This is a genomic window from Robertmurraya sp. GLU-23, assembly GCF_052983275.1.
Genome location: NZ_JBRKCV010000005.1, coordinates 115,344 through 230,686, shown reverse-complemented (window position 1 = coordinate 230,686; position 115,343 = coordinate 115,344). Strand labels below are relative to the sequence as shown.

At 38.2% G+C, this 115,343-nt stretch carries 113 protein-coding genes (1 of these 113 only partly in view); 79 read left to right on the top strand and 34 right to left on the bottom strand.

Going from position 1 to position 115,343, the window contains the following annotated elements:
- Positions 1 to 307: 307 nt before the first annotated feature.
- The 4 genes from ACVBAX_RS11480 (at position 308) to ACVBAX_RS11465 (ending at position 3,230) form a co-directional block, all read left to right on the top strand.
- On the top strand, positions 308 to 1,048 hold the full coding sequence (locus tag ACVBAX_RS11480; protein WP_447117138.1) for an ABC transporter ATP-binding protein: 741 nt from the start codon (positions 308 to 310) through the stop codon (positions 1,046 to 1,048).
- Positions 1,041 to 2,249, top strand: coding sequence for an ABC transporter permease (locus ACVBAX_RS11475; protein WP_447117137.1), 1,209 nt, complete (start codon positions 1,041 to 1,043; stop codon positions 2,247 to 2,249). The genes ACVBAX_RS11480 and ACVBAX_RS11475 overlap by 8 nt, the downstream gene beginning before the upstream one ends.
- A gap of 50 nt (positions 2,250 to 2,299) precedes the next feature.
- A complete protein-coding gene (locus ACVBAX_RS11470; protein ID WP_447117136.1) occupies positions 2,300 to 2,422 on the top strand; it encodes a DUF4023 family protein in 123 nt (40 codons plus the stop codon).
- Between the two features lie 82 nt (positions 2,423 to 2,504).
- Entirely contained in the window at positions 2,505 to 3,230 is a 726-nt protein-coding gene (locus ACVBAX_RS11465; protein WP_447117135.1) for an EcsC family protein, read from the top strand.
- Positions 3,231 to 3,424: 194 nt separating this feature from the next.
- On the opposite strand, the gene ACVBAX_RS11460 is transcribed toward ACVBAX_RS11465, so the two are convergent.
- Positions 3,425 to 4,594: a M20 family metallopeptidase gene (locus ACVBAX_RS11460; RefSeq protein ID WP_447117134.1), complete on the bottom strand. Its 1,170-nt coding sequence runs from the start codon at positions 4,592 to 4,594 to the stop codon at positions 3,425 to 3,427.
- A gap of 109 nt (positions 4,595 to 4,703) precedes the next feature.
- On the opposite strand from ACVBAX_RS11460, the gene ACVBAX_RS11455 reads away from it, so the two are divergent.
- Together ACVBAX_RS11455 and ACVBAX_RS11450 are read left to right on the top strand one after the other, a co-directional pair.
- Positions 4,704 to 5,360 (top strand): phosphatase PAP2 family protein, encoded by a 657-nt coding sequence (locus ACVBAX_RS11455; protein WP_447117133.1) that lies wholly within the window; start codon positions 4,704 to 4,706, stop codon positions 5,358 to 5,360.
- A 259-nt stretch (positions 5,361 to 5,619) separates the two neighbouring features.
- Positions 5,620 to 6,969, top strand: coding sequence for an IS1182 family transposase (locus ACVBAX_RS11450; RefSeq protein WP_447117132.1), 1,350 nt, complete (start codon positions 5,620 to 5,622; stop codon positions 6,967 to 6,969).
- 301 nt (positions 6,970 to 7,270) lie between these two features.
- Here ACVBAX_RS11450 and ACVBAX_RS11445 read toward each other — a convergent pair whose 3' ends face one another.
- Positions 7,271 to 8,326, bottom strand: a complete 1,056-nt coding sequence (locus ACVBAX_RS11445; protein ID WP_447117131.1) for a lactonase family protein — start codon at positions 8,324 to 8,326, stop codon at positions 7,271 to 7,273.
- Between the two features lie 190 nt (positions 8,327 to 8,516).
- On the opposite strand from ACVBAX_RS11445, the gene ACVBAX_RS11440 reads away from it, so the two are divergent.
- The 8 genes from ACVBAX_RS11440 to ACVBAX_RS11405 all read left to right on the top strand — a co-directional run bounded on the left by ACVBAX_RS11440 (position 8,517) and on the right by ACVBAX_RS11405 (position 15,814).
- Positions 8,517 to 10,442, top strand: coding sequence for a BglG family transcription antiterminator (locus ACVBAX_RS11440; protein ID WP_447117130.1), 1,926 nt, complete (start codon positions 8,517 to 8,519; stop codon positions 10,440 to 10,442).
- Positions 10,443 to 10,519: 77 nt separating this feature from the next.
- A complete protein-coding gene (locus ACVBAX_RS11435) occupies positions 10,520 to 10,825 on the top strand; it encodes a PTS sugar transporter subunit IIB (RefSeq protein ID WP_447117129.1) in 306 nt (101 codons plus the stop codon).
- Between the two features lie 239 nt (positions 10,826 to 11,064).
- On the top strand, positions 11,065 to 11,367 hold the full coding sequence (locus ACVBAX_RS11430; protein ID WP_160548206.1) for a PTS sugar transporter subunit IIB: 303 nt from the start codon (positions 11,065 to 11,067) through the stop codon (positions 11,365 to 11,367).
- Between the two features lie 31 nt (positions 11,368 to 11,398).
- Positions 11,399 to 12,730, top strand: coding sequence for a PTS cellobiose transporter subunit IIC (gene celB, locus ACVBAX_RS11425; protein ID WP_447117164.1), 1,332 nt, complete (start codon positions 11,399 to 11,401; stop codon positions 12,728 to 12,730).
- A 76-nt stretch (positions 12,731 to 12,806) separates the two neighbouring features.
- Positions 12,807 to 13,133, top strand: a complete 327-nt coding sequence (locus ACVBAX_RS11420) for a PTS lactose/cellobiose transporter subunit IIA (protein WP_066054491.1) — start codon at positions 12,807 to 12,809, stop codon at positions 13,131 to 13,133.
- Between the two features lie 120 nt (positions 13,134 to 13,253).
- Positions 13,254 to 14,690: a glycoside hydrolase family 1 protein gene (locus ACVBAX_RS11415; RefSeq protein WP_447117128.1), complete on the top strand. Its 1,437-nt coding sequence runs from the start codon at positions 13,254 to 13,256 to the stop codon at positions 14,688 to 14,690.
- Positions 14,691 to 14,711: 21 nt separating this feature from the next.
- Positions 14,712 to 14,978 carry a phosphocarrier protein HPr gene (locus tag ACVBAX_RS11410; RefSeq protein ID WP_119707141.1) on the top strand — a complete coding sequence of 89 codons (267 nt, stop codon included), beginning with the start codon at positions 14,712 to 14,714 and terminating at the stop codon, positions 14,976 to 14,978.
- Between the two features lie 56 nt (positions 14,979 to 15,034).
- Positions 15,035 to 15,814, top strand: a complete 780-nt coding sequence (locus ACVBAX_RS11405; RefSeq protein ID WP_447117127.1) for a Cof-type HAD-IIB family hydrolase — start codon at positions 15,035 to 15,037, stop codon at positions 15,812 to 15,814.
- A gap of 37 nt (positions 15,815 to 15,851) precedes the next feature.
- Here ACVBAX_RS11405 and ACVBAX_RS11400 read toward each other — a convergent pair whose 3' ends face one another.
- Positions 15,852 to 17,246: a hypothetical protein gene (locus ACVBAX_RS11400; protein WP_447117126.1), complete on the bottom strand. Its 1,395-nt coding sequence runs from the start codon at positions 17,244 to 17,246 to the stop codon at positions 15,852 to 15,854.
- Positions 17,247 to 17,496: 250 nt separating this feature from the next.
- Here ACVBAX_RS11400 and liaF point away from each other — a divergent pair, with 250 nt between their 5' ends.
- Genes liaF through ACVBAX_RS11385 form a run of 3 tightly spaced genes read left to right on the top strand, consistent with a single transcriptional unit; the run spans position 17,497 to position 19,979 of the window.
- Positions 17,497 to 18,279, top strand: coding sequence for a cell wall-active antibiotics response protein LiaF (liaF, locus tag ACVBAX_RS11395; RefSeq protein WP_447117125.1), 783 nt, complete (start codon positions 17,497 to 17,499; stop codon positions 18,277 to 18,279).
- Positions 18,280 to 18,288: 9 nt separating this feature from the next.
- Positions 18,289 to 19,332: a histidine kinase gene (locus tag ACVBAX_RS11390; protein WP_447117124.1), complete on the top strand. Its 1,044-nt coding sequence runs from the start codon at positions 18,289 to 18,291 to the stop codon at positions 19,330 to 19,332.
- The gene (locus ACVBAX_RS11385; RefSeq protein ID WP_447117123.1) at positions 19,329 to 19,979 is read left to right on the top strand and encodes a response regulator; all 651 of its coding nucleotides are present in this window, start codon (positions 19,329 to 19,331) and stop codon (positions 19,977 to 19,979) included. The genes ACVBAX_RS11390 and ACVBAX_RS11385 overlap by 4 nt, the downstream gene beginning before the upstream one ends.
- A 17-nt stretch (positions 19,980 to 19,996) precedes the next feature.
- On the opposite strand, the gene ACVBAX_RS11380 is transcribed toward ACVBAX_RS11385, so the two are convergent.
- Positions 19,997 to 20,512 carry an antibiotic biosynthesis monooxygenase family protein gene (locus ACVBAX_RS11380; protein ID WP_447117122.1) on the bottom strand — a complete coding sequence of 172 codons (516 nt, stop codon included), beginning with the start codon at positions 20,510 to 20,512 and terminating at the stop codon, positions 19,997 to 19,999.
- Positions 20,513 to 20,762: 250 nt separating this feature from the next.
- On the opposite strand from ACVBAX_RS11380, the gene hemE reads away from it, so the two are divergent.
- From hemE to ACVBAX_RS11355, 5 genes are all read left to right on the top strand, one after another.
- Positions 20,763 to 21,815 (top strand): uroporphyrinogen decarboxylase, encoded by a 1,053-nt coding sequence (hemE, locus tag ACVBAX_RS11375; RefSeq protein WP_447117121.1) that lies wholly within the window; start codon positions 20,763 to 20,765, stop codon positions 21,813 to 21,815.
- Between the two features lie 122 nt (positions 21,816 to 21,937).
- On the top strand, positions 21,938 to 22,876 hold the full coding sequence (hemH, locus tag ACVBAX_RS11370; RefSeq protein WP_447117120.1) for a ferrochelatase: 939 nt from the start codon (positions 21,938 to 21,940) through the stop codon (positions 22,874 to 22,876).
- Between the two features lie 29 nt (positions 22,877 to 22,905).
- Complete coding sequence (hemY, locus tag ACVBAX_RS11365) at positions 22,906 to 24,312, top strand: protoporphyrinogen oxidase (protein WP_447117119.1); 1,407 nt, start codon at positions 22,906 to 22,908, stop codon at positions 24,310 to 24,312.
- Between the two features lie 130 nt (positions 24,313 to 24,442).
- Positions 24,443 to 25,015 carry a TetR/AcrR family transcriptional regulator gene (locus ACVBAX_RS11360; RefSeq protein WP_447117118.1) on the top strand — a complete coding sequence of 191 codons (573 nt, stop codon included), beginning with the start codon at positions 24,443 to 24,445 and terminating at the stop codon, positions 25,013 to 25,015.
- A gap of 71 nt (positions 25,016 to 25,086) precedes the next feature.
- Positions 25,087 to 27,243, top strand: coding sequence for a YhgE/Pip family protein (locus ACVBAX_RS11355; protein ID WP_447117117.1), 2,157 nt, complete (start codon positions 25,087 to 25,089; stop codon positions 27,241 to 27,243).
- Positions 27,244 to 27,291: 48 nt separating this feature from the next.
- Here the strand turns inward: ACVBAX_RS11355 and yhfH are convergent, their stop codons facing one another.
- Entirely contained in the window at positions 27,292 to 27,426 is a 135-nt protein-coding gene (yhfH, locus tag ACVBAX_RS11350; RefSeq protein WP_084362072.1) for a protein YhfH, read from the bottom strand.
- 160 nt (positions 27,427 to 27,586) lie between these two features.
- On the opposite strand from yhfH, the gene ACVBAX_RS11345 reads away from it, so the two are divergent.
- The 3 genes from ACVBAX_RS11345 to galE are packed head-to-tail and all read left to right on the top strand — an operon-like array spanning position 27,587 to position 30,328.
- Positions 27,587 to 28,321 (top strand): MBL fold metallo-hydrolase, encoded by a 735-nt coding sequence (locus tag ACVBAX_RS11345; protein ID WP_447117116.1) that lies wholly within the window; start codon positions 27,587 to 27,589, stop codon positions 28,319 to 28,321.
- Positions 28,322 to 28,333: 12 nt separating this feature from the next.
- On the top strand, positions 28,334 to 29,323 hold the full coding sequence (locus ACVBAX_RS11340; protein WP_447117115.1) for a lipoate--protein ligase: 990 nt from the start codon (positions 28,334 to 28,336) through the stop codon (positions 29,321 to 29,323).
- A gap of 18 nt (positions 29,324 to 29,341) precedes the next feature.
- Positions 29,342 to 30,328: a UDP-glucose 4-epimerase GalE gene (gene galE, locus ACVBAX_RS11335; RefSeq protein WP_447117114.1), complete on the top strand. Its 987-nt coding sequence runs from the start codon at positions 29,342 to 29,344 to the stop codon at positions 30,326 to 30,328.
- A 42-nt stretch (positions 30,329 to 30,370) separates the two neighbouring features.
- On the opposite strand, the gene ACVBAX_RS11330 is transcribed toward galE, so the two are convergent.
- Both ACVBAX_RS11330 and ACVBAX_RS11325 read right to left on the bottom strand, forming a co-directional pair.
- Positions 30,371 to 31,084, bottom strand: coding sequence for a spore coat protein (locus ACVBAX_RS11330; RefSeq protein WP_447117113.1), 714 nt, complete (start codon positions 31,082 to 31,084; stop codon positions 30,371 to 30,373).
- A 500-nt stretch (positions 31,085 to 31,584) separates the two neighbouring features.
- Entirely contained in the window at positions 31,585 to 32,496 is a 912-nt protein-coding gene (locus ACVBAX_RS11325; protein ID WP_447117112.1) for a nuclease-related domain-containing protein, read from the bottom strand.
- A gap of 239 nt (positions 32,497 to 32,735) precedes the next feature.
- Between ACVBAX_RS11325 and ACVBAX_RS11320 the strand changes: the two genes are divergently transcribed.
- From ACVBAX_RS11320 to ACVBAX_RS11285, 8 genes are all read left to right on the top strand, one after another.
- Positions 32,736 to 34,289, top strand: coding sequence for a fatty acid--CoA ligase family protein (locus tag ACVBAX_RS11320; protein ID WP_447117111.1), 1,554 nt, complete (start codon positions 32,736 to 32,738; stop codon positions 34,287 to 34,289).
- Between the two features lie 169 nt (positions 34,290 to 34,458).
- On the top strand, positions 34,459 to 35,235 hold the full coding sequence (locus tag ACVBAX_RS11315) for an enoyl-CoA hydratase-related protein (RefSeq protein WP_447117110.1): 777 nt from the start codon (positions 34,459 to 34,461) through the stop codon (positions 35,233 to 35,235).
- 177 nt (positions 35,236 to 35,412) lie between these two features.
- Positions 35,413 to 36,405, top strand: a complete 993-nt coding sequence (locus ACVBAX_RS11310; RefSeq protein WP_430776591.1) for an ABC transporter substrate-binding protein — start codon at positions 35,413 to 35,415, stop codon at positions 36,403 to 36,405.
- Between the two features lie 69 nt (positions 36,406 to 36,474).
- Positions 36,475 to 37,506 carry an ABC transporter permease gene (locus ACVBAX_RS11305; RefSeq protein WP_447117109.1) on the top strand — a complete coding sequence of 344 codons (1,032 nt, stop codon included), beginning with the start codon at positions 36,475 to 36,477 and terminating at the stop codon, positions 37,504 to 37,506.
- Positions 37,481 to 38,275 carry an ABC transporter ATP-binding protein gene (locus ACVBAX_RS11300; protein WP_447117108.1) on the top strand — a complete coding sequence of 265 codons (795 nt, stop codon included), beginning with the start codon at positions 37,481 to 37,483 and terminating at the stop codon, positions 38,273 to 38,275. Before ACVBAX_RS11305 ends, ACVBAX_RS11300 begins: the two co-directional genes overlap by 26 nt.
- A 146-nt stretch (positions 38,276 to 38,421) precedes the next feature.
- Complete coding sequence (locus ACVBAX_RS11295) at positions 38,422 to 39,153, top strand: AzlC family ABC transporter permease (RefSeq protein ID WP_447117107.1); 732 nt, start codon at positions 38,422 to 38,424, stop codon at positions 39,151 to 39,153.
- On the top strand, positions 39,143 to 39,448 hold the full coding sequence (locus ACVBAX_RS11290; RefSeq protein ID WP_430776595.1) for an AzlD domain-containing protein: 306 nt from the start codon (positions 39,143 to 39,145) through the stop codon (positions 39,446 to 39,448). The genes ACVBAX_RS11295 and ACVBAX_RS11290 overlap by 11 nt, the downstream gene beginning before the upstream one ends.
- A 128-nt stretch (positions 39,449 to 39,576) precedes the next feature.
- Positions 39,577 to 40,851 (top strand): M48 family metallopeptidase, encoded by a 1,275-nt coding sequence (locus tag ACVBAX_RS11285; RefSeq protein WP_447117105.1) that lies wholly within the window; start codon positions 39,577 to 39,579, stop codon positions 40,849 to 40,851.
- A gap of 39 nt (positions 40,852 to 40,890) precedes the next feature.
- On the opposite strand, the gene ACVBAX_RS11280 is transcribed toward ACVBAX_RS11285, so the two are convergent.
- Positions 40,891 to 41,127, bottom strand: a complete 237-nt coding sequence (locus ACVBAX_RS11280) for an IDEAL domain-containing protein (RefSeq protein ID WP_447117104.1) — start codon at positions 41,125 to 41,127, stop codon at positions 40,891 to 40,893.
- Between the two features lie 192 nt (positions 41,128 to 41,319).
- Here ACVBAX_RS11280 and ACVBAX_RS11275 point away from each other — a divergent pair, with 192 nt between their 5' ends.
- The gene (locus tag ACVBAX_RS11275) at positions 41,320 to 41,883 is read left to right on the top strand and encodes a competence protein ComK (RefSeq protein ID WP_251521200.1); all 564 of its coding nucleotides are present in this window, start codon (positions 41,320 to 41,322) and stop codon (positions 41,881 to 41,883) included.
- A 22-nt stretch (positions 41,884 to 41,905) separates the two neighbouring features.
- On the opposite strand, the gene ACVBAX_RS11270 is transcribed toward ACVBAX_RS11275, so the two are convergent.
- A complete protein-coding gene (locus tag ACVBAX_RS11270; protein WP_430776598.1) occupies positions 41,906 to 42,280 on the bottom strand; it encodes a hypothetical protein in 375 nt (124 codons plus the stop codon).
- A 202-nt stretch (positions 42,281 to 42,482) separates the two neighbouring features.
- Between ACVBAX_RS11270 and ACVBAX_RS11265 the strand changes: the two genes are divergently transcribed.
- The 3 genes from ACVBAX_RS11265 to fabG all read left to right on the top strand — a co-directional run bounded on the left by ACVBAX_RS11265 (position 42,483) and on the right by fabG (position 46,174).
- Positions 42,483 to 44,480, top strand: coding sequence for a S9 family peptidase (locus tag ACVBAX_RS11265; protein ID WP_447117163.1), 1,998 nt, complete (start codon positions 42,483 to 42,485; stop codon positions 44,478 to 44,480).
- Positions 44,481 to 44,631: 151 nt separating this feature from the next.
- A complete protein-coding gene (locus ACVBAX_RS11260; protein WP_430776599.1) occupies positions 44,632 to 45,270 on the top strand; it encodes a TVP38/TMEM64 family protein in 639 nt (212 codons plus the stop codon).
- Positions 45,271 to 45,433: 163 nt separating this feature from the next.
- Positions 45,434 to 46,174, top strand: a complete 741-nt coding sequence (gene fabG, locus ACVBAX_RS11255) for a 3-oxoacyl-ACP reductase FabG (protein ID WP_430776609.1) — start codon at positions 45,434 to 45,436, stop codon at positions 46,172 to 46,174.
- Positions 46,175 to 46,345: 171 nt separating this feature from the next.
- Here fabG and ACVBAX_RS11250 read toward each other — a convergent pair whose 3' ends face one another.
- Positions 46,346 to 47,113, bottom strand: coding sequence for an alpha/beta fold hydrolase (locus tag ACVBAX_RS11250; RefSeq protein WP_447117103.1), 768 nt, complete (start codon positions 47,111 to 47,113; stop codon positions 46,346 to 46,348).
- Positions 47,114 to 47,306: 193 nt separating this feature from the next.
- Between ACVBAX_RS11250 and ACVBAX_RS11245 the strand changes: the two genes are divergently transcribed.
- The 5 genes from ACVBAX_RS11245 to ACVBAX_RS11225 all read left to right on the top strand — a co-directional run bounded on the left by ACVBAX_RS11245 (position 47,307) and on the right by ACVBAX_RS11225 (position 56,771).
- Positions 47,307 to 48,086, top strand: a complete 780-nt coding sequence (locus ACVBAX_RS11245) for a DeoR/GlpR family DNA-binding transcription regulator (RefSeq protein WP_447117102.1) — start codon at positions 47,307 to 47,309, stop codon at positions 48,084 to 48,086.
- Positions 48,079 to 48,945 (top strand): Cof-type HAD-IIB family hydrolase, encoded by an 867-nt coding sequence (locus ACVBAX_RS11240; RefSeq protein ID WP_447117101.1) that lies wholly within the window; start codon positions 48,079 to 48,081, stop codon positions 48,943 to 48,945. Before ACVBAX_RS11245 ends, ACVBAX_RS11240 begins: the two co-directional genes overlap by 8 nt.
- Before the next feature lie 211 nt (positions 48,946 to 49,156).
- Entirely contained in the window at positions 49,157 to 52,663 is a 3,507-nt protein-coding gene (addB, locus tag ACVBAX_RS11235) for a helicase-exonuclease AddAB subunit AddB (protein WP_447117100.1), read from the top strand.
- Positions 52,629 to 56,402: a helicase-exonuclease AddAB subunit AddA gene (gene addA / locus ACVBAX_RS11230; RefSeq protein WP_447117099.1), complete on the top strand. Its 3,774-nt coding sequence runs from the start codon at positions 52,629 to 52,631 to the stop codon at positions 56,400 to 56,402. Before addB ends, addA begins: the two co-directional genes overlap by 35 nt.
- A gap of 57 nt (positions 56,403 to 56,459) precedes the next feature.
- On the top strand, positions 56,460 to 56,771 hold the full coding sequence (locus tag ACVBAX_RS11225; protein WP_447117098.1) for an HNH endonuclease: 312 nt from the start codon (positions 56,460 to 56,462) through the stop codon (positions 56,769 to 56,771).
- 13 nt (positions 56,772 to 56,784) lie between these two features.
- On the opposite strand, the gene ACVBAX_RS11220 is transcribed toward ACVBAX_RS11225, so the two are convergent.
- The 6 genes from ACVBAX_RS11220 to ACVBAX_RS11195 are packed head-to-tail and all read right to left on the bottom strand — an operon-like array spanning position 56,785 to position 58,737.
- Positions 56,785 to 57,003, bottom strand: a complete 219-nt coding sequence (locus ACVBAX_RS11220) for a spore germination protein (RefSeq protein WP_119707175.1) — start codon at positions 57,001 to 57,003, stop codon at positions 56,785 to 56,787.
- 38 nt (positions 57,004 to 57,041) lie between these two features.
- The gene (locus ACVBAX_RS11215) at positions 57,042 to 57,416 is read right to left on the bottom strand and encodes a spore germination protein GerPE (RefSeq protein WP_447117097.1); all 375 of its coding nucleotides are present in this window, start codon (positions 57,414 to 57,416) and stop codon (positions 57,042 to 57,044) included.
- 1 nt (position 57,417) lies between these two features.
- Positions 57,418 to 57,600 (bottom strand): spore gernimation protein GerPD, encoded by a 183-nt coding sequence (locus tag ACVBAX_RS11210; RefSeq protein WP_430774042.1) that lies wholly within the window; start codon positions 57,598 to 57,600, stop codon positions 57,418 to 57,420.
- Complete coding sequence (gene gerPC, locus ACVBAX_RS11205) at positions 57,600 to 58,217, bottom strand: spore germination protein GerPC (RefSeq protein ID WP_447117096.1); 618 nt, start codon at positions 58,215 to 58,217, stop codon at positions 57,600 to 57,602. The genes ACVBAX_RS11210 and gerPC overlap by 1 nt, the downstream gene beginning before the upstream one ends.
- 19 nt (positions 58,218 to 58,236) lie before the next feature.
- Positions 58,237 to 58,500, bottom strand: a complete 264-nt coding sequence (locus ACVBAX_RS11200) for a spore germination protein GerPB (protein WP_447117095.1) — start codon at positions 58,498 to 58,500, stop codon at positions 58,237 to 58,239.
- A gap of 15 nt (positions 58,501 to 58,515) precedes the next feature.
- The gene (locus ACVBAX_RS11195) at positions 58,516 to 58,737 is read right to left on the bottom strand and encodes a spore germination protein (protein ID WP_119707179.1); all 222 of its coding nucleotides are present in this window, start codon (positions 58,735 to 58,737) and stop codon (positions 58,516 to 58,518) included.
- A gap of 229 nt (positions 58,738 to 58,966) precedes the next feature.
- Here ACVBAX_RS11195 and ACVBAX_RS11190 point away from each other — a divergent pair, with 229 nt between their 5' ends.
- From ACVBAX_RS11190 to ACVBAX_RS11180, 3 genes are all read left to right on the top strand, one after another.
- Positions 58,967 to 60,142, top strand: a complete 1,176-nt coding sequence (locus ACVBAX_RS11190) for a DUF418 domain-containing protein (RefSeq protein WP_447117094.1) — start codon at positions 58,967 to 58,969, stop codon at positions 60,140 to 60,142.
- Positions 60,139 to 61,005: a fumarylacetoacetate hydrolase family protein gene (locus ACVBAX_RS11185; protein ID WP_447117093.1), complete on the top strand. Its 867-nt coding sequence runs from the start codon at positions 60,139 to 60,141 to the stop codon at positions 61,003 to 61,005. The genes ACVBAX_RS11190 and ACVBAX_RS11185 overlap by 4 nt, the downstream gene beginning before the upstream one ends.
- Before the next feature lie 110 nt (positions 61,006 to 61,115).
- Positions 61,116 to 61,484 carry a YisL family protein gene (locus ACVBAX_RS11180; protein WP_430773568.1) on the top strand — a complete coding sequence of 123 codons (369 nt, stop codon included), beginning with the start codon at positions 61,116 to 61,118 and terminating at the stop codon, positions 61,482 to 61,484.
- A gap of 29 nt (positions 61,485 to 61,513) precedes the next feature.
- Here the strand turns inward: ACVBAX_RS11180 and ACVBAX_RS11175 are convergent, their stop codons facing one another.
- Entirely contained in the window at positions 61,514 to 62,074 is a 561-nt protein-coding gene (locus ACVBAX_RS11175; protein WP_430773569.1) for a DUF2777 domain-containing protein, read from the bottom strand.
- A gap of 194 nt (positions 62,075 to 62,268) precedes the next feature.
- Here ACVBAX_RS11175 and asnB point away from each other — a divergent pair, with 194 nt between their 5' ends.
- Positions 62,269 to 64,122: an asparagine synthase (glutamine-hydrolyzing) gene (asnB, locus tag ACVBAX_RS11170; RefSeq protein ID WP_447117092.1), complete on the top strand. Its 1,854-nt coding sequence runs from the start codon at positions 62,269 to 62,271 to the stop codon at positions 64,120 to 64,122.
- 485 nt (positions 64,123 to 64,607) lie between these two features.
- On the opposite strand, the gene ACVBAX_RS11165 is transcribed toward asnB, so the two are convergent.
- Positions 64,608 to 65,963, bottom strand: coding sequence for an MATE family efflux transporter (locus ACVBAX_RS11165; protein WP_430773571.1), 1,356 nt, complete (start codon positions 65,961 to 65,963; stop codon positions 64,608 to 64,610).
- Positions 65,964 to 66,061: 98 nt separating this feature from the next.
- Positions 66,062 to 67,819, bottom strand: coding sequence for an alpha-glycosidase (locus tag ACVBAX_RS11160; RefSeq protein WP_447117162.1), 1,758 nt, complete (start codon positions 67,817 to 67,819; stop codon positions 66,062 to 66,064).
- A gap of 351 nt (positions 67,820 to 68,170) precedes the next feature.
- Between ACVBAX_RS11160 and ACVBAX_RS11155 the strand changes: the two genes are divergently transcribed.
- The 5 genes from ACVBAX_RS11155 (at position 68,171) to ACVBAX_RS11135 (ending at position 74,462) form a co-directional block, all read left to right on the top strand.
- On the top strand, positions 68,171 to 69,454 hold the full coding sequence (locus tag ACVBAX_RS11155; RefSeq protein WP_447117091.1) for an extracellular solute-binding protein: 1,284 nt from the start codon (positions 68,171 to 68,173) through the stop codon (positions 69,452 to 69,454).
- A 118-nt stretch (positions 69,455 to 69,572) separates the two neighbouring features.
- Entirely contained in the window at positions 69,573 to 70,859 is a 1,287-nt protein-coding gene (locus ACVBAX_RS11150; RefSeq protein ID WP_430773573.1) for an ABC transporter permease subunit, read from the top strand.
- A 1-nt stretch (position 70,860) separates the two neighbouring features.
- The gene (locus tag ACVBAX_RS11145) at positions 70,861 to 71,703 is read left to right on the top strand and encodes a sugar ABC transporter permease (RefSeq protein WP_430773574.1); all 843 of its coding nucleotides are present in this window, start codon (positions 70,861 to 70,863) and stop codon (positions 71,701 to 71,703) included.
- Positions 71,704 to 71,745: 42 nt separating this feature from the next.
- A complete protein-coding gene (locus tag ACVBAX_RS11140; protein WP_447117089.1) occupies positions 71,746 to 73,287 on the top strand; it encodes an alpha-amylase family glycosyl hydrolase in 1,542 nt (513 codons plus the stop codon).
- A gap of 113 nt (positions 73,288 to 73,400) precedes the next feature.
- The gene (locus ACVBAX_RS11135; protein WP_447117088.1) at positions 73,401 to 74,462 is read left to right on the top strand and encodes a LacI family DNA-binding transcriptional regulator; all 1,062 of its coding nucleotides are present in this window, start codon (positions 73,401 to 73,403) and stop codon (positions 74,460 to 74,462) included.
- Positions 74,463 to 74,481: 19 nt separating this feature from the next.
- On the opposite strand, the gene ACVBAX_RS11130 is transcribed toward ACVBAX_RS11135, so the two are convergent.
- Positions 74,482 to 75,345 (bottom strand): SDR family oxidoreductase, encoded by an 864-nt coding sequence (locus ACVBAX_RS11130; protein ID WP_447117087.1) that lies wholly within the window; start codon positions 75,343 to 75,345, stop codon positions 74,482 to 74,484.
- Positions 75,346 to 75,529: 184 nt separating this feature from the next.
- On the opposite strand from ACVBAX_RS11130, the gene ACVBAX_RS11125 reads away from it, so the two are divergent.
- The 5 genes from ACVBAX_RS11125 (at position 75,530) to fdhD (ending at position 81,890) form a co-directional block, all read left to right on the top strand.
- On the top strand, positions 75,530 to 76,489 hold the full coding sequence (locus ACVBAX_RS11125; RefSeq protein WP_447117086.1) for an aldolase catalytic domain-containing protein: 960 nt from the start codon (positions 75,530 to 75,532) through the stop codon (positions 76,487 to 76,489).
- Positions 76,490 to 76,881: 392 nt separating this feature from the next.
- The gene (locus ACVBAX_RS11120) at positions 76,882 to 78,153 is read left to right on the top strand and encodes an L-lactate MFS transporter (RefSeq protein WP_447117085.1); all 1,272 of its coding nucleotides are present in this window, start codon (positions 76,882 to 76,884) and stop codon (positions 78,151 to 78,153) included.
- Positions 78,154 to 78,207: 54 nt separating this feature from the next.
- On the top strand, positions 78,208 to 78,567 hold the full coding sequence (locus ACVBAX_RS11115) for a DUF2294 domain-containing protein (RefSeq protein WP_447117084.1): 360 nt from the start codon (positions 78,208 to 78,210) through the stop codon (positions 78,565 to 78,567).
- Positions 78,568 to 78,712: 145 nt separating this feature from the next.
- Entirely contained in the window at positions 78,713 to 81,070 is a 2,358-nt protein-coding gene (locus tag ACVBAX_RS11110; protein ID WP_447117083.1) for an FdhF/YdeP family oxidoreductase, read from the top strand.
- A gap of 19 nt (positions 81,071 to 81,089) precedes the next feature.
- Complete coding sequence (gene fdhD, locus ACVBAX_RS11105; RefSeq protein WP_447117082.1) at positions 81,090 to 81,890, top strand: formate dehydrogenase accessory sulfurtransferase FdhD; 801 nt, start codon at positions 81,090 to 81,092, stop codon at positions 81,888 to 81,890.
- 71 nt (positions 81,891 to 81,961) lie between these two features.
- Here fdhD and ACVBAX_RS11100 read toward each other — a convergent pair whose 3' ends face one another.
- A complete protein-coding gene (locus ACVBAX_RS11100; protein WP_447117081.1) occupies positions 81,962 to 82,858 on the bottom strand; it encodes a LysR family transcriptional regulator in 897 nt (298 codons plus the stop codon).
- Positions 82,859 to 83,030: 172 nt separating this feature from the next.
- On the opposite strand from ACVBAX_RS11100, the gene ACVBAX_RS11095 reads away from it, so the two are divergent.
- The 4 genes from ACVBAX_RS11095 to ACVBAX_RS11080 all read left to right on the top strand — a co-directional run bounded on the left by ACVBAX_RS11095 (position 83,031) and on the right by ACVBAX_RS11080 (position 86,658).
- Positions 83,031 to 83,768, top strand: a complete 738-nt coding sequence (locus tag ACVBAX_RS11095; RefSeq protein WP_447117080.1) for an SDR family oxidoreductase — start codon at positions 83,031 to 83,033, stop codon at positions 83,766 to 83,768.
- Between the two features lie 58 nt (positions 83,769 to 83,826).
- Positions 83,827 to 84,672 (top strand): SDR family NAD(P)-dependent oxidoreductase, encoded by an 846-nt coding sequence (locus ACVBAX_RS11090; RefSeq protein ID WP_447117079.1) that lies wholly within the window; start codon positions 83,827 to 83,829, stop codon positions 84,670 to 84,672.
- A gap of 81 nt (positions 84,673 to 84,753) precedes the next feature.
- Positions 84,754 to 85,923 carry an MFS transporter gene (locus ACVBAX_RS11085; protein ID WP_447117078.1) on the top strand — a complete coding sequence of 390 codons (1,170 nt, stop codon included), beginning with the start codon at positions 84,754 to 84,756 and terminating at the stop codon, positions 85,921 to 85,923.
- 27 nt (positions 85,924 to 85,950) lie between these two features.
- Positions 85,951 to 86,658: an SDR family NAD(P)-dependent oxidoreductase gene (locus tag ACVBAX_RS11080; protein ID WP_447117077.1), complete on the top strand. Its 708-nt coding sequence runs from the start codon at positions 85,951 to 85,953 to the stop codon at positions 86,656 to 86,658.
- An 86-nt stretch (positions 86,659 to 86,744) separates the two neighbouring features.
- On the opposite strand, the gene ACVBAX_RS11075 is transcribed toward ACVBAX_RS11080, so the two are convergent.
- From ACVBAX_RS11075 to ACVBAX_RS11055, 5 genes are all read right to left on the bottom strand, one after another.
- Positions 86,745 to 87,467, bottom strand: coding sequence for a LutC/YkgG family protein (locus ACVBAX_RS11075; protein ID WP_447117161.1), 723 nt, complete (start codon positions 87,465 to 87,467; stop codon positions 86,745 to 86,747).
- Complete coding sequence (locus ACVBAX_RS11070; protein WP_447117076.1) at positions 87,467 to 88,891, bottom strand: LutB/LldF family L-lactate oxidation iron-sulfur protein; 1,425 nt, start codon at positions 88,889 to 88,891, stop codon at positions 87,467 to 87,469. Before ACVBAX_RS11070 ends, ACVBAX_RS11075 begins: the two co-directional genes overlap by 1 nt.
- A gap of 34 nt (positions 88,892 to 88,925) precedes the next feature.
- The gene (locus tag ACVBAX_RS11065; protein WP_447117075.1) at positions 88,926 to 89,642 is read right to left on the bottom strand and encodes a (Fe-S)-binding protein; all 717 of its coding nucleotides are present in this window, start codon (positions 89,640 to 89,642) and stop codon (positions 88,926 to 88,928) included.
- 165 nt (positions 89,643 to 89,807) lie between these two features.
- Positions 89,808 to 90,518, bottom strand: coding sequence for a FadR/GntR family transcriptional regulator (locus ACVBAX_RS11060; protein ID WP_447117074.1), 711 nt, complete (start codon positions 90,516 to 90,518; stop codon positions 89,808 to 89,810).
- Positions 90,519 to 90,636: 118 nt separating this feature from the next.
- A complete protein-coding gene (locus ACVBAX_RS11055) occupies positions 90,637 to 91,128 on the bottom strand; it encodes a YajQ family cyclic di-GMP-binding protein (RefSeq protein WP_119707212.1) in 492 nt (163 codons plus the stop codon).
- A 161-nt stretch (positions 91,129 to 91,289) separates the two neighbouring features.
- Between ACVBAX_RS11055 and ACVBAX_RS11050 the strand changes: the two genes are divergently transcribed.
- Entirely contained in the window at positions 91,290 to 92,174 is an 885-nt protein-coding gene (locus ACVBAX_RS11050) for a CvfB family protein (protein WP_430773594.1), read from the top strand.
- Positions 92,175 to 92,190: 16 nt separating this feature from the next.
- Here ACVBAX_RS11050 and ACVBAX_RS11045 read toward each other — a convergent pair whose 3' ends face one another.
- Positions 92,191 to 92,322, bottom strand: coding sequence for a DUF3941 domain-containing protein (locus tag ACVBAX_RS11045; protein ID WP_447117073.1), 132 nt, complete (start codon positions 92,320 to 92,322; stop codon positions 92,191 to 92,193).
- Between the two features lie 88 nt (positions 92,323 to 92,410).
- Positions 92,411 to 93,271 (bottom strand): DegV family protein, encoded by an 861-nt coding sequence (locus tag ACVBAX_RS11040; RefSeq protein ID WP_447117072.1) that lies wholly within the window; start codon positions 93,269 to 93,271, stop codon positions 92,411 to 92,413.
- A 127-nt stretch (positions 93,272 to 93,398) separates the two neighbouring features.
- Here ACVBAX_RS11040 and ACVBAX_RS11035 point away from each other — a divergent pair, with 127 nt between their 5' ends.
- Together ACVBAX_RS11035 and ACVBAX_RS11030 are read left to right on the top strand one after the other, a co-directional pair.
- Positions 93,399 to 94,229: a YitT family protein gene (locus ACVBAX_RS11035; protein WP_447117071.1), complete on the top strand. Its 831-nt coding sequence runs from the start codon at positions 93,399 to 93,401 to the stop codon at positions 94,227 to 94,229.
- 20 nt (positions 94,230 to 94,249) lie between these two features.
- Complete coding sequence (locus tag ACVBAX_RS11030) at positions 94,250 to 94,621, top strand: Gmad2 immunoglobulin-like domain-containing protein (RefSeq protein WP_447117070.1); 372 nt, start codon at positions 94,250 to 94,252, stop codon at positions 94,619 to 94,621.
- Between the two features lie 35 nt (positions 94,622 to 94,656).
- Here ACVBAX_RS11030 and ACVBAX_RS11025 read toward each other — a convergent pair whose 3' ends face one another.
- The 3 genes from ACVBAX_RS11025 to ACVBAX_RS11015 form a co-directional block, all read right to left on the bottom strand.
- A complete protein-coding gene (locus ACVBAX_RS11025; protein WP_119707218.1) occupies positions 94,657 to 94,836 on the bottom strand; it encodes a DUF3813 domain-containing protein in 180 nt (59 codons plus the stop codon).
- Complete coding sequence (locus ACVBAX_RS11020) at positions 94,836 to 94,988, bottom strand: hypothetical protein (protein ID WP_162927704.1); 153 nt, start codon at positions 94,986 to 94,988, stop codon at positions 94,836 to 94,838. The genes ACVBAX_RS11025 and ACVBAX_RS11020 overlap by 1 nt, the downstream gene beginning before the upstream one ends.
- A 118-nt stretch (positions 94,989 to 95,106) precedes the next feature.
- Entirely contained in the window at positions 95,107 to 95,925 is an 819-nt protein-coding gene (locus ACVBAX_RS11015; RefSeq protein WP_447117069.1) for a Cof-type HAD-IIB family hydrolase, read from the bottom strand.
- 177 nt (positions 95,926 to 96,102) lie between these two features.
- Between ACVBAX_RS11015 and ACVBAX_RS11010 the strand changes: the two genes are divergently transcribed.
- From ACVBAX_RS11010 to ACVBAX_RS11000, 3 genes are all read left to right on the top strand, one after another.
- Positions 96,103 to 96,909: an alpha/beta fold hydrolase gene (locus ACVBAX_RS11010; RefSeq protein ID WP_447117068.1), complete on the top strand. Its 807-nt coding sequence runs from the start codon at positions 96,103 to 96,105 to the stop codon at positions 96,907 to 96,909.
- 72 nt (positions 96,910 to 96,981) lie between these two features.
- Positions 96,982 to 97,290 (top strand): metal-sulfur cluster assembly factor, encoded by a 309-nt coding sequence (locus tag ACVBAX_RS11005; RefSeq protein WP_447117067.1) that lies wholly within the window; start codon positions 96,982 to 96,984, stop codon positions 97,288 to 97,290.
- A 155-nt stretch (positions 97,291 to 97,445) separates the two neighbouring features.
- The gene (locus ACVBAX_RS11000) at positions 97,446 to 98,564 is read left to right on the top strand and encodes a TIGR04053 family radical SAM/SPASM domain-containing protein (RefSeq protein ID WP_447117066.1); all 1,119 of its coding nucleotides are present in this window, start codon (positions 97,446 to 97,448) and stop codon (positions 98,562 to 98,564) included.
- Between the two features lie 32 nt (positions 98,565 to 98,596).
- Here ACVBAX_RS11000 and ACVBAX_RS10995 read toward each other — a convergent pair whose 3' ends face one another.
- The gene (locus ACVBAX_RS10995; protein ID WP_447117065.1) at positions 98,597 to 99,295 is read right to left on the bottom strand and encodes a Crp/Fnr family transcriptional regulator; all 699 of its coding nucleotides are present in this window, start codon (positions 99,293 to 99,295) and stop codon (positions 98,597 to 98,599) included.
- A gap of 181 nt (positions 99,296 to 99,476) precedes the next feature.
- Between ACVBAX_RS10995 and moaA the strand changes: the two genes are divergently transcribed.
- Positions 99,477 to 100,502 carry a GTP 3',8-cyclase MoaA gene (gene moaA / locus ACVBAX_RS10990; protein WP_447117064.1) on the top strand — a complete coding sequence of 342 codons (1,026 nt, stop codon included), beginning with the start codon at positions 99,477 to 99,479 and terminating at the stop codon, positions 100,500 to 100,502.
- Between the two features lie 37 nt (positions 100,503 to 100,539).
- Here the strand turns inward: moaA and ric are convergent, their stop codons facing one another.
- Complete coding sequence (gene ric, locus ACVBAX_RS10985; protein ID WP_447117063.1) at positions 100,540 to 101,238, bottom strand: iron-sulfur cluster repair di-iron protein; 699 nt, start codon at positions 101,236 to 101,238, stop codon at positions 100,540 to 100,542.
- Between the two features lie 238 nt (positions 101,239 to 101,476).
- Between ric and ACVBAX_RS10980 the strand changes: the two genes are divergently transcribed.
- The 3 genes from ACVBAX_RS10980 (at position 101,477) to ACVBAX_RS10970 (ending at position 104,072) form a co-directional block, all read left to right on the top strand.
- Complete coding sequence (locus ACVBAX_RS10980) at positions 101,477 to 102,739, top strand: molybdopterin molybdotransferase MoeA (RefSeq protein ID WP_447117160.1); 1,263 nt, start codon at positions 101,477 to 101,479, stop codon at positions 102,737 to 102,739.
- On the top strand, positions 102,727 to 103,254 hold the full coding sequence (gene mobB, locus ACVBAX_RS10975; protein WP_447117062.1) for a molybdopterin-guanine dinucleotide biosynthesis protein B: 528 nt from the start codon (positions 102,727 to 102,729) through the stop codon (positions 103,252 to 103,254). The genes ACVBAX_RS10980 and mobB overlap by 13 nt, the downstream gene beginning before the upstream one ends.
- A 95-nt stretch (positions 103,255 to 103,349) precedes the next feature.
- On the top strand, positions 103,350 to 104,072 hold the full coding sequence (locus tag ACVBAX_RS10970) for a YwiC-like family protein (protein ID WP_447117061.1): 723 nt from the start codon (positions 103,350 to 103,352) through the stop codon (positions 104,070 to 104,072).
- 36 nt (positions 104,073 to 104,108) lie between these two features.
- Here the strand turns inward: ACVBAX_RS10970 and ACVBAX_RS10965 are convergent, their stop codons facing one another.
- Positions 104,109 to 104,789: a Crp/Fnr family transcriptional regulator gene (locus ACVBAX_RS10965; protein WP_447117060.1), complete on the bottom strand. Its 681-nt coding sequence runs from the start codon at positions 104,787 to 104,789 to the stop codon at positions 104,109 to 104,111.
- A 285-nt stretch (positions 104,790 to 105,074) separates the two neighbouring features.
- Here ACVBAX_RS10965 and argC point away from each other — a divergent pair, with 285 nt between their 5' ends.
- The 9 genes from argC to clpB all read left to right on the top strand — a co-directional run.
- Entirely contained in the window at positions 105,075 to 106,109 is a 1,035-nt protein-coding gene (gene argC, locus ACVBAX_RS10960; protein ID WP_447117059.1) for an N-acetyl-gamma-glutamyl-phosphate reductase, read from the top strand.
- 14 nt (positions 106,110 to 106,123) lie between these two features.
- Entirely contained in the window at positions 106,124 to 107,356 is a 1,233-nt protein-coding gene (gene argJ / locus ACVBAX_RS10955; RefSeq protein ID WP_447117058.1) for a bifunctional ornithine acetyltransferase/N-acetylglutamate synthase, read from the top strand.
- Between the two features lie 13 nt (positions 107,357 to 107,369).
- Complete coding sequence (gene argB, locus ACVBAX_RS10950; RefSeq protein ID WP_430773616.1) at positions 107,370 to 108,143, top strand: acetylglutamate kinase; 774 nt, start codon at positions 107,370 to 107,372, stop codon at positions 108,141 to 108,143.
- Positions 108,140 to 109,294: an acetylornithine transaminase gene (locus tag ACVBAX_RS10945; protein WP_447117057.1), complete on the top strand. Its 1,155-nt coding sequence runs from the start codon at positions 108,140 to 108,142 to the stop codon at positions 109,292 to 109,294. The genes argB and ACVBAX_RS10945 overlap by 4 nt, the downstream gene beginning before the upstream one ends.
- A gap of 78 nt (positions 109,295 to 109,372) precedes the next feature.
- Complete coding sequence (locus tag ACVBAX_RS10940) at positions 109,373 to 110,455, top strand: carbamoyl phosphate synthase small subunit (protein ID WP_447117056.1); 1,083 nt, start codon at positions 109,373 to 109,375, stop codon at positions 110,453 to 110,455.
- Positions 110,448 to 113,558: a carbamoyl phosphate synthase large subunit gene (locus ACVBAX_RS10935; protein ID WP_447117055.1), complete on the top strand. Its 3,111-nt coding sequence runs from the start codon at positions 110,448 to 110,450 to the stop codon at positions 113,556 to 113,558. The genes ACVBAX_RS10940 and ACVBAX_RS10935 overlap by 8 nt, the downstream gene beginning before the upstream one ends.
- On the top strand, positions 113,555 to 114,508 hold the full coding sequence (gene argF, locus ACVBAX_RS10930) for an ornithine carbamoyltransferase (RefSeq protein ID WP_447117054.1): 954 nt from the start codon (positions 113,555 to 113,557) through the stop codon (positions 114,506 to 114,508). Before ACVBAX_RS10935 ends, argF begins: the two co-directional genes overlap by 4 nt.
- Before the next feature lie 77 nt (positions 114,509 to 114,585).
- Positions 114,586 to 114,774: a YjzC family protein gene (locus ACVBAX_RS10925; RefSeq protein WP_430773621.1), complete on the top strand. Its 189-nt coding sequence runs from the start codon at positions 114,586 to 114,588 to the stop codon at positions 114,772 to 114,774.
- Between the two features lie 93 nt (positions 114,775 to 114,867).
- Positions 114,868 to 115,343 carry the beginning of an ATP-dependent chaperone ClpB gene (clpB, locus tag ACVBAX_RS10920; RefSeq protein WP_447117053.1) on the top strand. The gene runs 2,110 nt beyond the window's last position, so only the first 476 of its 2,586 coding nucleotides appear in the window; the start codon lies at positions 114,868 to 114,870; its stop codon lies beyond the right edge, outside the window.

Genomic DNA, 115,343 nt, shown 5'->3' with positions numbered 1-115,343 from the left:
CTTATCTTTATATGTTTTACAACTTATAAAGCATAGCAGATTGGTCTTTTGCGAACACCTCATTTATAAAAATGTGGTTAGATCAAAGCATATAGGAACGTTTAACGTATCGTGATTGATTATTATCGCCCACTGACACCTCATTTCGATGATTGAACATCTACTTGTTGTTCCCCTTCGAATATTATCATGCCCGCATTAAGAGGTTCTATACAAAAAGAAATGAAATTTTTTTATAAATGCCTATTTCTATTTTTTACAATGACATTTTGTTAAAATGATGCTAACAACTAATGGAGGAAGATAAATGACACTTTTGCAGCTTTCAAATATAACCGGTGGATATACTAGAAACCCTGTCCTAAAAGATATTTCTTTTGATGTGAAAGCGAATGAAATTGTAGGTCTTATTGGACTGAACGGGGCAGGCAAAAGCACAACCATTAAACATATTATTGGCTTGATGGAGCCACAATCGGGTGATATTACGATTAATGGAAAAGCCATACATACAAGCAAAGAGGAATATAGACGAGAATTTACGTTTGTACCTGAAACACCCATTCTTTATGATGAGTTAACATTAGATGAGCATTTACGGTTAACAGCTATGGCATACGGATTAGATGAAAAGACCTTTCAGGAGAGAAAAGAAACTTTGTTAAAGGAATTTCGAATGAGTAAGAGGCTAAAGTGGTTTCCTGCTCATTTCTCAAAAGGGATGAAACAAAAGGTAATGATCATGTGTGCTTTTTTAGTTCAGCCCTCTCTTTACATTGTGGATGAACCCTTTGTAGGACTTGATCCACTTGGCATTCAATCTTTGTTAGATCTTATGAAGAAGATGAAGGAAAGCGGAGCAGGGATATTAATGTCTACCCACATACTTGCAACGGCGGAAAGGTATTGTAATCGGTTTGTTATACTGCATGAAGGAAAGGTACGGGCGAAGGGCACGTTAGCAGAATTAAGAGAGCAATTTTCTATGCCGGATGCTACACTTGATGATCTTTATATTCAACTCACAAAGGAAGAAGACTATGTTTGATGCACAGAAGCTGTGGAGGGAGCGACTCGGAACAGCAAGTAAAGAAATTGGTCGTTATTCCCGATATATCTTTAACGGTCATATCGTCATTGTTCTTGTTTTTTTATTAGGAACTGCTGCTTTTTACTATCAAGAATGGGTAAAGACATTATCAGGCGATTTTCCCGTTGCCCTGTTAATGGCAATCATTTTATCCCTAGTGGTTACAATTAGCCCGATTTTTACTTTTGTGGTTGATCCTGATAAAGTGTTTCTTCTTGCCCTTGAAGAAAGACTACAATCATATTTTAATCGCAGCATTCTTTTGAGCTTTTTTATTGGCTTGTATATGTTAGTACTTTTCCTCGGTGTCTTAATGCCGATTTACGCTCAAGTAACAGGAAGTGGGTTTCATCATTTCCTCCCATTCCTTGTCGTTTTAGCTGGGCTAAAACTGTTAAATCTGTATATTAGATGGACAGTGCAATATTATGTGGAGGAGTCTACTCAAAGGCTGGATACGCTTATTCGGTTTGTGGTGAATGGAGTATTTTTATACCTTTTGTTTAATCAAGCAGCTATTTGGTTCATTGGAGTTGTCGCTTTTTTATTACTTCTTCTTTTCTTTACATACTATAATCAAACAAAGAAAAAAGGCTTAAAATGGGAGCGTCTTATTCAGCTAGAAGAAAGAAGAATGATGTCATTTTATCGCTTAGCTAATCTTTTTACAGATGTTCCTAAATTAAAGGATGAGGTAAAGAGACGCAGATGGCTGGATTGGATTCCCTCTAGTTTGCCGTATCAACAAGATGCTACATTTTTACATTTATTTGTACAAACTTTTATCCGAGGTGGAGACTATCTTGGATTATGGACACGCTTAACCGTTATTGGAGGACTTGTCCTTTATTTTGTCACTTTTGGATATGGACAAATTCTTTTTGTTGTCTTGTTTATTTACTTAACAGGTTTTCAATTGCTTCCATTGTGGAATCACCATCAAAATAAGCTATGGATACAATTATATCCAGTAAGAGAAATAACGAAAAAAGGATCTTTTCAGAAGCTGCTATTTTACGTATTAAGCATTCAATCCTTATTACTCTCCGTTCCCATTGTATTAAAGGGAGAATGGCTTGTCAGTGGGATTGCATTGATTGCTGGAATTGCATTTAGTTATTTGTTTGTTTATCAGTACAGTCATAAAAAGCTGACGTAAATTTTAAAAAGCTGGTTACACTATGACTACCCAGAGTAGAAAGGGGAGTCATGATGGAAAACACAAGTCAATTTGTTGAAAAACTGGCAGAAGATAAAAAGAAGGACCTGAAAAATAAGAAGCGTGGGGGAAATGGTCACCCAGAGAAAAGGCTTCCGAATAAGCAGCATTAGGTTGAAGAAGGCGATTGCCTTCTTCTTTTTTTGAAACAAAAATCTTGTTTTAAACGTATAAAAGAATGGAGGGGAAATTTTAATGAACGAATACGAATTAAAGGCATATCATGAAATTGTTTTATGGAAACGGAAATTATTAAAAAAATCACCATTCCTTCAGCGAGTTTCTAAAAAAGCACAAGGAAAAATAAATGAATTAATCCCTGCAAAGGCGCATCAAATCATTACTGATAGTATTAAACAAATGGTTAAAGCTCTACTAGTAGGATCGTATGTCACTACAAAGAAAGAGAATAGGATAGGTTCATCTTTAATGGAAAAAGATAAAATAGCTGCTGAAAAACTTTCCTTTTACCGTAAAACAGCAACACTAGAGGGAGCGGGAACAGGGGCGGGAGGTATATTTTTAGGCTTAGCTGATTTTCCGCTACTACTGTCCATTAAAATGAAGTACTTAAGTGAAACAGCTACTATATACGGTTTTAATCCCGAAAAGCTTGAGGAACGAATATTTATTTTACATGTGTTCTCACTCGCCTTCTCAAGTGATGAAAAAAGGCTGGAAACATTAGAGGTGATTGAAAATTGGGAGGAGAGAAAGCAAAATTATGAAGATATGGATTGGCAATCCTTCCAACAAGAGTACCGGGACCATATTGATTTTATTAAGATGCTTCAGCTAGTCCCAGGGATTGGAGCCGTCGTAGGAGCATATGCGAACTATAATCTTCTAGACTCTTTAGGGGAAGTGGCGATGAACTGTTATCGACTGCGTTTACTTAAAATGGCCCCACTGCCTGAGTAGTAGGGCATTTTTTTTTTGCTTGAGACAATAAGGCTTGATCAAAAGTGAGGGGGATTTGGACAGGAAAGGCCAGGAAAAAGGTGAGTCAGTCCGAAACAGGGGTTTATTTAGACAGAATTAGGTTCAAAATGCTTTTCGTTGTCTTAAACACAGGCTACTTTAAAAGGAAAAAGCTTGGAGGTTATCTCCAAGCTTTATTTATAGTTAATGGCAGCTGACCCAAGCGTTTTAGCAGCTACGAGTAGTGCTTGTTCATCAATGTCAAATTTCGGATGATGATGTGGGTAAGCAATCTCCACACCAACAGGCTTAGCCCCCGTAAAGAAGAAGGTGCCTTTCACATGCTGGAGATAATAAGCGAAATCTTCTCCACCCATTTGGAGCTCTGCCTCTTCTACCACTTTGATGTCTTCCATATCCTTTGCTAGTTGAACTAGATACTCCGTTTCTTCATTATGGTTAACAACTGCCGGATAACCTTTTATATACTCATACGAATAGGAGCAGTCGGAGGCAATGCAAGTCCCTTTTACAATGCGTTCGATTTCGTCAGCGATAAAGTCACGAAGGTCTTCGTTAAATGTGCGGACGGTTCCGATTAATCTTGCTTTATCCGCAATTACGTTAAATGCATTGTCTGCGACAAAGGATCCAACGGTAACGACCGCCGACTCTACTGGACTAACACGTCTACTTACGATCTGTTGTAAATTGGATACAAGTTGAGCGCCAACAACAATGGAATCCTTTGTTTTATGTGGCTGTGCTCCGTGTCCCCCTTTGCCTTGGACGGTAATCACAAATCGATCTGCTGCTGCCATAATAGGACCTGTTCGGTATTGGATTTTTCCTGTAGGCTCGCTTGCCCATAAATGCGTACCAAATATAACGTCTACACCTTCAAGACAACCCGCTTCAATCATGGAAGCCGCGCCTCCTGGAGCGTACTCTTCTGCATGTTGATGAATCATAATATATGTACCGTGAAGATCGTCTTTTAATTCATGGAGTACTTTAGCTAGGACAAGTAGGGAGGCTGTATGACCATCGTGCCCACAAGCATGCATAACACCTGGAACAGTTGATTTGTAAGGGACATCCTTTTCATCCTGAATAGGAAGTGCATCAAAGTCTGCACGTAAGGCGATTGTTTTTCCAGGATAGTTTCCTTGTATCTTTGCTACTACTCCATTGCCACCGACACCTCTTTGAACTTCCACGCCGAGTTTTTCGTAATAAGATGCGATAAAGTTAGCCGTGTTCACTTCCTGAAAAGAAAGCTCTGGATGTTGATGTAAGTATCTTCGAATTTCAACCATTTCAGGATAATAATCTTCTAGCTTCGTAAACAGTGTCGTAAGCAAATTAATCCCCACTCCTTTTACTAATTTCAGATAATTATAACATTTTTTTTGCTGGAAAAATGGTGAAAGTTTGCTAGAATGTTGAATGAATTGTAAAAAAGGGGATTTGATGACAGGTATGAATTTTATTTATTCTAAAAGGGCTCATGCAATTTCAGTATTATCATTGGTATTATCTATTTATTTCTTTGCTGTTGCTAGTGGTGAGGGAGGATCTTCTTTTGATACGTGGAGTCAACAGGTCATTAGTAATTTGTTTGGAACATCTTCACATACTTTTTTCGAAATAATATCTGAATTTGCCTCAAAGCAAGGGATTGGTATCGTTGCAATACTATTTATCAGCTGGTTATGGTGGAAGAAAAAAGATTATACAGCTATGGCTGTATTCGTTTTAGCCATTGCATCAGGAAATATGGTTAATAAGTATATAAAGGATTTTGTTGGAAGAGAAAGGCCATCCACTGCACCAGCTGAGGATTTGTTAAGTCTAAGCTTCCCAAGTGGTCATGCCATGGTAGGGATTATTCTATATCTGCTGATCGTGTATTTTCTTGTTAATCATTTGAATAAGAAGTCTACTCAAATCATGTTTGGAACAATTATTGGTGTATTGGTGCTTTTAGTAGGGATAAGTAGAAATGTTCTTCTAGCTCATTATCCTTCAGATGTATTTGGGGGATTTGCGTTAGGATATCTTTGGACATATGTATGGATTATTATTTATGAAATGATAGGGAAAAAACGAAAGACTACCTACAGGTAGTCTTTCGTTCCAGACTGTAGACAAACTCGAGGGATTTCGAGTTTGCCTATGGTCTTTTTTATTTTAAAATATAGATAGGATTCAGTGTGGTTAGATTTCCACTCCGGGTGGCGCTTTCCGCGGGCGGGGCCGAGCCGCTTCCCTCGCTACGCTCAGTCCAGGGTCTCGACTGTCCCGCTTTTCCCGCAGGAGTCGCCACCCTCCGTTCCAATCAATTTATTACACTTAATCAACCATTTTTATCTAGAGGTGACCAACCATGATGACTAAAAATCAGTTTAATGAACGAGAACAATTAGAAATGCTAGCGATTGATCAATTAGTTCCACAAGATCATTTAGTTCGCAAGCTAGAGTCAGCTATTGATTTCTCATTCATCTATCCGTTGGTGAAAGACCTTTATTTGGAAGTAGGACGTCCAAGTATTGATCCAGTCGTTTTATTTAAAATGGTGTTTATACAATACATATTTGGGATTCGTTCCATGCGCCAAACCATAAAAGAGATTGAAACTAATGTAGCTTATCGGTGGTTTTTAGGATTCGGCTTCTATACAGAAGTACCTCACTTCTCTACCTTCGGTAAAAATTATAAGCGTCGTTATCATAAATCCAGTGTGTTCGAAGACATCTTCTACCATATTTTGAAGGAGATTATGGATAAAGGTCTATTGTCTGCTGACCATGTATTTGTAGACTCTACACATGTAAAAGCGAGTGCCAATAAACGCAAATATGATAAGAAAGTTGTACGTAAAGAAACTCGAGCTTATGAAGAGAAGCTCCAATTGGAACTCAATCTAGATCGAGAGGAACATGGTAAAAAACCCTTCCCTCCTGATAAGTTTGAGAAAGAAGAATGGAAAGAAATTAAGGAAAGTACGACTGACCCAGAAAGTGGCTACTATGTAAAGGATGAACGGACCAAGCAGTTTGCGTATTCGTTCCATACAGCCACAGAGGAAAAAGGATTTGTGTTAGGTACAATTGTAACTCCAGGAAATGTTCATGACAGTCATTTGTTACAGCCACTAATTGAAAAAATTATCGAAAAAGTAAAGAAGCCACTGGCTGTCGCAGCGGATGCGGCTTACAAAACACCGGCCATTACTAACTTTTTATTTGAAAATCAAATGTTACCTGTCCTTCCTTACACACGCCCAAAAACAAAAGATGGTTTTTTCAAAAAGCATGATTATGTGTACGACGAGTATTATGATTGCTATCTATGCCCGCAAGGGCAACAACTAAAGTACACGACTACCACGAAGGAAGGGTATCAACAATATAAATCGAATCCGGCTATATGTGTAGAATGTCCGTTTTTATCTCAGTGTACAGAAAGTAAGAACCATCAAAAGCTCATTCAGCGTCATATTTGGGAGGCTTACATAGAAGAGGCAGAACATCTACGTCACACTTATACAATGAAACAAATATATGCAAGACGTAAAGAGACGATTGAACGTGTCTTTGCTGATGCGAAGGAAAAGCATGGTATGCGTTGGACAACCCTACGAGGGATTAAAAAATTGTCCATGCAGGCGATGCTTACTTTTGCTGCCATGAATTTGAAGAAACTGGCTACTTGGACTTGGCAAGGTGCTTGACGATGACTCTAAAATTTTATTTCATAGGTTTTGAGTCAAAGTTTTAAGAGTAAACCTGCTGATTGGAGCGGAGGGTGCTTGACTCCTGGGGGATCAGCGGGACAGGTGAGACCCCACAGGAGCGTCAGCGACGAGGAGGCTCACCGCCCGCCCCCCCGGAAAGCAAGCACCCGGAGCGGAAATCAGCCTTTTTCCCACAATTCCCAATCAAATAAATGACAAAAGATAGCGAGAAGAACTTCTCACTACCTTTTGTCGACAATCTGAAACGAAAGACTACCTACAGGTAGTCTTTCGTTCGTTAAATAGATAAAAACTTCACACAAACAGCATAAGGAACGGTAATGTCAGATTGAAGCAGACTTAGTTTACCAGTTTCTTTGTCTCTAGCAAAAAGGACAAGGTTGCCTGACTCTTGATTAGATGCAACAATATACGATTCTGTAGGGTCTAGTGCAAAGTCACGTGGCCAATCACCTTCTGTTGGTGTATGTTCTAAAAATGAAAGGGAGCCATTTTCGTCTGCAACAAAGCTCGCAATACTATTATGTCCTCGATTTCCAGCGTACACAAATCGCCCATCAGAGCTGATGTGAATCGCGCTTCCTTGATTGTTTTCGGTAAAACTTGAAGGAAGTGTAGAGATGGCTTGTATTTGTTTTAAGCTACCGTTAGATGAATCGTATTGAAGGACAAGTACTTCTCCACTAAATTCTGTCATCACATAAGCGAGTGGTTTTGTTGGATGAAACACAATATGTCTTGGACCACTTCCAGGTTTCACAGAAAGTTCATAAACTAGAGATAATTGATCTTCTTTCAGTTCATATGTAAAGATCTTATCAATTCCAAGTTCAACTGCCACCACGTATTTTCCATCAGGAGTTAGGCCAGAGTAGTGTGTATGGGCCTTTTCCTGTCTAGGATCTGGACCGCTTCCAGTGTGGGCAACACTTGAAGAAGCAGGTTGAATTTCACCCGTTTCTGGGTTTACCGTATGCACTTCAACTGTTCCTTTATGGTAATTCGCGGTAAACAGTGCCGTATTATCCGGGTTAATTTCTAAGTGACAAGGAGGAGAACCAGCCGACCCTTGATCATTAATTTTTTGAAGCTTTCCTGTACCTTCTTCAATTGAAAAAGAAGTTACTCCACCAAGATCACCGTTTTTTGAAACCGAATAAAGAAATTTGTTATCTCCGGTAATAGAAACATAGGTAGGGTTTTCTACTTTACCAGCAAGTTCAACCTCTTCTATTTTTCCTGCTTTTGTGTCTAAAACAAAGCGATAAATCCCTTCGCTATCACCTTTTGTGTACGTTCCTACATATCCAATTACTTTATCAGCGCTACTCAAGGCATTCCCTCCAATAAATTAATATACAATGTTATCCTATTCTTACAGTCATTGAAAATCAAGAAGGAAGTCTTATTTTAATTATCACCTTGACAAGAAATAGCGAGTAATGTTAACTTTTCAGAAAAGTCCGTAGAACGAAACTAAACATATTTTAGAAAGAAAAAGATTCTAGGGGAGTAGGTTCGACATGATTATTTCTCGTCTCACGATGATACTCGGAGAACTGATAGGAGCGAAGGTGCCTATTACGAGCGAGTATTTAGCTAGTGTTATTAAAGTAACATCAAGAACCATCCGAAATGATATGAAAGACCTTCAGGCAATCCTTGAAAAGAACGGTGCAGATATAAAATCAGTTCGAGGAACAGGATATGAACTAGTTGTAAATAATAATCAACTGTTCATCACCTTTATAAATGAAGTGTTTCAAGATACGGCTGAAACGAGCGTTGGCAGACCGGACTCACCTGAAGAACGGATAAGGTATATTATTACGAGGCTACTTCTAACAAATAAATTTGTAAAGCTTGATCACTTGGCTGATGAAATATTTGTTAGTCGCTCAACAATTTTAAATGATGTAAAGGATATTAAGAAAATCCTCTCACGGTATGGATTAAGTTTAGAAAAAAAACCTAATTATGGTTTAAGGATTAAAGGTGATGAAGTAAAGGTCCGCTTTTGTATGTCGGATTATATTTTTAATAAAAAAAGGGACGAACTTGATATTGTTAATGAACAACTGAATATCCTTACCAAGGAAGAAATTTTAGTGATTCGAAACGTCATTTTAGCACTTATTAGAGAGCATCATATCACCCTATCTGATGTCGGTTTAAATAATTTAATTATCCATGTAGCAATAGCTTGTAAGCGTATCCGTGAAGGGAATCATGTGTTATTGTATTCAGATGAGCTAAATGAAATTATTGGACAAAAAGAATTTTCTGTTGCTGAGAAAATTGTAAAAAACCTAAGTGAAAGCCTCATGGTTGATTTTCCAGAAAATGAGGTCGCTTATATAGCGATTCATCTTTTAGGTACAAAAATGATTGAAAAATCACCTGGTGAGCAAGTGGAGAAAGTGATTGATAAAAAAATTACTCAGTTAGTATCAGACATTCTTGCCAAAATTGATGAAAAGCTGTCATTAGGAATTAGCCAAGATAAAGAACTCTTAGAGCAAATGTGTCTACATATTAAGCCAGCAATCAATCGTTACCGTTATGGAATGAACTTGAGGAATCCAATGATTAATGAAATCAAAGCCAATTATCCAGTAGCATTTCAAGCAGGGCTCATTGCTGGTAAAGAGTTGAAAAAACAACTTAGTATTGATATAGACGAGAATGAAATTGGATACCTAGCCCTCCATATTGGAGTAGCCATGGAGCGGAAGCAAATCCACCACGGTCCGAAAAGATGCTTAATTGTATGTGCATCAGGGGTAGGTAGTGCGAGATTGCTTTACTATAAGCTTCAGTCAACTTTTGGACCGAAGCTTGATATTGTTGACACAACCGAATTTTATAAGCTTCAGCAGATGGATCTACATGATATTGATTTCATTATCAGTACAGTACCTATTCAGCAAAAAATGTCCATTCCAGTCATTCACGTGAACACATTTTTAGGTGATCAAGATTTAAATAAAATTAAGACGGTTGTGTCAGAGCAAACGACAACCCTCGAGTATACAAGGGAAGAACTAGTATTCTTACAACAAGCACTTTTATCGAAAGAAGAAGTGTTATCTTACATGTTTTCGAATTTGAAAGAAATGGGTTTGATAGATGATGATTTCATTGAATCAGTGAAGGAGAGAGAATCTCTTTCTTCGACCTCCTTTGGAAATTTTGTTGCAATCCCACATCCATTAAATCCATTAACAGACGAGACATTTTGGTCAATTTGTACCTTACAAAAGCCAATAGAGTGGGACGATAAACTTGTCCAATTTGTTTGTTTGCTTAGTGTTGAAAGAGATAGTAGCGGAGATTTACAAAGAATGTACGATATGCTCGGTAAAGTGATCGATGATCGTGAGCTGGTACAACAATTAATAAAGGCAAAGTCCTATCATGAATTTAAAGACACCTTCTTAAAGCTGTAGAGGCTGGTGTCTTTTCTTTTAAAAAAGGGAATTGATTGTAAGCGATTACTTTGTGTGTCAGTAAAGGAGGACTTTTGATGAATATTTTATTATGCTGTGCAGCTGGTATGTCAACAAGCTTACTAGTAAGAAAAATGAATCAAATTTCAGTCGATCAGGGGGAAAATAATAAAATCTGGGCAGTACCCGGGGATGTTGTTTATAAACATATAAAAGATGCAGACGTTATCCTACTAGGACCACAAGTTCGTCATTTACTGCCTGAACTCAAGAGGCTTGGAGATGAAAAAGGAATTCCAGTGGAAGTGATCAATACTGTTCATTATGGAACTTGTAATGGTGTAGAAGTTTTAAAATATGCAAAACTATTAAAAAATATATAAAGCGAAAACAGGTTGATAGGCTACCTGTTTTTTTTATGTAAAAAAGAATTCAATAGCCATTTCCTTTGAGAAACGGAAAAATGATAGATGTAGGTGAAAGCGTTTTACACTTACAATAAAGACATCAAGAAGAGAAACAAAGCAAAATAATAAAAAGTAAGACTTCTTGATATCAGTCAATCTTTCACTTAAACGCTCTCAGAATAAGAGAGTATTCGAGAATAATAGGAGGAATTATGATGAACATCTTATTATGTTGTGCGGCAGGTATGTCTACAAGTTTACTAGTAACAAAAATGGAAGCGGCTGCAAAAGAACAAGGCCTTGAGTCAAAAATTTGGGCAGTAAGTGCAGACCAAGTAAAAGCAAATATCGATCAAGCGGATGTATTGCTTCTTGGACCACAAGTACGTTATCTATTACCTCAAATGCAACAACTTGGAAAAGAAAAGAATATCCCGGTTGATTCTATTAACCCAATTCACTACGGAATGTGTAATGGGGCAGAAGTGTTAAAAACAGCTGTAGCACTAAAAAACTAAATATCTCTGTATGAGAAGGGAATGAAACGTGATGAATAAGTTTTTAGGTTTCCTTGAATCAAAGTTTATGCCTTTTGCTGGTAAATTAGCCGCACAAAGACACTTAGGCGCTTTAAAGGATGGAATTATCCTAGCCATGCCAATGATTATTATCGGTTCTGTATTCCTAATCTTGGGTTTCCTACCGATTCCTGGCTATGCTGAGTTCATGGCAAGTGTGTTCGGAGATCAATGGTTAGCAAAACTAATGTATCCAACAGATGCAACGTTTAACATGATGGGTCTAATCGCTGCATTCGGTATTGCATATCGTCTAGCTGAGCGGTATGGCATTGACGCCATTACAGCAGGGGTAATCTCACTGTGTGCATTCTTATTAGCTACACCATTCAATGTACCGTTTACTCCAGATGGAGCAGCAGAAGCAATTGCAGTTGGCGGAGCGATTCCAGTTGCATTTATGGGAAGTAAGGGACTTTTCGTAGCCATCTTAATCGCATTATTCTCTACAGAAGTATATAACCTTATTCTTAAGAAAAATATCGTTATTAAAATGCCAGATAGTGTTCCACCAGCAGTAAGTAAGTCGTTTGTTGCACTAGTTCCTGGTTTTATCGTTATTACTACGATCTTCCTTATTCGCTTAGTAATTGAGTACTTTGGAATCAGCAGTATTCATGATGTGGTTCAATTAGTACTTGGTAAGCCACTTGGATTATTAGGTGGAAGCTTAATCGGTTCAATTGTTGCCTACATGCTTATTATGATGCTTTGGTCTGCAGGTCTTCATGGAACAAACATCGTTGCAGGTGTACTAAGCCCAGTTTGGTTAATGGCAACAGAAGAAAACCAAATTGCGTTCCGTGCAGGTGAAGAATTACCGAACATTTTCACATCACAATTCTTTGAAGTATTCGTCAATATCGGTGGTACAGGTGCCACATTTGGTCTAGCGATGCTCATGCTTTTCTGGGCAAAGAGCCAACAAATGAAGGCGCTTGGTAAATTATCGGCTGGTCCTGGAACATTCATGATCAACGAACCAATCATCTTTGGTACGCCAATCGTTATGAATCCATTACTAATCGTACCGTTCTTCTTAACACCAATCGTGTTAATCATTGTAACGTATTACTCAATGAAGTTAGGTTTAGTTGCGAAGCCAGCAGGTATCGCGATTCCTTGGACAACGCCGCCAATTATCGGTGGATACCTTGCAACTGGAGGTAAAATCTCAGGTGCGGTTATGCAGGCTGTCAACGTCGTTATTGCTCTAGCTATCTACTTCCCGTTCTTCAGAATGTGGGATAAGATGAAGCAACAAGAAGAAGGCGGAGTAAATAATTCATCTAAAGTGAGCTAATTAAACATTAAAAAAATAGTAGAAGTATTCTCACATGAGTTTGTGTGAGAGTGCTTTTTATACGGAGGGACTTACAATGGCAACGATGGAAGAAACAGTATTTCAGATTATTTTACATGGTGGAAATGGAAAAAGCTCTTCAATGGAAGCGATCGCAGCAGCGAAACGTGGAGATTTCACAGAAGCACGTGCAAAACTACAGGAAGCTGCAGATGCATTAAACGAAGCACACCATGTTCAAACTTCATTGATTCAAGGTGAAATTAGAGGAGAAAAGGTAGAAATTTCTCTATTAATGGTTCATGCTCAAGATCACTTAATGAATGCAATCACATTAAAAGATTTAGCAACTGAATTTGTGGATCTGTACGAAACGATTAAGTTAGAGAAAGTTTCTAGCTAACCTTTTGTTACAGTAATTTCTGCGGAAAGAAGCATAATAACAAAGAATTGGTTCTGGTGTAATAGCATCAGAACCATATTCATTACTTTGGAATAAGGGAAAAGTGAAGGAGAGATTATCATGATACATAAGCAATTAAAACCGTTTCCAGAAAAATTCCTTTGGGGGGCAGCTTCTGCAGCTTATCAAGTAGAAGGTGCATGGGACGAGGATGGAAAAGGACCATCAAACTGGGATTTATTCGTACGCATACCTGGAAAAACATTTAAAGGAACAACGGGTGATGTAGCAGTCGATCATTACCATCGATATAAAGAAGATGTGCAGTTAATGGCAGAAATGGGAATGAAGGCATATCGTTTTTCTGTAGCGTGGACAAGAATTCTTCCACAAGGAAAAGGGGAAGTTAATGAGAAAGGTCTAGAGTTTTACGACAATCTAATCAATGAGCTCGTAAAGCATAATATTGAACCTGTTCTTACGCTATATCATTGGGATCTTCCTCAAGCGTTACAAGATGAATATGGTGGTTGGGAATCAAGAAAGATTATAGAAGATTTCACGAATTACAGTAACATTTTATTCAAGCGATTTGGTGATCGTGTTAAGTATTGGGTAAGTTTAAATGAGCAAAATATTTTTACGATGCTAGGGTATCAGTGGGCAGCTCATCCACCAGGAGTCAAGGATGACAAACTCTTTTATCAAGTAAATCACCATGCTAATTTAGCAAATGCAAGCGTCATTAAAGAGTTCCGTAAATATGTTCCGAATGGGAAAATCGGTCCTAGCTTTGCTTATTCGCCTGCCTATGCTGCCACATCTAAGCCAACAGATATATTAGCCGCTGAAAATGCAGAAGAATTTTCGAGCCATTGGTGGATGGACGTATACGCGTGGGGGAAATACCCAGAGGCAACTTGGAACTATCTAGAAAAAAACGGATTGGCACCAAAGGTAGAAGAAGGCGACTTTGAATTATTAAAAGCTGGTAAACCTGATTTCATGGGTGTAAACTATTACCAAACAACCACATACGAAGAAAACCCGCTTGATGGAGTAACAGAGGGCCATTTTAATACATCAGGGAAAAAAGGAACAACAAAAGACAGAGGAATTCCAGGTGTATTTAAAACGGTCAAGAATGACAATTTAGAAAGAACCAACTGGGATTGGAATATAGATCCGGTTGGACTTCGAATTGGACTTCGTCGCATACAAAGCCGATATGGCCTGCCAATCTTAATCAGTGAAAATGGGTTAGGGGAGTATGATAAGCTTGAAGAAAATGATGTGGTAAATGATGAATATCGTATTGACTATATTCGAACACATCTAGTAGCCATACAAGAAGCGATTTCGGATGGTGTTGAGATGATTGGATATTGCGTATGGTCATTTACCGATCTATTAAGCTGGTTGAATGGATTCCAAAAACGTTACGGATTCGTTTATGTGAATCAACACGAAGAAGGAGAACACGACCTTCGTCGAATCAAGAAGAAAAGCTTTGGATGGTACAAATCCGTGATCGAATCAAACGGTGAGAAGCTATAAGCATATTAGGAGGTTTTAATGATGGCAAAGAAAACTTTTACAGTAATTGATGAAACAGGTATTCATGCAAGACCAGCAACACTTCTTGTTAGCACGGCAAGTAAATTCAACTCAGATGTGAAACTAGCTTACAAGGAAAAGGAAGTTAACCTCAAGTCTATCATGGGTGTCATGTCTTTAGGTATTCCTAAAGGTGCATCAATTACAATTACAACTGAGGGTGCAGATGAAGAGGAAGCGTTAAAAGGTCTTACGGATGTATTAGCTAAAGAAGGACTTGCTGAATAAAATCAAGTAGCCCCATTCAATTTTTGGATGGGGTTTCTAATTGGGAGAGAAGATACATGTCCAAAAAATTGGTCTTTTTTGATATTGATGGAACATTATATAATGAAGAAAAAAAGTTACCACAATCGGCAAAGGAATCTATTCAGCAGTTAAAGGATCTAGGTCATGAGGTTGCTATTGCCACCGGAAGATCGCCTTTTAATATAACCGAGATTCGTAAGGAATTAGAAATAGATAATTATGTAAGCTTTAATGGACAGTATGTCGTATTAAATGGACAAGTGATATACAAAAATCCAATCAAAACCTCAGCTTTAGAAGAACTTACAAATTATTCAACTAAAAATCAACACCCGATTGTGTATCTTGATCACGAGGATATGAAGGGGAATGTAGAGTCACATACAATGTTAGAAGCAGCTGTTGGTTCTTTAAACGTGAGTGGAAAGGTTGGATACGATCCTCTATACCACCGAGATCGAGAAATATATCAATCCTTTTTAATATATAGAGATGAAGATCAAGTGGATTATAAATCAGCATTTCCTCAATTAGAATTTATTCGTTGGCATGACTATGCGGTTGATGTGTTACCTGCTGGTGGATCAAAGGCGATAGGAATTCAAGCGGCTATGAACCATTTTGGTATTGCACCTGAGCATGTGTATGCTTTTGGAGATGGATTAAATGATATTGAGATGCTTTCCTTTGTTAAGAATAGCGTAGCAATGGGAAATGCACACGAAAAGGCGAAGAGTGCTGCTAAATACGTAACCAAGCATGTGGATGAAGATGGGATCGCATACGGATTAGAATTGGTCGGACTGTTGAAATAAAAAAACATCGTCAGAAGGAATCTGACGATGTTTTTTTCTATATTAAAAAGATGGCTACAATCGTGGTAACGATGAGACCAATACAAACTGGAAGCAGGTTTCGTCTAGCTAATTCAAACGGGTCAACATTACAAATGGCGGCTGCGGGAATCAGAGCCCAAGGAACTAATGTTCCACCCCCAACCCATATGGCCGAAATTTGGCCGAGAGCCGTTAATGTGGCAGCACCTGCACCAATTCCTTCAGCAAACAGGTTGGCAACAGAACCAGCCAATGAAATGCCTGAGAAACCTGATCCATCTAACCCAGTAATAGCTCCGACCGTTGTAAGAGTTACGGCTGCAATTTCATTGCTTAACGGAACAATACCAGCTAAGGAGATACTAAGGTCATTGACGATCCCTTGTGATGCTTCAGGTAAATATTCTCCAATGATGACTGAAAAGCCAGCATCGCCAAGATAAAAGAAAGCAGCAATCGGAATAACAGGTCCAAAAACCTTAAAACCAAATTGAAATCCTTCTATTAAGTAGCTTGTTGTTTTTTCAAGTCCTTTGTTTTTATGCCCAACGATTGTAATTAGTATGAGGATAACGATCGATGTTCCACCGACTAATGCCGTTGCGTCCCCTCCTTGTAAATCGAGTAAGAACATGGCGACAACATCTAATAAAAACAAAATGGGAATCAGCAATGAGAAAAATCTTTTCTGTTTAAGAGATAATAAGTTTTTCTCTGTATTTTCATCCGTAGACTTAGATTGAATATAAGAAGTTGTGGTTAGCTTCCCGAGCTTCATATCTCTTTTTAAGAAGAAGAAAGCAGTTATGGTGGTAACAGCACCCATGACGATGACAAGAGGAACACTCGCACTAATGACCTCACTAACTGGTAATCCAGCAGCATCAGCAGTTAATTTTGGTGCAGCCTGAATTATAAAATCACCTGAAAGCGCAACTCCATGACCAAATAAGTTCATAGCCATTGCTACACCTAATGCAGGTAGACCGACTCGGATTGCAACAGGTAGTAATACGGCACCTAGGAGTGCAACGGCAGGAGACGGCCAAAAAAACCAAGAAATAACCATCATCAAAATACCGATCGTCCAGTATGCGAGTGTTGGTGTACGGATGATTTTTGCAAAAGGAGAAATCATCACATCATTAATACCGGTTGCAGTTAAACTTCTACTCATAGCTACGATTATGGAAATGACTAGAATAGTTGGGAGTAACTCAGTAATAGCATAAATAAAACTAGAAAATATATCACTAATAGAAGCGCTAAGTGAACCGGTAGCAGTAATCGCTATTAAAAAAATTCCCGTTATACACACGAGTGAGGTATCTCTTCTCATGACCATGAAACCTATAATTAAAATGATAAAGGAAAGGTAAATCCAATGTAATGCTGTTAACTCAATACCCATCGAACAAACTCCTTTCTCCTATAAAAGGGAGCATGCCTTTTTAGGCTGTTTCCCTAATATGGTTGGTTGCTACAGAATATGTAAAATGGGCAAAGATGTGAGAGGGAAAAGAAAATCTTTCCGTCTCTAGACGGAGAAAAAGAACACCTAGAGTTTGGTTCAAGTTTACAAAAGAAGAGGTAAAATGAATGAAGGAGAAAATAGAAAAGTATCGAATTATTAAGCTATTGATTGAAAGTAGGCGGATGATTTGAGATATCAAACTATAAACCAAGTGCTTTTTGCAATAATGCTCTTACTTGTAGGAGGTGTGCTCCTTCTCGTTAATATAGGTGTCATTTCCTTGGAAATAACAGAGTTATTTGTCGTTTCTTATCCATTTCTGCTATTTGTCATTGCGACGATTCTTTTTATAAAAGCCTTAGTTGAAAGGGGAAATTTGTTTTTCTCTCTATTTTTATTACTTTTTTCTTCTATATTAATATTCGATCGATTTGGTAAATTAGATTTTGGATTTTGGGAGTTTTGGAAGCTTTGGCCCTATATGATTATTTACATTGCTGTTAGCATTCTGACTAGAAGAAACAAAATTAAGTTTCATTTTCAGGAGGATATGCCTATAGATGCGTTTAGAACCATGAATGAAAAAGGAAGGAAAAAGAGAAAAAGAGCTAGAGGATTTTCGATTGGTGATGTTAGTTTTAAACAAGCGAATTGGTCAGTAGAGCCAATGGAGCTTTATAACACAATTGGAGACTATTTCATTGATTTTAGCCAAGCATATATTCCGGAAAAAGAAACTCCGATCATCGTTCAAGGGTGGATTGGAGATGTCAAGATGATCATACCAGAAGATGTTCCTGTTTTTGTCCAATCTTATATTAAGGTAGGAGATATTCGTATCTTTGATAAGGAAACCGATTCAATCAATCGTGGATTAACTTATCAATCGCCAGGTTACGAGGAAGCTGTTAGAAAGTTAAAGATATCGATTGAGTTGAAAATTGGATCTGTACGTATTGATAAGGTATAGGTGAAGCTTATGAAGAAAAGAGTGGGGATTCGTTTCTGGTTTTTGCAAAGTTTTATTATGATGGCATTCATTAGTTCTCTTTGTTTCTTTCTAGGATTACAGATATATGTATTTAATGTGCAATCAAGCTTATCCATACATACAACCTTTTGGCTTACCCTCTATGTTTTTTTGATCCTATTGCTTATTGGGGGTTATTTTGGCATTAAGGGAAGTTATTTAATTAAAGGAAGATTGTCAGATATCTACTTGTTTATTTCTACGCTAAGAAGTGGGAAGTTTTCTGAGAGAATACCAGAATTTGAGAAGGATGAAATTGGCCTTATTACCGAAGAATTAAACCATTTGGCTGAATATATTCAGGATCAAGTATATTCCACGAGAAGATTAGCTGATGAAAAGACTGCGCTCGCACAGACTGCACATGCTGCTGCAGTCATGGAAGAACGACAACGATTGGCAAGAGATCTTCATGATGTGGTTAGTCAGCAATTGTTTGCGCTCAGTATGATTAGCTCAGCTACCATCCGAACATTTGATAATAACCCGTTAAAAGCGAAGGAACAATTAGAACAAATATCAGAAATTGCGGTTAAAGCACAAGGTGAAATGAGAGCATTATTACTTCATCTTCGACCAGTTCAGTTAAAAGATGATAGTCTATGCGATGGTGTAATCAAGTTAATTCAAGAGTTAAAATGGAAAACTGGCCTTGAATTTCAAGCAAGCATTGATGAGCTTGATTATGTTTCAAAAGCAATGGAAGAGCATTTGTTTCGTATTATTCAAGAAGCACTGTCCAATATTTTAAAACATGCAGAAGCTACAAAAATAACCATAACGTTAACTGAAAAGGAATCGTATATTTATTTGTTTATAGGAGATAACGGAAAAGGCTTCGACCCAGAGATTGTTCGTATGACGTCTTATGGAATGAAAACAATGAGAGAACGATGTGAAGAGATCGGTGGTATTTTTACGATTCGCTCCAAAAAGAAGGAAGGTACATATATTGATATTAGAATACCTGTGACCGGGAGGGGGACTGTATGATTAGACTAGCTGTCGTAGATGACCATGAAGTGGTACGTAAAGGAATTATCTCATATTTACAGACTGAACCAGATATGGAGATTGTAGGAGAAGCTAATTGTGGAAAAGATGCAGTGACTCTAGTTGCTGATAAAAAGCCGGATGTTGTTCTGATGGATTTACTTATGGAAGATGGTACGGGAATTGATGCAACCAAAGCCATTTTATCTTTTAACCCTAATTGTAAAATTATTATCATTACTAGCTTTTATGATGATGAACAAGTATTTCCAGCGATTGAGGCTGGGGTATATAGCTATATGCTAAAAACAGCAACGGCTGATGAAATCGTTCAAGCGATTAGAAAAGCGGCTCGAGGCGAATCAGTGATCGAACCAAAAGTTGCCAATCGTATGATGAGCCGTTTGAGAGTAAAAGAAAAGAAACCCCATGATGAGCTCACAGATAGAGAAATGGAAGTATTAATATGCATTGGTGATGGAAAAACGAATCAGGAAATTAGTAATGAGCTATACATCGGTGTGAAGACGGTGAAAACTCATGTAAGCAATATCTTGGGTAAATTACAAGTGGCAGATCGAACTCAGGCGGCCGTATATGCAAATCGAAATGGACTAATGAAATTTAAAGAGGGCCGGGATGGATAGCATTCCCGGCTTTTTTCTTATTCCTTTTCTAGCACAAGATGATATTTTGTCACAAAGGAAGGTCTAGAGAAGATTTGTGGTTTCTGCTGATCAATTCCTTTCTCGGTTCTTCTTTTCTCATGAGCCTTTTCATAAGCCTTAGACTCCTGCCAATTTAAAAAGTCCTTTTCTTCCTTCCATGCAGTCAAAATGATGTATGTATCGTTAGAAAGGGGACGTAGCACTCGAATGGCAACAAATCCAGGTTCCTGCTCAATGAGTCTTGCCCGATTTTTAAAGCGATACTCGAACACCGGCCTACCTTCTTCGCTAACAGGAATATTGTTAAACACAAAATATGCTCCATTTGCCAATTCCCCCGATTGATCAATGGCTTCATATTTCCTTGGGGAGGCAAAGACTGTATTCCCATCTGTTTCATGGATGAGAAGTGTTGTTTCATTATCCTGCATTAGGAGCATCTTTTCTTGAAAATGCTTTTCCTTTAATGAGTGCATGAACTCATAGGTCCCATTCGTCATAAAGATATTCATACTCTTTCACCCCTTATAATGTATAAATTAATTATAACGAGAAGAGCTAGCCAATCCTAATTTCAACTTGTTTTAGAAGAAAAACCATTATCTAAAAAAAGAAGATTTTTTGACAGATGAGGCGGTTATCTATACATCTATAGTAGAAAAAGCTATATTAGAAGATGTGTATGTAAGCGCAGTATTTTTAAAATATGAGTAAAGTATATTAAAATGGGAGTTAGCTTGTTTTTTGAAAGGGGTCAACATAATGGTAAGACAAATTAATGAAACATTTTTAAAGGCAGCAAGAGGAGAACAAACGGATTATACCCCTGTTTGGTATATGAGACAGGCAGGAAGGTCTCAACCTGAATATCGTGAAATTAAAGAAAAATACTCTTTATTTGAAATCACTCATCAGCCTGAGCTTTGTGCTTATGTAACAAGACTTCCAGTGGAGCAATACGATGTCGATGCAGCCATTTTATATAAAGATATTATGTCACCGCTACCTGCAATCGGAGTCGATGTAGAAATAAAATCAGGAATTGGACCGGTCATTTCAAATCCTATTAAATCATTTACTGATGTAGAGAAATTAGGCGAGATTCACCCAGAAGAGGATGTTCCATATGTGCTTGATACAATAAAGCTTCTAACGGAGGAACAATTAAATGTGCCCCTTATCGGATTTGCGGGAGCACCTTTTACACTAGCTAGCTATATGATTGAAGGTGGTCCTTCGAAAAACTATAACAAAACCAAATCATTTATGTACTCAGAACCAAAGGCATGGTTTGCGCTAATGGATAAATTGGCTGAGATGACTATTACATATGTGAAATCACAAATAAAAGCCGGTGCCCGTGCCATTCAGATCTTTGATTCTTGGGTTGGTGCCTTAAATGTTCAAGACTATCGCTATTTTATCAAGCCAGTGATGAACCGAATTTTTAGTGCACTTAGAGAAGAAAACGTTCCATTAATTATGTTTGGTGTGGGTGCAAGCCATTTGGCACTAGAATGGAATGATCTACCGCTGGATGTGGTTGGGTTAGATTGGCGTTTACAAATTGAAGAAGCTCGCCAAATGGGAGTTCATAAAACGGTTCAAGGAAACTTAGATCCAGCTATTTTATTGGCTCCATGGGAAGTAATAGAGGAGCGTGCCAAAGCGATACTTGATCAAGGACTTGCGCATCCTGGGCATATTTTTAACCTAGGACATGGTGTGTTTCCTTCCGTTAACCCTGAAACATTAAAGCGACTAACAACTTTTGTTCATGAATATACTGCAGCAAACAAGCGTAATGATTCTTAAGTGATAATTATTATTATATTTTAAGTATTATTACTAGCACTATCACGTTTTTTTTGGCAAAATAAATGAATGAGTGAAAAAATTGCTGAAATATCGTGAAGAAACAGGATGTGAGGGATATTATGACAAAGAAAGTAATGGGGCTTTTAGTAATGGCCTATGGAACTCCTTACAAGGAGGAGGATATTGAACGTTATTATACGCATATTCGCCATGGCCGTAAGCCATCTCCTGAAATGCTAGAGGATTTAAAAAATCGCTATGAAGCAATTGGTGGCATTTCTCCACTTGCAAAAATAACGCAAGAACAAGGAGAGAAATTACAGGAGCATTTAAATAGAGTTCAGGATCAAGTGGAATTTAAGCTTTACTTAGGCTTAAAGCATATCGAACCGTTTGTTGAAGATGCTGTGAAACAAATGCACGACGATGGCATTCAAGAAGCAGTGAGTATCGTGCTTGCGCCGCATTTCTCTACCTTTAGCGTAAAGTCATACAACGGACGAGCACATGAGGAAGCGGAGAAACATGGAAATCTTAAAATTACATCAGTTGAAAGCTGGTTTGATGAGCCTAAGTTTATTCAGTATTGGTCTGAGAAAGTAAAGGCAACTTTTGATTCTATGCCAGCGGTAGAAAAAGATCATTCGGTTTTAATTGTTTCTGCTCACAGCTTACCTGAGAAAATCCTTCAATCGGGGGATCCATATCCGGATCAGCTTCAAAAAACAGCTGATTACATTGCTGAGAGTGCCGGTGTAAAAAACTATGCTGTAGGCTGGCAAAGTGCTGGGAATACACCAGAGCCATGGCTTGGACCTGATGTTCAGGATTTAACGAGAGAGTTATACGAAAAGAATGGTTATAAAGCATTCGTATACACACCAGTTGGCTTTGTGGCAGACCATCTAGAGGTTCTTTATGATAACGATTATGAGTGTAAGATTATTACGGAAGAATTAGGTGTGTCGTATTACCGACCAGAAATGCCGAATTCACAACCATTATTCATTGATGCGATGGCGACAGTTGTACTGGACAAGTTAAAAGAGATAAAGTAAACAACTTTTAGAAAAGAAGGCGATTAACCGTGTTGGAAGAAAAAAAGAAGGTTGTCATAATTGGGGGAGGCATAACAGGTATAACAGCTGCTTACTACTTACAAAAGGAAGCTCGTGAAAAGGGCTTACCGATTGACGTATGTCTTGTTGAAGCAACGCATCGTCTAGGCGGAAAAATACAGACTGTTGTTCGTGACGGTTTTGTCATTGAAAGAGGTCCGGACTCCTACCTAGAGAGAAAGCAAAGTGCCACGCGTCTTGTAAAGGAAGCAGGACTGGAGTCAAAGCTTGTGAACAATACAGCTGGGAAATCGTATGTATTGGTTCAAGAGAGGCTGCATCCGATGCCAGGTGGTTCTGTTATGGGTATCCCAACACAACTGGCCCCATTTGTTACGACTGGACTATTTTCTATTCAAGGAAAGTTAAGAGCCGCAGCTGATTTTGTTTTACCAAAGTCAAATCCAGTTGAGGATCAATCATTAGGTACCTTCTTTAGGAGAAGATTAGGAGATGAAGTGGTTGAAAACTTAATTGAGCCACTTCTTTCGGGTATCTACGCAGGGGATATTGACCAAATGAGCCTCATGGCTACCTTTCCACAGTTTTATCAGGTAGAACAAAAATATGGCAGCTTAGTTCTGGGAATGAAAAAGGCAACACCCCAAGCTCCGAAAAAATCGACTGAAACAAAAAATAAAGGTATTTTCTTAACACTGACTTCTGGGTTACAGTCTTTAGTGGACGGAATTGAAGCAAAACTTGAGGTCGGGTCGGTGTTGAAGGGAATCCGTATTGACCGAATTAAAAAACTGGACAATGGATACAAGCTTGAGTTAAACAATGGAGACAAACTTGCAGCTGATGCGATTATCTCAGCGGTACCACATCATGTGACACATGCGATGTTTCAACAGTATGATTTCTTCGATCCTTTTGAACATATGCCATCAACTTCAGTAGCAACTGTTGCATTGGCTTTTCCAAAAGAAGCAGTAGAAAAGGATATCAATGGAACCGGATTTGTCGTGTCTAGAAATAGCGATTATTCGATAACTGCCTGTACGTGGACACATAAAAAATGGCCACATGCATGCCCTGAAGGTAGTGTTCTACTTCGATGTTACGTTGGTCGTCCTGGCGATGAGGCGATTGTAGATTTATCTGATGATGAGTTAACTAGAATTGTTCTTGAAGACTTGAATAAAACCATGAATATCACGATGGATCCTGATTTTGTTATTGTTTCAAGGTGGAAGGATTCTATGCCTCAATACACCGTTGGACATAAACAAAGAATTCAAACGATCAATGAGCATGTTGCGAAAGAATTGCCAGGTGTATTTTTAGCAGGAGCTTCTTTTGAAGGCTTAGGGATTCCTGATTGTATTGATCAAGGTGAGGCAGCAGTAAAAAAGGTATTACAATTTCTTTAATAAAATATTTTTAAGGGACTCTTTACTATGAGTCTCTTTTTCATGATTGACACAAACTCTAGAGAATGGTAAATTACTGATTATATAAAATGACCATTTTGTTCATTTGGTCAGTTTTTGAGGTGAAGATATGGGGATTGATCGAAAAAAACTCATTGTTGAGGCTGCGACAAAGTCTTTTTCACAGTTTGGCTATAAAGCTACGACCATAGACCAAGTTGCCAAAATTGCAAATGTTGGTAAAGGAACGATTTATACCTTTTTTAAAAACAAAGAAGAGTTGTTTGATGAGATTATATCTAGCCTGATTAAGGAGCTAAAAGTAACAGCAGATGAAGCATTTTTAGGCGATTTGCCATTTCATGAAAAGCTGCATCAAGCATTGTATCAAATCCTTGAATTTCGGATGAGCCACCAGCTTTCAATTAAGCTTTTTCAGGAAGCAAGAGAAATTGGTACACCTGCAGTAGTAGATGTGATTAATCGGATGGAATATAATATATTGAGAAATATTGAAGAACGAGTTGCCAAGGCCATTGAAACAGGAAGTATACAATCTTGTGACCCAAAGGTTACGGCGTTTGTTATGCTAAAGCTATATATTGCTTTAATTTTCGACTGGGAAAAAAATAATCGACCACTCGAAAAAGACGAGATAGCCAAGTTATTCGAACAATATATATTTAAGGGTTTAGCCAAATAAGCCCTTCTTTTTTGTTATAAAATGACCAAATGAACATTTTAGTCAGTTTGAAAAAAAGGGGAGAATAACAATTGAAAAATAATCTTCTAAAAGAAGAAATCACAGCGGTGTTTCGAAATCGGAAACTATTGATCCCACTTATTGCTGTACTTTTTATACCAGTTTTATATAGTGGGATGTTTTTATGGGCATTTTGGGATCCATATGATCACTTGAAGGATCTTCCCGTAGCGATTGTAAATGAAGATGAGGGTGCAACCTATGAAGGAAAAGAACTTCATTTAGGTGAGGACTTAGTCGCTAAGTTAAAGGAAAGTCAAGATTTTCATTTTGAGTTTGTTGATCGTGCAGTGGCAAACGATGACCTAGAAAACCAAAAATATTATATGATCGTCGAGATACCAGATGATTTTTCTGAAAATGCTACGACACTCTTAGATGAAAACCCAGAAAAGCTTACACTTACGTATATACCAAATGAGGGCTATAACTTCTTAGCTGCACAAATAGGCGGCACTGCTATTGAAAAGATTAAAGCCTCTCTTTCTGCAAAGGTAACAGAAACATATGCAGAAAGTATGTTTGACAAAGTAGGAGAACTTGCAGATGGAATAACAAAAGCAAGTGAAGGTGCGAATGATTTAAGCACTGGAACAGCTGATCTTTTGGCAGGGACTTCAAACTTTCATGACAAGCTAACCCAATTTTCAAATGGAACAGAAAAGTTCTCAGAAGGAATGACTAGTGCTACAAACGGGACAATTGCCCTCAATAAAGGGGCGTCCGATTTATCAGCAGGTTTAGGACAATTAAGCAGTGGCCAAAACGAACTTGTGACAGCCTCAAAGAGAATTCAAACGGGGCTAGGCAGTCTGCATCAAGGAATTACGGATGTTAACACAGGGCTAGAAACGGTGAATGATAAGGTTCCAGCGTTAATCGATGGAACAAGTGAGTTAATGGAAGGGGCTGCAACACTTGAAACCTCACTTGCTGAATGGCAAAAGGGTGCTGAGGCGGTTAATGGTGGTGTAAAGGCGCTCACTCAATCCTTACAAGCGGTGATTGCACAAATGCCTGAAGGACCGGAGAGAGCAGTACTTGAACAAACACTTGCCTCTTTAGATTCCAACACTCAAATTCTAGCAGAAAAATCGGCTCTTTTATCCGCAGGTGCAAGCAATCTTGAAAACGGCATGGGAACTTTACTAGTAGGACAAAAAGAGCTTCAAGGTGGATTACATCAATTAGAAGAAGGTACGAATGCTTTAGTAACAGGATCTACAGAGCTTTCTGCGGGACAAACAACGTTTGAGTCTGGCATGGAGTTATTTCAGCAAAAGCTTTCTGAAGCCTCAAATGGTGCCCAAAAGATTAGTGATGGTACAAATGGGTTAGTTTCCGGGGTTACAGAGCTATCGGAGGCTTCTAAAACCATTGCATCAAGTGCCAGTCAGTTACAAGAAGGTAGCGATAAAATTGTCGATGGAAACAACAGGCTACTAGACGGTAGCAATGAACTGTCAACGAAGCTAGCTGAAGGAGCAGACAAAGCATCCAGTGTTGATGCTACGGATAAAACATTTGATATGATGGCACAGCCAGTCGAAGTGAAGGAAAAGAAAGTGAATGAAGTATCAAACTACGGTACAGGATTCGCTCCATACTTCCTGTCATTAGGATTATTCGTAGGTGCTTTACTTTTATCCATTGTGTTTCCTTTAAAGGAGCCAGCCTCTATTCCTAAGAGTGGACTGAACTGGTTCATAAGTAAATTTTCTATTATTGGTGTAGTGGGTGTATTACAGGGGATTGTAGCAGCCACCGTGTTACTACTAGGTCTAGGATTACAGGTTGAAAGTATATTTTACTTTTATTTCTTTACGATTATTACTAGTATCACGTTTGTGGCTTTAATTCAATTATTGGTCACAACACTTGGAGATCCAGGTCGTTTTGTCGCCATTATTGTTCTTATTTTGCAATTAACAACAAGTGCAGGAACCTTTCCATTAGAGCTTATTCCAAACGCATTACAGCCGTTTAATTCATTATTGCCAATGACTTATTCGGTTCAAGGATTTAAAGCGGTTATTTCAAGTGGGGATTTCTCATTCATGTGGGATAACGTGTATATCCTTTTTGCGTTCGCTGTTGTTTGTGCGCTAGGTACCATTCTTTATTTTTCAAAAATGCATAAGCGCCAGTATCACGTAATGGCAGAGTAAAAAATAGCCCCAGTCAGCTGACTGGGGCCTTTATTGTAAACTATGAATCTATATGTTTGTTACATCCATGCAATGCTCGCACTTATTGCCATAGCATTCATGTTGTTCTTCAATTTTGTTCCCACATTGTACACATTCCTTTGGTGGTAAGTTTCTGAAAAATTCAACAATGCTCTCAAACATATAAGTTCCCCCTATTATGGTGTTTGAAACAGATTAATTATTAATTAAATTGTATTATAACAGTTTAAGTGTGTCAATCATTGTTTTACCTATTTTTCATAAATAAATAAAAAAGCTATAATAAACGATAGATATAATAATAAGCGGAGGGAATCGTTCAATGAAGCTCACAACGATAGGTTTTTGGGGTGGTTATCCAAAAGCAAATGAAGCTAGCACAGGCTATGTGTTAGAACATAACGGTTTTCAATTATTGATTGATTGTGGAAGCGCGGTTTTGTCTAAGTTACAAAATTATTACCAGCCTGAAGAACTAGATGCGGTTGTATTATCTCATTATCATGCCGATCATATTGCAGACATTGGCGCCTTGCAGCATGCTCGATTGATTCAAGGGTTTTTAGGGGCTCAGATGAATACATTACCGATTTATGCACATGATGGTGATGCGTATGAATTTTCTAAGTTAACGTACAAAACGATCACAAAAGGGATTGCTTATGATCCGAATGCTGAATTGAAAGTAGGTCCATTCACTATTCAATTTTTATTAACCAAGCACCCAGTTCCTTGTTATGCGATGAGATTTGAGGTGGATGGAAAAGCTCTTGTTTACACAGCAGATACTTCGTTTATTGAGGAGTTTGTTTCATTTAGTGAAGGAGCCGACGTACTTTTGTGTGAATGTAATTTCTATGCTAATCAGGACGGCAGGGGAGCTGGGCATATGAACAGCATTGATGCTGGAAAGCTGGCAGCTAGAGCAAATGTTAAGCAACTCGTGTTAACTCATCTTCCTCACTACGGAGAACTTCAGCAGTTAGTGGAAGAAGCAAAGCAACATTATAATGGATTAATAGGCTTGGCCCACACCGGACAAGTGATTGAAATTTAAGGAGAGAGAAGTATGTTATTTATTGATAATAAAGGAATTACTGATCCAAGAATAAATTTAGCAATAGAAGAATATTGCCTGAAAAATTTAAACATAGAAGAAACATATCTACTTTTCTACATAAATGAACCATCTATTATCATTGGTAAAAATCAAAATACGATTGAAGAAATAAATACGGATTATGTTGAGGGTAACGGAATTCATGTAGTTCGTAGGCTTTCAGGTGGTGGAGCAGTTTACCATGACTTAGGAAATTTAAATTTCAGCTTTATTACTAAGGACGATGGAGAAAGCTTTCATAATTTTAAAAAGTTCACGGATCCGGTCGTTGAAGCTTTGCGTGAGCTTGGAGTACAGGCAGAATTAAGTGGGAGAAACGACATTTTGGTAGAGGGTAGAAAAATTTCTGGTAATGCACAGTTCTCCACAAAGGGACGAATGTTCAGTCATGGAACGCTTATGTTTGACTCTGAAATTGACCATGTTGTTTCAGCATTAAAGGTACGCAAGGATAAAATTGAATCAAAAGGGATTAAGTCGATTAGAAGCCGAGTCGCCAATATTTCGGAATTTTTAACAGAAAAGGTTTCAATGGAAGAGTTTCGTTCCCTGCTGCTTGAGAAGATCTTTGGCGGTACAGAGAAGATAAATGAGCATGTGTTAACTGAGGAAGATTGGAAAAATATACACGAACTTTCAAAAGAACGTTATCAAAATTGGGATTGGAATTACGGAAAGTCTCCCAAGTTTAACCTTCAGCACTCGCACCGTTTCCCAGTGGGACATATTGATGTGAGGTTAGAAGTGAATAAAGGGGTGATTGAAAGCTGCAAAATTTATGGTGATTTCTTTGGAGTTGGTGATGTCAGCGATATAGAGGAAAAGCTAACGGGAATTCGCTATGATAAAGCTGTGATACAATTAGCGTTGGACGATGTAAATATTAAACATTATTTCGGTAACGTAACAAAAGAAGACTTTTTACAATTAATTTATTAACATGTTGGGGGACTATGAATGGCAATTTTAGTAACAGGTGGAGCCGGATATATTGGGAGCCACACAGTGGTAGAGCTTTTGAATCATGGAGAAGAAGTCGTGGTTGTAGACAATTTACAAACCGGTCATCTCCCAGCGGTAAAGGGCGCAACTTATTATCAAGTAGACTTACGCGATTCGAAAGCATTAAGTGAAGTGTTTTCAAAGCATTCGATTGAAGCCGTAATTCATTTTGCAGCAAGCTCTCTAGTAGGAGAAAGTGTAGTGAAGCCGCTCATGTATTACGAAAATAATCTTATTGCTTCACACTCACTGGTCTCTGTTATGGTGGAGCATCAGGTGGAGAAAATTGTGTTTTCATCAACAGCAGCAACATACGGAGAGCCAAAAGAGGTTCCGATTTCAGAGGAGTCAGAAACGTCTCCCACGAATCCATATGGAGAAACAAAGCTTGCAATGGAAAAAATGTTCCGTTGGTGTGACGGGGCTTACGGCTTAAAGTCGATATCCTTGCGCTATTTTAATGCCGCTGGGGCTCACCCGGATGGAATCATTGGAGAGGACCACACACCTGAAACTCACTTAATTCCAATAATTTTGCAGGTAGCATTAGGTCAGAGAGAGCATATTGGTATCTATGGTGATGATTATCCGACAAAGGACGGAACATGTATCCGCGATTATATTCATGTTATGGACCTTGCTAATGCTCACTGGTTAGCTTTAGAATACTTGCGTAAAAATGAAGTAAGTGAAGTGTTCAACCTTGGAAATGGCCGAGGCTTTTCGGTAAAAGAGGTAATTGAAACAGCAAGAACAGTTACAAAGCATGAAATTCCAGCTAAAGTTAGTCCACGTCGAGCGGGCGATCCAGCTGTGTTAATTGCATCATCTGGAAAAGCTCAGGAAACTCTAGGTTGGAAGCCAAAGTATAACCAGTTAGAAACCATTATTGAAACAGCATGGAATTGGCACCAGAACAATCCTAATGGTTATGAAAAATAGTATGTAGGTGGGGGCTCCGTGGGATGGAGCCCCTTTTGGGTGTTATTGAAGGATACGGTTTTGCTGATTGCTCTGCATGCCTTGCATATTTTGCATATTCTGCATTCCTTGTGTAGCTTGGATACCTTGGGAAACACCTGATGTAGCGAACGAATTGATTAGCTGTTGTGTATCTTCTTCTTTTAGCTGAGGAACCTGATAATATTCCTTTTTGTTTTGATATAAGAAGATTTCGTACGCCATTTCCAAATAGTTAGGGATACTATCCTGAAGCACGCGTCGAACAATCGGATTCGTTGCTTCACCGGCAGCCATCGTCATCGTTTGTGCAGATGACTTCATACAGCTAAGCATGAGAGATGATAAACACTTATCATCAATTTCGGCTGCAGATTGTTTCGGTTTAGTTGGTTGGGAGGATTTCATACCATAAACAACATCATTGGATTGCTTCATCATATAGCTAGAAGTTGGGTGACTTGGATCTTGTCCAGTTTTAAAGCACTCGACCAACACATTATATTGATCCGTAATAAATTGACGTTGTCGAACGACAATATCCTTTAACTCTGGATCCTTAATTTGTTGCTCGAACATTAAATATTGATCAATCGTACCAAGGGTACCCGAAATCACCTCATGCACATCAAGAATTTCATGTGCCCCATGATTCACAGTTCTTGCCATATTCGGTGAAGCCATCATATTATTTGTAGAAGCCGTTTGCATGTTGTTTTGCTGTTGTTGTGTTATCATCCGTCTCAACCCCCACTTTCGGATTTGTACAGCGAAATACCGTACGTGTCTATTATGGTGAAAGATGAGGGGGAGCATACGAGGTGAAAATTTGGGAAAAATGGTAGTTAGAAGAAGATAAATGAGTTTATGACGTGATAGGGGGGAAAATGGGGGCGATCGCGTCATAAGAAAAGGTTTATGACGTGAGAGCGGGGAGAAATAGGGGCGACCACGTCATAAGAAAAGGTTTATGACGTGAGAGCGGGGAGAAATAGGGGCGACCGCGTCATAAGAAAAGGTTTATGACGTGAGAGTGAGGAAAAATAGGGGCGACCGCGTCATAAGAAAAGGTTTATGACGTGAGAGTGAGGAGAAATAGGGGCGACCACGTCATAAGAAAAGGTTTATGACGTGAGAGTGAGGAAAAATAGGGGCGACCACGTCATAAGAAAAGGTTTATGACACGAGTACCCGGAAAATATAAGCGACCGCGTCATAAAAAAAGAAATATATAATCATTAATATTCTAAAAAGTAGGTCGATCTTTTATTACCGTATCTTTTAAAATTTTGCAAAAGTACTCTTCGAATTAACCTCTTCGACTTCACCACACCCCCGCACCACTCATAAATACCATTCGTAGTTACCAACTGATCCGGAAACAGTAGCATAAACTCCTTAACACTTCTAACGATTGCATCGTCAATACTTTCAATTGTTCCACATGTACAGACCAATCTCGTTTCTGTAGCTTCTTTGAAAAATGTGTAGCAATGGGAACAATAAATTCCCTTTTGCAGCATCTCATATGAATATTCTGGTTTCCTTTTTATAGGAGATGTCGTCAAATGATGAGTGAGAAGTTTATTTGCCATTTTCTCATGTAGGTGAGTCATTTTGGTTGGTTTGTTGGCGAGTGTTCTTAGTAAACGCTGGATTTGGGTAGGGTAGATAATGGGTGTTTTCATGGGGGCTTGATAGAGGGTGAACTCAGGGTTTACAAACACTAAAATTGGTTCAATAGGAAGCATACAGCCATGTTCTTGTAAAAAGCGTCGCAGCAAGGATTCGCTTCTTTGTAACTGTTCTAGAGGATTTTTAATTTCCTTATCTGATGAGGTATACCAACGGTCTCCTCTAACAAAAAAATCCCCTTCAAAATTTTTCACTTCAAACAACAAAACGGATTCTTGAAAAATTGCTAGGGAATCCATTTGAAAAAGGTTATTACCGGAATCAAGTAGAACATCATTTAACAGTAAAAACTCATTTGTCAATGTACTAATATATTGATCAAATAACAATTCGCCAGCGTAGCCCTTCTCAAGACGTTGGTAATGAGAAACATCCTTTTCAGACAAGCTCATTCGTAAAAATAAACTGCGATATAACAATAGGTTTTCCGACTCTTTTCTAGATTTAAGTAACATCTTCCACATCCTTTCTTTTTCAGTGTATATCTTCCCAAATGATTTGTCTAAAAATTCATAAATGTATGCGTTTACACTTGTAAGCCTAATAGCCAACCAATATAATGGAAGTAGGGGTTTATCAACAACTATGAATGAGTACTCATTCATAGTTGTTCTTGAACAAATCACACAACAACACACACACCTAAGACCACCATACGAACAAACCAAAACAACCAAATAAAGGGGATGGAGCGATGAATTTATCTGCTCAGTTACACGAGACAGCAAAAGCATTGCCTCAAAAAACAGCGTATTATTTTAATGACGAGGCTAGTACGTATGCTGAATTGGATGGGGCAATTACGAAGTTTGCTTCAGGGCTAGAGTCACTTGGGGTCAAAAAAGGGGATCATATTGCGTTACTTTTGGGGAATTCACCATATTTTGTTGTTAGTTTGTACGGAGCCCTGCGATTAGGGGCAACAGTGATACCGGTGAATCCGATTTATACTCCGGATGAAATTGGCTATATTATTAAAAACGGGGATGTAAAGACTGTTGTTGCACTGGATCTATTACTTCCACTTGCAGAAAAAATGCATCATTTACTGCCTGAGGTTGAAAATTACATCATTTGTGAAACACCTCAAGGTAAGGAACGTGGACTCAATAATAGCAACTTAACGGTTGGAGATAAGCTACATACATTTACAAACGTACTCGCATCGGGTGACTTAAGTTATCAGGGGCCAGAGCTTAATGAGGATGATGTGGCAGTGATATTGTACACATCAGGTACAACTGGAAAGCCAAAGGGTGCCATGCTCACTCACAAAAACTTATATAGCAATGCAAAAGATACAGGCGATTATTTGAAAATGAACGAGGACGACCGTGTTATTACAACTCTTCCGATGTTTCATGTGTTTTGCTTAACGGTCGCTCTTAATGCACCTTTATTGAGTGGGGCAACCATTCTTATTGATCCAAAATTTAGCCCTGCTGAAATCTTCCGCTTATCAAAGAAATATGAACCGACTGTATTTGCGGGTGTACCTACTATGTATAATTTTCTTTACCAATACGAAGCAGGTGATCCAAAGGACTTACAATCCTTACGATTATGTATTTCCGGTGGTGCCTCGATGCCGGTTTCCTTGCTCGAAAACTTTGAGAAGAAGTTCAACGTGCTTATTTCTGAAGGATACGGACTTTCTGAAGCTTCACCGGTTACTTGCTTTAATCCGCTCGATCGTCCGCGAAAGGCAGGTTCGATTGGTCAGTCCATTATTCATGTGGAAAACAAGGTTGTGAATGAATTAGGAGAAGAGGTTCCTGTTGGCCAGGTTGGTGAGCTTATCGTTTCTGGTCCTAATGTGATGAAGGGCTATTATAAAATGCCGGAGGAAACACAGGCGGCTATTCGGAATGGCTGGTTATACACCGGTGATCTAGCTCGAAAGGATGAGGAAGGTTATTTTTATATCGTTGACCGTAAAAAGGACCTCATTCTTGTCGGTGGTTACAATGTGTATCCGAGAGAAATAGAGGAAGTGCTTTATAGTCATCCCGATATAATCGAGGTGGCAGTGCTTGGCGTTCCTGATCCGGAGCAGGGGGAAGCGGTGAAAAGCTATGTGGTAACGAAGAATACAGAGCTAACAGAAGAGGACGTTCTTGCTTACTGCCGTGAGCGGTTAGCAAAATACAAGATTCCTAGTTCTGTAGATTTTCTTGAGGAGCTTCCAAAGAATACAACGGGAAAAATTTTACGAAGAGCGTTAAAACAACAAATCATTCAAGCATAGAATTAGTAAAAAGCAGGCTGAAATATGTCTGCTTTTTGATTGAGGCTGTTTTCGCAAAGATTGTTGTTAAAATCTAAAAGCCGATTTTAACGTAGAAATATTATTAAAATTAGGTTCCAAAAAGCAACAAAGTTTAAGAAAAGAGCTTTGATTGAAGGAGGAATGAGCGGTGAGCCTTATACTTTTTGAAAAAAAAGACTTCATCGGTTTTGTTACCTTGCATCGTCCGGATGCTATGAACGCTTTCAATTATGATTCCTTGCTGCAACTTCAGGCAATTGTGCAAAAAGTACGTCACGACCGTGAAGTTCGTGCTGTCTTATTCACCGGTGCAGGTGACAAAGCCTTTAGTGTAGGTGCTGATTTAAAGGAACGGAAACACCTCTCACCAGATGATGTGATGAGAAATGTACACAAAATCGGAGAAGTATTTTCAGAAATAAGTGAGCTTCCTCAACCAACCATTGCAGCAATCAATGGATACGCCTTTGGTGGTGGAATGGAGCTGGCTCTAGCGTGTGATTTCCGTCTTGCGGTAAAAGGTACTAAAATGGGGTTGACCGAAACGAGTCTTGGAATCATACCAGGTGCAGGTGGTACACAGCGCTTGCCACGTTTAATTGGTGAAACAAAAGCATTGGAGCTTATATTAACTGCTAGAAAAATAACAGCTGAACAGGCAGAACAATTAGGGCTCGTGAACAAAGTGACCGAGTCTGATGTTCTAATGAATGAATCCTTAAAGCTAGCAAATGAGATGCTTGCTAATGCCCCTATTGCTCTTCAGCAAGCGAAATTTGCCGTTCATCAAGGGATGAGTGTAGATTTGAATACGGCATTAAAGATTGAAAGGAAAGCTTATGAGGTAACGATACCAACTGAGGATCGTAAGGAAGCGTTACAAGCCTTTAGTGAAAAGAGAAAACCAAATTTTCAAGGAAAGTAGATAAAAGGACCAGTCGAATCGATTGGTTCTTTTTTGTAGTATAATAAATATTTAGAAAATTTATAAAAAAGACTTGTAGAAAAGAACGGCTCCTTATATAATAATAGTTAGATATTTTAGTGCATGAAAGCATAAAAGTAAAAAAGTAATAGAGAGAGAGTAAGAGGGGGAAATATTATGCTAAGAAAAATGAAATCACTCGCTGCCATTTCAATTGCAGGAGCATTATTCTTAAGTGGATGTGGTACTTCAGAAACAGATAATGCAAATGGAGATTCAGAAGTAAAGACACTTAAAGTCGGTGTAACTCAGATTGTTGAGCATCCATCGTTAGATGCTGCACTTGAAGGCTTCCAAAAAGCGCTTGAAGAGGAAGGGCTTGAAGTGGAATATGATGTGCAAATTGCACAAGGAGACCAAAATAATAACCAATCGATTGCTAACAACTTTGTTGGTGATAAAGTGGACTTAATTTTTGCTAACTCTACACCAAGTGCATTGAGCGCGTTAAACGCAACAAATGAAATTCCAATTGTGTTTACCTCTGTTACTGATCCTGTAGGTGCGGCTCTTGTAACGGCTATGGATCAGCCAGGAGAAAATATTACAGGTACAACAGATACACATCCAGACGCGATTCCGAATATGGTTAATTTTATGAACGAGAACTTTAGTGGTAGTACGGTTGGAGTTATTTACAATTCAGGTGAACAAAATTCAGTTGCCCAAATCGATCTTGTTAAGGAAGCACTAAAAGGGACAGACTTGAAGCTTGCTGAAGCTACGGTTTCTACTTCTTCTGAAGTAAAGCAAGCAGCTGAATCATTAATCGGTAAGGCTGATATGTTCTATATCATTACTGATAACACAGTTGTTTCGGCTTTAGAGTCTGTTATTCAAGTAGCTAATGATGAAGATTTACCGTTGTTTGTAGGAGAGCTAGATTCAGTTAAACGCGGTGGTTTTGCAGCATTCGGCTTTGACTACGGTGACATCGGTTATGAAGCAGGAGTTATGGCTGCGCAAATCTTAAAAGGTGAAAAGAAGGCATCAGAATTACCTGTTCAGTATCCACAAAACCTAAAGCTATTAATCAACCAAACAGCTGCAAAGGAAATGGGTATTGAAATAAAGGACGAGTGGAAAGAACTTGCGGAACTTGTAGACTAATGAATATTGGTTTGGGCTTCTGGATTTATTCCTTGAAGCCCTTCCGTATTTAAGAAAGGAGAAGCATCTATGTTTACAGCGATTTTTTCATCAGTGGAGGCAGGTGCCATTTACGCCCTTATGGCGCTTGGAGTGTACTTGTCTTTTAGAATATTAGACTTCCCTGATTTAACAGTGGATGGTAGCTTTGTTACGGGAGCATCAGTTGCTGCTATATTAATTGTGTCAGGTACCAATCCTTTTATTGCAACCATGGCGGCACTTGTTGCAGGGTTTATTGCCGGTTGCATGACGGGGCTTCTTCACACTAAAGGAGGAATCAATCCCTTATTGTCTGGGATCTTAATGATGATTGCTCTTTATTCGATCAACCTGCGAATTATGGGGAAATCGAACGTTCCACTATTATCAGAGGAAACGGTTATTACAAAAATTTCGGATTTTTGGTCGAATTTAAATATTGATCAGACAATTGGTTCGTTGTTTGCTTCCATAGGGTTAGCCGACTATACTCCAAAAACATGGGGAATTTTGCTTTTTATGCTCATCCTAGCATTTATTATTAAAGGATTGATTGATGCATTTTTAAAGACAGATATCGGTCTTGCATTGCGTGCGACAGGTGACAATGAAACGATGATTCGAAGTTTTTCTGCTAACACGGATACATTAAAGGTAATTGGTTTAGGTATATCAAATGCCCTCGTTGCCTTTGCTGGTGCACTGGTCGCTCAGTACAATGGATTCAGTGATGTTGGAATGGGTATTGGTATGATTATCATCGGATTGGCATCGGTAATTATCGGTGAAGCAATCTTTGGAGCGAAAAATATTGTTCGTGCGACCTTCGCTGTAATCGGTGGTGCGATTGTCTATCGAATTATTGTTACTTTGGCGTTACGAGTAGAGTTTTTAGAAACGGGAGATATGAAGTTAATTACTGCGATTATTGTTGTTTCTGCCCTTGTTGTTCCTAAGCTGGTTAATCAGCAAAAAGAAAGACAACGTAAGAAAAAACGCCTGCTTGAATCAGCATTAAGACAAACTAACTCCTTAGAGAAGAGTGGTGAACAGCTTGCTGCAGCTAAATCAGATTTATAAAGTGTTCAATGAAGGCACACCGGATGAAAAGATTGCCATTAATCATGTGAATTTGTCTTTGAATAAGGGAGACTTTGTCACTGTGATTGGAAGTAACGGAGCTGGGAAATCAACTCTTATGAACCTTATTTCTGGAAAAATGTTTCCCGATATTGGTCAGGTGAAGGTAGATGGCCAGGATGTTACTTCCATGAAAGAGCATAAACGTTCTCGTCTTATTGGTCGGGTGTTTCAGGATCCGATGGCAGGAACAGCTCCTTCTATGACAATCGAAGAAAATTTAGCCATTGCCTTTTCGAGAGCATCCGCACGAGGATTGAGCCGTGGAGTAACCAAAAAACGCCGTGAGTTTTTTATCAAAAAATTAGAGTCGCTTCATCTAGGACTTGAAAATCGTCTTCAGGCGAAGGTGGGACTTTTATCAGGAGGGGAACGCCAAGCATTATCCTTATTGATGGCAACCTTTACAGATCCCAAAATCCTGCTCTTAGATGAGCATACAGCTGCTCTTGATCCTTCACGAGCAGAACTTATTACAAACTTAACTAGAGATATTGTAAATGAAACGAACTTAACCACGTTAATGGTTACTCATAATATGCAACAGGCACTTGATCTTGGCAACCGACTGATTATGATGGATAGTGGTCAAATCATTTTTGAAGCAAATGAAGAGGAAAAATCAAAGCTAACTGTCGAAAAGCTTCTAGAGGAATTCCAGCGTATTCGTGGTTCTAAAATGAGTAGTGACCGTTCAGTGCTTGTATAGAGAACACATCAGAGAGACTCTCTGTGTGTTTTCTTTTTTGTGTTGATGGATATTATCTGTACAGGTATAATATTCGATACCTGAGTTTCCAGTTTTAAGTATTTTGTAAGATTCATAGACGATAGACAACATGGTGGTGAATTTTTTTGGAAGAAGTAGTTTCTGTTAGAAGTAACAGTGAGTTTCGAAAGGGAATACAGGCAGGATTATCAATTGGAATTGGTTATTTTCCGATTGCGTTAACATTTGGGTTACTCGCTAAAACAACAGGGCTTACGGTTACTGAAACCGTACTAATGAGTCTCATTGTATTCGCTGGTGCTTCTCAATATATTTGTCTTAGCTTGCTCACACTTGGTACAGGAGTATTTGAGATTGTATTAACGACTTTTATTGTAAACATCAGACATTTTCTTATGTCAGCTTCCTTAAATGAAAAGGTAGAAAAGGAAGGAACTTCACTTAAAATGCTCTATTCATTTGGAATAACAGACGAGACGTTTTCTGTTGCCGCATTAAAAGATGGCAAGGTTTCGACTGGATTTCTGTTTGGAGTCATTACCGTTTCATATTTGAGTTGGGTAATTAACTCCGGTTTAGGTCATATTATTGGTGCTTCTCTGCCACAGACTCTTCAAGAAAGTATGTCGGTTGCTCTTTATGCGATGTTTATCGGACTTGTGGTGCCATCGATGAAAAAGAGCGTGAAAGTGGTCTTTTTAGCGGTAATAGCAGCGAGTTTTAATACGATATTTACGATGACAGAAGTCCTCTCTACAGGCTGGTCCATTGTCACTTCCACTTTGCTATCAGCTATTATAGTGGAAGTTGTTCAAACTCTAAGGGGACGGGAGGGAGAGCAGGTACATGAAAAGTGAGATTCTATGGATGATTATTGGAATGGGATTAGTCACTTATATTCCAAGAATGCTTCCTTTCGTGCTTTTTAAAGGAAAGGAATTACCCTCATTTTTACAAGGAATTTTGAAAAACGTACCATATGCAACACTTGGGGCACTAATATTCCCTGGTATACTATTTATTCAAGATGATCTTTGGTATGGCGTTCTAGGGGCTGCAGCCGCGTTTATCGCTGCTTTTCTCGGTGCTAATGTAATAATAGTCGTTATTGGCTCAATCACGGTACTTACAGTGTATTCCTATTTTTTCTAAGCTGTTTCTCCTGGAGGAACAGTTTTTTTAATATCTTTTGGGATATAGTAATTACTGGTTCTAAATCCTATTTTTATAACTAAAATAAGTACAAAAGGGTTGGACAAGGTGGAAAGGGGAGATATTTTTTGGCTAAGAAAATTGGCTTGTACGGTGTGCTTGCCTTTTGTTTATATGTACTCTTTTTTTACTGGTATTTATTTTATTTTTCACAATCAAGCTTGCCGTTTGAATACCAGGGAACGAAGGCAGATCCTGCTACTTTTTTAAATGAAAGAGAGTTAATGTTATCAGAAGAATACTCGAAAATTCGTAATTTCTTGTTTTTTATCTCGACCCCAATTGAATGGTTATTTTATTTGCTTATTCTATTGTTTGGTTTATCTAAGGCGTTCAAGCGCTGGTCGGAACAATCCGCTAAATATCGGATTCTCCAGCAAGCAATTTATTTAATTTGGTTGTCAGTGGCAGCCTTTATAGCTACCACTCCACTGAGCTATGTTAGCTATTCACTCTCAAAGAAATATAATATTTCAACCCAATCCTTTTCTTCTTGGATGAAGGATGAGTTGATTGATTTTTGGATTAATTACGGTACTTTGTTTCTTATTGTTACTGTGCTGTATTGGCTGATGAGAAAGAGCGGTAAGAAGTGGTGGTTTTATGCCTGGTTAATTTCCATACCGTTCACTTTATTTATGATGTTTTTACAACCTGTAGTGATTGACCCTTTGTACAATGATTTCTATCCACTTAAAAATAAGGAGCTTGAGGCTAAAATCCTTGATATAGCGGACTCGGCTGGAATTCCTGCGGAGCATGTATTCGAAGTGAATATGGCCGAAAAGACGAATGCCCTCAATGCGTATGTTACAGGAATTGGATCAAATTCTAGAATTGTTTTATGGGATACGACTCTTAATCGATTAACCGAAGATCAAATTCTATTTATCATGGCTCATGAGATGGCCCATTATGTGGAAAAGCATTTGTATATTGGGATAGCTGGGTATTTGGTGTTCTCCCTGCTAGGACTTTATATCATCTCGAGGTTAATGAGAGCGATTGTGAGCAGATGGGGAGAGGCATTAAAAATTTCTGCAGTTAACGATATTGGATCGCTCCCACTGTTTCTTTTACTGTTATCGATGCTGATGTATGTATCAAGTCCATTTTCAAATACGGTGTCACGATACCAAGAGATGCGTGCAGATCAATATGCAATTGAAATGACACAGAATTCGGAGGCAGCGATTGGAACATTCCAAGAGCTAACAAAAGCGGGGCTTAGTCAGGTAAATCCACCTCTACTTGTAAAAATCTTCCGTTATGGTCATCCAACCATGCTTGAGCGTATTACAAGAATTGAAGAATATGAACTTGAGCAAAGAAATCAGCAATAAGAAGAAAATGGGGCCCTTAAAAGGAGCCCCATTTTTTTCTTAAGTCCCGAATCTCTTCGTCAACTGCTTGTATTCATTTGATAGCTTAAAAAACTCTTGTCTGTTTCTTTCGTCAATGGCTTGATCAATTCGTTTTGTTAGTTTTTCTTTTTCGGCTTTTAACAATGATTCTGACAGCAGCATCTCAACGTACAAATCTAACACAAATGATTCCTTCGCTTTTTTACGGTTCATGGCACTGGATTTCATCAGCTCTGTATAAGATTTTTCTTTCATTGAAATCACCTCTGATGTCTTTTTCATATTATATTTAACAATACAGAAAATATCAACAGAATTTTTAAAAAATTTAGAAATTTTAAGTTTCAATTGTGAACTAATTCCGAATTTTTCACAAAATCTAATATTGTTTTTATTCAAGCTGATATGATAGGAGGTGAATCAAAATTGTGATAAGGAGATGAAAGAATGAGAATGCAGCATCAAAGAAATCTGGTAGAGGAGTACGAAATAAACCCATTTACGATGGTGATTATGCCTACTACATATGGGTGCAAAACATATTCAAAGGTATATGAAACAGAAGATACTTGCCTTTCCCCTTTTAAGCCCATTGAAATCATAAAAAAAAGCTGTCAGTTTTTTGGATCAAGTTATGAAGGTAGAAAGGACGGAGTTAGACAGCTAACTGGAATTACACACAAGGTCCCCATTCCTGTTTCCCCTACAAATTTCATCTATTTTTTTCCAACCACTTCCCCCGATAATTCGGAATGTATTTGGCTTGCTCATGAGCATATCGTCGATTATAAAAAGGGTGATAAGAGTGAGACGACGGTCATGTTCACGAACAAGGAAGTCATGAATATTCCAATTTCCTACAACTCTTTTCACAACCAAATCTCAAGAACCCTGCTAGTACGATCCAAGTTAGGAAAGCGTCTAGAGGATACAAGAACCATGTATGTGAATTTTGGGAAAAAGATGAGGGCGTCAGAAAACCAACTGGATTACGGAAATTACGGCCATTAAGGCAACATGAACAGGAGCAGCTTTATGCTTCTGTTTTGTTTTTTTCTCGCTTAAATAAATAATATTCAAGCAGTTCTTGGACTTTGTTTCGAATTCTTGGATTAAAATAATTATGATGCTCTTCATATCCTTTATAAAGAAAGGTGAACATCGTAAATGCTTCGTCTTGATTGGACTGGTAAACTTTCATTTTATTTTTACTCATATAGCGCTTAATCTCACTAAGCTCCTTTTGGACGACCTTCATGGTTTCTTCAATTAAATGAAGATATGGTTCCTTTAACTTAATCGTACTTGTGTTAACACTTTGAATGTCACGGTTTAGAACGGTAAGTACCATTGGTAAGTAGATGGCCTGCTCAATCATATTTCTTTCTTCCGGTGGAATTCTAGTCATATTTATCGAACCTTTCAGACTAAAATAAGAACATTTGTTCCCTTTTATTTTATACGATTCACGAAGGAAAGGCAAGATGTTACCTTTAATGATTTTTTCGAAAGTTGTTGTGCGTTAGTTTGCGAAAAGAAAAAAGAAAAAATAAGTTTTTTAGAAGGAATAATATTTCTATTATCGAAATACATAAGTAAATATGAAGGAGATGATATGGGTGAATAAAAGAACGTTAGTGGCAGAAGATTTATATCTACTAAAGTCAGTAGCAGACCCGCAACTAGCAAGCAATGGACAAGACCTTGTGTATATTCAAACGTCAATCGATGAAAAGAAAAATGAGTATGTATCCAATATTTTTTACATGAATGTCGAAGAAGAATCGGAACCTGTTCAATGGACTTTTGGAAAGGAGCGAAATGTTTCTCCAAGATGGTCACCGTGTGGTGAGAAGATAGCGTTTGTTTCAACGAGAAGTGGTAAGGGACAGATATACATACTGCATAAAAAGGGTGGGGAAGCGAGACAGGTTACAAACATAGCTCATGGGGTGAGCAATCCGGTTTGGTCACCTGATGGTAAACAAATCGCTTTTACTACCGGGTTAAAACCTGGGGAAGAACTTAGTGAGAAAGATGAGAAAAGCGAGGAAAATCCAAAACTTTTGAAGCCGTTAGTAGTAGAGAAGATGAAGTATAAATCGGATGCAGCCGGATTCCTAGATGAAAAAGTAAAACAGGTTGCGATTGTGAACGTCGAAAGTGGAGAAGTACAGCTGATTACTTCAGGCGATATGGATATCCATTTACAAAGCTGGTCTCCAGATGGAAATACACTTGCAGTATCAGCTGATTTAAGCGAAGATGCAGATTTTTCGTTCATCAATGATTTCTTTTTATTAGATATAAAAACAAAAGAGCTAAGAAAAGTGACAGAAGGTGCAGGTTATTTTGGCAGTGCTAGCTTTTCCCCGGATGGAAAATATATTGGACTGTTTGGTCACGAAAGAGAATTTGAGAATGCAACTTTGACTAAGCTTTGGATTTATGATGTTGAAGGAGAAACATTATCTTGCATAACGGAGAGCACAGACCTGCTTGTCGGAGACTTCGCAATCGGAGATTTTCATCAAGGAGTAGTCACTCCAGGCTTGCTTTGGGGGGAAAACAGTACGAGTTTTTATTTCTTGGCAACCGATCATGGAAATACAGTTCTATACTACGGTTCCGTAGAAGGTGAGCTGTATCCAGCATTGCTTGATAAGCAGCATGTATACGGTGCAACTACGGGTGGACAAGTGAATCGAGCAGTCGTTGCAATCAGTAAACCAACGGAGCCAGGAGATCTTTACTTGCTAGATGTACCAACGGGAGAGCTAAAGCAATTGACAAGTGTAAATAAAGAATTTCTTGAAGACGTCGTCCTCGCGGAAGTGGAAGAAATTGAATTTACGTCTACAGATGACTGGCAGTTACATGGTTGGGTCATGAAGCCTGCTTCATTCAATGAAGGTGAAAAGTATCCGTGTATTTTAGAAATTCACGGTGGACCTCACGCCATGTATGCCAATACGTATTTTCATGAATTTCAAATGCTAGCTGCAGCTGGATATGCGGTTTTATTTATTAATCCAAGAGGTAGTCACGGGTACGGTCAGTCATTTGTTGATGCAGTTCGTGGGGATTATGGTGGAAGAGATTATGGAGATTTAATGGATGCGGTCGATTATGCATTGAAAAAGTTTGACTATATTGATGAAAATAAATTGGGGGTTACCGGCGGGAGTTATGGTGGCTTTATGACAAACTGGATTGTTGGACACACGAACCGCTTTAAGGCGGCAGTGACGCAGCGCTCGATTTCGAACTGGATTAGCTTTTACGGAGTAAGTGATATTGGGTATTATTTTAACACATGGCAAATAAAAGCGGAGCTTGAGGACTTTGATACATTGTGGAAGCATTCCCCACTCGCCTATGTAAAAAAGATTGAAACACCTCTCCTTATTCTACATAGTGAAAAGGATTATCGTTGTCCAATCGAACAGGCTGAGCAGTTATACATTGCATTAAAGCATCGTAAAAAAGAAACGAAATTTGTCCGTTTCCCAGAATCGAATCATGAGTTATCAAGAAGCGGGAAGCCCAATTTAAGAATCGAGAGATTAAACCATATTCTTGGATGGTTTAAAGAATATAATCAATAAACTAGTAATTACCCATGGGAAACAAGTCCTGTGGGTATTTTTGCCATAAAATGGGCGAATCCGTTCTCTTTTTCAATTAGGAGGTGTACAATATGAAAAAAAGGACCATGTTAGAATAATATGCAGCTTATTTACGTGAGGAGATTAAGTAATGGATGTAGAATTAATCAAGGCTTGGTTTACTCTTGAAAATATTATGGAATTAATAGAAAAATACCGTTCCTTTGGCCCACTGCCGGGAATATTACTTCCATTACTAGAAGCGTTCCTTCCGTTTTTACCACTTTTCCTTTTTGTGATGGCAAATGCGAGTGCATTTGGGTTATGGTTTGGATTTTTATTTTCTTGGATAGGTGCATCCGGTGGAGCATTAATTGTTTTTCTCTTGGTTAGGAAGTTTGGTCAAAAGAGAATATTAAACTTTTTAAAAAAGCATCCTCAAGTACAAAAACTAATGGTTTGGGTGGAGAACCATGGATTTGGCCCACTGTTCTTACTTTTATGCTTTCCTTTTACACCATCAGCTGTTGTGAACATTGTAGCTGGTCTATCTAAAATAAGTATTGCTCAATATATGCTAGCTGTTTTGACCGGGAAAATGGTGATGATTTTTACGATTAGCTTTGTTGGATATGATATACATTCCTTGATTACTCAACCTGTCCGTACAGCAATCGTAGGTTTTGTTATTGTCTTGCTTTGGTTTATAGGAAAAAGGATTGAGGCCCGTCTCAATCGTGTTGAAACGAGAGTAAGTGAGCCGGAAAAGATCAAAATAAAGGACCGTTAGTCCATAAAAAGGAGGGATGAAGATGAAAAGGTTTGCCCCTGTTATACAAACAAAACTAATTCCCCCTGCCGTAAAGGAAGGGCTAATTCGGCGGGCAAAGCTCACGAATAAAATGAAAGCGATACCATAAAAAAATAGAGTTTTTAAACTGAGGAGGAAAAGTATGAGATTACAGGGGAAAGTAGCAATCATTACAGGGGCGGCCAATGGAATTGGCTTTGCGGCAGCGAGTTTGTTTGCGAAAGAAGGAGCAAAGGTGGCTTTAGCGGATTACGATGCCAGTTTAGGAGAAACAAAGACAGAGGAATTAAGGGCAAAGGGGTATCAAGTGGCTTTTTTTCAAGTAAATGTGGCTGATCGTGATAGTGTAAATATAATGGTGGAGGAAGTAGTTGGTCGGTTTGGTGGAATTGATATTTTAGTGAATAATGCTGGAATTACTCGTGATGCGATGCTGTCAAAGTTAGCGGTTGAAGATTTTCAACAAGTGCTTGATGTAAATTTAACTGGGGTATTTCATTGTACTCAAGCAGTACTTCCTATTTTAGTTTCTAACGGAAAAGGGAGAATCATTAACACATCGTCCGTATCTGGAGTATACGGAAATGTTGGTCAAACTAATTATGCTGCCACCAAAGCAGGCGTGGTTGGTATGACAAAAACATGGGCCAAGGAACTTGGGCGAAAAGGAATCAATGTAAACGCAGTGGCACCAGGCTTTATCGCTACAGGAATGACAGCCAAGGTACCGGAAAAAGTATTAGAGCAAATGAAGATGATGGTCCCACTTGGTCGACTGGGAAATCCGGAAGATATTGCGAATGCTTACCTATTCTTAGCATCAGATGAATCCAACTATGTGAATGGGACGGTTCTACATGTTGACGGGGGAATCATGATGTAACTAAGGGGCTAGTCCAAATATTTGGGCTAGTTTTTTTGTGATCTTTTCCGAGTAACTTTCGTGTAAAAGCGAATGGATGGGAAGAGAGGGAGGCCTTAATTGCCCTCCTAAACAAACTCCCAAAAAGTACGGTCAAATAGAACCGCAGCCACACTGCTTCCCATTCCTCACCTACTGCCTATTCAGTAAATAACCCGTAATGATCTGATTAACATAACTAGGTTGTCTGGTTGGCAGTTGGTGCGATTCTCCTTTAATAACAAAGATCTCGACATCAGCCAGCTCTTTTTTATACGTTTTAATGTACGTATTAAACGAATCGGATTTGCTTCCGTACATTAGCAGAACAGGTGCAGTAATTTTTGCTAAATCATCTTTGCAGTTAAAATGCATAACATCATAGTAGTATTTTGACCAGACGTTAGGGTTTGCTTTAAGCATATGCTCTTTTAAATCACGGCGAAGTTGTTTATCTTTTGTGTGAGCTATGGCAAGGCTAGTAGATAAAAACTTTTTACTATTTTTTGCAATAAACACACCCAAGCGATGCTCATTTTTTATCATCCAATGATCAACAATAGGATAACCTCCGGATAATATGAGGGTGTGGACTCTGCTTGGATGATGTATAGCTAAATATTGGGCAATTGCTCCACCAGAGGAATAACCAAAAATAACAGCCGCAGTAATAGTCAACTGATCCATTAACTCAATGATATCCTCGCCAAATCGTTCAACGGACACTTCTTTTTCTACATTGAATGAACTGTCCCCATGTCCAGGTAAATCAGGCAAAATAATGCGGAAATGCTTCGATAAAGCTTTTTGCTTGTTAAAAACCTTCCTTCCCATGCCTGGAGGATGGAGAAAAATAATAGGAATGCCTTCACCAATATCTTCATAACAGATACGTTCATCATTAACTACGATGCTCTTCATGCAGTATCTCCTATCCGATTTTCTTTATGGATAGTATGTGGAAAGTGAATGATATTCAAAGTAGGAATAAAATTCCATTTGTAATATATTCTGCCCAATTACTTAATTTTAATTGATATTACTTAAAAATATTGAGTTTTATGGCAAAATTACTTATAATTACTTATAAATAATTAATGAGAGATGAAAAAATATGTATCAAGAAGAACGTTTAGTAGCTATTCTTAGTTATTTAAAAGAACATAAACGGATTACTGTGGAAGAAATTTGTTCAGAACTAGAGGTTTCAAGAGATACCGCTAGAAGAGACTTGGTTCGCCTTGAAGAGGAAGGGCGAATTATCCGGACAAGAGGAGGAGCATTACTTCCAACCGAACATCAGATGGTAATGGACTATAACCATCGTTTAAAGGTGGTTTCTAGTGAAAAGCAGGTGATTGGGGAAAAAGCTGCTACATTCCTAAAAACAGGAGATGCCATCATTTTGGATGCTTCGACTACAGTTCAAGCATGTGCCGAGCATGTAGAAAATATGGATTGTACGATTATTACCAATTCCATTAACTCTGCAGAAATTTTATCCAAACATCCACTTGTCTCCATTCATCTCGTTGGAGGAGAGCTGCACAAAAAGCACCGTTATTTGTTTGGATCACAGGCGATTGAAAAATTGGCCCAGTATTCTGTTGATAAAGCTTTTATTGGAGCAGTGGGTATATCCGAAACGGGTTTGACAAGTGCTCATGAAGAGGATGGGATGTTAAAGAAAAAAATGATGCAGCAGGCTAGACAAGTAATTGTATTAGCAGATCATACAAAATTTGGAGTCAATGGTTTCTTTCAATTTGGAAGTTTTACAGATATAGATGTACTAATCACGAATCGTATGCCTAGTGGTGACTTTATACAACTCTTACAAGAGAAAGGTGTAGAGTTAGTCATAGCTGGCGAGGGGGAGGAAGAAAATGACTAATCTAATCGCAATTGACTTAGATGGTACATTGTTGAGCCACGAAAATACCATCAGTGCTGAAAACATGGAGGCACTGACTTTTGCCCATAATCAAGGAGTAATGGTCGTAATTGCAACAGGACGATCTTATCACGATGTAAAAAACATTCTTAATGAATGTAACTTTCCGATTACTCCATGGATCATTTCTGCGAATGGATCAACCATTCATCACCCGAACGGGGAAAAAGTTCACTCGGTTCCCATTGATAAAGATGCAGCAGAACCAATCTTGAAATGGCTAGAGGATGAAGGCTTCTATTATGAAGTGTTTGCTGACAATACTTTGCTTACACCACAGCATGGGAGAGAACTACTATCAATGGAAGCAGAAAAACTGAGAACGGAAAATCCCTCTGTCAAAGAAGAGGATATACAGCGGGCATTAGCGACTCAGTACAGTCAAACGGGATTTGAATTTGTCCCCTCCTATCAAGATATCATTAGTAAAGATGCAGACATTTATAATATTCTTGCCTTTTCCTTTCATGATGAAAAATTAAAAAGAGGAAAAGAAAACTTCCGAGGATTAAAAGGATTGAATATGGTTTCGTCGGGTAAACATAATTTTGAATTTATACATGAAAACTCCTCAAAAGGAAAGGCTTTAGAAAAATTAGGAGAAATCATACAAATTCCACTTCTAAAAATGGCAGCAGTGGGAGATAATTACAATGATATATCCATGTTAACGATGGTAGGAAGAAGTGCTGCCATGGGAAATGCAGATGATGCAGTAAAAGAAAAAGCACATGAGGTAACTCTTGAAAATCATGAACATGGAGTGGCTCATTTTATCTATCGTCTTCTAAAAAAATAGGTATCCATGGTTGGCGTTACTTGATCGCAAGGCGTGACAACCAAGATATAAAGGTCAACCATATCGGTTGGCCTATTTTATTTCTGGCTTTCGATTTTAAAACTGGAAAGAAAATTCATTCGCGGTTAGAAGGTTATTGCCCTATTTCCGGGAGTACCTATGGTAAGATAATAGGATAGAGAAGGAACGTACGTACGAGGGAGGTTTTCTTATGGCAGTTCACTTAGTTATCGGGAGATCTGGAACAGGAAAAACGCAATTTTGTTTAGATGAAATTAGAGAAGAAATGCTAGAACGTCCAGTCGGAGATCCAATTGTTTACTTAGTACCTGACCAAATGACATTTTCTTCTGAATATAAATTGATTACAACACCTGGGCTTGGGGGAATGATTCGAACTCAGGTTTTTAGTTTTTCAAGACTAGCGTGGCGAGTGTTACAGGAAACGGGGGGGAATACCCGGTACCATTTAAATAGTGTTGGTATTAATATGTTGATTCGTAAAATTGTTGAGGAGAGAAAGGCAGAATTAAAGCTCTTTAATCTATCAGCTGACAAAAATGGGTTTATCCAGCAGCTCGAACAAATGTTAATTGAATTTAAAAGATATTTAGTCAGACCAGAAGAGTTGTTTATACAGCAGCAATCTGAGCAAATGAATAAAGTCCTTCGTGATAAACTACATGATCTTGAGTTGATTTATAAACATTTTGAAGATGCCCTTTTTGGTTCATACGTGGACTCTGAGGATTATTTTAAATTATTGGCTGAAAAAATTCCGTTATCACAGTATCTTAAGGATGCAGAAATATATATTGATGGATTTTACAGTTTTACGCCTCAAGAGTATTCCATCATAAGTCAGCTCATGAAGCATTGTAAAAAAGTAACGATCACTCTAACTCTAGATGAGCCGTACAATGAAAAATATCCAGATGAATTGCATTTATTTCGTATGAATGCAGAGACGTGTCAAAGTTTTTATGAGATTGCTAGAGTAGAAAAATTAGAAATAAGAGAAACGGTTTTATCTGAGCAAAAAAGATGGCAGCATCCATCACTCAAACATTTGGAAACATTTTTTGATACGCGTCCTACGAATGTATTTAAAGGGGAAACGGCTGTTACGATTGGACAAGCCGTTAATCGTCGAGCGGAAATTGAAGGAATTGCACGCGAAATTCTATCACTTGTTCGAACAAAGAATTATCGATACAAAGACATTGCCATTATGATGAGAAATGGTCATGAATACAAAGATTTAATTGAAACGGTCTTCGATGATTACGAAATTCCTTTCTTTGTGGATCAAAAACGCACGATGCTTCAACATCCTGTTATTGAACTTATTCGCTCCACGCTTGAAGTGATCAACGGATACTGGCGGTATGAACCTGTATTTCGAGCAGTGAAAACAGAGCTTCTTTATCCACTTCATATCGATTCAAATAAAATGCGAGAGCAAATGGATCAGCTTGAAAATTTTGTCCTCGCGTTTGGAATTCAAGGAGATAAGTGGACAAGGCGTGATCGTTGGGTATATCGCCGAATGAGGGGACTTGAATTAGAATCTGTTGCCCAAACGGATAAGGAAAAAAACTTTGAGCAAAAATTAAACGAGCTCAGACTATTGATCTCAGCACCGATCCTTCGCTTATCGAGAAGATTGAAAAAAGCTGAGAATGGAAGCAAATTAGCGGAGGCAGTTTTTCTGTATCTTGAGGAATTAGAAATCCCTGCAAAGCTTGAGCGATGGAAAATAGCTGAAGAGGAAAAGGGAGAATTAACAAAAGCAAGAGAGCATGATCAAGCATGGAACAGTGTGATTGAACTTTTAGATCAGTTTGTTGAAATGTTAGGGGATGAAAAAGTCTCTCCAAAGCAGTTTTCAAATATTTTGGATGCAGGATTAGAAGCACTGCAGTTCTCTTTAGTACCCCCGGCAATGGATCAAGTGTTAGGTGCAGATTTGGAAAAATCCCGTCTAACCGATGTGAAAGTAGCTTTTATTATCGGAATAACAGAAGGGGTTCTACCTGCTAAATTTTCGGAGGAGGGTATATTTGCTGATGAAGATCGGGAGCAGTTATTACTAAATGGTATAAAGATTGCTGCGAGCAGTAAAACCCGCTTATTGGATGAGGAGTTTATCGCCTACAAGGCTTTTACCACTCCGTCTGAGCGCTTGTATGTTTCTTATCCACTAGCAAATTCTGAAGGAAAGGCATTAATTGCCTCACCATATATTAAGAGAATGGTTGATATGTTCCCAGATAGTGAAGCACGATCGTTTATGTCGGAGCCTTCCGAGCTTGGTGAGTTGGATCAATTAAAATTTGTTGCCCATGAAAATACGGCTCTAGCTTATTTAACCTCCCAGCTTCAGTTAAAGAAAAGAAATTACCCTATCTACGACTTATGGTGGGATGTGTATAACTATTACCAGTCAAAACCCCATTTTCAAAGAGAGGTAAGGAAAGTACTTTCTAGCTTAACTTATGAAAATCGAACAACTAAGCTGTCTGAGGAGACAAGCAAGGATTTGTATGGAGAAGAATTCCAATCAAGTGTCAGCCGAATGGAAATGTTCCATAGCTGTCCTTTTTCACATTTCTCTCAGCATGGGTTAAAGCTTAGAGAACGTCAAGTATTTAAGTTAGAAGCACCGGATATTGGAGAGCTCTTTCACGCAGCATTAAAATATATTACCGAAACAATTGTGGCGAGTAAGATGTCATGGTCAGATGTGTCAAAGGATGAAATGGAAAATTTGGCAAAACAAGCAGTGGATCTACTTGCACCAAAACTACAAAATGAAATTCTATTAAGCTCAAATCGTCACCATTATATTAAACGAAAGCTGGAACAAATTATACAGCGGGCTTCGCTTATTTTACGTGACCATGCGAAGGCAAGTGGGTTTGCACCGGTTGGGCTTGAATTACCATTTGGACCAACGGAACAAATAAAGCCTGCGCCATTTACGTTGAAAAATGGGACAAAAATGGAACTAGTGGGCCGTATTGATCGAGTAGACAAAGCCGCTCATGACGGTGAAGTGTTCCTGCGAATCCTCGACTATAAATCCAGTGCAAAAGACGTTAATGTAAACGAAATTTATTATGGTTTGGCCCTGCAAATGCTTACGTATCTAGATATTGTTATTTCAAACTCAGAATCTTTGATTGGTACAAAGGCTAGCCCAGCAGGTGTTGTGTACTTCCATGTGCATAATCCGATGATAAGCACGAGCAAAATGCTTACATTGGATGAAATTGAAGCAGAGCTTTTCAAAAAATTTAAGATGAATGGTTTATTACTAGGTGAAGAAAATGTGATTAAACTCATGGATCAAACATTGGAATCTGGTGAATCGACGATTATCTCTGCAGGAATAAAAAAAGACGGGTCGCTAACGAAAAGATCAAAAGTGGCTAGTAAGGAAGAATTTAATCAGTTGCGGTCGTATGTTAGAAGCATGTACGTAAAAACAGGAAATAGTATAGTCGACGGTGCCGTTCAAATTTCTCCTTATAAAATGAAGGAGAAAACACCTTGTACTTTTTGTTCCTTCAAGTCTGTTTGTCAATTCGATGAGTCATTACAGGCTAATAAATATAGGATGCTGAAGGTTGAAGATAAGGAGACGGTAATAGAAAAAATGCGAAAGGAGAGTGATGAAAATGGCGAACATGAAACTTCCACCGAAGCCGAGTGATGTGACTTGGACAGATGACCAGTGGAAAGCAATTGTTGCGAACGGACAGGATATATTAGTTGCTGCAGCAGCAGGGTCAGGAAAAACAGCTGTTCTTGTTGAAAGAATGATCAAGAAAATTGTTTCAGAAGATGAACCGATGAACGTCGATGAGATGCTAGTCGTTACTTTTACAAATGCTTCCGCGGCAGAAATGAAACACCGAATGGGAGAGGCACTTGAGAAGGCAATTGATGAAAATCCCACGTCAAGACATCTCCGAAAGCAACTAAGCTTGCTAAATAAGGCAAGCATATCCACTCTTCATTCCTTTTGCTTAGAGGTGATTCGAAGGTTTTATTATAAAATTGAGGTTGATCCCGGATTTAGAATCGCTGACGAAACGGAAGCACAGCTCTTAAGAGATGAGGTTTTAGATACCATATTCGAAGAGGAATACGGGAAGGAAGCTAATACTGAATTTTTTGATTTAGTTGATATGTTTTCAAATGACCGCAGTGATGCGGCCCTACAAGTGATTATCCGGGAGCTGTATGACTTTGCGCGTTCAAATCCATCGCCCAAGAGATATCTACAATCAATTATTGATATGTATGATGTAGATGAACAAACAACGATTGAATCATTGCCCTTTTATCAGACACTTATTTTCGATATTCAGCTCCAGCTTCAAGGTGCAAGGGGCTTATTTGAAGCTGCTCTTGAAATAACGAAGCTTCCAGAAGGTCCAAGTCCTCGAGCGGAAACTTTTATTGATGATATTAGAATCATTGATCGACTACTTGAAGCAAGTAACCACTCGTGGGATGAGTTATATAACACACTGCTAAGTGAAACATTTTCAAAGCTAAAGCCATGTAAAAAAACGGATTATGATGAGGTTTTATTAGAAAAATCCCAAAAACTTCGAGATAAAGGAAAGAAAATGGTTCAAGCCTTACAAGCTGAACTTTTTTCGAGAAAACCGCAAAGCTTCATTCATGATATGAAACAAATGAAGTTGTATATTCAAACATTGGTTAGACTTGTCGAGGAATTTTCCAATCAATTCGATTTAATAAAGAGGGAAAAAGGGCTCGTCGACTTTGCTGATTTAGAGCATTATTGTCTCCAGATTTTATCAGATCCAGAAGAAAGTACGGATCATGAGTTCAAACCTTCTGAGGAAGCTTGTGTCTATCGCCGACAATTTAAAGAAGTTCTTGTGGATGAATATCAAGACACAAATATGGTACAGGAAGCGATATTAAATTTAGTAACTAATGATGAAGAGAAGACAGGCAATTTGTTTATGGTGGGAGATGTCAAACAATCGATCTATCGCTTCCGTTTAGCAGAGCCAAATTTATTTTTGGGAAAATATAACCGATTTACCTCACTGGGTGACGAATCTGGGCTTCGAATAGATTTAGCTCGAAATTTCCGGAGCCGAAAGGAAGTCCTTCATGGAACCAACTATCTATTCAAGCAGATCATGGGTGTATTAGTTGGAGAAATCACCTATGATGATGCGGCTGAGTTAATTACTGGTGCATCCTACCCAGAGGAAGATGTTCCAGTTGAATTATTGATCATTAATAGTGATGGTAAAGAGGAAATGATGAGTGAAGAAGGAGAAAATGAGATCCAAGGTGACTCCTTTGATGAAGAAGAGTTGGCACAATCTCAACTTGAAGCTAAGCTTATTGCGAGTAAAATTAACGGTCTGATTCAAGGGCGAAAGCCTGTTTACAATCCTAAAACAAAAAGCTCTAAGCCGGCTTCATATAAAGATATTGTCATCTTGCTTCGATCGATGACGTGGGCTCCACAGATTATGGAGGAACTAAAAGATCAGGGAATACCGGTTTATGCGAACCTATCAACGGGTTATTTTGAAGCAACAGAAGTCGTTATTATGATGTCTCTGTTACACGTCATTGATAACCCATATCAGGATATCCCACTTGCATCTGTCCTTCGTTCTCCGATTGTGGGATTAACAGAAGAAGATCTTGCTTGTGTTCGTATGGAGGATCGAAGAGGTTCTTTTTACGAAGCTCTAACTTCCTTTTATAGAAAAGCGCCAACGGAAATGAATGAGGAAGCGCATGAGAAAATTGTTCCGTTTATGGAGAATTTATCAAAATGGCGAACGGCTGCTAGACAAGGTGCATTATCAGAGTTACTTTGGCAGTTATTTCGCGAAACGGGATTCTTTGACTTTGTGGGCGGACTGCCAGGAGGGAAACAGAGACAAGCGAATTTACGTGCTTTGTATGACCGTGCTCGACAATATGAGGAAACATCGTTCCGTGGATTGTTTCGCTTTCTTCGTTTTATCGAACGTATGAGAGAACGTGGGGATGACCTAGGTGCAGCTCGTTCACTTGGAGAAAGTGAAGATGTTGTACGAATCATGACTATTCATAGCAGTAAAGGATTAGAATTTCCAGTCGTGTTTGTGGCTGGATTGGGTCGTCAATTCAACATGATGGATATCAGGAAATCTTACATGCTTGACAAGGAGCTCGGCTTTTCTGCAAAGTATGTTGACCCTAAAAAGAGAATTTCTTATCCATCTTTGCCCCAGCTTGCTTTTAAACGCAAAAAGAAGCTTGAGATGCTAGCGGAAGAAATGCGTGTTTTGTATGTTGCATTAACCCGCGCAAAAGAGTACTTATATTTACTAGGTACCGTAAAAGATGTAGAGAAAAAGCTTGAGGATTGGGAGCAGTTCTCAACCCATTCTGAATGGCTACTAAAAGAGTACGACCGTCAATCAGCAAAGGGTTACTTAGACTGGATTGGGCCCTCATTAATTAGGCATCAAGATTGTCAAGAGTTGCGAAAGGGAAAGGAAGTCGGAAATCTTGTTCCAGAAGAGATTTCGAACCATTCATCATGCTGGAAGATAGAGTTAATCGATGGAGTACAGTTGGCATCCATCAATGAAACGGTTTTAGAAGAAAAAGATCATTTATTAGCACTTGTAAAAGAGTGGAAAGAACTTCCGGTTAAATCAGAGCGGAACGAACAGGTGCTTTCACAATTAGAGTACAAGTATGAATACTTCGCGCCTTCCACACATCGTTCCAAGCAGTCTGTTTCTGAAGTGAAAAGGCAAAGAGAATTGCAGGATGAAGAAAGTGGAATAGAATTGCAAAAGAAATTCAGGAAACCGCTAATGAATCGTCCACGTTTTATGCAGGAAAAGTCCTTAACCCCAGCAGAGCGAGGCACGGCCATGCATGCGGTGATGCAGCAGATTGATTTAGGAAAACCAATCAACTTTGATAGCATTATGAGCCAATTAACTGAAATGGTCCAGCGTGAACTGTTAACGCATGAGCAGCTCGAGGTAATAGATGTTGACCAGGTGGTACAGTTTTTTGAATCGGAACTCGGTGTTAGATTACTAAGTGCAAACACAGTCTTACGTGAGATTCCTTTTAGTTTATCTCTTCCTGCTAGCGTTGTGTATGCAGATTGGAAGGGAGAAGAGGAGGCCGTTCTCCTTCAAGGTATCATTGATTGTATTTTTGAAGATGAGAACGGACTTGTTCTACTTGATTTTAAAACGGATGGAATTCATGATCGTTACAAGGGTGGATATGAAGAAGCGAAGTTGATTCTTGAAGATCGTTACAAAGTCCAAATTGAGTTATATAGAAGAGCATTAGAGGAAATATGGAAGAAGAAAGTAAATGAAACGTATTTATTCTTCTTCGATGGTGCACATATCATGAAAATGGACTAAATGGTTAGTCAGCAGGAGACATTACTCTTGCTGGCTAATTTTTTAGGAGGGAAGGAAATGGGGAAGAAACCAATCGTTCTTGGTGATTGTGAGCTTTGTTTGCAAAACCATGTCGAGATAACTATCCATCATCTAACACCAAAGGAGCTTGGAGGTGCTTTTTTACCGACAGCCAAGCTATGTCTCCCGTGTCATAAACAAATTCATGCCCTTTATACAAATGAGGAATTGGCTGCTCGTATGAACACCATTGAACGACTACGTGATGACGAAACGATTAAAAAGTTTGTGAAATGGATTCAGAAACAACCAGCTTCCAAGCTTATTACTGTTTCGAAATCAAAGGATAGAAGGCAAAAAAAGAGGTGAAACAGAGTTCCACCTAGTTATTTCCTAATGTTGGCTGGTCAATTAGATTCGTATCTAATACATTACTAGCTGACAATCCGTTATTAGTAATAATTATTCCGCCTGTATTTACAGCACCAGCACCAGTGACAGATTTAGAGTTGCTTTTGGGTGAGATGTAGAGTGCATCGCCGAATTGGACAATTCCACCACTCACCGTTGTAATTTGGACAGGACCGATAATTGCGGGCATAAAAAACATCCTTTACATATAAGTCTAATCAGTCTGCATCAAGTTTTTTTTGGTAAGAGCTGACGGATATGCTTGATGCGTGCTTCCATATTGATTGCTTGCGTATTTCCAACATGAAGAATAGAGGATGAGGAAAAGGCGATCACATTAATGTTATTCACATGAATCATTGGATTTTGATGAAAGGAAGTAATCATCACTTCTTCCTTGTCTTGAGGAAAAATAATGGGGCGTTGAAAGATGGGATATTTTGAGAAATCTTCATCATCACCTATGAACAGCTGCTTTTCCCGTTGCACAGCAATCGCCCTATTTAAACCATTAATAATATTTGAGTCCCCAAGTTGAATGACGGAGGATATCGATGCATTCGTAATGTGAATATGTTTAACAGAACTTGATCGTTGAAGCATGCTATCTACCTTCCACAGCTAAAGGTACAAAGGGGCCAATGATTAGAGATTCAGCTGGAGTATCGAATATGGATGCTAATTGGATAGTTTCCGCATCTCCTACCATTAATATAGAAGAACTCGAGACACCGACCACTCGAATATCACCCACATGAATATCACGATTGTATACTTGAAAATTGATCATTCCTGTTTCATCCCTTTCACATTCTCCGGTAAATTCTTAATAAAAACCTCAACTCCATGCTCCATTTCCTTGTGAAACTGGTCAGTTATCGTTTTCTCTAACCGTGAACGGTCCTCAGTTTCTATAACTCCTGAGGAAAACTCGCGTATATAATGTTCTATTCTTTTTGGTATTTGTTTTTTAATATCTTCCTCGATAAAGTGATAGTACGAATCATCGAGAGTTGTTTGCAGTTTTGCTTGGGTTTTCTCAAAGATAGCAGGTAAATGATTACCCATATATTCATATACTATATCCTCGAGTTCCATTGTTCTTTGGAACATTTGCTTTGGAGGTGAAGAAGTCTTGATGGATTGATTTGGAACAGAGAAATCCTCGATTCCTTGTAAATCAGATGGATTGAGTCCAATATTTAAAGTACCATCAAGGGACTCTACCTTGAGTTGATCAAATTTGTATTCAATTCGATCCACATGAACAGGTGGTCTTTCCTTGAGTTGGGATATCTCTTTTTGCATTTGTAATATATTTCGTTCAAGAGCTCGAATCCGGTGTTCTTGGCTTTCAACAAGTTGGTGAAGCTGTCTTAAGTATTCGTAAAATTCATTATTCATACTGACACCTTCCCTCCTCTTATGAAATGGATAACGGAACAGCTGGAGAATCTATATACGATCCAGTATCACTTCCTGTAAATTCAGCCGAATCCTGAGTAGTTACGATTGTACCGCCGGGATGAATAGGTTCAGGCGCAGGTCCTGTAAAACCTCCAGTATTATATAGATGGGCGGTTGGACGAATCACTCCAGCACTGCCAATCTGTAAAACGGATGAATTCGTAATCGCATCAATACGTAAAAGATTTATAGAGATATTTTGTTGAATATAGAAATTCATATCATCACCTGCTTATTAAGCATTTAAAATATTTCCTTGGTCAATGCCATCATGGTCATATGCGTTAGTAGAACTAAACTTGTTATAAACACGTAAACCATCCCCTGTATTAAAGGAACCTGCCCCTGAGTATGTCTTAGCATTAGAAATAGGCATGATTTTATATACATCTCCAATATGAAAAATGGAACTACTTCCAATCGAGATTACTTGAGCTACACCGACTATTGCTGGCATACACTACACCCTTTGTTTAAGATTCCTTACATTGTATGTGCCTAGAAACTAGATGTGATTTATTTATGAAAAAAGTTGAATTATGTTTTGTACTAAACAGGATTATTCATGTGTTTGTTAAGTATAGTAGCCGTTCCCTATTTAGAGAACGGTTTTGGTGATTATTGGGAATGTTTCAAGTATAATAGGTTTCGAGGAGTGTAGAAAGAGGGAGGGATATATATAAGAAATGAATAACCAGGAGAGAATTGTTTCCATTGATATAATGAGAGGATTATCCATATTGGGGATTTTCTTAGTAAACATGCTATCTTTTCATACCCCAATCCTTTATATTGACCCCTTTGTTACATGGACGACAACTAGTGACCGTTTGCTTTACTCGTGGATAGATTTGTTCATCCAAGGAAGTATATATCCTTTATTCTCTTTTCTCTTTGGATATGGCTTTGTGATTTTAAGAGAGAGAACCATTGCAAAGGGTGGAAACTTTCCGACCATAGCAATAAGGAGATTACTTTTTTTGTCCTTTATTGGTTGGCTACATGCGAACTATATTTGGCATGGAGATATCCTTTTTACCTACTCCTTATTTGGTATCCTCCTTCTGCTATTTATCAGGCTTAGAGGAAAAGTACTTATGTTACTCGGAATGATATTATACTTTGTGCCTAATGTGATCATTACGGTCATGATGATTTTAGCTTCGATGGTCGCTGGTAATGGGGAGTTTACAATAGCAGATGAGACAAGTGCTCTAGCGTCGTATAAAACTTATCAAAATGGTACTTATGAGGAAATACGGGAGCAAAGATTTGTGGATTGGTATTTAGTCAATAATCCAGGTAATCTGTTCTTTATGCTTTTTTCAATCTTTCCTATGTTTTTAATCGGGGGAGGAGCGGCGAAAGAGAATTGGTTAAGAAGAGTAAAAGAATTAAAAAGACCGTTTCTAGTAGCAATAGGGGTAACATTACTCATTGGATTGGTTATTAAGAGCGCTCCTTATTGGTTAACAAGAAACTGGGCAACAGAATATTCTCAAGATATGCTGGGTGGTCCTCTTTTATCTATATCATACATCCTACTGATCGCACTTGGTACGAATCATCAACGAGGCTTACAGATGTTAAAATTCTTTGGACCTGTTGGGAAGCTTAGTTTCACAAATTACTTAGGACAATCCATCGTATCGACGATGATATTTTATTCTTTCGGTCTCGGTCTGTATGGACAAGTATCAGTTGTCGAAGGAACGGTATTAGCCTTAACGATATATCTATTTCAATTAATTTTTAGTCATATATGGATAAAGTACTTTTATATAGGCCCGTTTGAGTGGGTGTGGAGAACAGTTTCGTACTGGAAATGGCAGAAACTAATGAAAAAAGGAGAAAACTTATGAAGCTTCTTACCGGAAAGAGAGAAAACAAAGTTTTTATTGGTATTTTGGATTCAACAGAAACAAAGGTTCTTTCTATTAACGAAACGGATTCAATGGTCGAATGTATTGCAAGGGGAGAAGAATTTCTACAGGAGATAAACGAAAAAATCCAAGCAGCAAGCGAGGCGGAGTATGTCCTTTTAGAAGAGATTACCTTGCTTTCACCCATTACAAAGCCACCGAAAAACATTTTGTGTATAGGGAAAAATTACGTGGACCATGCGATTGAGATGGGAAGTAAGGATGATATTCCTGAGCATATGATGGTTTTTACAAAAGCCCCAACTACGATTATTGGTCCAAATGAACATATTGAGAATCATCTTTCTATTACGAAACAGTTAGATTATGAAGGAGAGTTAGCGATCGTGATTGGAAAGAAGGGAAGGAATATAGAAAAAGAAGATGCCCTTGACTATGTGTTTGGTTATACGATTGTAAACGATATAACAGCACGTGATCTTCAAGCGAAGCATAAGCAGTTCTTTCTTGGAAAAAGCCTAGACTCTAGTTGTCCGATGGGACCATTTCTTGTTCATAAAGATAGGCTATCAAATCCCAATCAATTAACTATTGAAACAAAAGTAAATGGAGAGGTTCGCCAAAGCTCCAATACAAAACACTTTATCTTTTCAGTGGAAGAAATGATTTCGACACTATCATTGGGGATGACACTAGAACCAGGTGATGTGATTGCTACGGGTACTCCAGCTGGTGTAGGAAAAGGATTTCACCCACCTCGCTTTCTAAAGCCAGGCGATCAAATAGAAATTACGATTGAAGGTGTTGGAACCCTAACGAATCATGTCAGTGAAGAAATTTGAAAACTTTGTGAACAAATGATGAACCAAGAAATTCAATGGAGACGTTCTTTTTAGTTTTTTTATCACTATTGTGGTATGATAAAGTCGATATTTACTAGGGAGGCTAATTTATGTCGATTAACACACATGCCCATATAACCGCATGGGTTCTTGCACTAGTCCTATTTTTTGTAGCAAACTCATTACATAAGAGTGGAAAAGCAAAGGCAGCGAAAATCGTTCATATGATTTTGAGAGTTTTGTATATCATTGTGTTTGCCACAGGGGGAATGCTCGTTCATACATTATTCTCCATGCAGCCAGTTGAGTATATAGCTAAAGTATTAATTGGACTTTGGGTTATTGCAGCGATGGAGATGGTTCTCGTTCGTACGGTAAAAGGAAAAGAAACAAAGTCGCTTTGGATCCAATTTTATCTTGCGGTTGTTCTAGTAATCTTATTAGGACTTCGCTTACCACTTGGATTTCAATTATTTTAAATAAAACCTGCTCCAAGGAGCAGGTTTTATTATACAAATTTTTCAATCACCGTTCTCTTACCAGCGTTAAGTGTAAACTCAAAACGATCGGTTTGCTTTTTATAATAACAGAAATGATGTTGAACATTACAAATTTCCTCTTGATTATCAAAGATAATAAAATTCACACCACTTTTTCTTTCCGCATCTTTTAAAAACGTTAGATGATTGTAGCAATAAATACAGTCAAAGATTGAAAAGCCAAGTGAATTTAAATGGGAGATAAACTGATAAAACGAATCATCGTTGATTTCTTCTAGCAACCGTTCTAGGGAATACATTAAGTGTTTGCGAATTCTTACTACGTCTTGATTTTTTAAATGAAAAGTTTCACTTCCAAATGTTACTTTCCCATCCTCAAATAAAATTCCCTTTTTCCATCGATTGAATCGAAATACCTCAATTTCTTGGTGTAAAAAATCATCCAAAATGGAGGCTTCATCTGTTTCCTCATCGAAAAAAATCCACTGGTTGTTTATATGCTCTACCGTACCTTCTATAAATGCTCTCGTTTGATACTCAAAAAGTTTTAGTCGTTGCTGTCTATTCATGATAAGACCTCCGTTAAAGGCTAAAGGGTATAAAAGTTTTTTAGATCTATCTTCATTCTTTCTAGACATCTTGTTTATATTTTAAACACGCCACTTAAAAATTGGACAATTAACCATTTTTCGCGCCCAGCATAGTATGGGTATATGTTCGGACTGACCAAACAAACGCACTACTTTGAAAGGATGAAAAAAATATGTGTGGCATAACAGGCTGGATTGACTTCCAAAGAGATATGAGAAAAGAACGTGACTCTATTACGAAAATGGCTGAAACCTTGGCAAAGCGCGGTCCAGATGATACAAATGTATGGACAGATATTCATGTAGGATTCGGACATAAACGCTTAATTGTTGTTGACCCAGAGGGTGGAAAACAACCAATGTCTAAATCAAAAAATAATCACAAATATACGATTTGTTATAATGGTGAACTATATAATACCGAAGATATTCGAAAAGAACTGTTAGTAAAAGGATATTCCTTTAGCGGTCATTCTGATACAGAAGTTCTATTAACTGCATATATAGAATGGGAAGAAAATTGTGTGGATCATTTAAATGGCATATTTGCTTTCGCCATTTGGGATGAGAAGAAGGAACAGCTCTTTATAGGACGGGATCGACTTGGCGTTAAGCCGCTTTTTTATTTATCAACAGAAAAAGGGATTATGTTTGGCTCCGAATTAAAAGCGATTCTTGCTCATCCAGAAGTGAAAACAGAAATTGATCGAGAAGGGTTAGCAGAGGTTTTTGCTCTAGGTCCATCAAGATCCCCAGGAAATGGGGTATTTAAAGGGATATCTGAGCTAAGGCCTGCTCATGCACTTACTCTATCCAAAAGCAAAGGACTAAATATTTGGCGATACTGGAATGTAAAAAGTGAGAAGCATACGGACAGTTTGAATGATACCGTGGATAAGGTTCGCTTCCTCTTTACGGATGCGGTTAAACGCCAGCTTGTCTCAGATGTTCCTCTCTGTACATTTTTATCAGGCGGAGTAGATTCTAGTGCCATTACAGCCATTGCAGCGATGGAATATCAAAAAGAAGGAAAAGGGAGCCTTCATACGTATTCAATTGATTATGAAGACAATGACCAATTCTTTAAGGCAAATGAATTTCAGCCAAATTCGGATGGAATCTATATACAAAAAATGTCTAATGAATTTCAGACCACTCATCATAATAGCATTATTTCTCAAGAGCTTCTGGCTGAACATTTAATTGAAGCTGTTCATGTAAGAGATTTACCTGGAATGGCAGATGTAGATTCATCTCTATTATGGTTCTGCCGTGAAATTAAAAAAGATTTCGTTGTTAGTTTATCCGGGGAATGTGCAGATGAAATTTTTGGTGGGTACCCTTGGTTTCGACGTGAAGCAGACTTAACTCGTGAAGGTTTTCCTTGGATGAGATCGATTGAAGAAAGACAGGGTTTGCTCCGAACTGAGTGGCGGGAAAAGTTACAGCTAAAAGACTACATGCTTCAACAGTTCAATAAGACTGTTCAAGAGACTCCTGTTTTAGAGGGGGAGACGAGGGAAGAAGCAAAAAGACGAGAGTTGTTTTATCTGAATATGATTTGGTTTATGACCACCTTACTTGATCGCAAGGATCGAATGAGTATGGGAGCAAGTCTTGAAGTAAGGGTTCCTTTTGCAGATCACCGACTAGTTGAATATGTCTGGAATATCCCTTGGGAAATGAAGAATTACCAAAATCGTGAAAAAGGATTGCTACGAAAAGCATTAGAAGGAATTCTCCCAGATGAAGTATTGTATCGGAAGAAAAGTCCGTATCCGAAAACGCATAATCCGAAGTATACAAAAGCAGTACAGCAGATGCTTGCAGAGATTATGACGGATAAAGGTTCGGTTCTATATGAATTTTTTAATGAAGCAAAACTAAAGGAAATAATTACTACTGAAGGTGCAGCCTTTAAAGAACCTTGGTTCGGCCAATTAATGACTGGCCCACAGCTTCTTGCTCATCTAGCTCAAATTCACATCTGGTTTAAAGATTACAATATTAATATTGTTGAATCCTAAGTAAGGGAAGACGCCATACAAAAAGTTAAAGAGTTCCGTTTGAAGTGCTTATCTTAAAATAAGATAAAACTTACTCCTTATATAAATAAGATGTTTTGTCCTTAATCGAGTAACTAGCAAAAAGTAAAATAAGTGGAGAATTTCCGGTTAGATACAAAATGGAGCCTCGTTTGGGGGTAAATAAGGGGAGTTTTTCCGCTTATGCAAAACAAAAAAGCCTATTTTCGAATTTTTCGAGCAAATAGGCGGGATCCCTCCGCCTATTTGAGCCTTTTTTAATAAGAATTACTAATTAACCGGAATTTCTCCGTATATTTATCAGCTCGGGTGCTTAACCTGACCCCCAACCGATAAATACGGACCCTCTTGAACCTAGAACTCTAGATGTGGAAAAAAGCAGCTTTTTTTGTGTATTTTAATAAGAAAGTACCCGAGAATAGAACCCTTTAGCAAAAAGTGTGGGCATCTTCTGAATTTAGTTCTTTTTAAACTGCTTTCTCTTCTATAAAGGAATGGCGAACCCAAACTTTTGAGCGCCATCTCCAAAGCATGAGTAAGCCTCTCAGCCATTCATCCGCAATGAAAGCAATCCAAATGCCAACGAGACCAAGCCCAAAGGTGATTCCTAGTAAATAAGATAAGGTAACAGCCACCCCCCACATAGAAAGAATTCCCATATATACTGGGAATTTCACATCACCCGTTGCTCTTAGAGAATTGATAATGACTAAGTTGAAAGAGCGGCCTGGTTCTAAAATGATCGTTAACAGAATCAACGTGCTACCCAGTGCAATGATGTCCTCATTGTTTGTAAATAACTTCATTAAATCTTTTGCAAAAAACGAGAAGAGTACGGCTGCGCTTAAGGAAATAATTATAGCAAGACGTAGACTTTTTAAGCATCGATGATACGCATCTTCGTACTTCTTTGCACCAATCATATAACCTATTAATATTTGTGTACCTTGACTTATCGCAATGCTAAAAAGGAAGATAAACATCATAAGATTTTGAGCGTATACTTTGGATGTGAGTGCTTCCGTACCTAGTGTGGCAATAAAGAACGTAATGACCATCTGAGAAGCATTATAGGAAAGTTGCTCACCGGCGGAGGGAATACCAATTTTAAGCAAGTTTCTAACATGCACCTTCGGAAAACGGAACAGCAGGTGAAACGGCAGCTGAACAGGAATTCTTTTAATCATCACGATGATGGCTATAATCAAACCTATGAATCTACTAACAGTAGTTGAGATAGCTACTCCTTCCACGCCGAGAATCGGAAAACCAAAAGGACCAAAAATAAATAAGTAGTTCCCAATCACATTAATAATATTCATGCCAATTGTGATATACATAACATCTTTCGTAAATCCATAACTACGAATGACAGCACCAATTGTCATGATAAACGCTTGAACAAAAGAAAATCCTCCGACAATTAACAGGTAAGAGTTTGCTTCATCCAATAGTTCAGGAGGTAAATCCATCATTAATAAAATAGGTTTACTAAAGAGAAAAATTCCTATACTTAAAAGAATCCCAAAAACAAGATTTGCTCCAAGGGAAACGATTGAAATTTCTGCAGCTGTATTTTCCTGTTTCGCTCCTAAATTCTGTGTGACAAGAATAGCTGTTCCTGTTGCAACAAAACCAAACATTACGATGATTAGCGAAAGAACTTGGTTCGATACGCCAACAGCGGCAACGGACTCATCAGAGTATTGTGAGAGCATTAATGTATCTGCATTCCCCATAAGCATATACAATAAAATTTCAATAAAGATGGGCCATGTTAAAGCAACAAGGGTCATCTTTTGTGTTTTGCTTTTCGTGCTCATGACTAATTGACCCCCTAACATAATAAAAGGAAATAGTCTTAAGCAGAGTGCTTAAGACTATTTAGTAAACAATTCATTTTAACAGATGAAGTGTTAATTTAAAAGGAGATGATTTCAAAGCCAAAAGGAGCAACCGTAACTGAAAGTTGATCAGACTCAGCGGCAAATTCACTATTGTTTAATAAGTCTGTAAGTTTTCTCCCTTTTAAATGAAATGGCAAAGAATGCGTAGCCTCTTTGGACGTAGGGTTTAAAATAACGATAATTGCTTTGTTTCCATCCTTTTTGGAGTAGGCAATACACACTTCTTCATCGGAATTAGCAAGGAAGGAGAAGGTTCCTGAGTTTGCGAGAAGCTTTTCTTCTTTTCTTAGCTTAATTAATGTTTGGATATGTTGTCGCATCTCACTATTCCAATTTTCTTCCTCCCACGGCATGCATTCTCTACAACCAGGGTCCATGACTCCACTTAAGCCAATTTCATCTCCATAATATATACAAGGTGTCCCGATAAATGTCATCATAAAGGTGTAGATGAGCTTCATTCTATCTGTGCTGTCCTTACATTCTGTCAAAATACGCGGTGTATCATGGCTTCCAACGAGGTTAAAAGCAGCTTCATTCACATTGCTAGGATACATTTGAATAACAGATGTCATGTTCTCGATAAATTGCTGCTTTGAAATCTGGTCTTTTGCAAAGAAATTTAATACATTTGTTAGGAATGGATAGTTCATCACTGCATCAAATTGGTCTCCCCGAAGCCAAGGCATCGAATCATGCCAAATTTCACCTAGGATATATAGTTCAGGCTTGACTTCCTTAACCGCATGGCGGAAATCTCTCCAAAACTGATGGTCAATTTCATTCGCTACATCTAATCGCCATCCATCTATATTAAATTCTCGAACCCAGTACCTTCCAACCTCAAGCAAATATTGCTTTACTTCTTCGTTTTGTGTATTAAGTTTAGGCATCGTTTGCTCAAAGGCAAATGTAGAGTAGTTTGGAAGCTCGCCACCTTTTAATGGAAATTCCTTTGTGTGGAACCAACTTGCATACTTTGATTTCTCTCCATTCTTAAGAACATCTTGAAAGGGAGGAAAGTGGTATCCACTATGATTAAACACAGCATCAAGCATCACCTTTATTCCATTTTTGTGACAAGTTTTTACAAGTTCCTTAAAGGTTTCCTTATCCCCAAACTGAGGATCAATTTCCATATAATCAATCGTATCGTATTTATGATTCGAATATGCCTTGAAAATAGGAGTAAAGTAAATTCCAGTGATCCCTAAATCAACTAAATAATCAATATGCTCGATAATACCTTTAAAGTCCCCACCAAAAAAGTTCTTCGGTGATGGAGGTTCACTTGCCCAAGGAAGTGCACCTTCTGGATCATTGGTAAGATCACCATTGGCAAATCTTTCTGGGAATATTTGATACCAGACCGTATCTTTTACCCAGCTTGGAGCACGAAATACTTCGCTCGCATGAAGGAAGGGAAATGAGAAGTAATAGCCCGGATCTTCAGGAGCCTTCTCATAAAATCCTTTTTCTGTATATAAAATAGTTTCTTCTCCATTACTAATAAAGAATCCGTAGCGAATTCGCTTGTAGGTAGGTTGTATGCTTAGAAGCCAGTAATCAAAAAGAGCATCTGTTGCAACTTTCTCCATTTCTGTTTGCTGAAAAATCCAAGCACCATCTTTCCATTCATATTGATCACCGAATAAAAGCTGAACCGTTTGTACTTCTTCTTTACGAGTACGCAATTTTATATGTAATGTATGTTCATCAATGGGATATGCGTATTCATCTGTAGGACGATGATAGATAGAAGAACGAGTAATCATAATATTTTCCTCCTTTTGTGCAATCGATTGCATTTAATTCTACTTTCTTTACGTTAGCAGATATGTGAAAACCCTTCAACAATTACATGGCAAAACACTTATAAATTTTTTTCTTTGTATTTTATGTGAAAATAGTTGTCAAAATGAAAAAACTAGGTATAATAAAAAATATAGTTTGTGCAATCGTTTTCACAACTCTATTATTTCAGTTGAACATATAAGATCAATAAGTTACTTCTTTTTAACTTATTGTGGCAACGTTTTCATAGAGTGCTGTTTTTGTAGATTTGTGCAATCGTTTGTACAACTAGCAGAAAATAAAAACATACATTTTTGGAGGGGTCAATAATGAAAAAAGCATTTTCGCTTTTCATGATGATCATGTTAGTACTAGGAGTCCTTGCTGCATGTGGACCAAATCGTGAGGAAGGTACTTCAACAGAAAATGAAGGTGGCAATACGGCTGGAGAAGAACCAGCAAAGCCAGAGAAATTAGTAGTATGGGAAGATACAGATAAAGAGGTTGCATTAGAGCCTGCTATCGAAGCTTTTGAAAAAGAATATGGCATTAAAGTTGAGTATAAAACATTAGGAATGGCAGACAAAATTCGTGACCAACTTCGTCTAGATGGACCTGCTGGAAATGCTCCAGACGTTGTAACACTGCCACATGACCAAATCGGTCAAGTAGTTGTTGAGGGATTAATCTCAGAAATTGAAGTAGATCAAGAAGTACTTGATACCTTCACTGAATCTTCAATCTCAGCTCAAATGTATGATGGAAAGCTTTATGGACTACCAAAAGCGACAGAAACTCCAGTCTTTATTTACAACAAAGCGTTAATGGAAAAAGCTCCTGAATCTTTTGATGAGTTATATACTTTCTCAAAGGATTTTACTAAAGGCGATAATTACGGTTTCTTAGCTCTTTGGGATAACTATTACTTCGCTCATGGTATTATGGGTGGAAACGGTGCTTACGTATTTAAAGAAGAAAATGGTGCATTAAACCGCGATGATATCGGTCTAAATAACGAAGGTGCTGTAACAGGTGCTGAGTACATTCAACAATGGTATAAAGAAGGCCTTTTCCCTAAAGGAATCATCGGTGAATCTGGTGGATCAGCTATGGACGGGCTATTTAACGAAGGAAAAGTTGCTTCTGTTATGAATGGTCCTTGGGCATTCCAAGCAATGAAGGATGCTGGAATTGACTACGGTGTTGCACCGCTTCCAACTTTACCAAATGGTGAAAATGTAAAAACATTTATGGGTGTTAAAGGATGGCATGTAACAGCATTCACGGAAAATCAATATTGGGCTACAAAGCTTGTTGAATTCATAACAAATGAAGATAGTGCAAAAACGCGTTTTGAAACAACTGGGGAAATTCCACCAGTTAAAACTCTAATCGAGGATCCAATTATTGCTGATAACGAAGCAGCAAAAGCAGTAGCTGTTCAGTCTTCCTATGCGATTCCAATGCCAAATATTCCAGAAATGGCTGAGGTTTGGTCTCCAATGGCATCAGCATTACAACAAATTGCTACCCAAAAATCAGAGCCAAAGGCAGCTCTTGATTCGGCAGTAGATACGATTAAGAAGCAGATTGAGACGAACCACGCAAAATAATTTGTGCTACAATCGATAGGCAGTACCTTCGGTATTGCCTATCATTACATTCTTTTAGGCAAACGGTTGCGCAACAAAAATACATTCCTCCTCAAGTTAGAAAGGGGATAGAAGTCAAATGGAAGCGGAAAAAGTAGGAACAACAAAGCATGCAAAGACAGCTGCATTGCTTTCAATTGTCCCAGGATTAGGGCAATTTTATAATCGTCAGTTTTTAAAAGGAATCATCTTTCTTGTATTAGCAGCTTCATTCGGTATTGTGTTTGGCGACATATTAAACATGGGGTTTTGGGGATTGTTTACATTAGGTGAAATACCTAAAGTAGACCATTCGATCTTTCTTTTGATTGATGGAATTATCGCATTGATTGTTACAGTGCTAGGGTTAGGGGTGTATGCATTTAACCTTTACGATGCACACTCTAATGGGAAAAAACGTGATCTAGGTTTAAAACTAAATTCAGTTAGAGAACAATACCACAACTTAATTGACGGTGGTTTTCCATATTTAATGATTTCACCAGGGTTTTTGCTATTAATTTTTGTTGTAATCTTTCCGATTATATTCGTCATCTTATTAGCATTTACAAACTACGATTTATACCATTCACCACCTGCTAAGTTAGTTGATTGGATTGGGATACAGAACTTTATAGATATTTTTAAAATTGATATCTGGCGTAATACGTTCTTTAAAGTATTAGGTTGGACAATTGTCTGGACTTTTGGTGCGACAACGTTCCAAATTGCTTTAGGGATGTTCCTTGCCATTATTGTTAATCAGAAAGATCTAAAAGGTAAAGCGATTATTCGTACGATATTAATTTTACCTTGGGCGGTACCAGCATTCGTATCCATTATGATCTTTTCTGGAATGTTTAATGAAACCTTCGGTGCAATAAATAAAATGATATTACCAGCTCTAGGGTTAGATCCGCAGCCATGGATGACAGAAGCCAACTGGACACGTCTAGCATTGATATTAATTCAAGGTTGGTTAGGTTTCCCATTCATCTTTGCAATGGTAACTGGTGTTCTTCAGTCGATTCCAGAGGACTTATATGAAGCAGCTACTGTAGATGGTGCTAATATTTGGCAAAAGTTCTCGAAGATTACTTTACCACTTGTCTTGTTTGCAACTGCACCAATCATGATTACACAATATACGTTCAACTTTAATAACTTCAATGTTATCTTCCTCTTTAACAACGGGGGACCAGCTGTGCCAGGGCAAACCGCATGGGGAACAGATATTCTAATATCATGGATCTATCGATTAACGATGACTTCAGCACAATATGGAAAAGCAGCAGCCATCACAATGATTCTATCCTTCATTATTATTGCAGTGGCTTTATGGCAATTTAGAAGAACAAAATCATTCCAAGAAGAGGATATGATGTAATATGAGTATGAAAAAGAATAAAATCATAAGACTTACACTGTCATATTTAGTCATTGCGGTAATGGCAGTTATTGTATTCTACCCATTGCTTTGGATTATTGGATCTTCGTTTAATCCTGGGAATAGTCTCTCGGGCTCGACGATGTTTCCAGAAAACCCAACACTAGCACACTATAAGCATCTGTTTGATGCTGACAAGAGTGACTATATTATGTGGTATAAAAATTCCTTGAAAATCAGTATTATCACCATGGTATTAACTGTTGCAAGTGTATCATTAACCGCATACTCATTCTCAAGGTATCGTTTTGTTGGTCGTAAGAATGGTCTAATCACATTCTTAATTCTACAAATGATTCCAAACTTTGCTGCATTAATTGCCATCTTTGTTTTAGCAAACCGTACAGGTTTAATTGATACACACCTAGGATTAATACTTGTGTATGTCGGTGGCCAAATTCCAATGAATACGTATTTAATGAAGGGATACTTAGATACGATTCCGAAAGAGCTTGATGAATCTGCAAAAATGGATGGGGCGGGACACTTAAGAATTTTCTTCCAAATTGTTATGCCACTTGCAAAGCCAATTTTAGCAGTAGTTGCTTTATTCTCATTTATTGCTCCTTTTGGTGACTTTATCTTAGCGCGAATCTTATTACGATCAGAAGATAAATTTACATTATTAGTTGGCCTATATGAACTAGTTGCGAAACAGTTCGGAAACGAATTTACAAAGTTTGCTGCAGGTTCAGTACTTATTGCTATACCAATCGCTGCATTATTCTTAGTTTTCCAAAGATATTTCGTTTCTGGTTTGACGGCTGGAGGAACAAAAGGATAATCTTGTAGGGAAGGATTTCTAACAGGAAAAGGAGGAGCGGAGATGAAAAAGAAAATACTTTCTTTCATCTTAATCCCGTTTCTTCTTTTTTACTCCCTACCGGTAGGTGCAGTGGAAAAAGAAGAGCGAAAATGGCAGGATGAGACTTTTTATTTTATTATGATCGATCGCTTTAATAATAGCGATTTCAGTAATGATTTTAAAGTAAATATGGATGATCCCAAATCATATCATGGCGGTGACTTTCAAGGTATAATCGATCAATTGGATTATATTAAAGACATGGGGTTCACCGCTATTTGGCTTACCCCCATTTTTGATAATGCGGATAAGGGCTATCATGGATACTGGATTACTGACTTTTACAACACAGAAGAACATTTTGGCACGATAGAAAAGTTTAAAGAATTAGTAAATGAGGCACATAAACGAGACATAAAGATCGTCCTTGACTTTGTTGTCAATCATGTTTCACCCGAACACGAGTGGCTGACAGACGGCGAGAAAAAGGATTGGTTTCATGAAAATAAAGAAATTTTAAATTGGGAAGATCAAGATGAGCTCAATAATGGCTGGATTTATGGATTACCTGATTTAAATACGGAAAACCCAGAAGTGTCTAATTATCTATTAGAGGCAGCAAAGTGGTGGATCACAGAAACAGATATCGATGGCTATCGACTGGATACGGTACGACATGTACCAGTTAGATTTTGGGAAACATTTACTAAAGAGGTAAAAAGTGTGAAAGATGATTTCTACTTACTCGGTGAGGTTTGGGACAATGACCCAAATTATATAGCCCAGTATGACAAAGCAGGGATTGATGGCTTTGTCGATTATCCCTTGAATGAACATTTACGTACTGCTTTTGCTAAGCCAGATCAATCTCTTTATTGGTTGTATACGACTGCGGATCGAAACAAAACCATTTACGAAGAACCTTATTTAATGGGTACTTTTATGGATAATCATGATACTCCGCGTTTTACAAGAGATGCGATACAAAACAATGAGCATCCTGGTCCTCGCTGGAAGCTGGCTCTTACTTACTTATACACGATCCCTGGTATTCCGATTGTGTATTATGGTAGTGAGATTGCTCTAGATGGTGGAGAAGACCCTGATAACCGTAGACAAATGGATTTTCGAACAGATAAAGAATTGGTGGATTATATTTCTCAAATTGGAGCTGCTAGACAAACACTTCCGTCCTTAACCCGTGGTACATTCGATTTTCTATATGAAGAGAAGGGGATGGCGGTATATAAAAGGGAATATAATGGTGAAACCACTGTTGTAGCAATTAATAATACTACAAAAACACAAACCGTAACCATTACAGAAGGTCTTGAAAAGGATAAAGAACTTCGAGGAGTACTTAGTGATGATATTGTACGTGGAAAAGGTGACGAATATACGCTCGTTCTCGACCGTGACCAAGCACAAATTTATATCTTAGGACAGAAAACAGGGTTGAATATTCCATATATAATTATAATGGGAGCTGTGTACGCAGCGTTTATCATATTTATCTATTTGTTATGGAAAAGATCAAAAAGGAAAAAACTCCCGAATCAATGAAAAAAATATACTACAAAAGTATCGGATAGTTAGGGTAGAATATAGAATAAGTAAACCTGAATAATTATTAATACTATTCAGAAATGTAGTTATTAGGAAATGAGGTGGGTAAGATGGCTGTTACAATTAAAGATGTTGCTAAATTAGCAAAGGTCGCACCATCTACCGTATCACGTGTAATTGCAAATAATCCTCGAATAAGTGAAAAAACAAAGAAAAAAGTTAGAGAAGCCATGGATGAGTTAGGATACCATCCTAACTTTATTGCAAGAAGTTTAGCGAGTCAAAGCACACAGGCAATCGGTCTCGTCATGCCGAGCTCTACTGACGTAGTATTTCAGAATCCCTTTTTTCCAACAGTACTTAGAGGTCTTAGTGAAGGGGCCCATGAAAAACACTACGCGTTATATATGACAACAGGAAAGACTGACAACGAAATTCTTGACGGAGTTACGCAGATGGTCCAAGGTGGACGTGTTGACGGAGTGGTCTTACTTTATTCGAAAATTGAAGATAAAGTATTAATGTACTTGCAGGAAAGAGGCATTCCATTTGTAGTTATTGGTAAACCTTTTAAGCATGTGGAGGAAATTACTCATGTTGATAATGATAACTTCCGTGCAACAAAGGAAGTAACGGAATATCTTATTCAGCTTGGGCATGATCATATCGCTTTTGTCGGTGGAAACTTAAACCTAGTTGTTACGGTTGAACGATTGCTTGGTTACGAGAAGGCGCTTCGTGAAGCAGGAATCCCATTAAATGATGACTATATTGTACATGAAGAATTTTTAAGAGAAGGTGGACAAGAAGCAGTAAGGGAATTGCTTTCTTTAAAGGTTCCGCCAACTGCATTGGTTGTCGCAGATGATCTAATGGCCTTAGGGGTTCTTAATACATTAGATGAATTGGGAATTAAAGTACCTGAAGATATATCCATCATCAGTTTCAATAATGTACTAGTATCAGAGATGTCCAGACCCCCTTTGACTAGCGTGGATATTAATATTTTTGATCTTGGGTTTGAGGCTGCTCGAAGCTTAATTCAAAAGATAGAAAACCCAAAAGAACCAATCAAGAGAATTATTATTCCACATCAAATTGTCAAACGTTTCTCTTGTTCATATCCAAATGAAGAAAGAGTATTCTTGCCTCAAAAAGGGACTTTCAGCTGAAAAGTCCCTTTTTGTATCTTTATCCATTGATGACTGTTCCACCATTAACGTGAATCATTTGACCACTAACATAAGAAGAGTCATTAGATGCGAGAAAAACATAACTCGCGGCAAGTTCATACGGCTGTCCGGCTCTTCCCATTGGTGTTGTAGATCCGAATTCTGCTACTTGTTCCGCTGGGAAGGTAGAAGGAATGAGAGGAGTCCAAATAGGTCCCGGTGCCACTCCATTTACTCGGATTCCATCTTTAGCAAGTGACTTTGAAAGAGATCTGGTAAAGGTAACAATGGCCCCTTTAGTAGCGGAATAGTCAAGTAGTTGCTCGTTTCCTTGATAGGCTGTTATGGAAGCTGTGTTAATAATAGAGCTCCCATTCTTAAGGTGGGGAAGAGCAGCCTTAGTTAAATAAAAATAAGAGAAGATATTTGTTCGGAATGTTCGTTCAAGCTGCTCTGACGTGATATCAAGCAAACTTTGTTGTGGATGCTGTTCGGCAGCGTTATTGACGATAATGTCAATTTTGCCAAATGCTTTGATCGTATCATCTACAATTTGATTACAAACCCTCTCATCACCAATATCTCCTGAGGCAAGAATACAGCGTCTGCCTTCTGCTTCAACTTGCTTTTTCGTGTCCTCAGCGTCCTTTGTTTCATTTAAATAGGAAACGACAACGTCAGCTCCTTCTTTTGCAAAATAGATGGCTACTGACTTCCCAATTCCACTATCACCACCCGTAATAATCGCTACTTTGTCTTTTAATTTATTGGAGCCTTCATACTGTTCACTAACATGAATTGGAATGGGGTTCATTTCATCTTCAACACCGGGTTGATGATTTTGATGTTGAGGTGGAAAGGTTTGTTTGTTATTCTGAGACAAGCATATCCATCCTTTCAAATTGTTATTGTCATTTTTGTAGTATAGGGTAAATGTGGGGAATTATATGCAATCAGAACAATTCAGAATAGGAGAAAAATTTGACGGATTTATATGAATTATGATATAAGCAATAATATTAAAAATATTTTCTAATGAACGTAAACAATTGGAGGAAGTGACATTTATGGAACATCGTAGTAAGATTATAGACTGTACAATTCGAGATGGAGGCTTGGTCAATAATTGGGATTTTAGCGTTGAGTTTGTTCAGGACTTGTATAATGGTTTAAGTGAGGCTGGAGTTGAATATATGGAAATTGGATACAAAAATTCAGCCAGGCTACTGAACGTATCTGAGCCCAATCCCTGGAGATTTCTCGACGACCACTTCCTAAAAGAAATTATTCCAGAGAAAAAATTCACAAAGCTATCTGCTTTAGTGGATATTGGAAGAGTAGACCCTAATGACATCCTTCCTCGTGAGGAAAGTATCTTGGATATGATCCGAGTAGCGTGCTATGTTCGTGAAGTGGATAAAGGATTGGAACTTGTACAAATGTTCCATGATTTAGGCTATGAGACTTCACTCAACATTATGGCGTTATCTAGTGTACCAGAGCAACAGCTTATAAAAGCGTTTGAGTTGGTGAAAGAGAGCCCAGTAGATGTGGTATATATCGTTGACTCATTCGGAAGCTTAGATCCTAGAGATATTGAGCACCAAGTGAAAAAATTCCAAACTCTGATTCCTAACAAACAGCTAGGAATTCATACTCATAACAATATGCAATTGGCATTTGCCAATACGTTAACTGCGTTTCAAAATGGCGTTACATTCCTTGATTCATCTGTTTATGGAATGGGACGTGCAGCGGGTAACTGCAACACAGAGCTTCTCGTTAGCTATATTCAAAAACCAAGCTATGAGCTTAAACCAGTTCTTGGCGTTATCGAAAAGCATATGTTAGACATGCGTAAAAAGTGGGAATGGGGCTATATCATCCCTTATATGATCTCTGGTGTTCTCAATGAGCATCCACGTATTGCGATGGCATATCGTGATAGTTCAGATAGAGATAAATTTGTAGAATTCTATGACAAAGTAACGACACCTGAAGCTACTATGATATTAGAGTCAAAGTAATAAATATATTGAAATTTTTAAAAAAGGCCGATACTGGCCTTTTTTTATTCTCCTTGAAATTTATAAGTTTTATCACTATTATCAAAACAAAAAAGTGAAAAACTATTGTCATGGATGCGCTTTCGTGATAAGTTTAAAAGGTCATATGTGACATTTTTGTGAACAATAATAATTATGTTTTTGATACGAAAACAGCGACCCTGTTGATCGGTTGAAAATCTTAATTTATTTCGTTTTATGACAGTTGGTACTTAGCAGCGCTCCTGTATAAGGCAAACCGTTGTAATGATTCAGGTGAAGGTTCCTTATATAGGAGTCTAAATTTGGATTAATTACAACGGTTTTTTTGTTTTCTACGGGAGCATCTATGCATTGATGTAGGGGGAAAACAAATGAAAGCAACTAAAAATCGTTGGCTTATTGCATTATCAGCAGTTGGAATACATATTTCCATAGGTTCGGTATATGCATGGAGTAATTTTACCGCTCCCTTAAAGGACATGTTTGGGTGGTCGGATTCAGAGGTAGCCCTTACTTTTAGTATTGCTATCTTATTTTTAGGTCTCTCAGCTGCATTTTTGGGACATTTTGTAGAAAAGTATGGTCCTAGAAAAGCAGGATTACTTGCAGCCATTTTCTTTGGAATTGGTATTACTGGTTCCGGTTTAGCAGTGGATTTTGGTTCAAAGTATATGCTTTATGTGTGTTACGGAGCACTAGGTGGAATTGGACTTGGAGTTGGTTATATCGCACCTGTTTCTACTCTAGTAAAATGGTTTCCTGATCGAAGAGGTTTAGCCACTGGCCTTGCTATCATGGGGTTTGGGTTTGCAGCAGCCATTTCAAGCCCAATTATGAACTCATTGATTGAAACTGTAGGTGTAGCGAATACATTTTATATTTTAGGTGTATCATACTTTGCTATTATGACTCTTTCTTCCTTATATTTAGAGAAGCCGGCTGAAGGTTGGTTACCCGAAGGTTTTCAAGCGAAAATTGAAAGTGGGAAGGTAAAGCCAGCAATGGAATTATCACAGTTAACGGCGAATGAAGCAGTTAAAACGAAGCGCTTTTGGTATTTATGGCTCATGCTATTTATCAATATCACTTGCGGAATTGCGATCTTAGCGGTAGCGAAACCACTAGCAATGGAAAGCATCGGCATTGATATGGCAGCGGCCGCAGCATTGGTTGGGGCAATCGGTATTTTTAATGGCTTAGGTCGTATTGGCTGGGCTTCCTTATCTGATTATATTGGACGTCCAAATACCTATACAGCCTTTTTTGTTCTACAAATTGTCATGTTTTTCTTTTTACCACAAGTGTCCATTCAGTGGTTATTCATGGCCATGCTCATTGTCGTGTATACATGCTATGGAGGTGGATTTGCTTCTATCCCAGCATATATAGGAGATTTGTTTGGTACAAAGCAACTTGGGGCCATCCATGGATATATACTAACTGCATGGGCAGCAGCTGGACTAGTTGGTCCTTTATTCGCGGCATGGATTAAGGATACTACTGGCAGCTACGCAGGAAGTTTAACCTTCTTTTCCGGATTATTTGTAGTTGCATTAGTGATATCAATTTTAATAAGATCTGATATTAATAGACTAAAAGCAGAGAATGCCGGAAAGTTAGGCCGTTCTAAGGAAGCAGTATAATATCTAACAAAAATAGTGTAAAATAGGAAAAAAACGGTAAGTGAGTTGAAACGAGTGAATAAGTACGAAGCTGAGTTTAGCAATATTGTTCGAGCCTTTCGTAAAAAGCATATGGGAAAAGGTCCAAGCCAAGTTCGAACCACTTTCTCAAAAAGCTGGGCCATTTGTGAACTGGAGGGGAATCTATCTCCTATTGAAAAATTCATTGCCACAGCAGAAGATGGGCGCCAAATGCTTCGTTCTGCCCGTACAGAAATGGTGAAAGAGATTTATAAAAAAAATCACCCTACAGAGATGGAAGAATTGCTTGGAACAAAATTCGTCCGTGTGTTTGTCGATATCGATATTGAATTAGACATAGGTATGTCGATCTTTGTATTTGAAGATAACATTGAAGAGAAATTTAAAATGTAATAACTGTTGTAAACAGATTTGGAATGTTGGAACTTGGCAGCGCACCTGTTAAAGACTAACCACCTGAAGTTTTCGTCCTAATAAAAAGGAAGGATTTCTTCTGGTGGTTTTTTATATGAAAAAAGTGTAAATGGAGGAGTAAAATATGGGGAAAACAAAACATCCAGGACCACAAAAGAAAGCCATACTACCCGCACCAAAGTACTGGGTTAGTCCCATCCCATTTGGATTAGGAAAGATAAAACCAAAACATATCCGCGATACAATGAAGGTTGCTTACGATAATAAAGACAATTTAGGTTATGCCACTCGTATCATTACAGAGGGCGTGTGTGACGGTTGTGCGCTTGGAGTATCTGGCTTGTACGACCAAACCTTAACCGGTCCACATCTGTGTACGACCCGTTTAAATGTGCTAAGACTAAACACCATGCCAGCAATTAAACCAGAGATTCTTCATGCAGATATTGACGATCTTAAAAAATATGATAGTACAGAACTTCGGAAACTTGGTCGTATCCCATATCCAATGATTCGTCGCAAAGGGGAGCGTAAGTTTTCTCGCATTACATGGGATGATGCAATGGATATGATTGCCGGAAAGATGAAAGAGCTAAATCCTAAGCAATATGCTTTCTACTTAACATCACGTGGAATTACCAATGAAAACTATTATGTCGCTGCTAAAGTTTCACGCTTTTTAGGAGCGAACAATATTGATAATGCTTCAAGAATTTGTCACTCTCCAAGTAAAACAGCATTAAAACGGTCAATTGGTGTAGGAGCATCCACTTCGAACTATTTAGATTGGATTGGTACGGATGTACTTCTATTCTGGGGTAGTGTGGCATCAAATGCTTCACCCGTTTCATCTAAGTACATGCTAGAAGCGAAGAAAAAGGGTACAAAAATCATTGTTATAAATCCATACCGTGAACCCGCCATGGAAAATTATTGGATTCCTTCCAATCCAGAATCAGCTCTTTTTGGAACCAAGTTAGCAGATGATTTCTATCAAGTTAATATCGGCGGAGATATTGCGTTTATGCATGGAATTATGAAGCATTGGTTTGATATGGAAGCAGAGCAATATGGTTCGGCAATTAATCATCCGTTTGTACAAGAACATGTGAATGGTTACGAAGAACTTAAAGCAAAGGTACAACAGCAAACATGGGAACATATTATAGAATCATCAGGTGTAACAAAAGAGCGTATCATCGAGCTTGCTGAAATTTTAGCAAAAGCAAAAAATGCTGTCTTTGCCTGGGCACTTGGATTAACGATGCATTCCTTTGCAACAGACAATATCTCCCAAGTTGCTAATCTAGCATTATTACGTGGTTTCCTAGGTCGCAAGCACTCGGGGTTAATGCCGTTTCGTGGTCACTCCTCTGTACAAGGTTCTGGGGAAATGGGGGCAGATCCCTTTGTCTTACCGGGTGGGGATTTTTACGGTGAGAATATTGAGCGGATTGAAAAGCTATGGGGCTTTAAACTTCCGCGATGGCAGGGAGATATAGTTGGTGTCACTCTTGAAAATATTATGCTTCCAGAAGACCATGAGAGAAAGGTGAAGTTATATTATTTAAGTGGTGGTAACTTCTTAGAGACCATGCCTGATCCGATATTCGTAGAGAAAGCATTATCTCAATTAGATATTCGTGTCCACCAAGATATTATTTTAAACACTTCTACTCTAGTAGATGCACAAGAAGCGGTTATCGTGTTACCGGCTAAAACAAGATATGAGCAGGAAGGTGGCGGAACGTCAACTTCCACTGAAAGAATGGTCTATTTTTCTCCTGAAATCGAAGGAAATAAGAACCGGATTGAAGAAGCTCGTGAAGAATGGAAAATCTACATTGATCTGGCAAAACGTGTAAAGCCTACAATGGCACATCAGGTGGATTTTAAAGATGCACAGGCGATCCGTGATGAGATCGCATTAGCGAATCCAAATTATGACGGTATCCAGCATCTAAAGAAAAAAGGTGATGTGTTCCAATGGGGCGGAGCATGGCTATGTGAAGATGGAATCTGTCCAACTCCAGATGGGAAAGGGACATTAATTACAGTCGATATCCCAAATATGGGTAAAAAAGAAGGTCAGTTTTTACTAACGACTCGCCGTGGAAAGCAATTCAATTCCATGGTGTTTAGTGAAAAAGATCCGTTGAATGGATCTGACCGTTATGATGTCTTGATTAATGCGGAAGAAGCTCGTTTGCATAGGATTGCAGATGGAGAAGGGATTGTTGTCTATAATCAGCATGGAGTGTTTCAAGGACGTGCAAAGTATGCTGATATCACAACAGGGAACCTTGGTGTTCACTTCCCTGAAGGAAACTTCTTATTACCCAAAGGAAAATATGAAAAATTTGCTGGTATTCCAGATTATAATATTGCGGTAAAAGTAGAGAAAGCAGAACGTTTTAATGCTCGTAAAGATACACAATACCTGGAGAAACCAATTCCAGATCTAGAGACGGATGTAAGCTAATATTTAGGAGGGTACAGAAATGGACAATGAAATAGATGAAGTGACCACCACTAGAAGCATCATGAGATTTGACGGGAAGGACTTCTATGAACAAGAGGAGACAATAGCTGTTGAATTCCCGCTAACGGTGATGTTGGATGGTCAGGAATTTGCTACCATGGTCTGTACCCCTGCTGATATGGAAGAACTTGTTGTCGGTTTTTTAGCTTCAGAAGGTGTCATTCGAAAGTATGATGAAATTAAATCGTTAACGATAGACGATTCTAAAGGCTTTGCATATGTGGAGCTAGTGACTAAGAAGGAAATACAAAACCATCATCACTCCAAACGCTTTATTGGTTCATGCTGTGGGAAAGGACGACAGTTTTACTTTTACAATGATATGAAAACGGCAAAAACGGTAATGAGTAAAACAACGATTACAGGTCAAGACTGTCAGAGACTGATGACACTCATGCAAGAAAGTTCATCACACTTCCAGCAAACCGGCGGAGTTCACAACTCAGCTTTGTGTTCCAAAGAAGGAATCATCGTTTCAAGGACGGATATTGGCCGCCACAATACATTAGACAAAATCTTCGGATATTGCTTAATGAATCATATTCCATTGAAGGACAAGATTATTGTATTTAGTGGACGAATTTCTTCAGAGGTATTGTTGAAGACAGCAAAAATTGGTGTAGGAATAGTATTATCCAAATCAGCCCCTACTAACCTAGCACTTGATTTGGCTGAAGAACTAGGTATTACAGCTGTTGGATTCATTCGCGGTCAAGGGTTTAATGTGTACACACATCAAGAACGTATTTTAGGTGGATAAGATGAGACGCGCACGGTAGCCAAAAGTTTACCGTGCGTTTTTATTACTAAGTTCAAAAAAAACACCAACCTTCAAGAATTTGGGAATTTTCCCTGTATTTCTTTTAAAAACATCTCAGCAGCAGCGGAAAATACCTGATGTTTTTTCCAAACGATATTTAGGCCAGATTCGAGTCTTGGCTCTAGTGGTCTAAAACAAAGATTACTTTCACTAGATGTATTTACTATTTTATCAAGGGTTATGGCATAACCAATGCCTTCTTCAACCATAAGAGAAGCATTAAATGCAAGATTGTATGTAGTCACAACGTTTAATTTTTCAAAATCTTCACCAAACCAATCTGCAAATTCATTTTTAGAAAATGTCTGTTTAATAGCCTGTCTTGAACAAATTAGAGGTACATTAAATAGATCCGCTGCTTGAATGGTATTTTTGAAAGAAAGCGGGCTGTCTTTCCTCATAACAACACCCCAAACATCCTTGGCTGGGATATTGATATAATTGTATTTTGATAAATCCGCTGGTTGAATTAAAATACCAAAGTCAAGCAATCCCTTGTCAAGCCGTTCAGCCACATCGTCTTCGTTTCCACTGTAGAGGTGATAACGTATATTTGGATAACCTAATTGTAAATCTTTTACTACCCGTGCGATCTGTCTCATGGCATCTGTTTCCCCGCCACCTATATAAACATCACCACTAATTGATTCTTCCATGGAACTAAATTCAGCCCCTAATTTATCGACCATATCTATGATTTCTTCTGCTCTCTTTCGCAAGAGCATTCCTTCATCTGTGAGAATGATACTGTGACTACTACGAATAAATAGTTTTTTCCCTAATTCTTGTTCAAGATCCTTTATTTGTCTGGACAAGGTTGGCTGTGTGACATGTAAAAAATCAGCAGCAGCCGTCATGCTTCCTTCTCTTGCGACAGTAAGGAAATATCGCAAAACTCTTAATTCCATCGATCACTCCTCCTTTATCATGTTTTAGTATATACATTCTAGAAATGCCTATCAAGCATATCATGATATATGATATAAGTATTAGTTATGTACCGTGTGGCGCGCTAGAATAAGGAACAAGGGTAGGGATTACCGCCGAATAAATTCAAGTAGTGTGAAAGGGTGTATTAGTGTGTCTACTATTCAAGATAAAGTTGTTATTATCATGGGTGCATCAAGTGGGATTGGAGAAGCAACTACCATGAGATTAGCACAAGAAGGTGCAAAACTATTGATTGCAGCTCGACGTGAAGATCGCTTGAAAGCACTTGTTGAATCATTACCGAATGCTGACATTTCATATGCTGTTGCAGATGTAACAAAAGAAGAAGAAGTTCAAGCAGTTGTCGACCTTGCAATAGAAAAATATGGTCGTGTAGATGTGCTCTTTAATAACGCTGGAGTCATGCCAACTGCTCCTCTTTCACAAAAACGCTTTAGTGAGTGGCGTCAAATGTTGGACATCAATATCATGGGTGTTTTAAATGGGATTGCTGCTGTACTACCTATTATGCAAAAACAAAAATCAGGTCAAATCGTTACGACTGACTCCGTTGCTGGACATGTTGTTTTTCAGCAAGGTGTTGTTTATTGTGGGACTAAGTTTGCTGTTCGTGCCATCATGGAGGGCTTAAGAAAAGAGGAACGTGAAAATAATATCCGCAGCACGCTCATCTCTCCAGGTACGGTAGATACTGAGCTTCATTTAACTATTAATGACCCAGAAAGACGTAATTGGGTGGAAAATCTACAGCATGAAATCGGTTTAAAATCAAGCGATGTAGCTGAAGCGGTAGCTTACGCGATTAGTACGCCTGAAACAGTTGCGGTAAGTGAAATCATCATTCGCCCGACACAACAAGTGGATTAGTAGATTGTGGGAACAAGGAGTATTTTCCAAAGAAAAGTAAATCTAGGAGGAGATAAGTATGACTAACAATAAAAATGTTTGGTTTATCACAGGTGCTGGACGTGGAATGGGTGTTGATTTCGCAAAAGCAGCACTTGCAGCAGGATACCAGGTTGTCGCCACTGGTCGTAATACTGACAAGGTAGCCAATGCCCTTGGCGATCACGAAAATCTGTTAATTGTGAAGTTGGATATTACTGACCCATTAGATGCCGAGACTGCCGTGAAGTTAGCTGTAGACCGTTTTGGCCGTATTGATGTGTTGGTCAACAATGCAGGTAGTTTCTATGGTGGTTTCTTCGAGGAACTGACACCACAACAGATTGAACGTCAAATCACGACCAACCTCTATGGACCCATGAACGTCACCCGTGCTGTGTTGCCATTGATGCGTAAGGAGCGTTCAGGACATATTATATCAATTTCTTCTCTTGCGGGATTAGTTGGTTTTGAATACAATGCGGCTTACTGTGCTTCGAAGTTCGGTCTTGAAGGATTTATGGAGTCGTTACATCATGATGTTGCCCCTTTTGATATTAAAACGACCATTGTAGAACCAGGTTTCTTTCGTACCAAATTTTTAGAACTAGAATCAAAATTCCTTGCTGAGGCATTTATTGATGATTACGCCGAGCGTAATGCACAATACCATGCTTTTTGGGAAGAAAAAAATGGAAAGCAGGAAGGCGATCCTACTAAACTTGCTAAGGCTTTGATCACCATCGTAAATCAGGAGGAACCACCGTCTCGCTGGATCGCTGGTGCAGATGCCCTTGCTGGTGCCGAACAAAAAGTTGTAGAGCTTCAACAACAGATCAACGCCTATCGCGACTTATCTACCTCCCTCGCATACGAGGATGAGTAAACAGTCAAATTAATTGAGATAAAGCTAAAAAATATGGCCCCTAAGAATGGGGCTATTTATTTATAGAAAGGAGTTGTTACTTTGGCTAAACAAAATAATTTGTTAATTTTCATATTAACTATTGGAGTATTCGGTATCTTAAATACTGAAATGGGAGTTATCGGTATACTGCCTTCCCTTGCTGAACATTTTAATGTTAGTGTATCAAAAGCAGGGTTGCTGGTGAGTCTTTTTGCCCTTGTGATTGCAGTATCTGGTCCTACGATGCCATTACTTTTTTCAGGTATCAATCGGAAGAAGGTTATGTTACTCGTACTTGGTGTTTTCGTTGTAGGGAATATTGTTTCTATATTTACAACGAACTTCACTATTGCCTTAATTGCTCGTGTGATACCAGCCCTTTTTCATCCCATTTATTGTTCATTGGCTTTTTCAGTGGCTGCTGCCTCAGTTAGCAAAGAAGAAGCTCCTAAAGCTGTTTCTAAAGTTTTTATAGGTGTATCCGCTGGTATGGTAGTTGGCGTACCAATTGCTAGTTTTATTGCCAGTACAATTTCTTTACAAATGGCGATGGTATTCTTTGCTGTTGTAAATGCTTTTGCATTCCTTGCTACCTTACTATTTGTACCATCTATGCCTGTAACGGAAAAACTTTCTTATGGAGCACAATTATCTGTATTAAAAAAATTCGTAACTTGGCAGTCCATTGTAGCAGTCATTTTTCTAAACTCAGCCATATTCGGGGTTTATAGTTATTTGGCTGAGTATTTAAAAACGGTTACGAATTTGTCTTCGAATACAATTACGATTATGTTATTTGTATTCGGTGGCGCCAATATTATTGGAAATGTTTTGGCAGGGAAGTTACTTACTAAAAATGCCTTAAGTTCAGTAGTGTTTTTTCCTTTCGTATTAGGAGCCGTATATATCTTATTATTCCTTTTTGGACATTTATCCGTACCTATGGCGATCATTACTTTAGTCTGGGGCATCTTAGCAGGAGTAGGAGGAAATATCAATCAATACTGGATTATGTCTTCAGCTCCGGAAGCTCCTGATTTCGCAAATGGATTATTTTTAACATCGGCTAATCTAGGAACAACAATTGGAGCAGCTATAGGTGGATTGTTTATATCAAGTATGGGTACAGAATACGTTGTATTAGTGGGAATCCTATCTTTGATACTAGGTTCCGTATCTATTTTTCTAAGAAACTATATGTACAGCCCCACAAAACAAGTCTCGATATAATCAAAGAAAGAGAAAGGGAGGAACTAGATGACACATGTAAAACAAGTGGCACTTGTAACTGGAGGGAATCGAGGAATTGGATATGAGCTGGTCAAACAATTGAGTTTGAATGGTTTTAAGGTCATTTTGGCTAGTCGAGATTGTGAAATGGGTAATAAGGCTGTACAAAAACTTAAGGAGTTACATCTGGATGTTTCATGCATAGAAATGGATGTTTCGAATTACGAAAGCATTACGCAAGCTGCTGATACTCTAAATGAGATGTATGGAAAATTAGATGTATTAATTAATAATGCAGGCGTGTATTTAGATGAGAATGAGAAGTTATTGGCTATGGATCCAATTATTCTCGATAAAACAATGGCAACTAACTTCTTTGGTGTCTACCATGTTATGCGTTCCTTTATGCCCTTAATGGAAAAACAAGGATATGGGAGAATTATTACTATTTCCTCAGAATATGGGGAGATGAGCGAAATGTCCTCTCCAGGAGTAGGCGCCTATAAGTTGTCCAAATTTGCCTTAAATGGTTTGACAAGATTAGTAGCTGCAGAAACTAAAGGTGATATTAAAATAAATGCAGTTGATCCGGGATGGGTAAGCTCAGATATGGGGGGACCATCTGCCCCAAGAACACCATGGGAAGCAGCCGAGTCTATCCTGTGGTTAGCGATGATAGGACCAGATGGACCCAACGGAGGGTTCTTTAGAGATGGGAAACAAATACCTTGGTAGACGTTAGTAGTTGTGAAAATCCTTTCGAAAAAAGCCGAACACCCAAAAACTTGGGGTTCGGCTTTACTTGTTTTGCTAAAAGTTATTTATAAATCATCAATAAGGATATAGCTAGCTTTAACTGGGCCATGAACTCCAACTACTAAATTTAATTCAATATCAGCAGAATTACTTGGGCCTGTAATAAAATTTACACATGAAGCAACTTGCTTACCTTGTTCATGTATGGAACGAAGTTTTTGCGCAGCTTGCGTCATTCTCGGTACTAGAGTGCTTTTAGGAACTAAAACGATGAGTGTAGCAGGAAGAAAGCTCACGGTCCGTCCCTTATCCTTATCACTTAGTAAAACAACCGTACCTGATTCTGCAAGTGTTATTTCACTAATTGTGATTCCTACGTTTGCTTTTTCAGCAAAAGAGATGTTTTCCATTTCTTTGGTGTAATCCCATTCATGAATAGAAACACCTTCGCTTGGCCAAGTTTCATTCATAAGGGGAGAAAGACCCCACTTAGAAAAACGTTCATCCTTCCAAGATACAATGGGCCCACCACCATGAACGGCAACCGTTTCTATAAGTGTCTTCTCTAGTTCCTTGAGATTTGTTTCAACGAGAGTCGTATGAATTTTATCGCATTGTAACCTCAAAACTTCTACTAAGTCATCAATCGATGCATCTTTTAACACAAGATGTTGGGGCTGATGCTTCCAGTTTCGAACGGGTGCGTTTTGAATTTGTCTTTCACGACCAAGTGAGGTAGCAATTTGATTTAAAAAAACTTCTTTATTTTTTATTGTTCCAGTCATGATTATTCCCCACCTTTTTCCCGATTTTTGAACCAATCTCTAAATCTTTCCTTGTTTGGTGCAGGGAACTCACGAATTTCTGTCCATGCCTTTAAAGGGCCTACACCTTTAGAGATTTTGTCACCTGAAGTAAAAGGCAGCATGGCCGTCGGTGCGAACTTGGATCCGAGGTTGTAAAGGGAAGGGGACGCAGCACCCAAACCAAATGCCTTCATAGCTAATTTTTCGGAAATGGGTGCTTTCCCTTCTTTTTCAACAATCGTTTGTCTGTGTTTATGCAACAGCTCGTGCAAAGGAATTTTTACTGGGCAAACCTCCGTACATGCTCCACAAAGTGTAGAAGCGTATGGTAGTTCTTTATAGTCATCGTACCCGCCTAATAAAGGAGATAATACAGCACCAATCGGACCCGAATAGATGGAGCCGTATGAGTGGCCTCCAACATGTCGATAGACAGGACATACATTAATACAAGCTGCACAGCGAATACATTGAAGAATCGATTGAAATTCACCACCGAGTATACTAGAGCGGCCATTATCTACGATAACGAGATGAAAGTCTTCAGGACCATCAACATCATGTTCTTCACGAGGGCCAGTTAAGACAGTAATGTAGCTAGTCAGTTTCTGACCAACCGCACTTCTAGTAAGAAGACTAACCAGAACTTCCATTTCTTCAAAGGTCGGAACAAGTCTTTCCATCCCCATAACGGTAATTTGCGTTTTCGGAAGGGACGTGACAAGATCTGCATTGCCTTCATTCGTGACTAGACTGATTGATCCTGTTTCTGCAACGGCAAAATTACAACCAGTAATTCCTACATCAGCTGTTAAATATTCTTGACGAAGCATTTCTCTAGCATGCCATGCGAGTTCTTCTGGTTTTTCAGTCTTATTGTAGCCCAGCTTTTCCGAAAACACGTCACGAATTTGCTCTTTGTTTTTATGAAGAGCGGGAACAACGATATGAGAAGGAGGATCATGGTCATCAACCTGCAAAATATACTCACCAAGGTCGGTTTCAATTACCTCACAACCCGCATCTTCAAGACATTGGTTAAGGTGAATCTCCTCCGTAACCATCGATTTTGCTTTCACCACTTTTTTGGCGTTCTTTTCTTTAATAACTCCTCTGATATATTCATTGGCTTGTTCAGCTGTTTGAGCGAAAAATACGTGCCCCCCTCGCTTAGCAACATTTTCACTAAGTTGTTCTAAATAATAGTCCAGATGGTCAAGTACATGCTTTCTAATTTCTTCACCGTGTTTACGCCATTCTTCCCAGTTTCCTAGTTCAATTGTTGCGTCTAGTCTGCGTGTACCCATTCGTTCCTGCGCTCCAACTACAGCTCCTCGCATGAAAGAGTCTTGAATGCCTTTATCCACTCGCTCATTAAAGTTGGTTGTGCTAATTTTCATTGACATTTCTTTATCCCTCCCCAGGGTTACTTGTTTCACATTAGCGACTATTTAATATTTCGGCTATATGTAATACCTTAATTGGCTTTAAGTTCCGTTCAATACGCCCGCCAATGTTCATTAAACAGCCAGCGTCCGCACCAATTAAATAATCTGCTCCGGTTTCTTCTACGTGAGCGACTTTTTCATCAACCATTTGTTCAGAGATTTGTGCCATTTTTACGGAAAATGTTCCGCCAAATCCACAGCATTGCTCTTTTCCTGGTAACTCGGTAAACTCTAAATCTCTCACATTTGATAGAAGGACCATCGGAGCTCTTTTTACACCTAGTAATCTAGTCATATGACAAGAAGTATGGTACGTAACTTTCCCTTTAAAGCGAGCTCCAACATCTTCTATTTTCAATACATCAACAATAAATTGAGTTAATTCATATGACTTGGAAGAGAGTTCCTTTGCTTTCGGGCCCCAAACCGGATCATCTTTGAAAATATGCTCATACTCATGAAACATGGCAACGCAGGAGCCTGAAGGGGAAACGATATATTCGGCATGTGAAAACGTGTTAATCATTGTCTTCATTGCTTCCTTTGATTCTTTTACATATCCGCTATTGTAGGATGGCTGACCACAGCAAACTTGAGCAGTTGGGAAATCAATTTCACAGCCTAAATGCTCTAGCAATTCAACCGTTGCTTTTCCTACATTGCTTTGAAACATATCAACAAGGCATGTGGCAAAAAGGGTAACTTTCATGATTGTTTGTCTCCTATCCCCTTAAAAATCAGGTCATCTGATGACCTGTTCAAAATAGATTAATTAATAACAATAATACTATATTTATAGTATTTCTTGAAAGGGATTACACGAAATTTTCTAAAAAAATGCACTTCATTCATTTTTATTAGAAGTGCATGAAGGTTATTTTAAGTATTTATAAAGAACACTCTCTACATTTTCAAGATGATCTAGCATAAGTGCACGTGCTTTTTCTCCGTTTTGTTCTTTTATTGCTATATAAATATTGTGATGCTCTTCATACAGACGGTCAACAGTGATTTGTTCAGAAAAGAGCCAAAGACGAAGTGTTTCCTTAATGGTCTCACCAATAAGCCCTGATACATGGTTCATTAAATTTACAAGTAAAGGATTTTGAGTGGCTTCGGCGATCGACAAATGAAAGGCAAGATCTGCTTTTTCATTAAGCTCTTCATTTCCGCTAGCGAGCTGCATTTCTTTAAGAGCGGCTTCGATGGTTTGCAAATGTTCCTCTGTTCTTTTTTGAGCGGCTGTGTAACATGTTCCAGCTTCTAGAATTTTTCGGACCTCGAGTAAATTTTGAGTATCCTGTAAGTTCATTAATATAGCGGTAGAGAGGGGAAGACTTACTTGTCCCGATTCAAACTCCTTTACGTATGTTCCTTCGCCTTGCCGAATTTCTATTAATCCCATAGTACGTAAAGCGGTTAAGGCTTCTCGAATGGTTGAGCGTCCAACCTGAAAGTTTTCGGCTAGTTGTTGGACGGAATCGAGCTTATCGCCAGGCTTAAATTGTCCTGCCCTAATCATATCGTGTATGGCATCAGCAACTTCTTCATAAATTTTTTTCGGTTTTATCTTTTTGTAATTCAATCGATGAGCCTCCAAAACTGTTCTTTTATTTAGTATACAACTTTTTGAGAGGAAAAAAGGAAACAGAATGTGAGGCATATGAAAAAAATCTGCCGGAGTTGTCGGCAGATTTATTATACTAGCGATAGTTTGTAAATTGTACTTCTACGGTTAAGTCTGCTTCTTTTACAAGAGCAATAATCTTTTGAAGATCATCACGATTTTTACCAGTGACGCGAACTTGATCATCTTGAACTTGGCTTTTTACCTTTACGCCACTATTTTTTATAATCGTATTAATTTTTTTGGCATTTTCTTTATCAATTCCTTGAACAAGCTTGGCACGTTGTCTGACGGTTCCGCCAGAAGCCCCTTCAAGCTTCCCATAATCGAGATTACCGATTGGGACTCCACGTTTAATTAATTTACTTAGCAGCACATCTTTGAGTTGATCTAGTTTATACTCGTCATCAGAAATAAGGACTAATTCTTCCTTATCCAGTGATACTTCACTCTTACTCCCCTTAAAATCATAACGAGTAGATATTTCTTTCATCGTTTGTGTAATGGCGTTTGTTACTTCTGAAAAGTCAACTTTTGATACAATATCGAATGAACTTTCTTTAGACATATAAGCCTCCTACAATTAAAAAAATTTTATGTATCTTTTATTCAGTTTCCCTTTATGGGTTCATTATAGTAAAATATAGCAGTTCAAACAACTTTCTCGCCGTTTTATAAACGATAGATAAGGTTAATGTATAGATATAGATAAATTTTAGGAGGTAGTGTATGTCACTAACTGATTACATTGGACAGGTCACAACCCTGAAGGTAGCAAGGAAAGCTGCATTTGGTTATTTTTTAACCAATGGGGAAGAAGACGTTCTTTTACATGAAAATGAAATGGTTGAAAATACGGAATTAACGGAGGACCAAGAAATTGAGGTTTTCCTTTATATCGACTCTCGTGATCGTATTACTGCATCAACTTACATCCCAGAAGTTCAAGTCGGCAAGTATGGCTGGGCGAAGGTGGTCGAAGTAAAGCCTGGAATTGGTGTGTTTATTGATATTGGAGTAAAAAAGGATGTGTTATTAGGAGAAGAGGACCTTCCAGTACATACGTCTGTTTGGCCAAATGTGGATGATCTTTTATACATTACACTTCGGGTAAATAAAAATAACCGAATTTATGTAAAAGCTGCGACTGATCCTATTATTACAGACATTAGTATTAAAGCTACATCAAAGGATTTTAATAAAAATATTCAAGGTCATGTGTACAGAACTGCTAAGGTAGGCACTTGGGTGTATACGGTAGAAGGGTTTAAAGGCTTTGTTCACGAGTCGCAGCGGAAAGTGGAGCCTAGACTGGGTGAAAAAGTAGAAGGCCGAATTATAGATGTGAAAGAAGATGGAACCGTTAATATTTCTTTAATTCCTCGTAAACAGGAAGCTCTCGACGAGGATGCACATAAGATTTATGAGTATCTCCTGCTAAGAAATGGGGCCATGCCTTATAGTGATAAGAGTATGCCAGAGGACATTCTAGAACGATTTGGATTAAGTAAAGCTGCTTTTAAGCGTGCATTAGGAAAATTGATGAAGAATGGGTTAGTTTATCAAGAGGATTTTTGGACGTATAAAAAAGAAGAAAAAAATGACGTGGAGTAACCACGTCATTTTTCTATTACAAGTGATCTGTCTTTTTCGAAAATGATTTTTTTCCTGCTGTTTTATTCTTTTCTTCTAACATGTTTTTTTCATGTCTGCGTGCATTTTTGTCTTGTGCTTTTTTATCATTATCTGAAGTATGTGGCATAACATAAATCCCCTTTCCTAGATAAAACATTCTGCCTCATATTACAAGGCTTCTTTTAGTTTCTGTTGGAAAAGAAGAAGTATGCAGGTTAGGAATGAAGCTTATTTTGAAAGAATATGGCAATCGTTCCTGGTCCTGTATGTGACCCAATTGCAGCCCCAATATCTGAGATGTAAACATCTTGAGGTGAGAACTCTTCAATGATCATGGTTCTCATGTCATCCGCGCTTGCTTTATCATCCGCATGACTAATTCCGATCACTTGCTTATCTAAAGACTCTCCACGTTCTTTCATGACTTCAATGATACGACGCATTAATTTTTTCTTTCCACGTATTTTCTCAATTGGGACGAGTTTCCCATCTTCCACATTTAAGAGAGGCTTAATATTTAATAGACCTCCAACGAAAGCAGAAGCCTTAGAAACTCTTCCGCCTTTAGCTAAATGGTCAAGATCATCAACAGAAAAAAGATGCTCCATATGCTTACATAGAAATTCTGAAGACTCAATAACCTGTTCCTTAGTAGCACCATTTTTTAAGAGGTTGGCTGCCTTCATAACAACCAATCCACATCCTAGTGATGCACATTTTGAATCAATAATGGTCAAGTCAAGATTTGGATATTGTTCTTTCACTTGGTCACGTATCATCACCGCTGTTGAATACGTTCCTGATAATTCGGAAGAAAAAGCTATGTATAGACCAGATTCGTTATTTAAAGCTAACTCGGTAAAGTGTTTTTCAAATACAGATGGTGACACTTGAGATGTTTTGGGAAGATCTCCGTTTCGAATGGACTCGTAAACGGTTTCGGGATTAATGGTTAGTAAATCTTCGAACTCGTGCTCCTTTACATGTACCTTCAGAGGTAACATGGTGACATTATGTTCAGCAAAAAAGTTAAGCGGCAAATCGCTAGCAGAATCAGCCATTAATTTAATCGACATGCCTATCACACTCCAATAACTCTGTAATCTTTTCTTTAGTTTAAAGAAATTATAAGCGAATTACAATTAAATGCAGAGGAGTTTGCTCATAATAGGAAAAATAGAGTTTTCGAGGAGGGGAAAGTCATTGATTTATCTGCATACAAAAAAAATAATCATTGTAACCATCGGAGCAGCATTAAATGCAGTGGCAATGAATTTTTTCTTAATCCCGGCTAATGTGTACTCCAGTGGTTTTGTGGGAGTAGCACAGCTATTGTCTAGTGTATTTGGAAATTTCATGACAACTGGGGTTTGGTTATTTATTCTTAATCTTCCTGTTACCATCTTAGCCTGGAAAAAGGTAGGACGATCATTCACGGTATACAGCTTTATCAGTGTATTTCTAATGTCTTTTTTCTTAGAAATCGTTCCCATTATTAATGTTTCAAAGGATATTTTACTGAATGCGGTATTTGGTGGAGTGATTGCCGCAGTTGGAACAGGAATCACCTTAAAGTGGGGAGCTTCTACTGGGGGAATGGATATAGTAGCAATGGTTTTATCGAGAATGAAGGATAGACCAGTGGGAACCTATTTCTTTATTTTAAATGGAGCCATTATTGTTACTGCAGGATTTTTATACGGGTGGGAAAAGGCCTTATATACGTTAGTTACTTTATACGTGTCTACAAGGGTGATTGACACGATTCACACTCGTCATGAAAAGCTGACAGCCATGATTATTACGAAAAAGTCGGAGGAAATGAAACAGGCTATTCATTCAAGGCTTGTTCGAGGGATTACAACGGTACCTGCAAAAGGTGCATTTACCAATGAAAATAAAGAAATGCTAATAACAGTCATTACGCGCTACGAATTGTTTGATCTTGAACGAATTATTAAGTCAGTAGATCCTAATGCTTTTACTAATATTGTTCAAACAGCAGGAATTTTCGGCTTTTTTAGAAGGGAATAACTAAAATAGGAGGGAAAATCATGAAAAAATTGCTTTTATTGATCACCATTGTGTTTATGTTCATTCCATCCATTGGCTATGCAAAAGAAGAATCTGCATTTAAAAATATTGTCGTAGATGGGGGAAGTGGAAATTACAAAGTACGAGGAGATGCTCATATTGGTAAAAATTATTTTTATTACTCCGTAGAAGACGGACATACACAATTTATCGAGGAAACAAAAATACAAACAGGAAAAGCCTTTGGTGACGCTTATCCTTTTGTTATTACTGTCTCCATCCCAAAGGAGAAACTTCCGAAAAATGGTACCTTGATAATGAATTTGTTTACGAAATCCGAAAAGGGTGAAAACCAACAATCCCGCCCAGTAGTTTTAGAAGTGTTTGAATAAAAAAAGAAGGCTGACGAACTCGTCAGCCTTCCTTTTTATATATCTAGCTCGTTTTGCATTTCTCGCAGCTGCGCTTGTTCAGCTACAGTGGAGTTAGCATATGCAGAAGATAAAGCATTTTTGGCTCGTGATATCGCTTCATACTGGCCGCTACCCGTTGCGTTTTTGGCAAGGTCAACTGCTTTTCTGGCTTCGATAAATAGTCTGTTTCCCATTATATTCCACCAAGTGATGATTCTTTCACATTTGCCATTTTTTGTGCTTCTGCTTCTGCATACGTTGTGTGATATGGGATACGATCGTCATGCTTGGATACTGCATCTACACCTTGTTGTACAAAGCGTTTTGATTTATTGCGTTTACCCATTGCAAATCCCTCCATATCCGAGCTATTTTGAAGTAACAGTCTTGCTACCTCAAGTGTTAGTATGCTCACTAATTTGCTCGCTTACTAGAATAAAAAATGGGAGGGTTTGTATATATTGTTACAATGCTTTTAAGTTTAAATAATCATTTAAGTAGATAGCAATTCCATCTTCCTCATTCGTAAGTGTAACCTCATTCGCGAGGGTTTTTAGTTGCTCAATGCCATTGCCCATTGCTACACCAAGGCCAGCATACTCAATCATTTCAAAATCATTATCCTCGTCACCAAATGCAATAATTCTTTCCTTAGGAATTTGTAGGAACTCCGATACTTTTTTAAGTCCAACTGCTTTGCTTAAACCTGATTTCACAATTTCAATCACGTGCCAAGGATCAGCCCAACGACGATGATCAATCACCTCTGCATGCACATCTGATAAATGCTTTCGAATGTTCTGTACCTGCTCTTCTTCGGCGTGTATCAGCATACTAGTTGGTGACTCTTTTAGGAACCTTCGTAAATCACCTGTTGTTATATTTGGTTTTCCTAAACCGAAAATATCCAGAAGTTTTTCATCGTGGTAATGAAAATACACATCATCTATGACTTCAGCAATAATATTGTGAAAGGAAAAAGAGTCTAGTGCCTCAACAATATCCTTTGCCACTTCTATATCTAAAGGCGTATGATACGCTCCCCACTGGTTAGAACGGGGGTGATGAATAAATGCACCGTTAAAATTTACAATTGGAGTCGTAAGGTTTAATTCATGGTAATACATTTCGCTTGAGCGGAATGGCCTTCCCGTAGCAATCATAATCTCATGTCCTTGTTCTCTGGCGCTGTTAAGGACTTTTTTCGTTTTTTCAGAAATGGTCTTATCGTCTTTTAATAAAGTACCATCAAGGTCTAAAGCAATTAAATGTTTTTCTCTCATGTCTATCCCTCGATTCATGACGTAGTAGGTTAAGTGTAAACCTTTAGGAAAATACTTGTCCACATGATACACTAAAATATAGAAATTCTTAATAAAAGAATGTTGTAGCTATTCTTATGTTAACAATATTGCTTCCCTTCTGTAAAAAAATTCAACTTATTATTGGAGGTTTTCTTTGTGATTTCTGTTGAAAATAAACAAATAGGGGAGATTCCATTATTACATTTGGCTCGCACGAACCTTTTTGATAAGAAGCTCCCTCTCGTGATTTTTATACATGGGTTTATGAGTGCTAAGGAACATAATTTACATTATGCTTATTTACTGGCTGAAAAAGGGTTTCGTGTGTTACTACCAGACTGTCTGTATCATGGGGAGAGACAGACGGAAGAAACTCGTTCCCATTTGCAGTTTCATTTTTGGGAGATAGTTTTACAAACCATTTCAGAACTAAAGAATCTGAAGAAGTATTTTGAAGTAAGTCAGTTGATCGATTCTGAAAGGATTGGAGTTGTTGGAACTTCAATGGGAGGAATTATTACTCTAGGTGCATTAACAAACTATCCATGGATTCATACTGCTGTAAGTCTAATGGGTATGCCTTACTATGAAAAACTTGCTAAAGCGCAAATTGCAGAGCTGAAAAATCAGGGAAAAGAACTGCCGATTGAGCAGTCAGCTATTGATGAATTATTTGGTCGTCTTCGAGAAAGAGACTTAAGCCAACAACCGGAAAAATTAATGGGAAGACCACTTTTATTTTGGCATGGGAAAAGGGACAATATTGTTCCGTATTCATATGCGTATGATTACTACGAAAGCATTAAGAAACATTATCAACAAACCCCTCAGTTACTACATTTTATTAGTGACGAAAAGGCGGATCATAAGGTCAGCAGAGAAGGGCTGTTAAAAACCGTTGAGTGGTTTGATAAGCATTTACTTTCATCAAGTATGATGTACGTCACTTCAGCAGAAAAATAATCATTATATTATAACTTATGTAAACCATTTTGTTATCATGTAAATAGAGTTGAACTTTAAGGAGTGATTATAATGGATCAAGATTTAAAAGATAGTATTATGGGGGCTTTGGAATTAGTTGTTGACCCAGAGCTTGGAATAGATATTGTGAACCTTGGCCTTGTTTATGATATTGAGATGGACGAAGAAGGCACAGCGACCATTACAATGACGTTAACTTCAATGGGTTGTCCGTTAGCAGGTGCCATTGTGGAAAATGTGAAAGAGGCTCTAAGTGATATCCCTGAAGTAAAAAACACAGAAGTAAATATCGTCTGGAGCCCACCGTGGTCAAAAGAAAGAATGTCAAGATACGCAAAGATTGCGCTTGGAATTCGATAGGATGGAAGCTAACCGCTCGTGCGGTTAGCTTTTTTTATGGAAACTAATAAGTTTTATTAAAACTGTGAGCTAGTTCACTTATTTCAGGAGAATATCCCTATACAATGGATGTAAATGATTTTACAAAAGTTGTGCTTTGCCAGGAGGTCCTCATTGTGATTGTTAGTCGAGACTTTAACAAAGATCCGTTTATTGTTATTTGGGAGTTAACGAGAGCTTGTCAGCTAAAATGCCTTCACTGCCGTGCAGAAGCACAGTATAAAACCGATCCAAGGGAATTAACCTATGAAGAAGGTAAAAAATTAATAGATGAAATATATGAAATGAATAATCCCATGCTCGTATTTACAGGCGGGGATCCGCTATTGAGAAAAGATGTTTTTGATATTGCCGAATATGCTGTGAAAAAAGGTGTACGCGTATCAATGACTCCTAGTGCCACACCAAATGTTACGAAAGAGTCAATTGAAAAAGCCAAGGAGGTAGGTCTTTCACGATGGGCCTTTAGTTTAGACGGCCCGACTGCTGAAATACATGACCATTTTCGTGGAACAGCAGGCTCATTTGACTTAACCCTAGAAAGAATTCAGTATCTTCATGAACTTGAAATACCGATTCAAATCAACACGGTGATCTCTCGTTACAATTATGAATACCTAGACGAGATGGCTGAACTAGTCGAGAAGCTACAATGTGTTTTATGGAGTGTCTTTTTCTTAGTACCAACTGGTAGGGGGCAAGAAAAGGATATGATTTCTCCAGTAGAGCATGAGAAAGTATTTATCTGGCTTCAAGAGCTGAGCAAACGCGTACCTTTTGATATAAAAACGACAGCGGCTCAACATTATCGACGTGTGTTTATTCAGCAAAAAATGAAAGAAGAGAAGAAAAAGGAAAATATCTCTTATTTGGATGCCTTAACTAGTCAGGGATTAACAGGAAGTATTGATGGGTTAGGAAGAGCTCCTAAGGGGGTTAACGACGGAAACGGCTTTGTATTTATATCTCATATCGGGGATGTGTACCCAAGTGGGCTGTTACCAATAAAAGCCGGGAATGTGCGTGAGCAGCCGTTAGCCGAGATTTACAGAGAATCACCGATATTTAAAGACTTAAGGAACCCTGATAAATATAAAGGCAAGTGTGGCGTATGTGAGTTCAGATATGTATGCGGTGGCTCACGATCAAGAGCATATGCCATGACAGGTGATTATCTAGAAAGTGAACCATTTTGTGTTTATGTGCCTAAGGCTTTAAGATCAAAGAAAGCATAAAAATCAGAGTGCAGAAATTCCTGCACTCCGATTTATTCAATACTGCAATACACCTTTGGACAATTTTCGCAACCAATTTCGTTTCTTAAAAATTGTAGATTATGAACGATAATTTTACTCTTTCTTATAGAAATAATTTTCTCTTTTTTTAGTTCATTTAAGATGCGATTGGTACTTTCACGGGAAGTTCCACAAAAATTGGCAAGTTCTTGGTTCGTTAGTGGAAGGTCGATGAGGATCCCGCTTTGTACCTCTACACCATAACTATTTGTCATACGGATCAGAGTAGAGTATAATGCGCCTTTCTTTCCATTTAAAACGAGATCACGGAACTTCGTTTGCGTTTTTCTGAAATGGTCGCTCATCCATTTTAAAAACTCTAGGGCAAGAGAACTGTTTCGAAAGATTTCTTTCTCAAGGACATCCTTATTAATGGCAGCAATTTCTGCATCTTCAAGTACCCTGGCGCTAAGTAAATATTTAGGGGAATGAGTAAAAAGTGTTAGTTCTCCGCAAATATCATTTTTACCGCAAATCCTTAATGATAGCTCCCTGCCATCGGATGTAATTTTACTAATCTGTACTTTCCCTGACAGAATGACGTACATTTCCTCTGCTTCCATTCCTTCTTGAAAGATAAAAGTATTTTTTTCTCCAATAAAACGGCGGTCAGCCAGATGAAGAAGTTCTTTTATCTCTATTGAATGAGTTTCTTTTACAACTGCTGACATCCGGATTCACCCTTTTTTAGACAATAATGATTCTATCATCTACAATGAGGGCAATCAGATTTGTTGTCAATAACTTCACGAATGATGTAACAATATGTTCACGTTTAATAAAATAGTTATGTTGTAAAGTGGTTTACCGTTATAATAAAATATACTACAATGCATGCAAGATACTCTTGCGATGGAGTTGATTATCATAAATAAAATTACTGATCAATTAAACCGTCCGTTACGAGATTTAAGAATATCGGTTATCGATCGATGCAATTTCCGGTGTCAGTACTGCATGCCAGCAGAGGTGTTCGGTCCCGATTTTGCTTTTTTACCTAGAAATGAATTACTCAGCTATGAAGAAATTGAGCGTTTGGCTCATATATTTGTAGGACTTGGAGTGGAAAAAATACGCCTCACAGGTGGCGAGCCTCTCCTTCGAAAACAGCTTCCTTTACTTGTTGAGAAGCTCTCTAAAATAAAGGGTTTAAAGGATATTGGCTTAACAACGAACGGCGTTCTTTTACCAAAGTATGCTGAGGAGTTAAAGGATGCTGGTCTTAAGAGGGTAAATGTAAGCCTTGATAGCTTGAATGATGAGCTCTTCGGTGAGATTAATGGTCGTGGTGTGAAAACAGGACCTGTCATAGAAGGAATTCATGCGGCCCAAAAAGCAGGCCTAGGTGTCAAACTGAATATGGTTGTTAAAAAAGGCTTAAATGATCAAGAGATTGTTCCTATGGCACAATTTTGTAAAGATAATGGACTACAACTCCGTTTTATTGAATATATGGATGTGGGTAGTACAAACGGATGGAAAATGGATGACGTTGTAACCAAAAAGGAAATTTATGAACAATTAAATGCGCATTATTTGTTAGAGCCTGTTGATCCCGATTATTTTGGCGAAGTTGCTAAGCGATATCGATACAAGGGTTCAAATGTAGATGTCGGATTTATTACTTCTGTTTCTGAGTCGTTTTGCTCTAGCTGTACTCGATCGAGACTTTCTGCTAATGGGCAGCTCTTTACTTGTTTGTTTAATGGGAACGGACACGATATTCGTGACTTTATGAGAAGCGGTGTCTCTGATTCGGAAATTGAACAAAGAATTACTGACATTTGGAACGGAAGAAATGACCGTTATTCCGATGAAAGAACGGAAGAAACAATAGCAAACAGAAAGAAAATCGAAATGTCCTATATAGGGGGATAAATAAAAACTACTTCTGCGAGAAGTAGTTTTTGTTTTCTTATGAGATATATCTAGGGAATAGAATATTGTTTTCAAGGTGAACGTGCATAAATGTTTGTTCTTCTAATAACTCAAGTCTTTTGTAGACTAGACGATACGTACCACATGCATCCATTGGTGGTTGGAAGTCAGATGTAATGTCTCTTAATTCCTTCAGAATAGCTCCAGCATGATCATGTTCTTTTTCTAATTCGGTTATCTCTTTAATCATTTCGCTCCGAGTTTCGCCAGTAGTAGTATCAAGCTTTTGTAGCATTGGAAATACGAGTTCTTCTTCTTTGGCTGTGTGTTCAAGCAATTCTTTTTTTAGTTCGTAAAAGAGTTCGTATACCTTTAACAATTCTGGACGATGTCCACCATGAACCTTTGCCACCTTTGTTACGTAAGGACTTAAGTTAGCAAGTTCTTCTTCTAAAGGACGATGATAATGCTCAATCACATGGTGAATAATTACGTCAGAGGCTGAATCTGTCCATACGGCTACATCTTCTTTAGATCCTTCATACATATCAAAAAGCTGTTGAAGCTCTTGAATAATTTCATGTGCATCAACTGATTTTTCAGATGCAGCTTCGTCTAAAGGAATGTTTCCACCACAACAAAAATCAATTCGGTTTCTCTTAAACACGTCTGCTGCTTTTGGAAATTCATTTACTATATCTTTTACTAATGAGTCAGTTTGAAATGGATATGTCATTTTAATTGCCCTCCAAAAATACTTTTTATTTACAAATTAAGAATAAATGATTTTGTCTTACTTTAAGGTGATGTGAATCACACTTTCAAATAAATGTTTTCTATTTTCTTCAAATTGTTATGGGAAGTGCGCTAAAATAAGTTATTAAGTGATGTTTGTCCTGTTTTATTTATTATTTGATTGTTTATAATTACACAGGTGAACAGAGGACCTTACCATATAGGAGTTGATTTAATTGATCGAAAAAAGAATGCCGATACAAGTTGGTGAAGCAGTAAAAAAAGTGATGTCGTATTCAATGCGTGGCAAACAAGAATTAGTTTCCATAAACGAGAGTTATGGCCGATACCTTTCTGAGGATTTAGTTGCAACCTCAGATGTTCCCCACTTCAATCGTTCTCCATATGATGGGTTTGCTATTCGTTCCGTTGATTCATCTAATGCTTCGCTTTCTAATGCTGTTGAGTTTGAAGTAGTTGATCATATTGGTGCAGGTTACGTTTCGAATAAGGAAGTCGGTGAATTCCAAGCAGTTCGCATCATGACAGGTGCACAGATGCCTATGAATTGTGACGCAGTTGTCATGTTAGAACTTGCAAAAACGAGTGAAAAGAACGGAAAATCATATATGTCCATTAAGCGATCTTATAAATCAGGAGATAATGTTTCTTTCTCTGGTGAGGATGCGAAAAAGGGAGAAGTCCTTGTAAAAAGAGGAACAAAAATCAATCCAGGGATTCAAGCGATGTTAGCAACATTTGGCTATAAGGATGTACCGGTTGCTAAAAAACCTGTCATTGGATTATTTGCTACAGGTACAGAACTGCTTGAAGTAGAGGATGAATTACAGCCGGGGAAAATCCGAAACTCTAATACTCATATGATTATTGCTCAAATCGAGCGTTCTGGGGCCGAAGTAAGGTATTTCGGAAAACTTCCTGATGATTTTGAGTTATGCTATGAATCAATTAGAAGTGCCATAGTAGAGGTTGATTTATTGATTACTACAGGTGGTGTCTCGGTTGGAGATTTCGATTATTTGCCTCAAATTTATAAAAAATTAGGAGCGGATGTCCTTTTTAATAAAGTAGCTATGAGACCTGGAAGTGTTACCACAGTAGCACATTTAGATGGGAAAATATTATTTGGGTTATCCGGAAATCCTTCTGCTTGTTATGTAGGGTTTGAGTTATTTGCGAGACCAATCATTCGTACCATGCTTTTTTGTACGAAGCCACATTTAAGAAGAGAAAAGGCCGTTTTAGAAGTTGATTTTCCAAAAGCTAACCCATTTACTCGTTTTGTGAGGAGTAAAGTTACAATCGCTAATGGAAAGTTAGTGGCCTCACCAAGTGGAGTAGACAAATCAAATATCGTGATGAGCTTGGCAGGGGCCAATTCATTTATTATCCTACCAGGTGGAACAAGAGGATTTGAAGCTCAGACGATTGTTGATGTCCTATTGTTAGAAGATTCAGAAGGTAGCGAATGGCCGTGGTAACCCCCATCATTGTGCAAGTAGTCGGTTTTCAAAACAGTGGAAAAACAACATTTGTCAAAACACTACTACAAGAACTATCCAAGCAAAATATATATGTAGCTACAATTAAGCATCATGGGCATGGTGGCAAACCTGATGTAGTTGAAAAAAAGGACTCTTCGGAGCATATACATTCTGGTGCCTTTGCCTCAATAGTTGAGGGAGAAGGAAGACTTCTTATTCAAGTAGAGAAGGATGAATGGAGTGTACAAGAACAAGTTCATATTTTATGTAGTATGAATCCAGAGGTTATTGTAATAGAAGGGCATAAAAATGAAAGATATCATAAAATTGTACTATTACGAAATAGAGAAGATTTTGATGCTCTTAAAAGTTTAGAGAATGTGTTGGCGTTTGTGAGTTGTGAGCCGTTACAGATGAATACGAACATTCCTATTTGGAACGAAAACGATACAATGACCTGGCTTGTACAATATATAAATGAACAAAGAAATCTAGGGAACTGCAAAGCGTAAGTGCTTTGCAGTTTTTTGACCTGTGATTCAATTCACTTACTAACACTCTTCATTCTTTTATAGTATAAGTAGCTACAACACTAGGAGTGAGGACAATGAAATTATTTTTACCAAAACAGCATGGTGCTTGGGCAATGTTAATCATCCCTTTTTGGTTAGGGGTTCTTGCTTCGAGCTTCCTTTGGCAGCATATCCCTTTCTTTGTGGGCTGGTTACTACTATATTTGGCGACATATCCAATGTTGTTATTATTTAAAAGAAAGAAGCTCTCTTTGTATAAGAAATGGACGATCATCTACATGCTACCAGCTTTGTTTTTTCTGTTATTCCCTTTATTGACAAGACCTTCTATTATTCTTTTTGGACTGATTATGATCCCGTTTTTTTGCATAAATGCGTATTTTTCTAGCAAAAACAACGATCGTGCACTAACGAATGATATAAGTGCCATTATCGTATTCGCAATTGCTGGCTTAGCAAGTAGCTTTTTAGCGGAGGGAGTAATTAGTTACAAAGCTTGGCTTGCCTTTTTCTCTTCCATTATCTTTTTTATAGGAAGTACATTCTATGTAAAAACGATGATTCGCGAGAAAAAGAGTGAAGTATACAAACAAATCTCTTGGGGATATCATTTGTTGGTGGTTATACTGTGGCTGATGATTGGCTATTGGATCATTGCATTAGCTAGCTTACCAAGTTTATATAGAGCCATTTTCTTCTACGGGAAGCCTTACTCAGCAAAAAAAGTAGGGATTTTAGAGATTGTAAATGCTGTTTTATTTTTTGGATTGATGACAGTAGCGTTACTAGTAGCATAAATAAAAGCACTCGGTGTTTTCATCTGCCGAGTGCTTTTAATCAATTTTACAAATATCAATTGGACAATCTTCACAATCAATCTCATCTCTTAAGAACATCAAATTATGGATCGTAATAATTCCTTTATCAATGGATATGATGTTATTCTTCCGTAATTCACTTAGCAAGCGATTGGCAACTTCCCTAGAGGTTCCACAAAAATTAGCAATCTCTTGATTGGTCAAGGGCTGATCTATGACAATACCTTGTTCACGAACAATTCCGTAGCTGTTACATAAACGAATGAGTGTGGAGTACAATGCCCCTTTTTTACCGTGAAGAATAAGGTCTCTGAATTTTGTTTGGTTTCTCAATAGCTGACCGTTTAACCATTTCATAAATTGTAAAGATAAAGAATGATCCGTGCTAAGTTTTTCCTCTAAATCATCCTTATGAATGACTGCAACCTCACCATCTTCAACAATCTTTGCGTCCAACATATACTTGGGTGAGGCACAAAATAAAGGAATTTCCCCAATAAGCTCTCCAGTAGAACACATTCGAATGGTCAGTTCTCTTCCATCTGGGACCATCTTGCTGATTTGGATCTTCCCTTTTATAACGATAAATAACTCCTCGGCTTTTTGGCCTTCTTGGAATAAATAATTTCCTTTTTCAATCTTACGTGTATACCTTGCCACTTGTTTAAAATTCTGTAGCTGTATGGAAGTATTCATGGAGATGTCACCTGCCTGACCGCTTTGCTAGCCACTTTAATTAACTAGTCTAACTGTAAAAAGAAAAATCAATTTCGTCAACCTTAAAACCTTCCAATAGAAGTAATTGTTTATGCAGATTTCTTGTGAGAAGTACTAACATTAAAAATAATCTAAAAAAAATGAAAATAGTTTTAAAAATTGGTTGATTTTATTGTTAGCAATTTTTATAATAAGGTACATTAAAACTTATAAAAATTAAATCGAATGATTAAATATGCATTAATATTCAGGAAGGGGTAAGGAATGAAAGTATCAATTATCGGAACAACCGGATATGGTGGAGTTGAGTTGCTCCGTATATTGCACTCACACCCTGAATTCGACATACATTCCATTCATTCAACAAAAGAAGAAGTGGCCATTTCAGATGAATACCCACATCTTTATGGAATTATTGATAAAAAAATGATCAGCATTGATGCTGATAAAATTGCTGAAGAAAGTGATTTAGTCTTTTTTGCTACTCCTTCAGGGGTGTCCTCAAGCCTCGTGGATCAATTTATTGAAAAAGATATTAAGGTGATAGACCTGTCAGGGGATTTAAGGTTAAAGGATTCTTCTGATTATCTAAAGTGGTATAAGAAAACTCCTGCTAATGAGACCATTATTGATGAAGCGGTATATGGATTAAGCGAATGGAATAAGGAGCAGGTAAAAGCGGCAAATTGGGTCGCTAATCCCGGATGCTATCCAACAGCTACTTTACTTGGGTTAGCTCCTGTTGTAAAGGAAGGTTTAATTGACCCAAGGAGTATTATCGTTGATGCGAAATCAGGAACCTCTGGGGCAGGGAGAGCAGCAAGTCGTGCAACCTTGTATGCAGAGGTAAATGAGAATTTTAAAATTTACAAGGTGAATGAACATCAGCATATTCCTGAAATTGAGCAGCAATTAAAGCTCTGGAATAGTGAGATTCAGCCAATCACCTTTAGCACGCATCTTCTTCCGTTAACAAGAGGGATTATGGCTACGATGTATGTCCAGCTTTTAGCAGATTGGGAGACAGAAAGAGTCATAGATTTATATCAATCGTATTATGAAAATGAGCCGTTTGTCCGAGTAAGACCACAAGGCTATTTTCCATCAATCAAGGATGTATCAAGTTCGAACTATTGTGATATAGGTTTACACGTTGATAAGAGAACAAACCGATTAACAATCGTATCGGTAATCGATAATTTAATGAAGGGTGCTGCAGGGCAGGCCGTACAAAATGCAAACATCATGTTTGGTTTGGAGAGTCATTCAGGTTTGAAGTTTATGCCACTGTATCCGTAATAGGAGGTTAAGGGATGGAAGCTTTATCGGAAGTGTCACAAGTAAAAAAAATAAATGGTGGTAGTGTAGTCTCACCAAAGGGATTCTATGCAGGTGGTGTACACGCTGGCCTTCGTTTTTCTAGAAAAGATGTTGGATTAATATATAGTGAAGTGCCTGCCAGTAGTGCGGCTGTTTACACATTAAATCAGTTTCAAGCAGCCCCACTGAAGGTAACTCAGCATAGTATTCAAGAAAACGGAAAACTACAAGCTGTGATTGTAAATAGTGCATGCGCAAATGCTTGTACAGGAGAAAGAGGTCTACAAGATGCCTACTCCATGCGAAAGCTGACAGCCGAAAAGCTGAAACTTGAAGAAACTTTTGTAGCAGTTGCTTCTACAGGAGTAATCGGTGAGTACCTCCAAATGGATCGAATTGCAGCAGGCATTTCAGAAATACAATTTGGTCAAACACTAGAAGATGCTGAGGGATTTCAAACGGCGATTTTAACAACAGATACATGTATGAAAAGCAGCTGTTACACTACTGAGATTGATGGAAAACAGGTTACGATGGGTGGAGCTGCAAAAGGATCCGGAATGATTCATCCTAATATGGCTACCATGCTTGGCTTTATTACTTGTGATGCCGCTATATCTCCTGAGTCTTTAAAGAAAGCATTAAAAAGCGTAACGAACAAGTCTTTCAATCAAATAACAGTTGATGGTGATACATCTACGAATGATATGGTCCTTGTAATGGCAAACGGAAAAGCTGGAAATGAGGAGCTTCATGAAGGCCATAAAGATTGGGAAGTTTTCATTGAGTTACTAAAAAATACAAGCCAAGACTTAGCAAAGCAAATTGCACGTGACGGAGAGGGTGCCACAAAGCTAATTGAAGTGAGTGTAAAAGGTGCAGCTTCCAATGACGATGCACGTAAAATTGCAAAGCAAATTGTTGGTTCCAATCTCGTGAAAACAGCTATTTTCGGTGCTGATGCAAACTGGGGACGTATTATAGGTGCAATTGGGCAAGCGGGTGTCGAAGTGAATGTTGATACTGTAGATATTAAGCTTGGTGAAACAACGATGTTATTAAATAGTGTGCCTCAAGTGTTTTCAGAGGATGACGCAAAGAAATATTTAGAAAATGATACAATCCATATTTTCGTAGATTTACAATTTGGAGATGGGGAAGGAAAGGCATGGGGATGTGACCTTTCTTACGATTACGTAAAAATTAATGCGAGCTATCGAACGTAAGGGGGCACATAAGTTGTCAACGATCGTAATTAAATGTGGTGGAAGTGTATTAAACGAATTGTCTTCTAGTTTTTTTGATAGTATCAAAGAAATGAAGAAGAAAGGTTATTCTGTGGTGATTGTTCATGGTGGCGGACCGGACATAAATGACATGCTTGAGAAGCTAAACATTATGCCTGAATTTGTAAATGGATTAAGGAAAACAACGAAAGAAACATTACAAATTGCTGAAATGGTGCTCACAGGTAAAACCAATCGTAAGTTGGTCGAACAACTGAATGATTTTAGGCTCACAGCTGTAGGACTAAATGGCAGTGACTCTAATCTAATTCAAGCAGAATACCTAGACAAAGAGCGACTTGGATATGTTGGTAAGGTCCAAGAGATTAATAAAGACCTCATTCAACTAATGGTTGAATCGGGACATATACCTGTAATTACACCGATTGCGATAAATAAACAAAACGTCAAGCTTAACGTAAATGCAGATTACGCAGCTGCTGCGGTTGCGATCGGTTTAGAAGCAGAGCAGTGCTTGTTTGTAACAGATGTGGATGGAATTCTCGTAAACAATCAAGTGAAGAAAGAACTTAATAAACGTGAAGTTAGTGAATTGATTGAAAACGGTACGATCTATGGTGGTATGATTCCTAAAGTTGAGTCAGCACTGTCAGCAATAGACATGGGGCTTAAGAGCGTAATGATTGTAAATGGTAAAAAAGGATTTTATGAAAATGGCCAATGGCTTGGTACTCAGATTTGTAGAAAGGAAGGGATTCTTCAATGAGTGGTCTTTTTCCAACATATGCAAGATGGGAAGTGGAGCCATCTAAGGCTGTAGGTTCCTATTTATACGATATAAATAAAAAGAAATATTTAGATTTTACTTCTGGAATCGGAGTTTGTAACCTTGGACATCAGCCAGAAGCCGTGAAAAAGGCTGTGCAAATACAACTTGATCAATTCTGGCATGTATCGAATCTGTTTCCTCAAGAAAAGCAAGTACTTGCTGCAAAAATGCTTGCTGATGCCGCTGGATTAGAGGCAGTATTTTTTGCAAATAGTGGTGCCGAAGCCAATGAGGGAGCAATTAAACTCGCAAGAAAAGCAACGGGAAGAACAAAAATTATTACGTTTCAACAGTCCTTTCATGGAAGAACGTTTGCGACAATGTCAGCGACTGGTCAAGACAAGATAAAAGAAGGCTATGGTAACATGCTCGAGTCGTTCGTTTATGTTCCATTTAACGATATCACGTCACTTAAAGAAGAAATGTCTCATGAAGTGGCTGCTATAATGCTTGAGGTTATTCAAGGTGAGGGCGGTATTCATGTAGGCGAAGAGGCATTTCTTAAAGAAGTAGAAAAGCTTTGTAAGGAATATGGTGCATTATTTGTTATTGATGAAATCCAAACTGGGATAGGTAGAACGGGAAAGCCCTTTGCTTTTCAACAGTACGATTTATCTCCTGATATTGTGACTTCAGCAAAGGGATTAGGAAGTGGATTTCCTATCGGAGCAGTAATCGGTACAGAGAAGCTGCTGCCGTTTTTTGGACCGGGAAGTCATGGTTCAACGTTTGGAGGAAATCCAGTTTCCATTAGTGCTGCGATAGCTACGATGGAAGCAATCTTTGCTCCCGAATTTTTAGAGTCAGTTGTTAAAAAGGGAGAATACACGAAATCTTTACTTGAAGAGGAATTAAAGGAGATTTCTGTTGTGAAGGAGATTCGCGGATCAGGATTAATGATTGGTGTTGAATTACAAAATTCGGTCGGATCACTTCTAAAGGATTTAAGAGAAAGCGGATTGTTAGCATTACCAGCTGGCGAAAATGTTCTCCGTCTTCTGCCACCATTAACTGCCACAGAGGAACAAATTAATGAAGCGGTTAATATAATTAAAACGGTCTTACAAAAATCATATATAACAGCCTAAATGGCTGCTCTTTTTTACAGGTTATTGCATAAAAATTAAGTTTTCGATATAAATATTCACAATTTACGAGGTGGAACAATGAAAGCATATGTGCATTTAAAAAGTGGTGACACGTTCGAAGGAAAATGGGTTGTCAAAACAGACAATGAACCAGTGTCCGGGGAAATTGTATTTTATACAGGAATGACTGGGTATCAAGAAGTATTGACTGACCCTTCATATAAGGATCAAATCATCGTATTTACGTATCCGCTAATTGGTAACTACGGGATAAATCTTGAGGATTTTGAAAGTAAACAACCACATGTTGCTGGGGTCATTGTATATGAGGCTTGTATGAATCATTCTCATTACCAAGCTAAATACTCGTTAAGTGAATATTTACAAAAATGGGGTATTCCGCTAATTGAACATGTGGATACGAGAGAAGTGGTGAAACAAATCCGTAACGAGGGTTCCATGCCTGCCATGATTAACACGGATTTTGATAAACCACAATCTTTCGAGCTTGGAGATATGGAAAAGGTATCGAAAGTTTCTTCGACAAAGATCTTAACGGAAGGGCACGAAGGAGATTTTCACGTCGTATTAATGGATTTTGGAAATAAAAAGTCGATTCAACAATCGTTGTTAAATAGAGGCTGCAAGGTAACCACCGTTCCTTACAATAGCTCATATGAAGAAATAAAAAAGCTTAATCCGGATGGCATTCTATTGTCCAATGGACCTGGAGACCCAAAGCATCTTAAACATTTATTACCTAATATCTCAAAGGTCATTCAAGCATATCCGACTCTTGGAATTTGTTTAGGTCACCAATTAGCCGGCTTAGCTTTAGGAGCAGATACAAAGAAATTATTGTTTGGACATCGTGGTGCGAATCATCCAGTCATGGATAAGGAAACGAAGACTGTTTTTATGACTTCTCAGAATCATAGCTTTTATGTTGATGAAAAAAGCTTAGCTGGCACGGGTCTGAAAACTCGATTTTATAATTTACATGATTCAACGATTGAAGGATTTTACCACGAAAGCTATCAGTTAATAACAACACAATTTCATCCAGAAGCAAACCCAGGTCCTTCAGAGGGTGAATATATTTTTGATGAATTTCTACAATTAATTAAAGAAAATAATGGGAGTCAAGTTGCATATGCCTAAAGATCAATCTATCACATCCATATTAGTCATTGGTTCGGGACCGATTATTATCGGGCAAGCGGCAGAATTCGATTATGCAGGCACACAAGCCTGCATGGCCTTAAAAGAGGAAGGGTACCGAGTTATTTTAGTAAATAATAATCCGGCTACCATTATGACAGATAGTCATTTTGCTGATGCTATATATTTCGAGCCACTTACAGTAGACGTAATCGAGAAAATTATTATAAAAGAACAGCCAGATGGGTTACTTGCTACGCTAGGTGGTCAAACGGGGCTAAACCTTGCGTTTCAATTAGCTGAGCATGGAATTCTTGAAAAATACGGAGTAAAGGTTCTTGGTACCTCCATTGAGTCCATTAAAAAAGGTGAGGATCGTTCCGCTTTTCGTCAGTTAATGCACGAACTTGGAGAGCCTGTTCCAGAAAGTAAGATCGTTCATACGGTTGATGAAGCAGTTAGCTTTTCAGAAGAAATTGGTTTCCCCATTATCATTAGACCTGCATACACACTCGGTGGAACAGGTGGAGGAATTGCATCAAATGAGGAGGAATTCCTCCAATTGGTCCAAGGAGGACTTAAGGAAAGTCCGATCCATCAATGCTTAATTGAAAAAAGTATTGCTGGTTTTAAAGAAGTCGAGTATGAAGTGATGCGTGATGCGTCAAATACATGCATTATCATTTGTAATATGGAAAATTTAGACCCGGTTGGAATCCACACAGGTGATTCAATCGTTGTTGCTCCTTCTCAAACATTAACAGATGAAGAGTATCAAATGCTCAGGTCTGCTTCGATTAAGATTATTTCTGCGCTTGGAATCGTTGGTGGATGTAATATCCAATTTGCCCTAGATCCGGTAAGTAAAAATTATTACTTAATTGAAGTAAATCCTCGGGTAAGTCGTTCTTCTGCACTTGCTTCAAAAGCAACGGGTTATCCAATCGCTAGAATGGCTGCCAAGCTTTCGGTAGGTTATGAGTTGTCAGAGTTAATCAATCCTGTAACAGGTGATACATTTGCCAGCTTCGAGCCTGCATTGGATTATGTCGTAGTTAAGTTTCCTAAGTGGCCATTTGATAAGTTCCCAACCATTGAGAGAAAGTTGGGTACACAAATGAAAGCAACCGGAGAGGTAATGGGGATCGACCGTAACTTTGAAAGAGCACTTTTAAAAGCCATTCGCTCTCTCGAAATTAAGGTGCAGGATTTAGAGATGTCCTCCTTAAAAAAATTAAGTAAAGAACAATTATATGTTGAACTTTCTAAACAAAACGATGAGCGCTTTTTCATTTTGATGGAGCTAATGAGACGTGGGGAAGAAGTAAATAAGCTGCATGAATTGACAAAGATAGATTTCTTCTTCTTGTTCTATATGAAGAAGCTTGCACAGTTAGAAAAGGAAATATATGAAGCAACTATCCAATCTGTTACATCGGAACAGTTACAGCTTTTTAAAGAAAAAGGATTTAGTGATCGTTTTCTAGCTGAAGCATGGAATGTGACGGAAGCAGAGCTGAGAGAAACACGTAAGAACCACAATGTTTTGCCAGCTTATAAAATGGTAGATACATGTGCAGCTGAGTTTTCTGCAGTTACGAATTACTTTTACTCCACTTACTTTGGGAAAAATGAACAAATTCCTTCAGATAAAAGAAAGGTAGTTATCGTTGGCAGTGGTCCGATTCGAATTGGCCAAGGCATTGAGTTTGATTACTGCTCCGTTCACGGAGTGTTTGCTTTAAAAGAAGAAGGTATAGAAACGATTATGATCAATAATAATCCGGAAACGGTTAGTACGGATTTTGCTACAGCTGATCGTTTGTATTTTGAGCCGTTAACCGTGGAAGATATTTTGAATGTGTTAGAAGCAGAGGAAACAAATGAGGTAATCATTCAACTAGGCGGTCAAACTGCTATAAACTTAGCGGAAGGTCTTGAACAAGCGGGAGTAACCATTTTAGGAACTGGATCAGATGTTATTGATGTACTAGAAGAAAGAGATAAATTTTATCAACTTCTTGATGAATTAGAGATACCAAGACTAGATGGCCAATTTGTCAACAGTGTTGAGGAGCTTAACCTGGCTGCTAACTCCATTGGTTATCCAATCCTCATTCGCCCTTCTTATGTTATCGGTGGAAGAGGAATGGTCACTATTAAGGAATCAAGTGAGCTTCAAGCATTTATTGAAGAAACAGATTTACAGTTCCCATACCTTGTTGATCAATTTTTACCAGCAATAGAAGCAGAGCTTGATCTTGTCAGTGATGGAGAAAATGTTCTCGCACCTGTGGTGATGGAACATATTGAACGAACAGGAGTCCATTCCGGCGATAGTTTGTCTGTGCTACCTCCTCACACTTTATCAAAAAAAATTCAAGAGAAAATGCTTTCTTATGCAACGAAAATTTCTACTCATCTTAAGTATAAAGGTCTTCTAAATATTCAGTTTATAATTGATCAAGAAGATGTATATGTACTAGAAGTTAATCCACGAGCTAGTCGAACGGTGCCGATTATAAGTAAGGTTACAGGTGTACCATTAGTTCAAATTGCGACAAAAATATTGCTTGGGAAATACCAGCTGTCGAAACATGATCAATCATTGAATTTAATTGACCTTCCATTTGTCTGTGTGAAGTACCCGGTATTTTCGAATTATGCATTAAAAGGGTTAGATTCAAAGGTGAGCCCAGAAATGAGATCAACTGGAGAAGGTATAAGTCTAGCAATAACTTATGAGGAAGCGATGAAGAAGTCCTACCACACTTTATTGAAAGACCGACCAACTGGAAAAGTTGCGGTAAAACCATGTTATATTTCCGAAATCAAACAAGCAGGAATAGATGAAGAAGCAGTTGTAGAAGCAAAGGAATTATCGGCAAACAAAGTAAAAGAAGAGGCAATTATTGCTTATTACAACCCTGATCAAGGACTTGAAGACAAAAATGTAAGGGAAACAGCTACAAAAAATCGTGTTCTTACATTTACAGAAGAAGAAACATTAATAGCTTTCTTAGCTGGGCAAACAGTAAAGGAATTTACCGTGCATTCACTTAATGAATGGTTATCAAAGAAAAGAGAGGTGAAGCTTACATGATCTCGGTTAAAACCAATGAGAAAAAAGCTGACTTAAAGGATATGTTAACATTAAGAGATTACTCTTCAGAACAAATTGATGGTCTTTTAACAAACGCAATAAAAATCAAAAATGCTTTTAAGCTTGGAGAGTCATATACGCCACTAAAAGGGAAAATTCTAGGGATGATATTTGATAAGTCTTCCACAAGAACACGTGTATCATTCGAAGCAGGAATGATTCAGCTTGGTGGATCGGCTATGTACTTAAACGGAAAAGACTTGCAAATTGGAAGAGGAGAACCGATTTCTGATACGGCCAAGGTGCTATCAGAGTATATTGATGGAATTATGATCCGTACTCATTATCACCATACGGTTGAAGAACTTGCCAAGCATGCGTCAATTCCCGTCATAAATGGCTTAACAGATATGTATCATCCATGCCAGGCACTAGCTGATCTTCAAACGATTATGGAATGTAAAGGCTCACTAACAGGACTTAAAATTGCCTATATTGGTGATGGCAATAATGTCGCACACTCCCTCATTATTGGTGCAGTGAAAATGGGGATGCATATCGCTGTCGCAAGTCCAGTTGGATACGAACCAAATCCAGAGATAGTGGCGTATTCGAAAGAAGTTGCTGAACAATCTGGCGGTTCCGTTCATATTACAAACGATGCTGTTGAAGCAGCAAATCAAGCTGATGTTGTGTATACAGATGTATGGACGAGTATGGGTCAAGAGGAAGAAAATGAAATTCGCCTAAAAGCATTTGCCAATTATCAAGTAAATGTAGATCTTGTAAAGCATGCGAAGCCTGATTATTTATTCATGCATTGTTTACCTGCTCACCGTGGGGAAGAAGTATCACATGAGGTGATTGATGGGGAAAATTCAGTTGTTTTCCATCAAGCTGGAAATCGACTTCATGCCCAAAAGGCTTTATTAGTTGAATTACTTGGATAAAAAAGGATTCCTGCGATTTCGCAGGGATTTTTTTATTTGGGTAATACTATAATCGACCATTAGAAAGGAGTGGGATTATGGGACAAAATCATCGTTTTCGTTCAGGTGATAAGGCACCAAATAATGGTGTCTATATAGAAATTGGTGATACAGGATCCAGTGTTTCAAACCCTAAAAAAATCAAACTAAAAGCAGGCGAACGTTTCCCAGAATCAACAAATGACGAGCGCCAATGGACATATGCTCCAAAGTACACTCATAACTAAGCTAGCCATCCTCTATGGATGGCTTTACTTATGCGAAAAATGGATTATAATAGAAATTGAGTAAAGGTCAAAAATGGTCAAAGGAGGAGCCTTATGGATTTTCAATCAATGACTGAGCGGGTGCAGGTGGCGTTTTCGGAGGCTCAAGCGCTAGCCAGAAAATCAAACCATCAAGAGATAGATGAAGCTCACCTTTTTATTTCTCTTTTCAAAGAGCAGGACAGCTTAGCAACTATGATTATGGAACGTCTTCAGCTTTCTGTAGATCCGTACTTAGACAGGCTAGAGCAAATTAGAAAGAGAAAGCCTGAGGTATTGAGCGGAAATACGCAAACCAATATATATATAACCTCTCTCCTACAAAAACTTCTCCTTGAAGCAGAAATAGAGAAAAATGCATTAGAGGATCAATACATGTCTGTAGAACATCTATTGTTAGCAGCAGCCAGCATACAAGAAACGGAATTTAGTCAATTTTTGAAGAAACATAAAATTAATAAGGAAAGATTATTTGAAGTTATTTATGAGGTTAGGGGGAATCAAAAGGTGACTTCACAGAATCCAGAATC

What these genes read in the sequence shown, in the direction of transcription:
- ACVBAX_RS11480 (WP_447117138.1), top strand. Translation starts at nt 308, where the DNA reads ATGACACTTTTGCAGCTTTCAAATATAACCGGTGGATATACTAGAAAC.
- ACVBAX_RS11475 (WP_447117137.1), top strand. Translation starts at nt 1,041, where the DNA reads ATGTTTGATGCACAGAAGCTGTGGAGGGAGCGACTCGGAACAGCAAGT.
- ACVBAX_RS11470 (WP_447117136.1), top strand. Translation starts at nt 2,300, where the DNA reads ATGATGGAAAACACAAGTCAATTTGTTGAAAAACTGGCAGAAGATAAA.
- ACVBAX_RS11465 (WP_447117135.1), top strand. Translation starts at nt 2,505, where the DNA reads ATGAACGAATACGAATTAAAGGCATATCATGAAATTGTTTTATGGAAA.
- ACVBAX_RS11455 (WP_447117133.1), top strand. Translation starts at nt 4,704, where the DNA reads ATGACAGGTATGAATTTTATTTATTCTAAAAGGGCTCATGCAATTTCA.
- ACVBAX_RS11450 (WP_447117132.1), top strand. Translation starts at nt 5,620, where the DNA reads ATGATGACTAAAAATCAGTTTAATGAACGAGAACAATTAGAAATGCTA.
- ACVBAX_RS11440 (WP_447117130.1), top strand. Translation starts at nt 8,517, where the DNA reads ATGATTATTTCTCGTCTCACGATGATACTCGGAGAACTGATAGGAGCG.
- ACVBAX_RS11435 (WP_447117129.1), top strand. Translation starts at nt 10,520, where the DNA reads ATGAATATTTTATTATGCTGTGCAGCTGGTATGTCAACAAGCTTACTA.
- ACVBAX_RS11430 (WP_160548206.1), top strand. Translation starts at nt 11,065, where the DNA reads ATGAACATCTTATTATGTTGTGCGGCAGGTATGTCTACAAGTTTACTA.
- celB (WP_447117164.1), top strand. Translation starts at nt 11,399, where the DNA reads ATGAATAAGTTTTTAGGTTTCCTTGAATCAAAGTTTATGCCTTTTGCT.
- ACVBAX_RS11420 (WP_066054491.1), top strand. Translation starts at nt 12,807, where the DNA reads ATGGCAACGATGGAAGAAACAGTATTTCAGATTATTTTACATGGTGGA.
- ACVBAX_RS11415 (WP_447117128.1), top strand. Translation starts at nt 13,254, where the DNA reads ATGATACATAAGCAATTAAAACCGTTTCCAGAAAAATTCCTTTGGGGG.
- ACVBAX_RS11410 (WP_119707141.1), top strand. Translation starts at nt 14,712, where the DNA reads ATGGCAAAGAAAACTTTTACAGTAATTGATGAAACAGGTATTCATGCA.
- ACVBAX_RS11405 (WP_447117127.1), top strand. Translation starts at nt 15,035, where the DNA reads ATGTCCAAAAAATTGGTCTTTTTTGATATTGATGGAACATTATATAAT.
- ACVBAX_RS11400 (WP_447117126.1), bottom strand. Translation starts at nt 17,246, where the DNA reads ATGGGTATTGAGTTAACAGCATTACATTGGATTTACCTTTCCTTTATC.
- ACVBAX_RS11390 (WP_447117124.1), top strand. Translation starts at nt 18,289, where the DNA reads ATGAAGAAAAGAGTGGGGATTCGTTTCTGGTTTTTGCAAAGTTTTATT.
- ACVBAX_RS11385 (WP_447117123.1), top strand. Translation starts at nt 19,329, where the DNA reads ATGATTAGACTAGCTGTCGTAGATGACCATGAAGTGGTACGTAAAGGA.
- ACVBAX_RS11380 (WP_447117122.1), bottom strand. Translation starts at nt 20,512, where the DNA reads ATGAATATCTTTATGACGAATGGGACCTATGAGTTCATGCACTCATTA.
- hemE (WP_447117121.1), top strand. Translation starts at nt 20,763, where the DNA reads ATGGTAAGACAAATTAATGAAACATTTTTAAAGGCAGCAAGAGGAGAA.
- hemH (WP_447117120.1), top strand. Translation starts at nt 21,938, where the DNA reads ATGACAAAGAAAGTAATGGGGCTTTTAGTAATGGCCTATGGAACTCCT.
- ACVBAX_RS11360 (WP_447117118.1), top strand. Translation starts at nt 24,443, where the DNA reads ATGGGGATTGATCGAAAAAAACTCATTGTTGAGGCTGCGACAAAGTCT.
- yhfH (WP_084362072.1), bottom strand. Translation starts at nt 27,426, where the DNA reads ATGTTTGAGAGCATTGTTGAATTTTTCAGAAACTTACCACCAAAGGAA.
- ACVBAX_RS11345 (WP_447117116.1), top strand. Translation starts at nt 27,587, where the DNA reads ATGAAGCTCACAACGATAGGTTTTTGGGGTGGTTATCCAAAAGCAAAT.
- ACVBAX_RS11340 (WP_447117115.1), top strand. Translation starts at nt 28,334, where the DNA reads ATGTTATTTATTGATAATAAAGGAATTACTGATCCAAGAATAAATTTA.
- galE (WP_447117114.1), top strand. Translation starts at nt 29,342, where the DNA reads ATGGCAATTTTAGTAACAGGTGGAGCCGGATATATTGGGAGCCACACA.
- ACVBAX_RS11330 (WP_447117113.1), bottom strand. Translation starts at nt 31,084, where the DNA reads ATGATAACACAACAACAGCAAAACAACATGCAAACGGCTTCTACAAAT.
- ACVBAX_RS11325 (WP_447117112.1), bottom strand. Translation starts at nt 32,496, where the DNA reads ATGTTACTTAAATCTAGAAAAGAGTCGGAAAACCTATTGTTATATCGC.
- ACVBAX_RS11320 (WP_447117111.1), top strand. Translation starts at nt 32,736, where the DNA reads ATGAATTTATCTGCTCAGTTACACGAGACAGCAAAAGCATTGCCTCAA.
- ACVBAX_RS11310 (WP_430776591.1), top strand. Translation starts at nt 35,413, where the DNA reads ATGCTAAGAAAAATGAAATCACTCGCTGCCATTTCAATTGCAGGAGCA.
- ACVBAX_RS11305 (WP_447117109.1), top strand. Translation starts at nt 36,475, where the DNA reads ATGTTTACAGCGATTTTTTCATCAGTGGAGGCAGGTGCCATTTACGCC.
- ACVBAX_RS11290 (WP_430776595.1), top strand. Translation starts at nt 39,143, where the DNA reads ATGAAAAGTGAGATTCTATGGATGATTATTGGAATGGGATTAGTCACT.
- ACVBAX_RS11280 (WP_447117104.1), bottom strand. Translation starts at nt 41,127, where the DNA reads ATGAAAGAAAAATCTTATACAGAGCTGATGAAATCCAGTGCCATGAAC.
- ACVBAX_RS11275 (WP_251521200.1), top strand. Translation starts at nt 41,320, where the DNA reads ATGAGAATGCAGCATCAAAGAAATCTGGTAGAGGAGTACGAAATAAAC.
- ACVBAX_RS11270 (WP_430776598.1), bottom strand. Translation starts at nt 42,280, where the DNA reads ATGACTAGAATTCCACCGGAAGAAAGAAATATGATTGAGCAGGCCATC.
- ACVBAX_RS11265 (WP_447117163.1), top strand. Translation starts at nt 42,483, where the DNA reads ATGATATGGGTGAATAAAAGAACGTTAGTGGCAGAAGATTTATATCTA.
- ACVBAX_RS11260 (WP_430776599.1), top strand. Translation starts at nt 44,632, where the DNA reads ATGGATGTAGAATTAATCAAGGCTTGGTTTACTCTTGAAAATATTATG.
- fabG (WP_430776609.1), top strand. Translation starts at nt 45,434, where the DNA reads ATGAGATTACAGGGGAAAGTAGCAATCATTACAGGGGCGGCCAATGGA.
- ACVBAX_RS11250 (WP_447117103.1), bottom strand. Translation starts at nt 47,113, where the DNA reads ATGAAGAGCATCGTAGTTAATGATGAACGTATCTGTTATGAAGATATT.
- ACVBAX_RS11245 (WP_447117102.1), top strand. Translation starts at nt 47,307, where the DNA reads ATGTATCAAGAAGAACGTTTAGTAGCTATTCTTAGTTATTTAAAAGAA.
- ACVBAX_RS11240 (WP_447117101.1), top strand. Translation starts at nt 48,079, where the DNA reads ATGACTAATCTAATCGCAATTGACTTAGATGGTACATTGTTGAGCCAC.
- addB (WP_447117100.1), top strand. Translation starts at nt 49,157, where the DNA reads ATGGCAGTTCACTTAGTTATCGGGAGATCTGGAACAGGAAAAACGCAA.
- addA (WP_447117099.1), top strand. Translation starts at nt 52,629, where the DNA reads ATGGCGAACATGAAACTTCCACCGAAGCCGAGTGATGTGACTTGGACA.
- ACVBAX_RS11225 (WP_447117098.1), top strand. Translation starts at nt 56,460, where the DNA reads ATGGGGAAGAAACCAATCGTTCTTGGTGATTGTGAGCTTTGTTTGCAA.
- ACVBAX_RS11220 (WP_119707175.1), bottom strand. Translation starts at nt 57,003, where the DNA reads ATGCCCGCAATTATCGGTCCTGTCCAAATTACAACGGTGAGTGGTGGA.
- ACVBAX_RS11215 (WP_447117097.1), bottom strand. Translation starts at nt 57,416, where the DNA reads ATGCTTCAACGATCAAGTTCTGTTAAACATATTCACATTACGAATGCA.
- gerPC (WP_447117096.1), bottom strand. Translation starts at nt 58,217, where the DNA reads ATGAATAATGAATTTTACGAATACTTAAGACAGCTTCACCAACTTGTT.
- ACVBAX_RS11200 (WP_447117095.1), bottom strand. Translation starts at nt 58,500, where the DNA reads ATGAATTTCTATATTCAACAAAATATCTCTATAAATCTTTTACGTATT.
- ACVBAX_RS11195 (WP_119707179.1), bottom strand. Translation starts at nt 58,737, where the DNA reads ATGCCAGCAATAGTCGGTGTAGCTCAAGTAATCTCGATTGGAAGTAGT.
- ACVBAX_RS11190 (WP_447117094.1), top strand. Translation starts at nt 58,967, where the DNA reads ATGAATAACCAGGAGAGAATTGTTTCCATTGATATAATGAGAGGATTA.
- ACVBAX_RS11185 (WP_447117093.1), top strand. Translation starts at nt 60,139, where the DNA reads ATGAAGCTTCTTACCGGAAAGAGAGAAAACAAAGTTTTTATTGGTATT.
- ACVBAX_RS11180 (WP_430773568.1), top strand. Translation starts at nt 61,116, where the DNA reads ATGTCGATTAACACACATGCCCATATAACCGCATGGGTTCTTGCACTA.
- ACVBAX_RS11175 (WP_430773569.1), bottom strand. Translation starts at nt 62,074, where the DNA reads ATGAATAGACAGCAACGACTAAAACTTTTTGAGTATCAAACGAGAGCA.
- asnB (WP_447117092.1), top strand. Translation starts at nt 62,269, where the DNA reads ATGTGTGGCATAACAGGCTGGATTGACTTCCAAAGAGATATGAGAAAA.
- ACVBAX_RS11165 (WP_430773571.1), bottom strand. Translation starts at nt 65,963, where the DNA reads ATGAGCACGAAAAGCAAAACACAAAAGATGACCCTTGTTGCTTTAACA.
- ACVBAX_RS11155 (WP_447117091.1), top strand. Translation starts at nt 68,171, where the DNA reads ATGAAAAAAGCATTTTCGCTTTTCATGATGATCATGTTAGTACTAGGA.
- ACVBAX_RS11150 (WP_430773573.1), top strand. Translation starts at nt 69,573, where the DNA reads ATGGAAGCGGAAAAAGTAGGAACAACAAAGCATGCAAAGACAGCTGCA.
- ACVBAX_RS11145 (WP_430773574.1), top strand. Translation starts at nt 70,861, where the DNA reads ATGAGTATGAAAAAGAATAAAATCATAAGACTTACACTGTCATATTTA.
- ACVBAX_RS11140 (WP_447117089.1), top strand. Translation starts at nt 71,746, where the DNA reads ATGAAAAAGAAAATACTTTCTTTCATCTTAATCCCGTTTCTTCTTTTT.
- ACVBAX_RS11135 (WP_447117088.1), top strand. Translation starts at nt 73,401, where the DNA reads ATGGCTGTTACAATTAAAGATGTTGCTAAATTAGCAAAGGTCGCACCA.
- ACVBAX_RS11125 (WP_447117086.1), top strand. Translation starts at nt 75,530, where the DNA reads ATGGAACATCGTAGTAAGATTATAGACTGTACAATTCGAGATGGAGGC.
- ACVBAX_RS11120 (WP_447117085.1), top strand. Translation starts at nt 76,882, where the DNA reads ATGAAAGCAACTAAAAATCGTTGGCTTATTGCATTATCAGCAGTTGGA.
- ACVBAX_RS11110 (WP_447117083.1), top strand. Translation starts at nt 78,713, where the DNA reads ATGGGGAAAACAAAACATCCAGGACCACAAAAGAAAGCCATACTACCC.
- fdhD (WP_447117082.1), top strand. Translation starts at nt 81,090, where the DNA reads ATGGACAATGAAATAGATGAAGTGACCACCACTAGAAGCATCATGAGA.
- ACVBAX_RS11100 (WP_447117081.1), bottom strand. Translation starts at nt 82,858, where the DNA reads ATGGAATTAAGAGTTTTGCGATATTTCCTTACTGTCGCAAGAGAAGGA.
- ACVBAX_RS11090 (WP_447117079.1), top strand. Translation starts at nt 83,827, where the DNA reads ATGACTAACAATAAAAATGTTTGGTTTATCACAGGTGCTGGACGTGGA.
- ACVBAX_RS11080 (WP_447117077.1), top strand. Translation starts at nt 85,951, where the DNA reads ATGACACATGTAAAACAAGTGGCACTTGTAACTGGAGGGAATCGAGGA.
- ACVBAX_RS11070 (WP_447117076.1), bottom strand. Translation starts at nt 88,891, where the DNA reads ATGTCAATGAAAATTAGCACAACCAACTTTAATGAGCGAGTGGATAAA.
- ACVBAX_RS11065 (WP_447117075.1), bottom strand. Translation starts at nt 89,642, where the DNA reads ATGAAAGTTACCCTTTTTGCCACATGCCTTGTTGATATGTTTCAAAGC.
- ACVBAX_RS11055 (WP_119707212.1), bottom strand. Translation starts at nt 91,128, where the DNA reads ATGTCTAAAGAAAGTTCATTCGATATTGTATCAAAAGTTGACTTTTCA.
- ACVBAX_RS11050 (WP_430773594.1), top strand. Translation starts at nt 91,290, where the DNA reads ATGTCACTAACTGATTACATTGGACAGGTCACAACCCTGAAGGTAGCA.
- ACVBAX_RS11045 (WP_447117073.1), bottom strand. Translation starts at nt 92,322, where the DNA reads ATGCCACATACTTCAGATAATGATAAAAAAGCACAAGACAAAAATGCA.
- ACVBAX_RS11040 (WP_447117072.1), bottom strand. Translation starts at nt 93,271, where the DNA reads ATGTCGATTAAATTAATGGCTGATTCTGCTAGCGATTTGCCGCTTAAC.
- ACVBAX_RS11030 (WP_447117070.1), top strand. Translation starts at nt 94,250, where the DNA reads ATGAAAAAATTGCTTTTATTGATCACCATTGTGTTTATGTTCATTCCA.
- ACVBAX_RS11025 (WP_119707218.1), bottom strand. Translation starts at nt 94,836, where the DNA reads ATGGGAAACAGACTATTTATCGAAGCCAGAAAAGCAGTTGACCTTGCC.
- ACVBAX_RS11020 (WP_162927704.1), bottom strand. Translation starts at nt 94,988, where the DNA reads ATGGGTAAACGCAATAAATCAAAACGCTTTGTACAACAAGGTGTAGAT.
- ACVBAX_RS11015 (WP_447117069.1), bottom strand. Translation starts at nt 95,925, where the DNA reads ATGAGAGAAAAACATTTAATTGCTTTAGACCTTGATGGTACTTTATTA.
- ACVBAX_RS11005 (WP_447117067.1), top strand. Translation starts at nt 96,982, where the DNA reads ATGGATCAAGATTTAAAAGATAGTATTATGGGGGCTTTGGAATTAGTT.
- ACVBAX_RS10995 (WP_447117065.1), bottom strand. Translation starts at nt 99,295, where the DNA reads ATGTCAGCAGTTGTAAAAGAAACTCATTCAATAGAGATAAAAGAACTT.
- moaA (WP_447117064.1), top strand. Translation starts at nt 99,477, where the DNA reads ATGGAGTTGATTATCATAAATAAAATTACTGATCAATTAAACCGTCCG.
- ric (WP_447117063.1), bottom strand. Translation starts at nt 101,238, where the DNA reads ATGACATATCCATTTCAAACTGACTCATTAGTAAAAGATATAGTAAAT.
- mobB (WP_447117062.1), top strand. Translation starts at nt 102,727, where the DNA reads ATGGCCGTGGTAACCCCCATCATTGTGCAAGTAGTCGGTTTTCAAAAC.
- ACVBAX_RS10970 (WP_447117061.1), top strand. Translation starts at nt 103,350, where the DNA reads ATGAAATTATTTTTACCAAAACAGCATGGTGCTTGGGCAATGTTAATC.
- ACVBAX_RS10965 (WP_447117060.1), bottom strand. Translation starts at nt 104,789, where the DNA reads ATGAATACTTCCATACAGCTACAGAATTTTAAACAAGTGGCAAGGTAT.
- argC (WP_447117059.1), top strand. Translation starts at nt 105,075, where the DNA reads ATGAAAGTATCAATTATCGGAACAACCGGATATGGTGGAGTTGAGTTG.
- argJ (WP_447117058.1), top strand. Translation starts at nt 106,124, where the DNA reads ATGGAAGCTTTATCGGAAGTGTCACAAGTAAAAAAAATAAATGGTGGT.
- ACVBAX_RS10945 (WP_447117057.1), top strand. Translation starts at nt 108,140, where the DNA reads ATGAGTGGTCTTTTTCCAACATATGCAAGATGGGAAGTGGAGCCATCT.
- ACVBAX_RS10940 (WP_447117056.1), top strand. Translation starts at nt 109,373, where the DNA reads ATGAAAGCATATGTGCATTTAAAAAGTGGTGACACGTTCGAAGGAAAA.
- ACVBAX_RS10935 (WP_447117055.1), top strand. Translation starts at nt 110,448, where the DNA reads ATGCCTAAAGATCAATCTATCACATCCATATTAGTCATTGGTTCGGGA.
- argF (WP_447117054.1), top strand. Translation starts at nt 113,555, where the DNA reads ATGATCTCGGTTAAAACCAATGAGAAAAAAGCTGACTTAAAGGATATG.
- ACVBAX_RS10925 (WP_430773621.1), top strand. Translation starts at nt 114,586, where the DNA reads ATGGGACAAAATCATCGTTTTCGTTCAGGTGATAAGGCACCAAATAAT.